The organism is Klebsiella sp. CN_Kp066 (assembly GCF_040065135.1).
Classification (GTDB): domain Bacteria; phylum Pseudomonadota; class Gammaproteobacteria; order Enterobacterales; family Enterobacteriaceae; genus Klebsiella; species Klebsiella oxytoca.
The window spans coordinates 1-113308 of the sequence record NZ_JBEAIU010000052.1 but is presented as its reverse complement, the minus strand read 5'-3'; the positions used below and the strand labels follow the sequence as shown (position 1 = coordinate 113308).

Here is a 113308-nt window from a genome sequence, read left to right as displayed (position 1 = left end):
CCGCGGCCTTATCCGCCGCGTGCTGGAACACCACGGTAATGGTGCGGGCGAACACGGTGAGTACCTGGCCTGCGGCCGCGACCGGCAGCGCAATCGCTATTCCGGTAGCGATGCTTTGCTGGCCCACGATCACCAGGATGGCGGAGATAATGCTGGCTAACGCCGAATCCGGAGACTGCGCCGCGCCAACGTTCATCCAGCCGAGCGCGATGAGCTCCAGCGTCCCGCCAAGCATAATTCCGGTTTTTAAATCGCCGAGAATTAAGCCAATCACGGTACAGGCGATTAATGGACGGTGAGTCTGGAATTCATCCAGCACGCTGCCCATCCCGGCAATACAGGAAAAAATAAATATGGCTATTATTTGTAGGGTACTTATTTCCATAATTTGTCACCTTGAGGGTATAGAAATCCCTGCCTTTTACGGCATTTACACGATGTTCTTCAGGCTGCCTCTTTGTTGACTGCATTCTCTCGCCCCAGTCGCATAGTAATCTATGCTGCTGGTGACTTTCTCATTTGCCGCCGCGATGCAGCCAGAATGCCAGGGTGAAATAAAAGGCGCGTTTTATTATTCTGTAACGGACTGCTCTGCTATTTTATCGAGAATATTAACCGACGGATCTGAGGCTACGACGCGTAAATCAAGTTTAACCCCCAGCTTATCTAACTGCTGAAAGGTATTAATATCCGCTGCGTCTAATGACACCGCTTTGGTTAATTGTTTCTTACCCGGTCGCCAGGCCATGCCGCCAATATTCAGGGTGGCTATTTTCACCCCCTGCTGCACCATAGTTAATACGTCCTGCGGATTAGTGAATAAATAAAAAACCGTTTCGTCCTGATATTGCGGGTTGTGATAAACGGCGACGGCTTTCTCGATATTCACCACATTGACCTTCATGCCCGGCGGCGCGGCCTGGCGAAGCAGCGTGCGGCGAACGTCGTCGTTATACACGTCGTCATTACAGATAATAATGCGCTGGGCGTTGGCCACTTTTGACCAAACGGTGGTGACCTGGCCGTGAATCAAACGGTCGTCAATGCGCGCGAGCGTAATGTTCATCAGAAATCCTCCTCAACGGTTTCCGGTTGCCGCCAGGTGACGCAGCACTGGCTGGCGATAAGTTCCAGGTGTTGGCACAGCGCTTCTGCATTCATCGTTTGCTGATTATCGACCAGCTCCAGAGCCAGCGGCAGCGACAGGCCGCTGATGACCCGGAGCTGCGGGTTGCGCATCGCTAGCCCGGCGGCGGCATTCCACGGGCTGCCGCACTGTAAATCGACGGCAATAAGCCACTCTTCGTCTTTGTGAGTACTTACCAACTTTTCAAGCTTACCAGCGATGTCGCCCGCGTTTTCACCCGGTACAAACTCCACGGCGCTGACGTTGACATCGCCGTAAACCATGCGCACCGAGTCGAGCATGGCGCAGGCCAGCTGGCCGTGGGCGCAGAAGATGACGTTAACCATTTTTCCCCCTTAGCCGCGCGTTTTTCCGCCCGCGATGTTAGTGGTGACTCCGGTGATATAGCTGGCGCGATCTGAGAGCAGATAGCAAACAAAATCAGCGACTTCGCTGAGCCGACCCGAACGACCAATCGGAATCGAATTTTTGCTATAGCCTTCGCGCAGCTGCTCGACGGTAATATTACGGGTCCAGGCCAGCGCCTGTTCGTACTCAGGCGTGCGCAGCCCGGTTTTTTCCAGAATGCCCGGCGCAACGCCCACGACGCGAATACCGTGTTTACCTAACTCTTTCGACCATGAGCGGGTAAAGCTATTCAGCGCGGCTTTAGTCGCGGCGTAACAGCTCTGGCCTTCAGAGCCTTCGAGGCCGCTTTCCGACGAGACGTTAACAATCACGCCGCTGCGCTGTTTAACCATCTGGCGGGCTACCGCCTGTGACATCAGAAATACGCCTTTTTGATTGATATTGACCATTTTTTCGAATGCCGCTTCATTTAATTCATAGCGGCCGGACGGCGCTTTCTCATCGACTAATAAACGCGGGAAGTTGACGCCAGCGTTATTAACCAGTCCGTCAATACGGCCAAAACGCTGAATAATACTGTCGACGGTATTATTCACTTCGCTGGCGCTGGAAATATCTGTTGGCCAGAAACAATAATTTTCACCGAGCTGATGTTTATCGCCGCCGTGAATATCGCTCATCTGCACATTTGCGCCCTGGGCTAATAATTCATCGACAATCGCCAGGCCAATTCCTGATGCGCCACCGGTAACAATAATAATTTTATCTTTTAAGTTTAACCACGTATCCATTATCGACTCCTGTTTCTTCAGATAAAGGGATTCCCCGCAGCAGCGCTGCGTGAAATCATATCGTTGTAATTTACTTCAGTAGCGACTCGGCGGTTTCTCGATTCGTCACCAGACAGTTAATATAGTGTCCATTTAAGGCGCCAAGAATACCGGAGTATTTTTCCTCGCCCATGGCGATACCTACCGAATAACGCGCCTGCCTGAGTTTCGCCATCTCAATAGACAGCGTTTTCTCGCTCATGGCGGTTTCTACCAGCGCGCCATCAATATTGTAAAAGCGCGAGCAGATATCACCGGCGACCTGGCGGGCGTTGAGATCGTCGCTCTCTTCGCTGCCGTAAAACGCATGCCAGTTGGCGCCGTCGCGGATAGCCGGTGAACCGATCCCCACCAGCGCGACGTCCAGGTTATCCCAGTAAGATGCAATGGTTTTAAAGTGCTGGGATTGCATAATACCGTTGCGAATTAATTTGTTATCCAGCAGCGCCGGGAAATCGGCGAGATGCGATTCCGCTTTCAGCTTCGCGGCGGCGCCGTAGGTCAGCGTATTCACGTGGTAGCGGCTCTCCAGCTTGCCGGAGGGGCCGCCGATAATCGGGACGCAGATAACCTGACGGGACTGGCTGGCCTGCGGCAGATTCTCCACCAGCGCGCGTACCGCACGCCCCCAGGAGAAACCGACGATATCGCCCGGCTCCAGCAGCCTGTCGACCAATTGTGCGCCATGCAGGCCGATAAGATTGAGCTGATCCTCCTCCAGCAGCGAGTCGCAGGCCGCCACCACCGCCTCCTTGAGGCCAAATTTTTGTTTCAGCTGCTGCTCAAGCCACAGATTTTCGTTGTAGTCATAGTTGATGGCGATAGTGACGATGCCCTGCTCGCGGCCGCGCTTCAGCAGACGGCTGATGGTGGTGCGGTATATCCCCAGCTCGCGGGCAATCTGCGCCTGGGTCATATCCTGCTCATAATAGAGCTGGGCGATTTTTACGATCAGACGAATATCGTCGCTGTTTTCCATCGTCACTGTCGGCTCCTGCACATTTGTGCAAATCAGATATTGGCGCTCACGATCTGATATAACCCCATCAGGCGCCCGCTTTAAAGAAATTTTCCTCTTTTTCATAGCAACCTTCTGACCGTTTCTGTTGCACATTTGCGTTGCTAATCGCCGGTTTCCGGCACGTTTGTGCCGTAAGTGATAAGGGCCTGATTCTGCTTTATTTCGCCGGGCAAAGTTGCTGGGCTTTCTGAAGTACACTTTTGTGTTGAAAGGCGGGACAGATCACATTTAGCGTCAGGCGGCGAGCGCGCGATTCTTTTTTATCGCCTGCAAGGTAGGGTATATTTCGTTTTTAAACAGAAAGCATTCAAGTTTTATCAAGGCGGCAAGGGAGCGACGCCCGGCAGCATAGAAATCTATGTGACTGGGATCAGTGAGTGTAGCCATCGCAGAGACAACTTGAAGGATGAAGTGTTTCAGGAGAAGTTATGCTGCCCGACTCGTCAACCCGACTCAATAAATACATTAGCGAAAGCGGAATTTGCTCGCGCCGTGAAGCCGATCGCTTTATCGAACAAGGCAACGTTTTTATCAACGGCAAACGCGCCACTATTGGCGACCAGGTTAAAGCTGGCGACGTAGTCAAGGTCAATGGCCGGTTGATTGAGCCGCGCGAAGCGGATGATTTAGTACTGATTGCGCTGAATAAACCGGTTGGCATCGTCAGCACTACCGAAGATGGAGAGCGCGACAACATCGTTGATTTCGTAAACCACAGCAAACGCGTATTCCCAATCGGCCGTCTGGACAAAGACTCGCAGGGGCTCATCTTTCTGACCAACCATGGCGATCTGGTGAATAAAATCCTGCGCGCCGGTAACGACCATGAAAAAGAGTATCTGGTCACCGTTGATAAGCCGGTGACCGATGAGTTTATTCGCGGAATGGGTGCGGGCGTACCGATTCTCGGTACGGTGACGAAGAAGTGCAAAGTGAAAAAAGAAGCGCCTTTTGTGTTTCGCATTACCCTGGTTCAGGGGCTGAATCGCCAGATCCGCCGGATGTGCGAATATTTTGGCTATGAAGTGACGAAGCTTGAGCGGACGCGGATCATGAACGTCAGCCTGACGGGGATCCCGCTGGGAGAGTGGCGCGATCTGACCGACGATGAGCTGATCGATCTCTTCAAGCTGATTGAGAACTCGTCTTCAGAGGCGAAACCGAAGGCAAAGGCGAAGCCGAAAACGGCCGGCATTAAGCGCCCGGTAGTCGCGATGGAAAAAACCAGCGAGAGGTCTTCCCGTCCGGCGTCGAACGGCAAACGCTTTACTGCGCCTGGGCGTAAAAAGAAAGGGCGTTAGCGTCTGCCGCGCGTTGGCGTATTTGCCGACCAGGAAAACGAGGCCTCCGCATCCGGTTTGTAAGCCTGCTTTTTCTTGAGCTGGCGGGCTTTCTTAGCCTCGGCTTCGCGCTGGAGCATCAGTTTATCGATGTACTCTTTTTTCACGCTGTTGGTCTCCGCGTTGGTCAGCGGACGGCCATGGGCGATGCGCGCGCGGTCGAGCAGGGTTTTCAGTTCGCGCTGTTCGCGCTCGGTCATCTCTTTTTGAGTGATGCGGGGGAGTGCCATAGTGGTGCCCTCAGTTAGCCTGTGGCTTCAGTGTACGGTAAAGGGGCGGACGTCTCACGGTAAATTGTTGTGCCTCGCAGAAAATCCCGGAGGCGGTGCTGCGCACCTGTCCGGGCTACAAAACCCGCAAGCTGCACGGACCGTAGCCCGGCTAAGCGCAGCGCAAGCCGGGAAAATTACGGGTTGTTAGCTCTCTTTTTCCGTTTTACGCGATTCATCCGCAATCGGCTTCCCTGACCAGTAACCGGCCAGCAGCGAGCCGGACAGGTTGTGCCAGACCGAGAACAGCGCCCCGGGCAGCGCGGCCAGCGGGCCAAAGTAGATTTTCCCCAGCGCGGCGGCAAGGCCGGAGTTCTGCATTCCCACCTCGATCGCCAGCGTGCGGCAGGTGGACTCGTCAAAGCCAAACAGTCGCCCGCCCCAGTAGCCGCCGAGCAGACCGATAGTGTTATGCAGGATAACGGCGATAATCACCACAAAACCAACGGAAGCGATATGCGACGCGGAGCCTGCCACCACGGCGCAGATAATCGCCAGAATGCAGACCATCGAAAAGGCCGGGAGCAACGGTTCCACCGCCTTCACCACTTTCGGCAGCAAATGATGCACCGCCAGCCCCAGTGCAATAGGGATCACCACAATTTGCAGAATGCTGAGCAGCATTCCCATCACATCTACCTGAATATGCGCATCCACGTACAGACGCGTCAGCAGCGGCGTCGCGACCACGCCGACCAGGGTGGATACCGAGGAGATGGTGACTGAGAGCGCAACATCGCCTTTTGCCAGAAAGATCATCACGTTGGATGCCGTACCGCTGGCGACGCTGCCCACCAGCACCATGCCGGCGGAAAGCTCCGGCGGCATGTGAAAAATCAGCGCCAGCAGCCAGGCGGCGAGCGGCATCACCAGGTAGTGGAGAAAAATCCCTGCGGCAACCGGCGCGGGGCGGGAAAGCACGCGCTTAAAGTCGTCGACTTTCAGATGCACGCCCATGCCGAACATAATCAGCATCAGCAGCGTCGGGACCCAAGGGCCAACGGGAGTAAAAGTGGATGGCGTGTAATAAGCGATAACCGAGAGCAGCAGCGCCCATAATGGGAACAGCCGCGTAAGCGTGGCGAGCATGTTGTTTTCCTTGCACATAAGTTGTGTTTGCTTGTTATTGACCGGCCGGGATCGAGCCCGGCCATAGCTATTGTTTATCGTGCTAAGAAATATTATTCAAACAAATTATGCTCATGTTCCGCTGCGGATAAGCTCCCAGCTGAGTCCGAAGCGCGCTAAATACTTGCGCAGGCGGTCAGCATCGTTAGGATTGGCCTTTTTCTGACGGGAGACGGCGAACAGCTCGCGTCCGGCTTCGGAAAGCGAAGCGCTGCGCTGGCAGACCTCCAGCACCGTTTCCAGCTGCCGGCGATCGAAGAGATCGATTTCCATTGCTATGTCAGGAGAAGACGTCGTCAGCTGCCAGCTCTCTTTCAGCAGCATAATCTCCTCTTCCGCAACGGTCTGCGTAATGCGCCCCTGCTCGGCCAGCGTCGCCATACGCGCCACGGATGAGCTGAGTTCGCGAAAATTGCCGCGCCACTGCGCCTGCGGCGAGCAGGCAAAGGCCAGATAGCACTCGCGGGCCTCTTTATCAAAGCGGATCTGCGTCTGCCGTTCGCTGGCCAGTCGCCGTAGTTCATACTCCACGTTTGGCGCAATATCTTCCCGCCGCTGCGCCAGGCCGGGGAGGGCAAAGCGCCACATATTGATGCGCGCATAAAGATCTTCGCGAAAGCGTCCTTCCGCCACCCACTGCTGCATATCGCGATGCGTTCCGGCGATTAGCTGAAAGTCGCTGTGCGCCTCGTTGTCCGAACCAAACGGGAAAAAGGTTTTTTCTTCAATGGCCTTCAGCAGCATGGCCTGCTCGTCCAGCCCCAGCTCGGCGATTTCATCAAGAAACAGCACGCCGCCGTCGGCTTCGCGTAATAGTCCGGCGCGCGGCGTGACCGCGCCGGTAAACGCGCCTTTGACATGGCCAAACAGCGTAGACATTGCGTTATCGCCGCGCAGGGTGGCGCAGTTAACCGCCATAAATTTTCCCGCCACTAAATGACGCGACTGGCGCAGCTGATAAATACGTCTGGCGAGAAAGGACTTACCGGCGCCCGTTGGGCCAGTAAGCAGGATCGGATCGGTCGATCGGATCGCCACGCGCTCAATTCGATCGATAAGCTTGTTGAACGTCGCATTGCGCGTCTCTATCCCGGCTTTCAGGAAAGAGACCGACTGCTGCTGCTCGCGCTGAAAGCGGCTGGTGAGCGCGGCATAGCGGTTTAAGTCCAGATCGATAACCGAGTAAATACCGACAGCGATGGCTTCATCCGGTGAGCCTTTCGGCGCAGGACCGGTCTGCAGCAGATTGGCGGGAAGATAGCGCGCCTCCGTCAGCAGGAACCAGCAGATTTGCGCCACGTGAGTCCCGGTAGTGATATGCACCAGATACTCTTCGTTTTCGGTATCAAAGCTGTAGCGGCTGGCGAAGTCGAGAAACGCCGCGTAGACCTCTTCAAAATCCCACGGATCGTTTATCTCGACCCTATGCGGGCGTACTTCGGTTTGCGGCGAAAGCAGGGCGATATCTTCGATCAGCTTTTGCGCCAGGCTTTCATCGTGCGGCTGGTGGATGAGCTCCAGCCTGTCGACAGGAAAATCGGCCTGCTGGCATAGCCCAACGGTGGGCCGCCATTTTTTTAAACGATTAGCCCGCTTGCCGCGTTTATCCAGCACCGTTCCGAGAACGCCAATCACCACCCGACGCTTGTTCATCATTTATCTCATAAGATAAGTATCGATACTAAAAGATAAAAAATTCTCCCGAGCCGGGCAACGGCAAAAACCGAGTTAAAAAATAAATCACTTTTAATCAATGAGATAAAAATTTATTTCGTCACTTTTTCGTTCTGGCACGCATCTGGCAATAACCCTTTCGTTATTTCGCTGAATTCGCAGGGGGTTAAACCCCGCCGGCACGTCAGAAACGGTACTGACCGTCTTTCGGGCGCGTTCCGTCAGCCGATAACGACCAATGGGTTCGATTCCCGATTTCACTCCAATGAAAACTAGTTTGTTAATCATAGAGATACACGGGGTTTTGCGCAGTCAGCACTCCCCACAGCAGGCCGCCGGTAAAGGCGCCGTGCCGCAGGCAAAAGGGAGTTCCCCTGCGGCTTCGCCCCTGCACCCGCGCCTGCTTTTTATAAGGAATAAAAAATGGCTAAAAAAATCACTATACGGAAAGGCCAACTGGGGCTTCTCTCTCGTCAGGGAGATTACTATCAGATTCTGGAAGCGGGCGAGTATCGCCTGCCGTGGTTCAACGTTCCTGAAGTGCTAATCGTTAACAGGGACGGCAGCGAAGTGCCGGAGGCGCTGGCCGAGTATTTACGACGCTTTCAGGCGGAATGGATCGAACAGTACTGCCTGGCGGCGGACCTGACGGATAACGAGGCCGGAGCGCTCTATAACAACGGCGTGCTGCAGGAAATTCTGCCGCCAGCGACGCGTCGACTTTACTGGGCCGCCGGTGACGAGATGCAGCTGCTACGTCTGGATACCCGGCAGGTTGAGGTCCCCGAGGCGATCATGAACGCGGTGCTGCAGCCGAGACGTCACGGGACGGTAAAAGGTCGCGAAGCGATCCTGACCGTATCGGTGCCTGCCTGGCACGTCGGGGTATTGAAAGTCGATGGTGAGACGCAGTCGCTGCTGCCGCCGGGCCTGAGCGCCTACTGGAAGATCAATCACCTGGTGGAAGCTGAAGTGGTCGATACCCGCCTGCAGGTGCTGGAAGTCGGCGGTCAGGAGATTCTGACCAAAGATAAAGTGAATCTGCGTTTAAATCTGGCGGCGAACTGGCGCTACAGCGATGTGTTGCGGGCTTTTGGGCAGCTGACGAAGCCGCTGGACCATCTGTATCGCGAACTGCAGTTTGCGCTGCGTGAAGCCGTCGGAACGCGAACGCTGGATGAACTACTGGAAGATAAGCACATCATTGATGAGGTGGTGAGCGCGCAGGTAGCCGAGCGCATGGCGGCATTTGGTATCGAAGTCGCCTCGCTGGGCGTGAAAGATATTGTTTTGCCCGGCGACATGAAAGCTATTCTGTCGCAGCTGGTGGAGGCGGAGAAATCGGCGCAGGCGAACGTGATCCGCCGGCGTGAAGAGACCGCGGCGACGCGTTCGCTGCTCAACACCGCGAAAGTGATGGAAAACAACCCGGTCGCGCTGCGCTTAAAAGAGCTGGAAACGCTGGAAAGGGTGGCGGAGCGTATCGATAAAATCTCGGTCTTTGGCGGCCTGGACCAGGTGCTGCATGGACTGGTCAATCTAAAAGGATAAACAACATGACGTATAACGGTGTGGATGCCGCCATGCGCCATAAGGTGCGGCGGCAGTTACAGGAGGTGGAGCAGCGCTACGGCGTCAGGGTGCTCTACGCCTGCGAGTCCGGCAGCCGGGGCTGGGGCTTTGCCTCGCCGGACAGCGATTATGATGTGCGGTTTCTCTATGTTCATCCCCCTGAGTGGTACCTGCGGGTGGATGCGCCGCGCGATGTTATCGAGCTGCCCATCGACGCTGAGCTGGACGTCTGCGGTTGGGAGTGGCGTAAGGCGCTGGGTCTGCTGAAAGGGGCAAATCCGACGCTGATCGAATGGCTGGACTCGCCGGTGGTGTATCAGCAGGATGATGCGACAGTTCAGGCGCTTAAACGGCTGATACCGGAGTGGTTTTCTCCGGTACGCGCCCGCTGGCATTACTACTCGATGGCCAGAAAGAATTTTCGCGGCTATCTGCAGGGTGAACAGGTGCGGTTGAAAAAGTACTTTTACGTGCTGCGTCCGCTACTGGCCGTCCGCTGGGTTGAGGCGGGAAAAGGGGCGCCGCCGATGCGCTTTGCTGAACTGCTGGCGGGAAGCTGTCTGGAAGCGGGCCTGCGTCAGGAAATCGACGAGCTGCTGGCGCGTAAACAGCGCGCCGGCGAGGCCGAATATGGTCCGCGGCGGCCATTACTGCATGCGTTTATTCAGTCCGAGCTGCTCAGAGGCGCGATCCCGCCAGCGCTGCCTGAGAGCCGGAGCGGTGACATCAGGGAGTTGGACAGATTGCTAATGACCACGGTGATGGGAAACTAAAAATGGCCCGGCAGAAATGGCGGGCCATTTTTATCGCTGTTACTCGAACAGATTATGATGCAGCTTCTGCACCACTTTTTCGGCATCCGCACCCGGTACCAGGAAGCACAGATTGTGGCTGGATGCGCCGTAGCAAATCATTCGAATATTAAACGGCTCCAGCACGCCAAACACCTCTTTACCGACGCCGCACGCTTTCGACAGTTCGTTACCAATGATGGCAACCAGCGCCAGGTCCTGTTCAACCTCAACGCGGCACAGCGAGGACAGTTCGGTCAGCAGCGACTGGGTGAGCAGGGTGTCGCCGGCCGAAGTCGAACCGGTGGTATCCATGGTCAGCGCCACGCTCACTTCAGAAGTGGTGATCAGATCGACGGAGATACTGTGACGCGCCAGCGTGCTGAATACCTCGGCCAGAAAACCGCGCGAGTGCAGCATATTGAGGCTGTGCAGGGTCAGCAGAGTCTGCTTGCGGCGCAGCGCCAGCGCGCGGAACAGCGGCGGATTTTCCGTATTTTTGCACACCAGCGTGCCGCCCGCTTTTGGCTCTTTGCTGGAGCCGACGAATACCGGAATATCGCTACGTACGGCGGGAAGCAGGGTGGCCGGATGCAGCACTTTCGCGCCAAAGGTCGCCATTTCCGCCGCTTCTTCAAAGGCGATAACGTCAATGCGTTTGGCCGCCGGCGCAACGCGCGGGTCGGTGGTATAGATACCCGGAACATCGGTCCAGATATCGACGCGGGTAGCGTTTAGCGCTTCGCCGAGTAGCGCGGCGGTATAGTCGCTGCCGCCACGGCCAAGCGTGGTGGTACGGCCTTTCGCTTCGCTGCCAATAAAGCCCTGGGTGATCACCAGGCCTTCCGCCAGACGCGGAGCCAGAAGCTGCTCGGTGAGTTCAGATAAGGCGGCGATATCCGGTTCCGCGCGGCCAAAGCGATCGTTGGTGCGCATAACCTTGCGCACGTCGAACCACTGGGCGGCGATACCGCGCTCGCGCAGGATCTCGACAAACAGCAGAGTGGACATCAGTTCGCCATGGCTGACCAGTTCGTCGGTTAACGCGCTTGAACTGGCCAGGGAGGCGGCTTCCGCCAGGGTGGTGATGTTTTCCAGCAGGCGTTCAATTTCATCGCGAATTACGTTCGGATAACGCAGACGCTCCAGAATATTGAACTGGATTTGCCGCATGGCATCGAGCTTTGCGAAACGTTCGCCAGGTTCCAGCCCTTCCGCTAAGGCGACCAGCAGGTTGGTCACGCCAGCCGAGGCGGAAAGCACCACCACGCGGGTATTGGCATCCAGCAGCGCGACGTCTACGCTGCGGTTCATGGCATCAAAGTCGGCAACGCTGGTACCGCCGAATTTGGCTACAACTAAGTCTGTCATAACAACCTCGTGTCAGGGGGCCTGACTTATTAAAACGATTCCTGACAACCAATCCTGGCGGGGCTGGACGCAGCCGGATTGCAACAAAATGTCTTAATAAGCCAGGCCAAATTATTCAGCCATGGCACAAGGGAAGAGCGAAAAACAGGGTGGGCGCAGAGCGATAAACAAACTACGATGTCACCCAGAAGTGCTCCACCTTGTAGACCCGCTTGCCGATGCAGCGCATCAGATGGCGAGTATGAAACGCCCGACTGCGAACGTTTCTGGTGACAACCCAGGGGATTCAGCCCCTGTGGCCGGTGATGAGCGTAACCAGACGCTTATTCACCTCGGCGTTGCTCCCCCTCACGTATTTTCCCCGGACTGGCTCCTCCAATACGGTTACCTGGGCAACGCACCTCTTCTGGCAATTACCGACGTCTTTCACTTTGCCAGGGGGACGCGGGACATTATACCCCCCTGCAATACCCTTTCGCTGTAGCGTGAAATGCGCGATCCATACCTACCTACGTATATGTAGGTACTGCCGTTATATAAAGGGTTCAGGCGAAGTATGTCAACGTCAGGGTTATGCGGATTTTTCATGCGCGGGTCGCTGACAGAAAAAAGCCTTATGATGTCTATACTATCAGGGACGTTTTGCCTCAAATTGCCCCAATTTCTGACGCGTATCATCGGCATAACATAAAAATCATCACAATTTTTCGTCACCGGCGCTACAATCGACCGCAGTCACAATTCTCAAATCAGAAGAGTATTGCTAATGAAAAACATCAACCCAACGCAGACCTCTGCCTGGCAGGCATTACAGAAACACTTTGATGAAATGAAAGACGTTACCATCGCGGATCTGTTCGCGAAAGATAGCGACCGTTTCTCTAAATTCTCCGCCACGTTCGACGATCTGATGCTGGTGGATTTTTCCAAAAACCGCATCACCGAAGAGACGCTGGCCAAACTGCAGGATCTGGCCAAAGAGACCTTCCTGGCTGACGCCATTAAATCCATGTTCTCCGGCGAGAAGATTAACCGCACGGAAGATCGCGCGGTGCTGCACGTTGCGCTGCGTAACCGCAGCAATACTCCGATTCTGGTTGATGGCAAAGATGTGATGCCGGAAGTGAACGCCGTGCTTGAGAAGATGAAAACCTTCTCTGAAGCTATTATCTCCGGTAGCTGGAAAGGCTACACCGGTAAAGCGATTACCGACGTCGTGAACATCGGTATCGGCGGCTCCGATCTTGGCCCGTTCATGGTGACCGAAGCGCTGCGTCCGTACAAAAATCACCTGAATATGCACTTTGTTTCTAACGTCGATGGTACCCATATCGCCGAAGTGCTGAAAACGGTGAACCCGGAAACCACGCTGTTCCTGGTGGCGTCGAAAACCTTTACCACCCAGGAAACCATGACCAACGCCCACAGCGCGCGCGACTGGTTCCTGGCGACCGCTGGCGATGAGAAACACGTAGCGAAACACTTCGCCGCGCTCTCCACCAACGGTAAAGCGGTAGGTGAATTCGGTATTGATACCGCCAATATGTTTGAGTTCTGGGACTGGGTTGGCGGTCGTTACTCTCTGTGGTCTGCTATCGGCCTGTCCATCATCCTGTCCGTGGGCTTCGACAACTTCGTCGAGCTGCTCTCCGGCGCGCACGCGATGGACAAACACTTCTCCACCACGCCGGCTGAGAAAAACCTGCCGGTGCTGCTGGCGCTGATCGGTATCTGGTACAACAACTTCTTCGGCGCTGAAACCGAAGCGATTCTGCCGTACGACCAGTATATGCACCGCTTTGCCGCCTACTTCCAGCAGGGCAACATGGAATCCAACGGTAAATACGTTGACCGTAACGGCAACGCCGTGGATTACCAGACGGGCCCGATCATCTGGGGCGAGCCGGGCACCAACGGTCAGCACGCGTTCTATCAGCTGATTCACCAGGGGACCAAAATGGTGCCGTGCGATTTTATCGCTCCGGCGATTACGCATAACCCGCTGTCTGACCACCATCCGAAGCTGCTGTCTAACTTCTTTGCGCAGACCGAAGCGCTGGCGTTTGGTAAATCCCGCGAAGTGGTTGAGCAGGAATATCGCGATCAGGGTAAAGATCCCGCGACGCTGGAACACGTGGTGCCGTTCAAAGTGTTTGAAGGCAACCGCCCGACTAACTCCATCCTGCTGCGTGAAATCACGCCGTTCAGTCTGGGCGCGCTGATTGCCCTGTATGAACATAAGATTTTCACCCAGGGCGTGATTATGAACATCTTCACCTTCGACCAGTGGGGCGTTGAGCTGGGCAAACAGCTGGCGAACCGCATCCTGCCGGAGCTGAAGGATGGTTCTGAAGTCAGCAGCCACGACAGCTCCACTAACGGCCTGATTAACCGCTATAAATCCTGGCGCGCATAATCGCTAAAACGTTGTCAATGCCGGCCCAGGTGGCCGGCATTTTTTATAGCCGCCGCAGCAGTTTTGCCGGGTTTCCTGCCCACACGCCTTTCTCTGTAATGGATTTTGTCACCACGCTGCCCGCGCCAATCACGACGCCATCGCAAATGCTGACCGCCAGAATGGTTGCGCCGCTGCCGATAGACACATCGTTGCCAATGACGATTCTTCCCCAGCTTTCGCGGTCGGCGTTGGGCTTGCCATCGCGGAACATATCGTTAGCGAACATTACGCCGTGGCCGATAAAACAGCGTTCGCCGATGGTCACGTACTCGCAGATAAAGGTATGGGACTGAATTTTGCTGTCGCTGCCAACGCGGGTATGGCCCTGGATTTCAACGAAGGGGCCGACGAAGACGTTATCGCCTAGCGTGCAGTCATAGAGGTTGGCGGGCTGGTAAATCACCACGTTTTCGCCGCTGGCGACGTTGCGAATGGCGGTTTCACGAAGGGTATGCATGCTGCCTCTCAGATCGGTTTAGCCAAAATGTGTAATGTGCTTTGCTGGGTCGCAGAATGAAAGATGACATCTTTTACGTGCTGCATTCCCTGACGTTCATAAAAACGGCGGGCGCGGGTATTCGCGGCGAGCACCTCCAGCCAGAGCCAGCGTTCACCGGCAACTTTTGCTCGCTTCTCGACGGCGTGAAAAAGCTGCTCGCCATAGCGATGGCCCGTTGTTGCAGGTAACAGATAGAGCTTATGCAATAGCGTACCGGTTGGACCTTCGGGGTTGATGTCCTGGCGGCAGGCGTATTTAGCAAAGCCGATTGGCTCCTCTGCCTCAGCAATTAACCAGCAGCACTGCGTATCGGCCAGGCTGCGCTCCAGTGAGGCCACGGCATACTCTTGCTGCAGGTAGCGCTCCATTTCATCGGCGTTATGCCAGAGATGGGTAAAGTGATGACGATAGCTGGCATTCGCCATATCGTTGAGTAAAGCCGCATCTTCCGGACGTGCAAGACGAATCTTTAGCATTCTGCGTTCCTCGCAAAGAAGTGGCGATATTTTGCCCGTAAAGTTCGCTGCGGGTAAACCTCAAAAGTGGGGGAGGAGAAGATGCCGGAGGAGAGCCTCCGGCTGGGGATCAGGCGACGGCGATGGCCTCGATTTCAATACCCGCATCTTTAGGCAGTCTGGCGACCTCAACGCAGGAGCGGGCTGGAAACGCCGCGTTGTGTTCAACGAAGAACGCTTCATAGACCGCGTTGATGGTAGCAAAATCGTTCAGATCCTTGACGAAAACCATCGTCTTAACAATATTTTTCACCTGCAAGCCCGCCGCTTCCACGATAGCCTTAACGTTTTCCAGCGACTGGCGCGTTTGCACAGCGATGTCGTCAGACATGGTGCCATCTTGCGCATTAACCGGGAGCTGCCCTGAGGTCATCGTCATGGTACCCAGGTTTACCCCCTGAACATACGGACCGATGGCGGCAGGCGCGGACGCGGTGGAAATAATCATTCTGTTGATTCCTCTTGATAAGTGGTTACATGAAATAGTTAAGTAAAACCAGTGAACCAACGCCGCTGACGACGACCCAGACCAGCCCCAGTCGGAAGCTGGCAAGCGTGCAGATAATCGCGGCGATGACTTTCGGGTTTTTTAAATCAAACTCCATGCTGGAGTTCACGCTCAGGATCTGAATCGTGATGATGGCTGGCAGAACAGTCACCGGCACAAAGCGCAGCGTTTTGCTGACCCGGTTCGACATCTGGATTTTCCCGGCGAGACCAATGAACGAGAAGCGAATAAGAAAGGTCACGGCGGCCATACCCAGCGTCAGGGCGATAAAAAAGCTATTACTCATTTTCCAGCGCTCCTTCGAGAGAGAGTTTAGCGGCGGCCTGCGCTTGTTTACGCTCTTCGGCGAGATCGACGCTCAGGCCCGCCATTACGCCCAATACGGATGCGACGACAATGCCTAACGAATAGGGCAGCACGACCAAAAGTACGCCGGATACGGCAGCCACAATGGCGGCGACGGTACAGGCCTGGCTCTTGATTTGCGGAACGACGATGGCGATAAAGGCGGCGACCATCGCGAAGTCCAGACCGTATTTTTCAATATGTGGAAATGAGGCGCCAACCAGAGCGCCAAGGAAATCGGCTAAAACCCAGGCGAACCAAAATGTCAGCATGGCTGAAGAGTAGAACAGATATTTATCCTTTTTATTCTCCTCCATCTCTTTCACCGTCGTGGCGTACACCTCATCGGTCAGAGCATAGGCCATAAAGCATTTTTTAAAAAAGGACGCCTCGCGTACGGTACTGGAAATTGATGCGCTGTAAAGTATATGACGGAGATTAATAATCAGCGTGGTGAATATAATTACCCCGAGGCTCGCCCCGGTTTTGAGCATATTCAACGCCAGCATTTGTGCTGAACCCGCAATAACAATGGTGGACCAGACCGTACTTTGCCAGACGCTCATTCCGGCGCTCACGCTTAGCGCGCCGACGATAAATGAAAAGGGAAAGTCGCCGATACACAAGGGAAGAATGGCGCTGGCGCCCCGTAGGATAACTTTTTTGTTCATAAGCAATATCTGTTATTTAAGAAATTAATTATTTATGTAAGGTACGTGGAAAGATTAGTTAATGATTATTTAGCAACCATGATGTTGATAATTTCTTTGTCGGTATAGGCCATGGGCTTAACAACCAGACGACAGAGATTATTAATCGTTTGCTCAACGTCAGCGCAAACGATCCCATCATTAGAGCTTGCGCAGCTATTTTGCATGGCCATCAATACAGCCTTAAATGCGCTGGACACGACGGATGAAACTTTCATCGCGCAGCTATTAGAAGCGCCGTCACAAATCATACCGGTAATATCACTGACCATATTAATAATCGCGGTGTTAATGGTTTCCATATCGCGAGTAAATAGCCACGCCATCCCGGCAGCTGCTCCCATTGCTGCCGTAGACGCCGCGCATAGCGCGGACAGACGCGTATAGCGGGAGTGGATCGATATCGCGGTCAGGTGGGAGAGCGCGAGCGCCCGTGCGAGCGTCTCTTCATCGGCATTAAGATGCTCCGCGACCGTCACTACCGGCATGGTAGCGGCGATACCCTGGTTACCGGAACCAAAGTTTGACATGGCGACGACGGGAGCGCCGCCCATCCGCGCGTCGGATGCGGCGACGGTATTGATGATGACTTTACTGAGCAGGTCGTTGCTGAGCAGACCCTTTTTTACTGCATCAGAGAAGGTACCATTGATGTTTAAACCATATTTCTTGCTCTTGCCTTCATTTGCCAGCGCCGAATTGAGGCGGGCGGCTTCGAGAATAAATTCGATGTCGGAAAAATCGACTTCGCTTATAAAATTGAAGGCTTCGACAAGCGAAAAGGTTTCTAACGCTTCCTGCTGCGTTACCGTATTCTGTTTATTAGCCAAAGCCTGCGCTTCGCCATTAATATAAAGTTCAACGATATTGGTATGCGTGCCTTTAACTACCACGCGGCAGCTCTTTTCGCCACCGGTCAGGGTCAGATCCAGATGGATAAAATCGGGAGTATCTTCCACGCGAATATTAACCTGGCCATCGGCGATTAGCTTTTGCGCTAATTCGACATGCTGCTGGGTAATCCCCTCCAGCGTTTTTAAACCCTTATCGGCATCGCCGCCAAAAGCGCCAATGGCGGCGGCAAGCGCGACACCGCTAACGGATGTTCCTGGAATAGTTACGCCCGTCGCGTTTTTGTACAGATTCGCAGAAATAAAACCGTTAATACTTTGACAGGCCGTATCTAAATGTTTCGCAGCGTAAGCGGTAGTAAAAGAAATAGCGACGGGTTCGGTACAACCTAATGCCGGAGCCACTTCTTGTTTTAGCCATTTTATAAAAATGGATGCGCGTTCATTAATCATATTTTAAATCAATCCGCTAATTGTGGGTTATTAACTGGCGAGTATCCTAAGATAATTCTGAAGGAAAAACTTACTCTAATAACCCTGTTATTTATGCATTAAAGAGAAAAATTTTCGCTTATTAAAAGAATGTAAAACTGTGATCTTATTATGGTTAATTAACTGATTTACCGAGTATTTATATTCTGTTTTTTGAACATAAAAAGGGATTTAGTTAACCGCCTCACAGCGATGACGAAAGTAAGATTTTCTCTTTTTACGTATTTCGTCGTATACGAGCAAGGCGGGCAGTGAGGAGAAGGGGACAACAAATGTAGATCTGGATCACACTTTTGCGTTATACAGGTCACAGTAAATCATGATGATGAGGAGTACCTATGCCGCCGGTTTATCGTCCGTTGGTGAGTTTTATTGCAACCGCCATGCAAACCGTTTTGAATCTTGGCCTGCTGTGCCTGGGGGTCATTCTGATCGTATTCCTCGGTAAAGAGACGTTGCATTTGGCGCACGTCCTGTTTACCCCTGAACCTGTCAGTAAATACAAGCTGGTGGAAGGGCTGGTGGTCTACTTCCTCTATTTCGAGTTTATCGCGCTGATTGTGAAGTACTTTGAATCGGGATTTCACTTCCCGCTACGCTACTTTGTTTATATCGGCATCACCGCCATCGTACGCCTGATTATCATCGATCATGAGTCGCCCATGGCGGTGCTGATTTACTCCGCCGCGATCCTGATTCTGGTGATTACGCTCTGGCTGTGTAACTCCAACCGACTGAAACGCGAGTAAACAGACAGCACGCCGCTTCCGGTAGCGGCGTGCTGTGGTTATTATCTGATAGAGGCCTGAAGCGTTTTCTCTTCTGCGGGTGCCCACAGCTCTTCGAGTTCTTCCAGCGTCTTGCCTTTCGTTTCCGGCACAAATTTCCACATAAACATCGCCGCCAGAATTCCCATACAACCGTAAATCCAGTAGGAAAAACCGTTGTGAAAATGGGCAACCAGCCAGGAGTTTTTATCCATCATCGGGAAGGTCCAGGAGACAAAGTAGTTCGCCAGCCACTGCGCGGCAACCGCAATGGCGAGAGCTTTGCCGCGAATCGCGTTAGGGAAGATTTCTGCCAGCAGCACCCAGCAAACCGGGCCCCAGGACATGGCAAATGCGGCGACGTAAAGCAGCATCGACAGCAGCGCCACCAAACCGGATGCTTGAGTATAAAAGGCGGTGCCAAGGCTGAACATGCCAAGCGCCATCCCGAGCGCGCCAATAATTTGCAGCGGCTTGCGGCCAAATTTATCAACCGTCATGATGGCCAGAACGGTGAAAGTCAGGTTGATAACGCCCACGATAATGGTCTGCAGCAGGGCGACATCAGTGCTGGCTCCCAGCGTTTTGAAGACTTCCGGAGCGTAGTAGAGCACGACGTTGATGCCGACAAACTGCTGGAATATAGACAGCATAACGCCGATAGTAATGACGCCTGCGCCAAACATCAGCAGACGACCGCCCGTTTTACGGCCATTTTCCAGTGACAGATTGATCTCCTGCATTGCCTGGACGGCGAGCTTGCTGCCCATAATTTTGCGCAGAATACCCTCCGCCTGTTCCTGTTTGCCCTGCGCCATCAGCCAGCGCGGACTTTCCGGTACGGTATACAGTAGCCCTAAAAACAGCAGTGCGGGAATGCATTCTGAGGCAAACATATATCGCCAACCATTGGTATTCAGCCAGTTAGCATCACCTGATTTTGCAATGAAATAGTTAACACAGTAAACCAATAGCTGCCCAAAAATAATCGCGAACTGGTTAAAGGAAACCAGTTTCCCTCGTATGCTTGCCGGCGCCAGTTCCGCAATATACATCGGTGAAAGCATTGATGCTAAACCTACGCCAATGCCTCCAATAATGCGGTAAATAACGAATTCTGGTACATATCCGGCTAAATAAACTGGCACCGTGTTGTCAGGGTTTATCGGGGTGAAACCTAATTCAGGCCAGGCCGAACCGATACCAGAGATTAAAAACAGAAGCGCGGCAATTTTTAGCGAATCCCGGCGGCCAAAACGGTTACTACAATAGCCGCCAAGCGCGCCTCCAATGATGCAGCCAATCAAGGCGCTGGCAACGCAGAAGCCCAGCAGTGAGTTGGCGGCAGATTCACTCAGGTTTTGCGGAGCCACAAAAACAGTGTTTAAGGATTCTACCGTACCGGAGATGACTGCGGTATCGTAGCCAAATAATAGTCCTCCTAACGTGGCGACTAACGTAATCGAAAAGATATAGCTTGAATTATATTGGGTCTTCATCCTGACCAGCCTTAAATACACATTTCTTCTTATCGGTAATAATGATGGTGTATTCATCACCCGGGGATGGCAATTATCAAATTTAATATTGCAATTACGTTATATTCTTAATGTGATCTCAACTCTATTTAATTGTTAAAAGAACGGCGGTAAATGAAATTGCAGTGATGAATCGCGCAAAAGAAAATAATCGTAACCTAAATGCAAAATAACATAATAAATTTCTTTAAAAGAGTGGCGGATTATCTCTCTTCGGAAGAGACGTTGGTGGGTGGGTGCCGCTGCATCAAGGCGCTGCGGGTGGCTAACGCTCAGCACTTTGCCTGCGAACTTCTGGACTTCCGCGCAAGGGGGAGTTTCATTGCGAGACGTCGGGTACCTGAAACGCGAATAAAAAAAAAGCGGCCTCCAGGGCCGCTGACCAACAGTCACAAATAGAATTTATGTAGGGTCCAGTTGAGGATAGCAGTGGCATTTGCCTTACTTTTTCAGCTGAGGGCGACGGCGGTAATGCCCGGTTGGGGTCGTGCATTACCGCGAAACCGTCATCCCTCCTCTGAAATTTGGGGCGGGTATACTCGTCATACTTCAAGTTGCTGATGCGTTGACTGCACCCGCTCACCCCAGTCACATAGTTATCTATGCTGCTGGGGATTATCGGGCTTGTCGCCTTTCGACAACTCGAATTAATTAGAGTATCTAACGATGAAAATTAACCTTTCACTCCGCCTGCGGTCAGGCCGTTAACCAACCAGCGCTGGGCCAGCAGGAACACTACGGTAATCGGAATGGCGGAGAGCACCGCCGCGGCGGCAAAGTCGCCCCACAGATAGTTCTGCGGGTTGAGATACTGTTGCATTCCGACCGCAAGGGTATAGCTGTTCACATCGCGCAGCAGCAGAGAGGCCACCGGCACTTCGGTAATCGCGGCGATGAACGACAGAATAAACACCACCGCCAGAATCGGTACCGATAGCGGGAGCAGCACCAGGCGGAAAGCCTGCCATGGCGTCGCGCCGTCCAGCGCCGCCGCTTCTTCCAGCGAGCCGTCGATGGTTTCGAAGTAGCCTTTGATTGTCCAGACGTGCAGCGCGATACCGCCCATATAGGCGAAGATCACGCCGCCGTGGGTATTCAGTCCAACGAACGGTACGTACTGGCCGAGACGGTCAAATAGGGCATACAGCGCGACCAGCGACAGAACCGCGGGGAACATCTGGAAAATCAGCATTCCTTTAAGCAGCGTGGCTTTACCCGGGAAGCGCATACGGGCAAAAGCGTAAGCGCAGGTTGTAGAGAGCGCGACGATGCCAATGGCGGTAATGCCGGCCACCTTGATGGAGTTCCACAGCCACAGGAGAACCGGGAAGGGGGGCGGCGTGACGCGGCCGTCAGCGTGTTCGACGCTGAAGCCTAACGCCAGCCGCCAGTGCTCCCAGGAGATACTTTCGGGAATCAGGCTACCGGTGGCGAAGTTCCCTTCGCGCAGCGAGATAGCGATGACCATCAGCAGCGGGAACATAATCGCCGCGATAAAAATCAGCAACAGGAGGTGCGTTGTTAATAAACGCAGCTTCTGAGATTTGGGTTGAACCATAGCCATAATATTTTTACTCCCCTTGATACCGCTCCAGGCTATTTTGCTTGTCATTTTGAACTCGGACAGTGCTCAGAATCCTCACGTACTACGTGTACGCTCCGGTTCTTGCGCGCTGGCCGAGCTCAAACTGCCCGCGCCAATGACGCCTGGTTATTCCAATTAATCGAACTTCATACGTGTGGCTTTCAGGTTAACAATCGCCAGGGCGCCTACCAGCAGGAAGATCAGCGTGGCGATAGCCGCCGCGAGGCCGAAGTCCTGCCCGCCGCCGCCTTCAAAGGCGATGCGATAGGTATAGCTCACCAAAAGGTCGGTGTAGCCCGCCGGCGTGGTGGTGCCGAGCCGGTCCGGCCCGCCGTTGGTCAACAGCTGAATCAGCACGAAATTGTTAAAGTTAAAGGCGAAGCTGGCGATCATCAGCGGCGTCAGCGGCTTGATCAGCAGCGGCAGCGTAATTTTGAAGAAGTTCTGGAACGGCGTGGCGCCATCCATTGCCGAGGCTTCATATAAATCGTCAGGAATCGCTTTCAGCAGGCCCATGCACAGGATCATCATGTACGGATAGCCCAGCCAGGTGTTGACGATGATAATCATGGTGCGCGCGGTAGTCGGGTCGCTAAACCAGGCCGGCTTGATGCCGAACAGCGCGCTGAGCATCATGTTGATCTCACCAAAGCTCTGGTTGAACAGCCCTTTGAAGATCAGAATTGAGATAAACGACGGTACGGCATAAGGCAGAATCAGCAGTACGCGATAAATCGCTTTGCCTTTCAGGGCTTCCCACTGGACGAGACAGGCGAGCACCATGCCGACCGCAACGGTGAGAATCACGGTCAGAACAGAGAAGACCACCGTCCAGACGAAAATCGCGAAGAACGGTTTCTGGATACCTTCATCCTGGAACACGCGGGTGAAGTTATCCCAGCCGATGGTCACGGTGTAGCCCGGGCTGAGCTTTTCGCTGCCCCAGCTGCCGTCGGCGTTAATCGCCTGATAGAAACCGACCTCGGCGTTCGGCCGATATTTCACGCCGCTCTGGTTGTTGGTCAGCGTACCGTCATTGGCCAGCGCGTACAGCGGCTGGGTGCCGGAGAACTGACGCAGGGAGCTCATAATGACTTTGCTCTCATCCGGCAGGACGGCGGTCAGCTGGTTCAGGGCGGTGCGGTTTTGCGTAATCACGCGCAGGGTGGCGCGTTCGCCTTCCGGCAGGGCATCAGCCTCTTTTAACGCCAGCTTCTGTTCGCCGCCGAATTTAAAAGCGTCGGAAAGATAGTTTTTGCCGCTCTCGCCATCGGTCAGCGCCAGCTTCCACTCATCTCCCGCCGGATAAAGCGCGAAGTTGTAGGATTTACCCGCCTGGAAGGAACGGTCCATCAGCACCTGTTGGGCGCGTTCAAAGGTAAGCTGGTTAGTACTGCTGTAGTTGGTGAAAGCGATAGCGATAGTGCAGATCAGCGGGAACAGGACGAACAGCCCCATCCCGGCGAGACCCGGGTAAACATAGCGCCAGGCATAGGCCTTGCGATTGGAAAAAATATACAGGCCAACCGAGCTTAAAATCAGCGTCATGATGGCAAACAGGTACTCCCCCTGGGCGTACATCAAAACAACAAGGTAACCCACCAGCAGGCACAGCAAGCCGATCACAGACCATGTGAGCTGCGGACTTTGCCACCAGTGTTTCTTTTTCACGACATCCATGGGGATCATCCTCTTTACACTTTATCCTTCGCGCTACCTCTTTGTTGGCTGCGGATACGCATCCCAGTCACTTACGGATGTAAGCGCCTGGGGATTTGCATCCTTGCCGCCTCGATGTAGCGCGAAAGATTTCGTGTAACAACGTATTCAACAAACCTTACTCCCTAAGGAATAAGGGAAACCGTATTACTTGGTGATACGAGCCTGCGCGTCTTTCAGGGCGGCATCGACGGTCTGGCGACCGCTAGCGGCGTTGATAACTGCGGTACGAACGGCATACCAGAAGGCGGACATCTGCGGGATGTTCGGCATGATTTCACCTTTCTGGGCGTTAGCCATGGTGGCGGCGATACGCGGATCTTTTTCCAGTTTTTCCTGGAAGGATTTCAGCGCAACCGCGCCCAGCGGTTTGTCCTTGTTAACTTCATCCAGACCCTGGTCGGTCATCAGATAGTTTTCGAGGAACTCTTTCGCCAGTTCTTTGTTCGGGCTGGCGGCGTTAATACCGGCGCTGAGTACGCCAACGAACGGCTTGGACGCATTACCTTTAAAGGTTGGCAGCAGGGTAACGCCGTAGTTAACCTTGCTCTTATCGATGTTAGACCACGCCCACGGACCGTTGATGGTCATCGCAGTTTCGCCTTTGTTGAAGGCCGCTTCCGCGATGGAGTAGTCGGTGTCGGCGTTCATATGTTTGTTCTTGATCAGGTCGACCAGGAAGGTCAGGCCCGCTTTCGCGCCAGCGCTATCTACGCCCACGTCTTTCACGTCGTACTTACCGTTTTCAAACTTGAACGCGTAACCGCCGTCGGCAGCAATCAGCGGCCAGGTGAAGTACGGTTCTTGCAGGTTGAACATCAGCGCGCTCTTACCTTTCGCTTTCAGTTCTTTATCCAGCGCCGGGATCTCTTCCCAGGTTTTCGGCGGGTTCGCTACCAGGTCTTTGTTATAGATCAGCGACAGCGCTTCGACGGCAACCGGGTAGGCAATCAGCTTGCCGTTGTAGCGAACCGCATCCCAGGTGAACGGATAGAGTTTGTCCTGGAAAGCTTTATCCGGGGTGATTTCCGCCAGCAGACCGGACTGTGCGTAGCCGCCGAAGCGGTCGTGAGCCCAGAAAATGATGTCAGGGCCGTCGCCGGTCGCGGCAACCTGCGGGAACTTCTCTTCCAGCTTGTCCGGATGTTCTACGGAGACTTTGATGCCGGTGTCTTTCTCAAACTTTTTACCCACTTCAGCGAGGCCATTGTAGCCTTTGTCGCCGTTAATCCAGATAACCAGCTTACCTTCTTCAATTTTTGCGAGGGCAGAGGCGGAAAACATCATCGTGGTCAATGCAGACAGCGCGAGGATGCGAGCGCCAGTTTTGATTTTCATATACCCGTCCTATTTGGTGATGTGCTCGTGGATACACTTGAGTGGCTTAACGATGATGAGTTTCCTTTTTTAACAACCTCTTTCCATCCTCCCCATGTCTACGCCCCATCCTCCGTTTGTGTGATCTCCATTGCAGAAATGCCGGTTATGAGTCCTGGCGCACATAAAAAGGCGGCCAATTTTGCAGGCGACATCACGAAATCGGCATCCGCCCGTCCCCCCCGGCGGCGAGACGTCATCTCTCATCCTCCCGCCTCCTCCCCCATAAAAAAGCCGGGGGGTGGAGGATTTACCCCACTTATGAATGCCGCATAGTCAGCCCATCTTGAATGTGTCGTTAAGTGACAGGTTGTAACGAAGGGAGAAGGGCATGGCGAGCGTACAGCTGCGAAATGTAACGAAAGCCTGGGGTGACGTGGTGGTATCGAAAGATATTAATCTCGAAATCCAGGATGGGGAGTTCGTCGTGTTTGTTGGGCCATCAGGCTGCGGCAAATCCACCCTGCTGCGTATGATTGCCGGGCTGGAAACGGTGACCAGCGGCGATCTGCTGATTGGCGATACCCGAATGAATGATGTTCCGCCCGCCGAGCGCGGTATCGGGATGGTGTTTCAATCTTATGCGCTTTACCCCCACCTTTCCGTCGCGGAAAACATGTCTTTCGGCCTTAAGCTGGCCGGCGCCAAAAAAGAACTGATCAACCAGCGCGTGACCCAGGTGGCGGAAGTTCTGCAGCTTGCCCATCTGCTGGAACGTAAACCGAAAGCGCTTTCTGGCGGCCAGCGCCAGCGCGTGGCGATTGGCCGTACCCTGGTGGCTGAACCGCGCGTTTTCCTGCTGGATGAACCGCTCTCAAACCTTGACGCCGCGCTGCGCGTACAGATGCGTATTGAAATATCCCGTCTGCATAAACGCCTTGGCCGTACGATGATTTACGTGACCCACGACCAGGTCGAAGCGATGACGCTGGCCGACAAGATTGTGGTGCTGGATGCCGGTCGCGTCGCGCAGGTCGGGAAGCCTCTCGAACTCTATCACTACCCGGCGGACCGTTTCGTCGCGGGCTTTATTGGCTCGCCGAAGATGAATTTCCTGCCGGTCAAAGTCACCGCTACCGCCATTGAGCAGGTGCAGGTGGAGCTGCCGAACCGCCAGCAGGTCTGGCTGCCGGTGGACAGCGCCCGCGTTCAGGTTGGCGCCAACATGTCTTTAGGTATCCGTCCGGAGCATCTGCTGCCCAGCGATATTGCCGACGTCACCCTCGAAGGTGAAGTCCAGGTGGTCGAACAGCTCGGCCACGAAACGCAAATTCATATTCAGATCCCATCCATCCGTCAGAACCTGGTTTACCGCCAGAACGACGTGGTGCTGGTAGAAGAGGGAGCCACATTCGCCATCGGTTTGCCGCCGGAGCGTTGCCATTTATTCCGTGAGGATGGCACCGCTTGTCGTCGGCTGCATAAAGAGCCGGGCGTGTAAGGCTTCCCATTAAAAAAAACGTGCACCCTGCAGCGTCGATAAACAGGCGCAACAACAGGCGAAGCGTTCAAAGAAAAGCAATGATCTCAGGAGATAGAATGATGATTACTCTGCGCAAACTTCCACTGGCGGTCGCCGTTGCGGCAGGCGTTATGTCTGCTCAGGCGCTGGCCGTTGATTTCCACGGCTATGCTCGTTCTGGTATCGGCTGGACCGGCAGCGGCGGTGAGCAACAGTGCTTCCAGGCAACCGGTGCTCAAAGCAAATACCGTCTTGGTAACGAATGTGAAACCTATGCGGAACTGAAACTGGGCCAGGAAGTCTGGAAAGAAGGTGATAAGAGCTTCTACTTCGATACTAACGTCGCCTACTCTGTGTCGCAGCAGAACGACTGGGAATCCACCAGTCCGGCATTCCGTGAAGCTAACGTGCAGGGTAAAAACCTGATCGAATGGTTGCCAGGTTCCACCATCTGGGCCGGTAAGCGCTTCTACCAGCGTCATGACGTTCATATGATCGACTTCTACTACTGGGATATTTCTGGTCCTGGTGCGGGTATTGAAAACATCGATCTGGGCTTCGGTAAACTCTCTCTGGCAGCAACGCGTTCTTCTGAATCAGGCGGCTCCGGTACCTTCGCCGATCGCGACCAGTTCGGTAATCGCGTTTACGACAATATCGTGCCGAACGATGTATTCGACGTGCGTTTAGCCGGTCTGGAAACTAACCCGGGCGGCACGCTGGAGCTGGGCGTTGACTACGGCCACACTAACATCCCTGATGATTATTCTCTGCAGCCGGGCGCTTCCAAAGATGGCTGGATGCTTACCGCTGAGCATACTCAGAGCATGCTGAAAGGCTTTAACAAATTTGTTCTGCAGTATGCAACTGACTCTATGACCTCCAGCGGTAAAGGTGTTCCGCAGGGTGGCAGCATTAATAACGATGGATCTATGTGGCGCGTGCTGGACCACGGTGCGATCTCTCTCGGCGATAGCTGGGATCTGATGTACGTCGGTATGTACCAGGATATCGACCGCGACAACAACAATGGTACCCAGTGGTGGACCGTCGGCGTTCGTCCAATGTACAAGTGGACGCCTATCATGAGCACCCTGATGGAAATCGGCTACGACAACGTCAAATCTCAACGCACCAGCGATCGTAACAGCCAGTATAAAGTGACCCTGGCCCAGCAGTGGCAGGCTGGTGACAGCATCTGGTCCCGTCCGGCAATCCGCGTATTCGCAACGTACGCCAAATGGGATGAGAAATGGGGCTATAACGATAGCGGCGTAGCGTATAACGACACCAGTGCTAAAACCTTTAGCCGTGGCGATAGCGACGAGTGGACCTTCGGTGCCCAGATGGAAATCTGGTGGTAATCGAGCCTGACCGTTCGTAACTAAAAGAGGGGCGCAAGCCCCTCTATCTTAGGCCCAGCGCGCTATTGCCTGGCTACCGCTCGGCCATCGGAATTGAGGTGATAACAATGAAAATGAAGAAAAGTCTCGTTGCCCTCTGCCTGTCCGTCGGCCTGATGGCCTGCGTACCCGCAGTCAGTTTTGCTGATGTTAATTTCGTGCCGCAGAACACCTCTGCCGCGCCGTCGATTCCGGCCTCCGCGTTGCAGCAGCTCACCTGGACGCCGGTCGATCAATCCAAAACGCAAACCACAAAGCTCGCCGTGGCCGGGCAGACGCTCAATGTCCCCGGAATCAGTGGTCCGGTCGCCGCATACAGCGTTCCGGCGAATATTGGCGAGCTCAATATTACGTTAACCAGCGAAGTGGAAAAACAAGCTGCGGTATATGCACCGAACGTGCTGATTCTTGATCAGAATATGACGCCATCTGCATTCTTCCCCAGCAGCTACTTTACTTATCTTGAACCGGGCGTGATGAGCTCAGATCGTCTGGAGGGCGTAATGCGCCTGACTCCGGCGCTGGGACAGCAGAAAATTTATGTGCTGGTCTTTACCACGCCGCAGGATTTACAGCAGACCACTAAATTAATCGATCCGGCGAAGGCATACGCCAAAGGCACCGGCAATGCGGTGCCGGATATTCCGGATCCCATCGCGAAACACGTCACGGACGGTACCATCAGCCTGAAGGTAAAAACCTCTACCGGCTCCAGCGTGCTGGTTGGCCCGCTGTTCGGTTCGTCTGGTCCGGGGCCTGTTACCGTCGGTAATACCGCTGCTCCTGCCTATAGCGCGCCGGTCGCCGCCCCGGCCCCGGCTCCAGCGGCGAAAACCGAACCGATGCTTGATGATACCGAAACCTACTTCAATAACGGCATTAAGCAGGCGGTTGCGAAAGGCGATATCGACAAGGCCCTGAAATTGATGAACGAAGCTGAACGTCTTGGCTCGAAATCTGCTCGTTCCACCTTTATCAGCAGTGTAAAAGGCAAGGGGTGACCGTCTCCCCACAATGCTGATGTTTAGGCACAGCCTTTAGGTGCGTCCGTCAGGGCGCACTTTTTTTTATCGCGCGGCAGCTTCTGTTGCAGGGCTGTTGCGCGGATGATCGTATATTGACGTTTGCCCGCCCCCGATGTCCCATTCTGCGATACAATACCTTTACGTTTTGTACCGGAGATTCAGGCATGCCACATCCTGCGCTTACGCAACTGCGTGCGCTGCGTTATTTTGCCGCAATGCCCCCGCTGGACGCGCATCTGCGCGACTGGCTATTGCTGGAAGACTCAATGACCAAACGCTTTGAGCAACAGGGGAAGCGAGTCAGCGTCATCATGGTTAACGAAGGTTTTGTTGGACGCGAAGCGCTGGCAGATGAAGCGCCTCTGTTACCCGTCGAATCCCGCTACTGGCTGCGGGAAATTATCCTTTGCGCTAATGGCGAACCCTGGCTTGCTGGCCGAACTATCGTGCCGGAGTCGACGCTGAGCGGCCCCGAACTGGCGCTGCAACAGCTGGGACAAACGCCGCTGGGCCGCTATCTCTTCACGTCATCGACGCTAACCCGCGATTTTATTGAAATTGGTCGTAATGCAGAGCTTTGGGGGCGTCGTTCCCGCCTCCGGTTGAGCGGCAAACCGCTGCTGCTGACGGAGCTGTTTTTGCCTGCATCGCCGTTGTATTGAGAGGAAAATGAAATGGAGTGGAGTCTGACGCAGAACAAGCTGTTGGCGTTTCACCGCCTGATGCGTACTGACAAACCGATCGGCGCGCTGCTGCTGCTGTGGCCGACGCTGTGGGCGCTGTGGGTGGCCACGCCGGGGATACCGCCGCTGTGGATCCTCGCCGTGTTTGTTGCCGGCGTCTGGTTAATGCGCGCCGCAGGCTGCGTGGTCAATGATTATGCCGATCGTAAATTTGACGGCCACGTTAAACGGACGGCCCGCCGTCCGCTGCCGAGCGGCGACGTCAGCGAAAAGGAGGCGCGAACGCTGTTTGTCGTGCTGGTGCTGCTTTCTTTCCTGCTGGTGCTGACCCTGAACACCATGACCATTCTGCTGTCGATAGCGGCGCTGGCGCTGGCATGGGTCTATCCATTTATGAAACGCTACACCCACTTGCCGCAGGTGGTGCTGGGCGCGGCATTTGGCTGGTCGATCCCGATGGCCTTTTCGGCGGTAAGCGAATCGCTGCCGCTCAGCTGCTGGCTGATGTTCCTCGCCAACATCCTGTGGGCGGTGGCCTACGATACCCAGTATGCGATGGTCGATCGTGATGATGACGTCAAAATCGGTATCAAATCGACGGCGATTCTGTTTGGCGACAACGATCGCTTAATCATCGGTATTTTACAGGTGGCGGTACTGGGTCTGATGGCGGCAGTAGGCTGGCTGAGCGGGCTGGGCTGGGAATATTACTGGTCGTTGTTTATTGCCGCGGCGCTGTTTGTCTGGCAGCAAAAGCTGATATTTAAACGCGAACGCGATAGCTGCTTTAAGGCATTTATGAATAATAACTACGTGGGGCTGGTACTGTTTCTCGGCCTGGCGATGGGGTATATGCAGTAAATGTGGCGGGGTTCCCCGGCTGGCGCCGTAAAAGCTTTAGCCGGGCTACTAAACCGCAGGGTCTGGTAGCCCGGCGCAAGCCGGGATATCGCTTTAAACGTTACGCTTCATCCTGGGTAACGCTTTCAATCGTCAAACGCACATCAGAAGTAATCAGATCCGCCAGCATACGGTAGATCTTCAACGTCTCTTCCGGCTCGGCATCTCCGGTATCGCTGATATAGCCTTCGTCGCGCAGGGTCAGTACCAGCGTGCTGAATACCGCCTTATCGAAGAACTCCGGCGCATTGATACCGTGCAGAACGGACAGGCGCTGCGCCACGGTACGGCTCTCTTTTTCCAGCGAACTGCGGTTGATTGACGGGTTGGCGCTCAGCAGCCAGAAGGTGATGGCGTAGCGCTGCAGCGTTTCGCGCGCGCCTGCGGCCAGCAGCTGCAGGGAACGGGCATGAGACGGATTGACGCTCACCTCATCGTCATTCACGGCGATAAGCCCCTGACGCTGCATCTCGGCAATCAGCGCATCGACGACGCCCGCCAGCTCCGCTTTTTCCCAGCGCAGGAACAACTCGGCCTTGAGGAACGGATAGAACATCTCGACGTGACGCAATATTTCGCTGCGGGTAATACGACGATGCTGAGTGACGATGGCGGCTAACAGTGACGGCATCACCAGCATATGGGCGATGTTGTTGCGGTAATAGGTCATCAGGACGGCCTGCTCGCGCGGCAGAATGATGATATCGCCGATCGTGTCTTTCTCGACTTCGAACTTGTTCATCTGCAGCGCGTGGTCGATAAGCTCGCTGGCAGACGCCGTAGGCGTGGTCGCGTCCGCAGAGTACGGCACGTTGCGCAGCAGGGCGAGGTAGCACTCCAGCTGTTCGGTAAGCTGCTCGCGGGTCAGGGAACGCTGACGCGATGCCAGCAGCGCCGTACAGCACAGGTTCATGGCGTTGGCCGCACCGGCATTGTTAATGCGTACCATCAGGTCTGAGGCGATGTTATTTACCGTCGGCGTCAGCCAGGAGGGGCGAACGGCTTCGATAGGATCGATCGACTCGCGCCAGTCCGGCACATGTTGATTCAGGTAGGCCATCAGCGGCAGCGGTTCGCCGAAGTTAACGTAGCCCTGGCCGAGATTACGCAGCTTGCTTAAGCCGCGCAGCATCTGCGGCAGGTTCTCTTTCTCTTTTGTCGCTCCGCGCAGCTCTTTAGCGTAGGTACCAACCTCCATCACGTGCTCGTAGCCGATGTAGATTGGCACCAGGGTGATGGGACGATTACCGCCGCGCAGCATCGCCTGAATGGTCATCGACAGGGTACCGGTTTTCGGATCCAGCAGGCGTCCGGTACGAGAGCGGCCGCCCTCAACGAAGTATTCGACGGAGTAGCCGCGGCTGAACAGCTCGCCGAGGTATTCGCGGAATACCGTCGAATAGAGCTTATTGCCTTTGAACGTACGGCGAATGAAGAAAGCGCCGCCGCGACGGAAAATCGGCCCGGCAGGCCAGAAGTTCAGGTTGATACCGGCGGCGATATGCGGCGGAACCAGGCCCTGATGATAAATCACGTACGAGAGCAGCAGATAATCCATATGGCTGCGGTGGCACGGGACATAAACGATCTCGTGGCCTTCGTGCGCCAGCTGGCGCACGCGCTCGGCGTTATGCACGTTAATGCCCTGATACAGACGGTTCCAGGTAAAGCCCAGCACGCGGTCTGTCAGGCGAATCATCTCGTAGGAGAAGTTCGCGGCGATCTCTTCCATCAGGGCGATAGCGTTTTGCTGCGCCTTTTCATGAGAAATTTTCTTGCTGCGCGCTTCGTCTTCTACCGCACGGGCAATGGCTTTCGACGCCAGCAGTTTATTGAACAGATCCTGGCGCGCAGGCAGGCGCGGACCGACCGCCGCCAGACGCTGACGGGCGAAGTGCATACGCGCCACGCGGGCCAGCTTCTGAGCGATAGTTTTATCGGTGCCGTGTTCGTCCGCCATTTTACGCAGCGAGACCGAAGGCGAGAAACGCACAAAGCTGTCGCGGCCCAGCCACAGAACGGCGAAGAATTTCTGAATGCCGTTGAGCATGCGCAGAGGCGGGTTAACCTCGCCTTTTTCACGCCCCGGCGCGCGACCGAACATCACCGAGACTGGCACCATTTGCACATCAAGATCGGGGTGATTACGGTGCAAATCCAGATAGTCGTGAAAGAGCTTGATAGACTCTTCTTTCGGCGTGTAATAGGTGAATACGCGCGGTCCGCCGTGGATAAATACGTAGCGCGGAAGCAGGGCGCCGTCGATCTCCAGCGGCTCCAGCGGGTCCGGTAACTCATGCTCCAGACATTGCGCGCGCAGCGTCAGCAGGTCCGCCTTCGAATTGTAGGGCAGGACGTACATAATGGGCCGCGAGGTATCCAGGCCTAACTCCTGAGCAGGTTGTGCCGGAATCGACTTGCTTTTTACCAGCGCCCTTAATGGTAAATTCAGTAATTTATAGTAAATTCGTTGCCAGCCAGACATAGACGATGTGAAGCCTCTGGTTAATCATGCAAATGCGCCGCAAGAATAACAGAAAGTGCGCAAAATTTCCGTTGTAACGCGGCAAACGCGTACACTCATTGACGTCATTTACATAAAAAGGTTTGTTTGATGGCCAATAATACCACTGGGTTAACCCGAATTATTAAAGCGGCAGGGTATTCCTGGAAAGGATTCCGGGCGGCATGGGTCAACGAGGCCGCATTTCGTCAGGAAGGCATCGCGGCCATCATTGCCGTGGTGATTGCCTGCTGGTTAGACGTCGATGCCATTACCCGGGTGCTGTTAATTGGCTCGGTCCTGATAGTGATGATAGTTGAAATTATCAACAGCGCGATTGAAGCGGTCGTGGACCGTATAGGCCCTGAGCATCATGAGCTTTCCGGGCGCGCGAAAGACATGGGCTCTGCGGCGGTTTTGCTGGCGATTGTCATCGCGCTGATCACCTGGGGAACCCTTTTATGGGCAAATTACCGCTAACTCCTGTCGTAGCGGCTCGCAAAACGAAAAGAAACTCCTGATTTTTGTGTGAAATGTGGTTCCAAAATCACCGTTAGCTGTATATACTCACAGCATAACTGTATATACACCCAGGGGGCGGAATGAAAGCGTTAACGACCAGGCAGCAAGAGGTGTTTGATCTCATTCGGGATCATATCAGCCAGACGGGCATGCCGCCGACGCGTGCGGAGATTGCTCAGCGCTTGGGGTTCCGTTCCCCAAACGCGGCGGAAGAGCACCTGAAAGCGCTGGCGCGTAAAGGCGCAATCGAAATCGTTTCCGGCGCCTCCCGCGGTATTCGTCTGCTGACGGAAGAAGAAACGGGCCTGCCGCTTATTGGCCGCGTAGCAGCAGGGGAACCGCTGCTGGCCCAGCAGCATATTGAAGGCCACTATCAGGTCGATCCGGCCATGTTTAAACCGAATGCCGATTTTCTGCTGCGCGTCAGTGGTATGTCGATGAAAGACATCGGCATTCTTGATGGCGACCTGCTGGCAGTCCATAAAACTCAGGATGTGCGTAACGGTCAGGTAGTTGTGGCGCGTATCGACGAAGAAGTGACCGTAAAGCGCCTGAAAAAGCAGGGTAACGTCGTCGAACTGCTGCCGGAAAATAGCGAATTTTCGCCAATCGTGGTGGATCTTCGTCAACAAAGTTTCACCATTGAAGGCCTGGCCGTCGGCGTTATTCGCAACGGCAACTGGCAGTAAACTCTTCCTCTCGCGGCATCATCTGATGCATGATGCTGCGTCGTTTTTCCTCTTTTTGGCACTCTCTCCATGTTTTTTAACGCCGCCGACAAAGCCCTGTGGCGCTTAGCGCTGCCCATGATCTTCTCCAATATCACCGTTCCGCTGCTCGGGCTGGTGGACACCGCCGTTATTGGTCATCTCGATAGCCCGGTTTATCTGGGGGGCGTGGCGGTTGGCGCAACGGCAACCAGCTTCCTCTTTATGCTGCTGTTGTTCCTGCGAATGAGTACCACTGGGCTGACGGCCCAGGCGTACGGCGCTAAAGATCCGCAGCGTCTGGCGCGTGCGCTGGTGCAGCCGCTGTGCCTGGCGCTGGCCGCCGGGGCGGCCATTGTGCTCTTGCGGATGCCGTTGATCGACCTGGCGCTGCACATCGTCGGCGGCAGCGAAGCCGTGCTCGAACAGGCCAGACGCTTCCTTGAGATCCGCTGGCTAAGCGCGCCGGCATCGCTGGCGAACCTGGTCCTGCTGGGCTGGCTGCTGGGCGTGCAGTACGCCAGAGCGCCGGTGATCCTGCTGGTGGTCGGCAATGTTCTTAACATTGTGCTCGATGTATGGCTGGTGATGGGCCTGCATATGAACGTGCAGGGGGCGGCGCTGGCAACGGTCACGGCAGAATACGCCACTTTCTTTATCGGCCTGCTGATGGCAAGGCGCGTGCTGGCGCTGCGCGGCGTTTCCCTGTTAATGCTAAAAAACGCCTGGCGCGGCGATATACGTCGCCTGCTGGCGCTGAATCGCGACATCATGCTGCGTTCGCTGCTGCTACAGCTCTGCTTCGGTGCGGTAACGGTATTTGGCGCTCGCCTCGGCGCCGATGTCGTCGCGGTCAATGCGGTTCTCATGACGATGCTGACCTTTACCGCCTACGCGCTGGACGGTTTTGCCTACGCCGTTGAGGCGCACTCCGGGCAGGCCTACGGCGCGCGCGACGATAGCCGGCTGCTGGCTGTCTGGCATGCGGCTTGCCGCCAGTCAGGGATAGTGGCGCTGGCGTTTGCGCTGATTTACGGACTTGCCGGCGAACAGATTATTGCGTTGCTGACCTCGCTGCCTTCCCTGCAGCAGCTGGCCGACCGCTATCTGGTCTGGCAGATGATTCTGCCGGTCATTGGCGTCTGGTGCTACCTGCTGGACGGCATGTTTATCGGTGCGACGCGCGGTGCGGAGATGCGTAACAGCATGGCGGTGGCGGCGGCGGGGTTTGCCCTGACGCTGTTGACGGTACCCACGCTCGGTAACCATGGACTGTGGCTGGCGCTGACGGTCTTTCTCGCTCTGCGCGGCGCTTCCCTGGCAGCGATCTGGCGGCGGCACTGGCGGCGCGGAACCTGGTTTTCGTAGTGCATTTAGTACATCTGATGGTTAAAGATTCCGAATAATAAATCTTACTCAGAATACTCATCTATAGTTAAGTCATGTCCGAAACACAGCGGGCTGTTCATTCACCGAACGATAACCGAACGATGAGGAATGCATGATGAATAAAGACGAAATCGGCGGTAACTGGAAACAGTTCAAAGGTAAAGCGAAAGAGAAATGGGGCAAGCTGACTGATGATGACATGACCGTCATTGAGGGTAAGCGTGACCAGCTGGTCGGTAAAATCCAGGAACGTTATGGATATGAAAAAGACCAGGCAGACAAAGAAGTGACCGATTGGGAAACCAAAAACGACTACCGCTGGTAGCGAAAACGTCGTGTTTTAACCCACTGTTATTGCCTGCACGATCGGTACATGGAGGTACTGCTACCCTTGATTCCCGCTGCGGCTAACGCCTCAGCGGGCTTTCTTTTTTATCTGGATGGTATGGTCGTGATGACAGTGGCCCGGCGTACTGCAGGATTCGACCTCGACGCAGGCAGCGCAGAGGCCGTGAGCTTCAATGACGTTGTGGCGCAGCGCGAATCCCATTCTTGCCGCCAGCGTATGCATTATATCTTCGACGCCTTCCGCGCACTCTTCTTTCACGCCGCCGCAGCGGTCGCAAATAAACATCGCTGAGCTGTGGGTTGGCTGATCGAAAAGGTGGCACAGCACGTAGCTATTGGTCGATTCCACCTTATGCGCGAACCCCTGCTCCAGTAAAAACTCCAGCGCCCGATAGACGGTCGGCGGTTTAGCCTGGGGCTCTTTTTCACGAAGGAGATCGAGCAGGTCGTAGGCGCTGATTGCCCCTTGCTGCAGGCTCATCAAACGCAATACTTCGAGGCGCTGCGGGGTCAGGCGAACGCCACGCTGCGCGCAGAGCTTTTCAGCATGCGCTAACATTTGTTGCGAAGTGGTCTTATCCATGAGCGTCCTCTGGTTGCGTGAATCTCAAACTGTTACTTTATCACGATACCGATGAAACGCCGAGACCCGGCGGACTATACCCGTCACACTTCGCGTCACATACGCTTTGGCAGCGTCAATTCGTCCCAGCCGTCACGCTCCTGGGGTCGCTCTGGCTTGCCCCCTTATGCTATACCTGATGCATCTCATTTTCGGGAGAAAACGATGAAACGACCTGATTGCATTCGACACTGGCGTGAACTGGAAGGGGCGGATGATTCCACCTACCCTGACAGTACCGAGCTTTTCTCCATCGGTGCGCCGCTGGCGCGCGGTCTGCGGCTCAATCGCCTGGGGATCCACCATGAGCGCCTGCCGCCCGGGCGCCGCACTTCTTATCCACATGCGGAAAGCGACGAAGAAGAGTTTATCTACGTGCTGGAAGGCTATCCGGAAGTGTGGATTAACGGCTACCTGTGGAAGCTGGAGCCGGGGGATAGCGTCGGTTTTCCTGCCGGAACCGGTATTTGCCACACGTTCCTCAATAACACCGAACAGGAGGTCCGCCTGTTAGTCGTTGGTGAGGCAAACAAGAAATTTAATCGTATCTACTATCCGCTTAACCCCGGCTATGCCGCTACGCGTCAGGATCGCTGGGTTGACCATCCGCCGCAGTTTTTCGGCCCTCACGACGGCAAGCCGCGGAAAAAATAGCGTTTATTGCGGGATGGAAAGGGGGCGCGCCGACGCTATGCGCCAGTGGTTTATCTTTGTGCTATAGTAGCGCCCCTTTTTACCCGGATGCTTATTTATTCGCCATGATGTCAGAATCAACGCCTACTGCTTTTGCTGCCCACCGTTTTTCCATCGCGCCCATGCTCGACTGGACCGACAGACACTGCCGTTATTTTCTGCGTCAGCTGTCGCGCCACACGCTGCTGTATACCGAAATGGTGACCACCGGTGCGATTATTCACGGTAAGGGCGACTATCTGGCCTACAGCGAAGAAGAGCATCCGGTCGCCCTGCAGCTCGGCGGCAGCGATCCGGCTGCGCTGGCGCACTGCGCAAAGCTGGCGCAGGCGCGCGGCTATGATGAAATTAACCTCAACGTCGGCTGTCCGTCCGATCGCGTACAGAACGGTATGTTTGGCGCCTGCCTGATGGGGAACGCGCAGCTGGTGGCTGACTGTATTAAAGCGATGCGCGACGTCGTGTCGATCCCGGTTACGGTAAAAACCCGTATCGGCATTGACGACCAGGACAGCTATGAGTTTCTGTGCGATTTTATCGAAACGGTATCCGGGAAAGGCGAATGCGAGATGTTCATCATCCACGCGCGTAAAGCCTGGCTTTCAGGCCTGAGCCCCAAAGAGAACCGCGAGATCCCGCCGCTGGACTATCCACGCGTTTACCAGCTTAAGCGCGATTTCCCGCATCTGACCATGGCGATCAACGGCGGTATTAAGTCGCTGGAAGAGGCAAAGGAGCATCTTGAGCATATGGACGGCGTGATGGTAGGCCGTGAGGCCTATCAGAATCCGGGTATTCTGGCCTCGGTGGATCGGGAGATTTTCGGCGTGGAAGGCGTCGATGCTGACCCGGTTTCCGTGGTCCGGGCGATGTATCCCTATATCGAACGCGAACTGAGTAACGGAACCTACCTGGGGCACGTAACGCGTCATATGCTGGGGCTCTTCCAGGGCATTCCCGGCGCGCGCCAGTGGCGTCGCTATCTGAGCGAAAATGCGCATAAAGCCGGGGCGGACATCAACGTACTGGAACAGGCGCTGAAACTGGTTGCCGACAAGCGTTAGTTTTTCGCTAAAATCTGGTCAAATTCACCACGCCTGGCACCTGACATGTCGGGCGTTTTTGTTTTTATTCAATAACTTATATTTGGCATGATTTTTGTAATATCCAGCAAGGTAGATTACATTTCTTTAGGGGAAAGACGATGCTGGAACTCTTATTTGTTATTGGCTTTTTTGTCATGCTGTTGGTCACCGGCGTTTCACTGCTGGGAATTATTGCCGCGATTGTGGTCGCGACCGCGCTGATGTTTGTCGGTGGTTTGTTTGCGTTAATGATTAAGCTGCTGCCCTGGCTGCTGCTGGCCGTAGTCGTGGTGTGGGTGATTCGGGCGATAAAATCGCCAACCGGGAACCGTTATCGCGGTAATAACCGCTGGCGTTACTAAGGTATTGAGCGGTATGTCACAACCTGAAGATTTTTGCATAAAACAGCGTAGGCTTTGCTTATTAAATCTGTCACTATTAGCGCGTTAACGAATTCATCGAGCTGTACCCTACATACAGCCGAACAAAAAAAGTAAGGGCTTCCCAGGGGGAAGCCCTAAACTTTTCTTCTTCTCCCGTCATACTTCAGGCTGCAGGGGCGTTGGTTGCTGAGTGACTCGTCTCATCCATGAGACTCGCCCTTACGGGCCGTCGCTTTGCGGCGTTCAAATTTGTTTCTGACAGATTTGTCATTCACCCCAGTCGCTTACTGTTGTCAGCTCCTGGGGATTCATTCACTTACCCTCTTCCTGTAGCCCGGCTCATTTAGGGAAAAGCCATAACTATGGCAACAGCAAACTCGAGCCCTGCGTCGCCCGGCTTTCCAGCACCTCATGCGCGCGGCGGGCATCGCTCAATGCATATTTCTGACTCTCCGCAACATCCACTTTTATCACCCCGCTGGCGATCAGCGAGAACAGCTCGTTGCTGGCCTCCGTCAGCTCTTCGCGCGTAGTGATATAGCCCTGCAGCGACGGGCGGGTAACGTACAGCGAACCTTTCTGGTTGAGAATGCCGAGATTCACGCCGGTCACCGGGCCCGAAGAGTTGCCGAAGCTCACCATCAGCCCCCGGCGCTGCAGGCAATCAAGAGACGCTTCCCAGGTATCTTTACCGACGGAATCATAAACCACCTGAACTTTCTTACCGTCGGTGATCGCTTTCAGGCGTTCGACGATATTCTCTTCGCGATAGTTAATGATCTGCCAGGCGCCGGCCTGTTTAGCGCGTTCGGCTTTTTGCGCGCTGCCGACGGTACCGATCAGCTTAGCGCCCAGCGCTTTGGCCCACTGACAGGCGATGAGCCCGACGCCGCCGGCCGCCGCGTGGAACAGGAACGGCTCGCCTGCTTTGATCTCATAGGTTTTACGCAGCAGGTAATAAACCGTGAGCCCTTTCAGGAACGACGCTGCCGCCTGCTCGAAAGAGATGGCGTCCGGTAAAATAGCGGCCTTATCGGCAGGTACATTATGCACGGAGCTATAGGCCCCCAGCGCCGATTGCGCGTAGACCACCCGGTCGCCGGCTTTAATATGCTTTACGCCGTTACCGACTTTGCTCACGACGCCAGCGGCTTCGGTGCCGAGGCTGCTCGGCAATGACGGCGGTGGATAGAGGCCGCTGCGGATATAGGTATCAATGTAGTTGATGCCGATGGCCTTGTTCTCTACCTGAATTTCGTGCTCTGCGGGATCTTTCGGCGTGAACTCCAACGCTTGCAGAACATCAGGCCCTCCGTGCTGGTGAAATTCAATTCGTGTTGCCATGCTTCCTCCAGAAATGTGGTAATCTTTCGACCCATTCACTATCTCGGTAACTCCATTCACTATGGCAGGAAATAAACCCTTCAACAAACCACAGACTGAACCCCGCGAGCGAGATTATCAGCTCGATGGGTTAAAGGTCCCGCCGCACTCGATTGAAGCGGAACAGTCGGTGTTGGGCGGTTTAATGCTGGATAACGAACGCTGGGACGACGTTGCCGAGCGCGTTGTTTCGGAAGATTTCTATACTCGCCCGCATCGCCATATTTTCACCGAAATGGCGCGCCTGCAGGAGTCGGGCAGCCCGATCGACCTGATTACGCTCGCCGAATCGCTGGAGCGTCAGGGGCAGCTGGACAGCGTCGGCGGATTCGCCTACCTGGCGGAATTATCGAAAAATACGCCAAGCGCGGCGAACATCAGCGCTTATGCCGATATCGTTCGCGAACGCGCGGTGGTACGCGAAATGATCTCGGTGGCGAATGAAATCGCCGAAGCCGGTTTCGATCCCCAGGGCCGCACCAGCGAAGATCTGCTCGACCTTGCCGAATCCCGGGTCTTTAAAATCGCCGAAAGCCGCGCGAATAAAGATGAAGGGCCGAAGAATATCGCCGACGTGCTCGACGCCACCGTGGCGCGAATTGAGCAGCTCTTCCAGCAGCCGCATGACGGCGTCACCGGGGTCAATACCGGCTATGACGATCTCAATAAAAAGACCGCCGGTCTTCAGCCGTCGGACCTGATTATTGTCGCCGCGCGTCCATCGATGGGTAAAACGACGTTTGCGATGAACCTCGTGGAAAACGCGGCGATGTTGCAGGATAAACCGGTGCTTATCTTCAGTCTGGAGATGCCCTCGGAGCAGATTATGATGCGTTCTCTGGCCTCGCTGTCGCGAGTTGACCAGACCCGTATTCGAACCGGTCAGCTGGATGATGAAGACTGGGCGCGCATTTCCGGCACCATGGGGATTCTGCTGGAAAAACGCAACATCTATATTGATGACTCCTCCGGCCTGACGCCGACGGAAGTGCGTTCACGCGCGCGGCGTATCGCCCGCGAGCACGGCGGCATCGGCCTGATTATGATCGACTACCTGCAGCTGATGCGCGTGCCGTCGCTCTCCGATAACCGTACGCTGGAAATCGCCGAAATTTCCCGCTCGCTCAAGGCGCTGGCGAAGGAGCTGCAGGTGCCGGTGGTGGCGCTGTCGCAGCTTAACCGCTCCCTGGAACAGCGTGCGGATAAGCGCCCGGTGAACTCCGACCTGCGTGAATCTGGCTCCATTGAGCAGGATGCCGACTTAATCATGTTTATCTACCGTGATGAGGTTTACCACGAAAACAGTGACTTAAAAGGCATCGCCGAAATTATTATTGGTAAACAGCGTAACGGTCCTATCGGGACGGTGCGCCTGACGTTTAACGGTCAGTGGTCGCGTTTTGATAATTATGCTGGGCCACAATACGACGACGAATAAATCTCCGTCATCCTTCATGCCGCAGATGCGTTGACTACGCCTGTTCACCCCGGTCACTTAGTTTACTAAGCTCCCGGGGATTCTCAGGCTTGTCGCCTTCCTGCAACACGAAGGATTTAGGAGATGCTTTTATTAAGGAATTCAAATGCAAGCGGCAACTGTAGTCATTAACCGCCGCGCTCTGCGACACAACCTGCAACGATTACGTGAACTGGCGCCTGCCAGCAAACTGGTTGCGGTGGTGAAAGCGAACGCCTACGGACACGGTCTTCTTGAGACCGCGCGAACGCTCCCGGACGCCGATGCTTTTGGCGTCGCCCGTCTTGAAGAAGCCCTGCGCCTGCGCGCGGGCGGTATCGCCCAGCCGATTCTGCTGCTGGAGGGGTTCTTTGAGGCCGCTGACCTGGCGATTATTTCCGCCCAGCGTCTGCATACTGCGGTACACAGCCCGGAACAGCTGGCGGCGCTGGAAGATGCCGACTTACCCGAACCGATCACCGTATGGATGAAGCTGGATACCGGAATGCACCGATTAGGCGTTCTGCCCGAACAGGCCGAAGCCTTCTATCAGCGCCTGAGCCAGTGTAAAAACGTCCGTCAGCCGGTAAATATCGTCAGCCATTTTGCCCGTGCGGATGAGCCAGAGTGCGGCGCGACCGAACGTCAGCTGGATATCTTTACCACCTTCGCGGAAGGGAAACCGGGGCTGCGTTCTATCGCCGCATCCGGCGGTATATTGCTGTGGCCGCAGTCGCACTTCGACTGGGCGCGTCCGGGGATTATTCTCTACGGCGTGTCGCCGCTCGACGGTGGATCCACCGGCGCGGATTTTGGCTGCCAGCCGGTGATGTCCCTGACCTCCAGCCTGATTGCGGTCCGCGAGCATAAAGCCGGCGAGCCGGTGGGCTACGGCGGAACCTGGATCAGCGAGCGCGATACGCGTTTAGGCGTTGTGGCGATGGGCTATGGCGATGGCTATCCGCGCGCCGCGCCGTCCGGAACGCCGGTGCTGGTTAACGGGCGTGAGGTGCCGATTGTCGGACGCGTGGCGATGGATATGATTTGCGTCGATCTTGGGCCTGAAGCGCAGGATAAGGCTGGCGATGCGGTCGTGCTGTGGGGCGAAGGTTTACCCGTCGAACGTATTGCCGAAATCACAAAAGTAAGTGCTTACGAACTTATTACGCGCCTGACTTCACGGGTGTCGATGAAGTACGTGGATTAACGTTCTTTCTCGTTTGCCCTGGCAGCGTTGCCGGGGCATGGTCCACCAGCCCATCCTGACTTATTCCGTAGAATTGCTGGCTGCCACTTCATTCTATTGGGTCTTCTCCGCGTAGGATTCGTGCGTCGTTATAAAGCCGGTTACGATAATCATTAGGTTGAACAATTGAGTCATCAATGCTTTGCCAAATCTCATCGATTGAATTCGCCACGCTAAACCCGGCGGTTGTGAGTAACTGGCGGATATGTGGGAATTCGTCTTCGTCACAACTGATTGCCAGATAGTTTGCGATGGTGTCTGCTACCAGTTCATATTGCCCTTCTGAATCCAGACGTACCACCTGTGCCTGCTCCAGAGGAATATTATCCGGACCACGCCATAGTCCCACGTACCCCTCATTATCCTCACCAAACCAACTGATAAGTTTATTGGTGGCCTGCATCGCCCTGACGTTGTCAACAATATCGGGATCAGCCCAATCTTTTTCATTTAAATAGCTGGTATCAGACGGCGCTTCCCATTGAGGGTTATCTGTGAGTTCTAACTCAATATATTCAGTAATTTCAGAAAGTTGATTGATTTTCCCACGCAATAGTAATATCTCGGGAGTCATGGCGTTTGTCCTTGTCTGCGGCGTTATAAATCGATTATCAGAGGCGGGTTTAACGTAATTTTTTATCGTATAACCGCTTTCCTTCCAGAGCATTGTAAAATCAACGTCCGCAATCGGGGGGCTATCCATAAATTCCTTATCCTTTTTTACGTCGTGCTGCTCCAGTTTATGAGGCTTTATGCTATAGGGAATAAAGAAGGTCAACATCCCCTCGATCTTCTTTCGCATCCAGTTTATTGTGTTATGACTTGCCTCATGTAAACCTGGAGAAACATCACGTGTTTCAGAAAGTTGACGCCTACGCTGGCGATCCCATTCTCTCCCTGATGGAGCGTTTTAAAGACGATCCACGTAGTGACAAAGTAAACCTCAGCATCGGTCTTTATTACAACGAAGACGGCATTATTCCGCAGCTGCAGGCGGTTGCCGAAGCGGAGGCGCGCCTTAATGCTCAGCCGCACGGCGCCTCAATCTATTTACCTATGGAAGGACTGAACGCCTACCGTCACGCTATCGCGCCGCTGTTGTTCGGTGCCGATCATCCGGTACTGGCGCAACATCGCGTGGCCTCCATTCAGACGTTGGGCGGCTCCGGCGCCCTGAAAGTCGGCGCTGATTTCCTGAAACGCTACTTCTCGGGCTCGCAGGTGTGGGTTAGCGATCCGACGTGGGAAAACCATATCGCGATATTCGAAGGGGCTGGATTCGAAGTAAGTACTTACCCATGGTTTGATGATAAAACCAATGGCGTGCGTTTTGAGGCGTTCCTGGAAAAACTCAAATCGCTACCGGAGCGCGATATCGTGCTACTGCATCCGTGCTGCCATAACCCAACGGGAGCCGATCTCAGCAATGCGCAGTGGGACGACGTCGTTGAGGTGCTGAAAGCGCGTCATTTAATTCCTTTCCTCGATATTGCCTATCAGGGCTTTGGCGCCGGCATGGAAGAGGATGCCTACGCTATCCGCGCCATTGCGCGCGCCGGGATCCCGCTGCTGGTGAGCAACTCCTTCTCGAAAATCTTCTCCCTGTATGGTGAACGCGTGGGCGGACTGTCGATCGTCTGTGAAGATGCAGAAACCGCGGGTCGTGTACTGGGGCAATTGAAAGCGACCGTACGGCGCAACTACTCCAGCCCGCCGAACTTTGGCGCGCAGGTCGTGGCGGCGGTACTGGGCGACAGCGAGCTGAAAGCCTCATGGCTGGCGGAAGTGGAAGAGATGCGTACCCGTATTCTGGCCATGCGTCACGAGCTGGTGAATGTGCTGAAAGAGACGGTGCCGGGCGGTGATTTTGACTACCTGCTTAAGCAGCGCGGCATGTTTAGCTATACCGGTTTCAGCCCAGCCCAGGTTGACCGCCTGCGCGATGAGTTCGGTGTCTACCTGATCGCCAGCGGCCGTATGTGCGTAGCCGGGCTGAATTCAGGCAACGTGCGGCGCGTCGCGCAGGCATTTGCTGCTGTAATATAAGTTTTTCCTGACCTTTTTTGCCCGCGTCAAATCATGACGCGGGTAATTCCCTACCTGAAGTGTGATCATTCTCTTTTTATATGACATCAGAGCAGAAAAATCTTCCTATCCGCGCCAGCGGGGGGTAAGGTCTTGATGCATTAATAAGCGTACACATTATTGAAAATTATAACGATTCGATTATTTAGGGAAAAATATGCGCAAGATCACCCTGGCCTTTGGGGCCGTCTGCTTACTGTTCACGCTAAATAGCTCCGTCGTTGCTCGCGCTTCCACACCGCAGCCGCTGTGGACGGGCACCAATATGGCGAAACTCGCCGAACAGGCGCCGATCCATTGGGTTTCCGTGGCCCAGATTGAAAATAGCCTGTTGGGGCGCCAGCCGATGGCCGTCGGGTTTGATATTGATGATACCGTCCTGTTTTCCAGCCCGGGCTTCTGGCGCGGGCAGAAAACCTATTCCCCCGGCAGCGATGATTACCTGAAAAATCCGGAGTTCTGGGAAAAAATGAACAACGGCTGGGATGAATTCAGCATGCCGAAAGAGGTGGCGCGCCAGCTGATTGCGATGCACGTGAAGCGCGGCGATAGCATCTATTTTGTGACCGGACGTAGCCAGACCAAAACCGAAACGGTAACGAAAACCCTACAGGATGATTTTCTCATCCCGGCAGCGAATATGAACCCGGTTATTTTTGCTGGCGATAAGCCCGGTCAGAACACCAAAACGCAGTGGCTGCAGGAGAAAGGGATCAAAGTCTTCTACGGCGATTCGGATAACGATATCTCCGCCGCCCGAGAGGTAGGCGCGCGTGGGATCCGTATATTGCGAGCCTCGAATTCCTCCTATAAGCCGCTGCCGATGGCGGGCGCTCAGGGCGAAGAGGTCATTGTGAATTCAGAATATTAAGCCATCCATCGGCGTAAACATCATTAGCTCAAACGGCAGCCGACGCGCTGCCGTTTTTTTGTGCAAAATAGCGCGTCGGAGGTTTTACCTTTTCGCTTATTGCTGCACACTTAGGAAGGTTGATCGGTAAAAGGAGCGGTTTATGTGGCATCAGCAAACTCTGACCTTAGGCCCGAAATCACGGGGCTTTCATCTGGTCACTGATGAGGTTTTAAGCCAGATTCCCCAGCTTTCGGGAGTTAAAACTGGCCTGCTGCATTTGCTGCTCCAGCATACATCTGCTTCCCTGACGCTAAATGAAAACTGCGATCCGACCGTCCGCTACGATATGGAACAACATTTTCTGCATGCCGTACCGGATAATGCGCCGTATGAACACGATTATGAAGGTCCTGATGATATGCCCTCGCACATTAAATCTTCGATGCTGGGCGTATCGCTGATGCTGCCCGTTCAGGACGGACGCGTCAGGCTGGGGACCTGGCAGGGTATCTGGCTAGGGGAGCATCGTATTCACGGCGGATCGCGCCATATCATCGCGACGCTAATGGGGGAATAAAAATGACAATTTCGGATTTATTGCAGTACTGCATGGCAAAGCCGGGCGCTGAACAAAGCGTACATAGCGACTGGAAAGCGACGCAGATCAAAGCGGCGGACGTCCTGTTTGCGATGGTAAAAGAGGTGGAGGACAATCGGCCTGCGGTATCGTTAAAAACCAGCCCCGAGCTTGCGGAACTGCTAAGGCAGCAGCATCGCGATGTTCGCCCCAGCAAACACCTTAATAAAGCCCACTGGAGTACGGTGTTTCTGGATGGCTCCCTGCCTGATTCGCAAATTTACTACCTGGTGGATGCTTCATACCAGCAGGCGCTTGATTCTCTTTCCGAGGCTAAGCGTAAACTATTGCCATAGCGTTAAATCCTCCCCAGCAGCGCCAGCAGGGTCACATCAAACAGGCGAAGCAGCGTGGAGTGCAGGTGCGTCTGCATGGCGATCTGTTCATTGCTGGCGCGAATGCTGGCAATATCGCGCTGCCCTTCGAGGAGCAGAATGAGGTCGTCCTGACTTAACCAGCCGCGCGCTTTCTCCTGTAATGCCTGAAGCGTGAGCATTCCGGCGTCGCGAATGCCGCTGTCTTCATCATTTACTATCGCCTCCATAAGCTGTAGCCATTCTGCCGTATTCACGCCTGCGCCGGTCACTTGGGCGCTGACTTCTTTAATGATGGACATGGTTATCTCCCTGAACGCAGCTGTTCGCCGCTGATGGCCTGCTGATAAAGATATTCCGTTTGTTGCGCCAGAGCTCCGGCCGTGAAGGGCGTCAGCGCTGCATCCTGGCGGGAAACATGCGTGTAAAGCCGCTGATAATTCTTCTCCAGCACGCGCAGATTATTCTGCCGCAGCGCATCACCGTCGCTTAATGCCAGGCTAAATAGCTGACGAATCTGGCGATCCTCTTGTCTTAATAAGCGTTGGTCGACCGGCTCTGTCGCCGCATCGCTGATGAACTGCAGATGAAGCTGTTCCAGCATCAATAGCTGCTGGTGGGCCGTATTGCTGTAGCCGTCTACCCAGCTGCAGGCGGTCGTCACCAATAGCGCCGCGATAAGAGTGAATTGATAAAATCCGTGTTTGAAAGACATGATGCATCCTGCAATTTATGGCCGTGACGCTATCTGATGACAGATGTCGTGCGGCCGCAAATCACAAAATATCAGCGGGAGAAAAATGAGAGAAAATGATGCCTCTTCCCGGGACGAGAAGAGGCAGGTGAGGTTACTTCAGCATGGGCTTGAGGAAGCGAGCGGTATATGAAGCCTCGCATTCGGCGACCGTTTCCGGCGTTCCGGAAACGAGGATCTCTCCGCCGCCGCTTCCGCCTTCCGGCCCAAGGTCAACGATCCAGTCAGCCGTTTTGATGACATCCAGGTTATGCTCAATCACCACGATGGTATTACCCTGATCGCGCAGCTGATGCAGTACTTCCAGCAGCTGCTGAATATCGGCAAAGTGCAGACCGGTGGTCGGTTCATCAAGGATATACAGCGTCTGCCCGGTACCGCGTTTGGACAGCTCGCGCGCCAGCTTGACGCGCTGGGCCTCGCCGCCGGAGAGCGTAGTCGCCGACTGGCCAAGGCGAATATAGGTCAGCCCGACGTCCATCAGCGTTTGCAGCTTACGCGCCAGCGCCGGAACCGCATCGAAGAACTCACGGGCTTCTTCAATGGTCATATCCAGCACTTCATGAATCGTTTTGCCTTTGTACTTAATCTCCAGCGTTTCGCGGTTATAGCGTTTGCCTTTGCACTGGTCGCACGGTACGTAGATATCCGGCAGGAAGTGCATCTCGACTTTGATCACGCCGTCGCCCTGGCAGGCTTCACAGCGGCCGCCGCGCACGTTAAAGCTGAAACGGCCCGGCGTGTAGCCACGCGAACGTGATTCAGGTACGCCGGCAAACAGTTCACGAACCGGAGTAAAGACGCCGGTGTAGGTGGCCGGGTTGGAGCGAGGCGTACGACCGATTGGACTCTGGTCGATGTCGATCACTTTATCGAAATGTTCCAGACCCTGTACATCGCGGTACGGCGCCGGTTCCGCAATGGTGGCACCGTTGAGCTGGCGCTGGGCAATCGGGAACAGCGTGTCGTTGATCAGCGTGGATTTACCCGACCCTGAAACGCCGGTAATACAGGTGAAGAGCCCCACCGGCAGCGTCAGCGTTACGTCTTTCAGGTTGTTACCGCGCGCGCCGGACAGCTTCAGCACTTTCTCTGGATTCGCGGGTACGCGCTGTTTCGGCACCTCAATTTTACGCTTGCCGCTCATGAACTGGCCGGTCAGCGATTCCGGCACTGCCATGATATCTTCCAGCTTACCCTCGGCCACGACCTGACCGCCGTGCACGCCGGCGCCAGGGCCGATATCGATAACGTGGTCAGCGGCGCGAATAGCATCTTCATCGTGCTCAACGACAATCACCGTGTTGCCGAGATTACGCAGGTGGATTAGGGTTCCCAGCAGGCGTTCGTTATCGCGCTGATGCAGACCGATAGAGGGCTCATCCAGTACGTACATCACGCCGACCAGGCCTGCGCCGATCTGGCTGGCGAGGCGGATACGCTGCGCTTCGCCGCCGGAGAGGGTCTCCGCCGAACGGGAGAGCGTCAGGTAGTTCAGGCCGACATTGACGAGGAATTTCAGACGATCGCCAATCTCTTTCAGTACTTTTTCGGCAATTTGCGCGCGCTGGCCGGAGAGCTTCAGGTTGTTGAAGAAGTCCATCGCGTGGCCGATGCTCATGTCTGAGATGGTCGGCAGCGGCGTATTTTCCACAAACACGTGCCGCGCTTCGCGCTTAAGGCGCGTCCCTTCACAGCTGGCGCAGGGACGATTGCTAATGAATTTAGCTAACTCTTCGCGTACTGCGCTGGATTCCGTCTCTTTATAACGGCGCTCCATATTATGCAGCACGCCTTCAAACGGATGACGGCGTACGGAGGTATCGCCGCGATCGTTCATATATTTGAATTCAATATTCTCTTTGCCTGAACCGTACAGCACGACCTTTTGTACGCTGGTATTGAGCGTGCCCCAGGGTGCTTCAACGTCGAATTCATAATGTTCCGCCAGCGACTTCAGCATCTGGAAGTAGTAAAAATTGCGCCGATCCCAGCCGCGAATCGCTCCGCCCGCCAGCGACAGCTCAGGGTTCTGAATCACGCGCTCAGGATCGAAATACTGCTGGACGCCGAGGCCGTCGCAGGTCGGGCAAGCGCCTGCCGGGTTGTTGAAGGAGAACAGGCGCGGTTCCAGTTCGCGCATGCTGTAGCCGCAAATCGGGCAGGCGAAGTTGGCGGAAAACAGCAGCTCTTCGGCTTTCGGATCGTCCATATTGGCGACGATGGCGGTGCCGCCCGACAGCTCCAGCGCGGTCTCAAAGGACTCGGCCAGACGCGTGCTGAGATCGTCGCGGACCTTAAAGCGGTCGATCACGACTTCGATGGTATGTTTCTTTTGCAGCTCCAGCTTCGGCGGATCGGAGAGATCGCAGACTTCGCCGTCGATCCTCGCGCGGATATAGCCCTGCCCGGCGAGGTTTTCCAGCGTTTTGTTATGTTCGCCTTTGCGCTCTTTAATGATCGGCGCCAGCAGCATCAGGCGCTGACCTTCAGGCTGGGAGAGAACATTATCCACCATCTGGCTCACGGTTTGCGCCGCCAGCGGCACATCGTGATCCGGGCAGCGGGGCTCGCCGACGCGCGCGTACAGCAGGCGCAGATAGTCGTGAATTTCGGTAATGGTGCCTACCGTAGAGCGGGGGTTGTGGGACGTTGATTTCTGTTCAATGGAAATCGCCGGCGACAGCCCTTCAATATGGTCGACGTCGGGCTTCTCCATCAGCGACAGGAACTGCCGCGCGTAGGCGGAGAGCGATTCAACGTAGCGACGCTGCCCTTCGGCATACAACGTGTCGAAAGCCAGTGAGGATTTGCCTGAACCCGAAAGCCCGGTGACGACAATGAGTTTGTCGCGCGGGATGACGAGGTTGATATTTTTGAGATTATGGGTGCGGGCGCCCCGAACTTCGATCTTATCCATTCACCTTTCCCGGTAGATACGCGGATTGCCTGGTTTGTTAGAAGGACAAACGGCAGAAACGGCTAATTATGACACAATTTAACCTGTTTGAATATACAGTATTGGAATGCATTTTCCGGCGAGGTATGCAAAAATGTCGTACCGCGAGAGTTCTCTGGAACATACTTCCCAGCTATCAACATAGCACCTGGAAATGGTACACTCGCGCGTTTACACTATTAAGAAACGCATTCAGGAGACACAAACATGGCCAGCAGAGGCGTAAACAAGGTGATTCTCGTCGGTAATCTGGGCCAGGACCCGGAAGTACGCTACATGCCGAGTGGTGGCGCAGTTGCCAACATTACGCTGGCTACTTCCGAATCCTGGCGTGATAAAGCGACCGGTGAGATGAAAGAGCAGACTGAATGGCACCGCGTTGTGCTGTTCGGCAAACTGGCGGAAGTGGCCGGCGAATATCTGCGCAAAGGTTCACAGGTCTATATTGAAGGCCAGCTGCGCACCCGTAAATGGACTGACCAATCCGGTCAGGAAAAATACACCACCGAGGTTGTAGTCAACGTTGGCGGCACGATGCAAATGCTCGGCGGTCGTCAGCAGGGCGCGGGCGCCCCGGCAGGCGGTGGTCAGCAGCAGGGCGGTTGGGGCCAGCCTCAGCAGCCGCAGGGCGGAAACCAGTTCAGCGGCGGCGCGCAGTCGCGTCCGCAGCAGCAGGCTCCGGCAGCGCCTTCCAATGAGCCGCCGATGGACTTTGACGACGATATTCCGTTCTAACGAAGCGTTAGCGTCGTAAAGCCCTCTCTGAAAAAGCCCCTGTTTGGGGCTTTTTCTATTTTCTGACACAGCTTATCTGCATTAATTCACTGTGTGGCAGGTGTGGCAGGTGTGGCAGGTGTGGCAGGTGTGGCAGGTGTGGCAGGTGTGGCTGGCAGATTTACTGCCGACGCGACCTGGTTTTTAGAAGCCGCCGTCGCCTGCTGCTTACGCGCCATTTCATCCACGATCAGCCGGTAAGCAATGTAGTACTTATAGATATTGCTGACATAGCTTACGGTCTCGGAGCCGATTTTCTCGGCGGCCAGATACTCAACGTTGCCAAACCACACGTTCGGGTCAAAACCGCGCCTTTTAGTATCCGCCCGTAGCCGGGCAATGCGCCCGGGGCCCGCGTTATAAGAGGCGAACGAGAATAGCGCCTTATCAAGCTGGGTCATCGGTTCATCGCCATAGTAGCGGTCTATCATCCAGCGCATGTATTTCACCCCCGCATGAATATTGGGGTCGAGCTGCTTAATATCGCCGACGTTGAGCTCCTTACCGGTGCTCGGCATGACCTGCATAACGCCAATGGCGCCGACGTGGCTACGCACCGACTGATTAAGCCGCGATTCCTGATACCCCTGAGCGGCCATCAGCAGCCAGTCAACATCGTAGCGATCGCCATATTTGCGAAAGATCTCCACCATGGCCAGAAATTTACGCCGTTCTTTTTGCCCCGCCGCGTTTTTAACGTAGCTGGCATCCTTCAGGTAGCGCAGCAGTATCGTATTACCCAGCCTGCTGCCCTGGCGATTCTTATTGATGAACGCATTAAGCAGGGCCAGCAGCTGCGGGCTATTGTTACGTACCGCCCAACCGATATTACCTTCGTCGCGCAGAACAATGTTCTGATGAACCTGAATCCTGGGGAAGACCTGTTTCCAGAACAGGGCCTTGTGGCGGTCGACCACGATCAATGGGATCAGGCCCGCGCTGAGCATCTCTATCAGATCCTCATCTTCCAGCGCTTCGGGCGCCGGTTCGATGGTGATGGGGGGCAGCGATTGCTGCGCAAAGCGTGCGTTGAGCGCGACCAGGCTCGCGTAATAGCTGGATGAGGTGCGGACGAAGACCGTTTTACCGGAAAGCTGCTGTAGATTGTCCACTTTGGGAGAGCCGGGACCAGAAAGAAGCAGCTCCTGAACGTGAGAATAGAGCGGTGCAGTAAAGGTCATCTCCTGCTGACGCTCAGGCGTGATCGTCAGGTTGGCGGCAATAATATCCCCTTTTCCTGCGTTAAGCGCGCTGATGAGCTGGTCACGGGCCACCGGAACAAAGATGATCCGCACTTTAAGGTGACGATGCTTGAGCTTTTTCTCTTTCGCCAGGCTTTGATTGAGACTGCGTTCAAACTCCATAAATATATCGTGAGTCGCGCCGCGCTGGGTGCCTTTATTGATAAAGAAAAAAGTTTTGCTGAAGGGGGTTAATACGCGAATGGTTCGCCGGTCGAGCATACCCGGTAAATCTCCCCTCCATGGCTGTAGCATATCGTCAACGTTGACTTCCAGGGCGTCGCGTTCCGCTGGTTCTGATAGTTTGTTCTCTGTAGCCGCGTAACCGGATGTGAGGCACAGTAGCGCGGCAAAGCATGCCAGCCAGCCGACAAGGTATCGATAGAACGACGAAGTGTTCATGGCGCGGTGCTCCGCAGGGGGATGGTCTTATTTTAGTCAATTTCTGGCCGTTAGCATGTCCGCGAACAAGTGTGAGAATCGGTTAGCCGGTTATTTTAATTATTTTATTAATTAGCATGCTCGGTATTTTTGGCGAGATTATAAAACTATAAATCTCTAATTAATTGTGGAGGCAATATGGTTGAATTATGCTTTTTTAATGTGGATGTTATTCATTTTTTTAATTTCTATTCCTGCTAAATGCGCTTCTGCTATTTATATCTTTTTGTTTTTATTACATTAACTAAAAACATTCATGCGATAAATGATTATCGACTTGATAATAAATCTCATTTCTAATAACGTTGTGTGGCACAATAATCCTATTACTGCTGTTCGGCAAAGGCTATCAAAGAATAGCGTGGCGCGTTTATTTCTTCGTTTTTGCCAGAGTAATAAATCTATTTTGGCCACCCATTATGATTGCTATCTCGCTATTTAAGCGGGAGGGCCTGACTACGCCAAAAAGAGATGTTGCTCTATGCAGGGAAGTCATTGCCGTTGTTTATCTGACGGAAGAAGAAGGCGTGCCCCGACAGCAAAAAAGAAAACAGGGCATATTCCATGAAACACAGTTCACACTACTCGCTGGCCGCGCTGATCCCGATGGCCATCTGGGGAGGGATGCTGCCAGCGCAGGCCGCTGATGGCACGACTCCAGACGATACGAAGAAATCTGAAACGACTGCGGTAAATGACGATGAAACCATGGTGGTCACCGCGGCGGCGCAAACGCTGCAAGCCCCCGGAGTATCCACCATCACCGCCGAAGAAATCCGTAAACATCCGCCCGCGCGCGATGTCTCCGAGCTGATTCGTACCCAGCCCGGCGTCAACCTCACCGGTAACTCTACCAGCGGGCAGCGCGGCAATAACCGCCAGGTCGATATCCGCGGCATGGGGCCGGAGAACACCCTGATTCTGGTGGATGGTAAACCGGTGACCAGCCGTAATTCCGTGCGCTATGGCTGGCGCGGCGACCGCGATACCCGCGGTGATACCAGCTGGGTGCCGGCGGAAATGATCGACCATATCGACGTCATTCGCGGCCCTGCTGCGGCCCGCTACGGTAACGGCGCGATGGGCGGAGTGGTCAATATCGTCACTAAACCGGCCACCAGCGAGTGGCATGGTTCATGGAATACCTATATGAACGCGCCTCAGCACCGTAAAGAGGGCGCGACGAAACGGACAAACTTTAGCCTCAACGGCCCGCTATCGGATGAGGTCAGCTTTAATTTATGGGGAAATCTGAGCAAAACGCAGGCCGATGCCCAGGATATTAATTCCGGTCATGAAGCAGCGCGAACCGGTAGCTATGCGGGATCGTATCCTGCAGGACGCGAAGGGGTAGTGAATAAAGATATTCACGGCAAGCTGCGCTGGGAGTTTGCGCCAATGCAGGCGCTGGAGTTTGAAACCGGCTACAGCCGCCAGGGCAACCTGTATGCAGGGGATACCCAGAATACTAACACCAGCACGTTGGTGAAAAGTATGTACGGTAAAGAGACTAACCGTCTCTATCGTCAGACTTACGGCGTGACGTGGACCGGCGGCTGGGATAACGGCGTGACCAGCAATACCTGGGCGCAGTATGAGCACACCCGTAACTCGCGCATGAACGAGGGGCTGGCGGGCGGAACGGAAGGGATCTTCTCCAGCAGCGAATTCTCCGATATCGACCTGTCGGATGTGCTGCTGCACAGCGAGGTCAATATTCCGTTTACCCTGGGATTTGAGCAGAATCTGACGCTGGGTACCGAGTGGAACCAGCAGCGGATGAAGGATGGCGTGTCGACTACCCAGTCACTCTCTTATGGCTCCGTTGACGGCGTTTCGGCAACCGGCCGTAGTCCTTATTCCAGCGCCGAGATCTTCTCGCTGTTTACCGAAGACAATATCGCGCTGACCGATAGCACTATGCTGACGCCCGCTCTGCGCTTCGATCATCACAGCATCGTCGGTAATAACTGGAGCCCATCGCTGAATCTCTCGCAGGGGCTGGCGGATGACTGGACGCTGAAGCTGGGGATCGCCCGCGCCTATAAAGCGCCGAACCTTTATCAGCTTAACCCGAACTATATCCTCTACAGCAACGGCCAGGGTTGCTATGCCAGTAGCTCAGCCTGTTACCTGATGGGGAATAGCGATCTGAAGGCGGAAACCAGCGTCAATAAAGAGATTGGCCTTGAGTATAAGCACAATGGCTATCAGGCCGGGCTGACTTACTTCCGTAACGATTACCATAACAAGATTGAATCGGGCTACTCGGCGGTGGGGACGGCCAGCAACGGCACCACCAATATTTACCAATGGGAAAACGTACCGAAGGCGCTGGTTGAAGGGCTGGAGGGCTCGCTGAATCTCCCGGTAAGCGAAACGGTCAACTGGAGCAACAACCTGACGTGGATGCTGCAGAGTAAGAATAAGACCACCGGCGATCGCCTGTCGGTGATCCCGCAGTTTACGCTGAACTCTACCCTGAGCTGGCAGGCACGCGACGATCTTTCGCTGCAGAGCACGTTCACCTGGTATGGCCGCCAGAAACCTAAACGCTTCAATTATAAAGGCGAGTCTGTTTCCGGCAGCGAGCTGAACGAAGTGAGCCCGTACAGCATTGTCGGTCTTAGCGCGACCTGGGATGTGAATAAAAACCTGAGCCTGACCAGCGGAGTGGACAACCTGTTCGATATTCGCCACTACCGTGCCGGTAACGCGCAGACGACGGGAAATTCGACGACCGGCGCTTATCTGTATGGTGCAGGCGCGGAAACTTATAATGAATCGGGGCGGACGTTTTATGTCAGCGTGAATACGCATTTCTGATTAACGATTCAAACATCCGCCGGAATAATGAACTATTCCGGCTTGTTATTTTTTATGCCGGGAAAAACCAGTGATATAAATTATGACAAAATCTCCACGGCCTCTACACAATTAATTCAACTTAGCAGCCTACAATGAATCCTGTTAATCGGATCTGCTTGATCCCGGAAACGGTTAACGGTGGCATCCTGCCATTTCCATTCTAAAGTAGTTCCTCTTCCCCCTTCCATTCCCAACCGCAGCAATGCGGAGGAGGGGGATCCTCTATCAGGTCAGGTTCAGGCTTCTGCGAAACTGCGTTGGTGTCATCGTATAATACCTCTTAAAGGTTCGGTTAAAGGCGCTGATATCTTCATAACCAGCCATCAGACAAATATCAACGATGCGGAAAGGCGGGTTGATCTGCAATAAATTAAGGGATAGTTGCATTCGCTGCTGGCGGATATACGCCATCGGCGACATGTTAAAATAGTGGCGAAACAGGCGAAAGAGATGCCATTCGGAGTAGCCGGAAAAGCGGCTTAGCGCCTGCATCGTGAGCTTCTTTGCAAGATTGTTTTTTATCCATTGCACCAGTTCGTTAAGCACTGAACGCTGAATTTCATTTCGCGGCATAATGTCTACCCATTTCATTACTATAGAAATCTGGCTGCATAATTTATTCAATATCTCTTCATTTTATCTACGGGATTATGCGTTAATTTCTCCCTGTTCCTGGTTTATCCCAGAGAGCATCATTCCTAACAAGATCTTTTCCCCCTTTCAACCAATGAGAAAGGGGGCTTTTTGTTTTTTTAGTTAAAAAAACAAAAACTATAGAGTTTCGATGTTATGAGGAAATGCTTATCTGACCAGGCTCAAGAGGGAAGGTTCCGTAGAAAAATATTTTTTTCAATATTCTCTCGTATCCATATTTTCTCCATTTTCTCGTCATAATTGCGTGCAATTCTGCGCCTCGTTCAGGTTATTTAAGATTGCGTCAGCAACTGTCTGGTGCAATGAACAGCATTATTCCCGGCAGGTATCTGCTATTGCTAAATATCTTCTAGACGACACCTTCATGCTAAAAAAAACGAGTATCATCGCCGGTCTATTGATTTCCCCTTTAACGCTCTATGCATCAACTTCATATACGGTTGATGACATTCGTTTCGAGGGTCTACAGCGCGTTACCGTCGGCGCCGCGCTACTGAGCATGCCTGTTCATACAGGAGAAGAGGTTTCTAATGAGGATATCAGCGACTCGGTCCGCGCCCTGTATGCCAGCGGCAATTTTGACAACGTACAGATCCTGCGCGATGGCAGCACGCTGGTAGTACAGGTAAAAGAGCGGCCTACCATCGCTAAAATCAGTTTTTCCGGCAATAAATCCGTTAAGGACGATGCCCTGAAAGAGAACCTGGCCGCCAGCGGCATTGAAGAAGGCAGCGCGCTGGATCGCAATACCCTTACGGAAATAGAAAAAGGATTACAGGATTTCTATTACAGTACAGGAAAATACAGCGCTCAGGTTCATGCCGTCGTCACCCCGCTGCCGCGTAACCGCGTTGATTTAAAGTTTGTCTTTCAGGAGGGGGTCTCGGCGAAAATTGCGCAAATAAATATTATTGGCAACAAGGCTTTTAGTGAAGAAACATTATTGGATCAGCTGCAGCTACGTGACAGCGTTCCGTGGTGGAACGTGATTGGCGATAAGAAATATCAAAAGCAAAAGATGGCGGCGGATCTTGAAACCCTTCGTAGCTATTATCTCGATCGCGGCTATGCGCGTTTTAGCATAAATTCAAGCCAGGTGAGTATTACGCCGGATAAAAAATCGCTATATATCACCATTAATATTGCCGAAGGTGCTCGTTATAAAGTCGCCAGTACGATGGTGACCGGCGATATGGCGCAGCATAATCAGGAAATTGAGGCGCTGGTGAAGCCTTTAGCGGGGAAATGGTATAGCGGTGCGGAAATCACGGCAGTCGAGAACAGTATTAAGACGCTGCTGGGAAAATACGGCTATGCCTGGCCGCAGGTGAACACCACATCGGATATTAATGATGCGGAAAAAAGCGTCATTTTGCATATCAGTGTCGATGCCGGACGCCGTTATTCGGTACGCCAGATTCGCTTTCAGGGTAACGATACTTCCCGTGATGCGGTGCTGCGTCGCGAAATGCGCCAGATGGAAGGTGCGTGGCTGAATGATGAGAAGGTCGAGCAGGGAAAAACGCGGCTGGATCGTACAGGATTTTTCGAAACTGTCGACAAGCAGATTGTTCCGGTAAGCGGTAGCCAGGATCAGGTGGACGTGGTCTATAAGGTGAAGGAGCGCAATACCGGCTCCTTTAACGTGGGTCTGGGCTTCGGCACCGATAGCGGCGTGAGCTACCAGCTCGGCGTCACCCAGGATAACTGGCTGGGAACCGGTAATAGCGTCAGCTTCAACGGCACGCGCAACAGTTACCAGTCCTATCTTGAGCTGGGAGCGACAAACCCTTACTTCACCGTGGATGGCGTTAGCCTCGGCGGTAAAATCTTCTACAACAGCTACGACGCCTCGGATGCCGATTCCGGGAGTTACAACCAGCAAAGCTACGGCGTCGGCAGTACGCTGGGATTCCCGATTAGCGAGAATAACGCTCTTAACCTGGGCCTGGACTATGTCCATAACCGCCTGACCAATATGGACCCGGAGCTCACCACCTGGAGCTATCTTAACTCGCGGGGCATCTATCCTGACGTTGTCACCAAAGATGGCGATAGCGGTGCGACCTATAGCGCCAATGACTATTTTGCCAGCGTTGGCTGGAGCTATAACAATCTGGATCGCGGTTTCTTCCCCCGGGCGGGGAATAAAAGCAGCCTGACCGCCAAGGTTACCGTACCCGGTTCGGATAACAGCTATTACAAAGTGACTTTCGATACCACCCAGTATATGCCGCTGACCGAGAACAAAAGCTGGGTGTGGATGGAGCACCTGCGTGCGGGCTATGCCGATGGGCTGAACGGCAAATCGGTGCCGTTTTACGATAACTTTTATGCCGGTGGATCGTCGTCGGTTCGCGGATTTTCGTCCAATACGATTGGCCCAAAAGCAGCGTATTATCGTTGTAATGGTTCTGAAAGCAGCTACAGCACCTGTCCGCTGGATTCTTCATCCGATGCGGTTGGCGGTAACGCGATGGCGGTCCTGAACAGCGAATTTATTGTGCCGACGCCGTTTGTGAATGACAAATATGCCGACAGCCTGCGAACGTCGCTATTCCTCGATGCCGGTACGGTATGGAGTACCACCTGGCAAAATACCGGTCAGACGCTGGCGGCAGGGATCCCGGACTATGGCGACCCTTCGCATATCCGTATGTCTGCCGGGATTGCGGTGCAGTGGATGTCGCCGTTAGGCCCGCTGGTGTTTTCCTGGGCTGAGCCATTTAAAAAATACGATGGAGATAAAGCTGAGCAGTTCCAGTTTAATATTGGTAAAACCTGGTGATGCCCGCGTTTAATATGCGCACAATCGCTTAGATATTTTTGACTCACTCCCGGTGTAATATTACAGGCTACCGCTTTTGGTAGCCTGTAATTTATTGTCAATATATACTTATTTATGTATGTTCATTGCTGGCGCTATCGTTGATTATTATGGCTAACCATTCATTGTTATAATGCAATATTCACGCTACATCTTAGTGAGTATAAAGCGCTTTGAGTATTGTCTGATATCACATTATTAATCTATCGCCTTGCGGTTATCTATGATGAATGCTATCAATATATAGAGTCATTAATCAGCAATGCACGCAAGGATAGAAAATGAAATGGACTATTCATAATACTCTTGTCTGCCCGCATTCCGGGGTAGCTTTTTCCTCAATTTCCAGCCTGCGGTTTTTAAAGTTTATTCTGTGGTATGAGGCCGACATTTTATTACTGCCGGGAGAGTCGATAAAACTCTACTCATCGAGCGTGTTAATCAACGAGCAATATCATGCGGTAAAAGTTTATAACATCACGCGATACGATGAAGCGCAGTGGGAGAAGCTGCGGGAGCGGCCTTCCTGTCCTTATCATTCTACCGCCACGACGGCAGACTCCTGCCGTTACCAGGCGCTCTGCGCCATAAAACGCTGCCCGAACGACTTTCCACGTGCAGTACCGGGGCTGCCGTCGGGGCAGCACGATCTGGGCCAGCAGATACGGTAAAACCTGACCCGTATCTGGCCATTGTTGTTGTTCATGCAGGTGATGTATTGTCGCAAAGGGGGAGAGTGCAGCAGGTTCCCGGTGATTAAGGTCTTACTCTTCTCTGGTGGCCAGAAGAGACGCATCCTCCCGGAGGCGGCACGTAGTCCCTGTCCTCCGGGCTACCCTTTTGTTGGCCCTGTCGCCCGGCTATGCACAGTGCGGACCGGGGATTTTCGCTAACGGCGCTTCGCCAGTGCGGGCATTCACGATGGTGTGGGCGTGGCCGCCCGGATAAGGCGGCCCGAAATCAGGTCATCATCATCGGCCATTCAGGCGGAGTCTGGCTCATGACTTCAATCATCACGTCCTTGATATTGCCCCAGATTTTCGCCACGTCCAGCAGCGTAATGCCCAACAGACCGGTGGCAAACCAGCAGGCCGCGGCCAGGCCAATACAGCTACAGATTACCGCTAAACCGGCATAATCACTTTTACGCAGCTGAATGTTCAACGAGCTGGCCAGAAACATCAGCACTGCGCTCACGAGCGGCCAGCGCAAAAGTACGACACTGGTAGTAATGGAAGCCATCAACCTATCCTCAACGAAATTTGGAAGCCTTTGACAACCTGGCGAGACTGACGGTGATGCGATGCTCTGGCTATCTTCAGGCAAACAGGAACGTAATGAAACAACGTTTTTGTTTCATTAGCTAATGTGAACTATATCACATTTGTTCTTTTATTCACCAGTCCAAAATGGGAGTTTTCTTGCGCTCATTGACCCTGCAAAGTTCATGGTTAATAAGGGGGGAGGGAGAGCTTTCATCGCGAAGGTCGATTATAAGCGATAGTCGAGCGCATTTCTTTTTTAATAAGGTTTAGGTTCTGCGGATTTTATTACATATTCCGGCGAATTATACGGATAAACCGAATTAGATAGTGGGGCTAATCTCATTATGTTGAGAATGTTTCTCACGTCTTGCATTAGCAAGTATTATTCATCATTCGTAGTCATGAGGTTTTTACGTCAAAGCGTGGGTTGCTGAGATACCCTGATTCATATCACAGTAAGAGGAATCATCGGGGCCTTTCACCTTGATTAAGGCGTATCGCATGGATAAAAAGCGTAAATGAGTCGTAGCGCGCCACACAAGGCGTTGAGAATTGTTGGCATCGTGCTGGTCATTCTGCTACCGGTGGTGCTGGCATTGTGGTTTGCGCAAATCCGCGCCAAAGCGGAAACCGCCGATCAGCTGCGGCTGTTTTCTCGGCTGGCGCTACAAAAAACGGAGTTGGTTATTCGAGAAGCTGACGAAGCGCGCGATAAGGCCCGTTTGTATCAGGGAGAAGTGTGTTCGCCGTATCATCAGCAATATCTGCTCGGCATTGTACGCGGTCTGCTCTATATCGACGACTTAATCTACGCCAACGGCAGCCATTTTTTCTGCTCCACTGCGGTACGCCGCGAGATGGGGTGGCAAATTCCGGCCGCAACCTATACCAAAAAGCCGGATATCGCGATTTACTACTACCGCGAAACGCCTTTCTACCCTGGCTATGCGATGAACTATCTGCAGCGCGGCCACTATGTGGTGGTGATTAATCCGCTCTCGTTCAGCGCGCTGATATCCAGTGACAGCAATCTCGCCTGGGGCGTGTTTGATACCAAAACGAACCATTTTTTTTCCGTCAGCAAGAACGCCGACCCTGAGGAATTACGTCATCTGATTCGCGCTGAAGAGGCGCTCTTTCAGCAGGATGGCCGCGTTTATGCCATCGCCCATTCCACCGTTCGCCCGATTGCCGTCATCATGTCCACCTCGCGCGTCAGCTATTACCAGAATTTTTATAATCAGGTGACGCTGACTCTGCCGCTGGGGCTGATTTGCAGCGTGTTGCTGTTACTGGTGTGGTCGCGCACGCGGCAGCAGTACCACTCTCCGCGTAATATGCTGCAGCGCGCGTTAAGCCGTCGCCAGCTGTGCCTGCACTATCAACCGATTATCGATATTAAAAATCACCGCTGCGTTGGTACCGAAGCGTTATTGCGCTGGCCGGGGTTTGATGGCCCGGTGATGAGTCCGGCGGAGTTTATTCCGCTGGCGGAAAACGAAGGGATGATCGCCCAGGTTACCGACTATGTCATCGATGAGGTATTTTCCGATCTCGGCGAATTTCTGGCGCGGCATCCGCACCTGTACGTAGCGATTAATCTCTCGGCTGCTGATTTTCAATCCGCGCGCTTGATTGAGCATATCAATGAGAAGGTCCGGCGCTACGCCATCAAGGCGGAACAAATAAAAATCGAAGTGACCGAACGCGGGTTTATTGACGTCCCGAAAACGACGCCGGTGATTCAGGCTTTTCGCGACGCGGGATATGAAATCGCTATCGATGACTTCGGCACCGGCTACTCCAATCTGAACAATCTCCATGCGCTCAACGTCGATATCCTCAAGATTGATAAATCTTTTGTCGATACGCTGTCAAACAACACCACCAGCCACCTGATTGCCGAACATATCATCCAGATGGCGAACAGTCTGCATTTAAAGATCGTCGCTGAAGGCGTGGAAACGGCAGAGCAGGTCGCCTGGCTACAAAAGCGGGGCGTGCAATATTGCCAGGGCTGGCTCTTTGCGAAAGCGATGCCGCCGCAGGAGTATATGCAGTGGCTGGCTAACGACCGCACCAGCCTCTGCCCCTGGCAACAACGTTATCAGGCGGAAATCTGATGGCGATAGTCGGTAGGCGTACGGTCGAATTCGCGGCGGAACACCCGTGAGAAAGTCTGCTGCGATACGTAGCCGAGATCCATCGCGATATCAAAAATAGGGCGCTGGGTGGTTCTTAGCGCTTCCGCAGCGAGCAGCAGACGGCGCTGGCGAATGTAATCACCTAGCGTTTGATGCATCACGGAGCGGAACATCCGCTGGAGATACCATTTTGAGTATCCCGATTTTCTGGCGACTACATCAATGTTAAGTGGTTGATCGATATGTTCATCAATCCATTCAATAAGCGTTTGGATAATATCCTGATGGGACATAAAGCGGCCTCTCTCAATTCTCGATTCGTCGTTTTGTCTGCGGGCGAGTATAATTCCTCAAGTTAACTTGAGGTAAAGCGCTTTATGGAAAAGAAATCTCCCCGCATCAAAATGCTGCTGACTCCCGGCGAAGTGGCAAAACGAACCGGCGTGGCCGTCTCCGCGCTGCACTTTTATGAAAGCAAAGGGCTGATCCACAGCCAGCGCAACGCGGGCAATCAGCGGCGCTACCGGCGCGACGTCCTGCGTGCGGTGGCGATCATTAAGATTGCGCAACGCATTGGTATTCCGCTGGCCACTATCGGTGATGCATTTGGCGTACTGCCGGAAGGGCATAACCTCAGCGCCAAAGAGTGGAAGATGCTGTCGTCCCAGTGGCGGGAGGAGCTGGACCGACGGATTCACACCCTGACCGCGCTGCGCGATCAGCTTGATGGCTGCATCGGCTGCGGCTGTCTGTCGCGCCGCGACTGTCCGTTACGCAACCCGGGCGATAAGCTGGGAGAAGAGGGGACCGGCGCACGGCTGCTGGAAGAGGATTAAAAAACTAAAGCGCCACAACAGGGCGCTTTAGTTGTTTTCCGGTCTTGGTCTTTCGCACTATCCCGCTGGTACGCAGGAGGGTTTCCCCCGACGTCGGCTCACCTCAGTATTGCGCAATATATTGATGGAGGTTCCGGTTTGCGCCGACAACTTAAGTGTGGCTCTTTTCTCTGATTTTGCCGCCTCATGTTGCCGAAAAATTCCCGTCATTCGCTGCCTGTTCCTATAGTTAATTTGAACAAACAGCGGGAGAGGCCCATGTTAACGGTACATCATCTCAATCAGTCACGATCGCAGCGCGTATTATGGGCGCTGGAAGAGTTGCAGCTGCCTTATCAGGTTGTCTCTTATCAGCGGGGAAAGGATATGCTCGCGCCAGCGGAGTTAAAAAGCGTTCATCCGTTGGGGAAATCGCCGGTCGTTGAAGATAACGGCCATATTCTGGCGGAGTCCGGCGCCATTCTGGAGTATTTACAGGAAACCTATGATAGCGCCAGGCGCTTAAAGCCTGAGTCGGTGGAAGATAAACTGCAATACCGCTTTTGGCTGCACTATGCCGAGGGTTCGCTGATGCCCCTGCTGCTGATGAAGCTGGTGTTTTCCAGCCTGGGCAAGCCCCCGGTGCCGTTTGGCATACGCACGCTGGGCAATGCATTAGGCAAAGGGGTACAAAAGGCCTGGCTTAACCGACAGGTTGAGACCCATGCCCGCTTTATTGAATCGCACCTTTCTCGCCAGCGCTGGTTTGCCGGCGCTGAGCTGAGTATGGCTGATATTCAGATGAGCTTTCCGGCAATGGCGCTGCTGGCGCGCGGCGGGGTGGGGGATTTACCGCATCTGACGCAGTGGGTTCAGCGGGTTGAGCAGCGTCCGGCATGGCAGAAGGCGATTGAGCGTGGCGGCCCATTTACCTTACCCGGCGAATGAACCATTACTAAAGCCGATGACAGGGGAAAATTGCTATCAGCGCAATACAAAAATGTTACCGGATTGCGCATGGACGATAACGTTTGCGCATCGGCTGGTTATTTCATGAACGTCATAAGCGAAATTTAGCTAAATCCGACAAACTTCTGTTGAAAAGGCCCGTCTAAAGGCTGGATAATCGTTTGCCTTTTTATTTTGCTCATCATTTCCTCTGCTGACAGGGGGGAGCAAAGTCATTCTTCACACCGTATTGTATGCGCGGAGTTAAACGTTTGCTTTTCACAGCCCCTGGCGCTGCGATGTAGCACAAGGAGATCGCGTTTAACTGGCAGTGGATGGTCCACCTCGCATCCAGACGAACGATAAAAATTCTCAGGGGAAGTTTTCTATGTCTACGCCTTCAGCGCGTACCGGCGGTTCATTAGACGCCTGGTTTAAAATTTCTGCTCGCGGCAGTACCGTGCGTCAGGAAATCGTTGCCGGTCTTACCACCTTCCTGGCGATGGTCTACTCCGTCATCGTGGTGCCGGGGATGCTCGGCAAAGCGGGTTTTCCGCCAGCTGCGGTATTTGTTTCCACCTGTCTGGTTGCCGGCGTCGGCTCGCTGGTGATGGGGCTGTGGGCGAACCTGCCGCTGGCGATTGGCTGCGCCATCTCGCTGACCGCTTTTACCGCTTTTAGCCTGGTGCTGGGCCAACAGATCAGCATTCCGGTCGCGCTGGGCGCGGTCTTCCTGATGGGCGTACTGTTTACCGTCATCTCCGCAACCGGCATTCGTAGCTGGATCCTGCGTAACTTGCCGCAGGGCGTTGCGCACGGCACGGGGATTGGTATCGGTCTGTTCCTGCTGCTGATTGCCGCCAACGGCGTTGGTCTGGTGATCAAAAACCCGCTGGACGGTCTGCCGGTGGCGCTGGGTAATTTTGACAGTTTCCCGGTGATTATGTCGCTGGTCGGGCTGGCAGTGATTATTGGCCTCGAAAAACTGAAAGTGCCGGGCGGTATCCTGCTGACGATTATCGGCGTTTCGATTATCGGCCTGATCTTCGATCCTAACGTTCACTTCTCCGGTATCTTCGCCATGCCGTCGCTGAGCGACGATAAAGGCAACTCGCTGATCGGCAGCCTGGATATCGTGGGCGCGCTCAACCCGGTCGTGCTGCCAAGCGTGCTTGCGCTGGTGATGACCGCGGTGTTTGACGCCACCGGCACGATCCGCGCGGTGGCCGGTCAGGCGAACCTGCTGGATAAAGACGGGCAGATTATCAACGGCGGCAAAGCGCTGACCACCGACTCCCTGAGCAGCGTCTTCTCCGGCCTGGTCGGGGCGGCGCCGGCGGCAGTGTATATCGAGTCTGCTGCCGGTACGGCGGCGGGCGGTAAAACCGGCCTGACCGCAGTGACCGTCGGCGTGCTGTTCCTGCTGATCCTGTTCCTCTCTCCGCTCTCCTATCTGGTTCCGGCTTATGCTACCGCGCCGGCGCTGATGTACGTCGGCCTGCTGATGCTGAGCAACGTGGCGAAAATCGATTTCAACGACTTTGTTGATGCGATGGCGGGGCTCATCACCGCGGTCTTTATCGTGCTGACCTGTAACATCGTTACCGGCATCATGATTGGTTTTGCGGCGCTGGTGATTGGCCGTCTGGTATCCGGCGAATGGCGTAAGCTGAACCTGGGGACGGTGATTATCGCCGCGGCGCTGGTCATCTTCTATGCTGGCGGTTGGGCGATTTAACTTTTCCTGCTAACGGCGGGCGGCTTTGGCCGCCCGTTTAATTTTTAAGCCACATCCTGTTTCCTTTTGCGTTAATCTGAGTAGCGTATTATGCCGAGACATGACGCCTCAGATGTAAAAAAGAAAACGCAGCAAACAGGGAACACATGGAAATATTCTTTACCATACTCATCATGACCCTCGTGGTCTCTCTCTCCGGGGTGGTTACACGCGTACTGCCCTTTCAGGTTCCACTACCTTTAATCCAAATCGCCATCGGCGCGCTGTTGGCCTGGCCTACCTTCGGATTGCATGTTGAATTCGATCCTGAACTCTTTCTGGTTCTGTTCATCCCGCCGCTGCTATTTGCCGATGGCTGGAAGACGCCGACCCGCGAGTTTATTGAGCATGGGCGAGAAATCTTCGGTCTGGCGCTGGCGTTAGTGGTGGTGACGGTGGTCGGTATTGGCTATCTCATCTACTGGATCGTTCCCGGTATCCCGCTGATTCCGGCTTTTGCCCTCGCGGCCGTCCTGTCGCCAACGGATGCCGTCGCGCTGTCCGGCATCGTCGGCGAAGGGCGTATTCCGAAAAAAATTATGGGAATTTTGCAGGGCGAAGCGCTGATGAACGATGCGTCCGGCCTGGTCTCCCTGAAGTTTGCCGTTGCGGTGGCGATGGGCACGATGGTCTTTACCGTCGGCGGCGCGACGGTGGAGTTCTTCAAGGTGGCGGTCGGCGGTATTCTCGCGGGCTTTGTGGTCAGCTGGCTGTACGGGCGTTCAATGCGCTTCCTTAGCCGCTGGGGCGGCGATGAACCGGCAACGCAAATTGTGCTGCTGTTCCTGCTGCCGTTCGCCTCTTACCTGATCGCTGAACACATCGGCTTTTCCGGCATCCTGGCGGCAGTCGCGGCGGGGATGACCATCACCCGTTCCGGCGTGATGCGCAGCGCGCCGCTGGCGATGCGCCTGCGCGCCAACAGCACCTGGGCGATGCTGGAGTTCGTGTTTAACGGCATGGTGTTCCTGCTGTTGGGCCTGCAGCTGCCGGATATTCTCTCCAGCTCGCTGGTGGCCGCAGAGGCGGATCCCAACGTCGAAACCTGGATGTTGTTTACCGATATCATCCTGATTTATGCCGCCCTGATGCTGGTGCGTTTTGGCTGGCTGTGGACGATGCGCAAGCTGAGCCAGCGTTTCCTGAAAAAGAAACCGATGGAGTTCGGCTCCTGGACCACGCGCGAGCTGCTGATCTCCTCCGTCGCTGGCGTTCGCGGGGCCATTACCCTTGCTGGTGTGCTGTCGATTCCTCTGCTGCTGCCGGACGGCAACGTCTTCCCGGCGCGCTATGAGCTGGTATTCCTTGCCGCCGGGGTGATTCTGTTCTCTCTGTTTGTCGGCGTGATTGTGCTGCCGATTCTGCTGCGCCATATCGAGTCGACCGACCATGTACAGCAGCGCAAAGAGGAGCGCCTGGCGCGGGCGGCAACGGCGGATGTGGCGATTGTCGCGATTCAGAAAATGGAAGAGCGTCTGGCGGCGGATACCAAAGAAAACATCGATAATCAGCTGCTGACTGAGGTCAGCTCGCGGGTAATTGGTAACCTGCGCCGTCGCGTTGATGGGCGTAACGATGTGGAAACCTCGATGCTGGAAGAGAGCCTCGAGCGCCGGTTCCGTCTGGCGGCGCTGCGTTCTGAACGCGGGGAGCTGTACCATCTGCGCGCCACCCGGCAGATCAGTAACGAGACGCTGCAGAAGCTGCTGCACGATCTCGACCTGCTGGAAGCGCTGCTTATCGAGGATCAGTAACACCGTACTCGTCCGCGACGGCGCCTGAGTCGCCTTGTCCGGGCTACCGCCCCTCAGACGATTGGGAATCTGTAGCCCGGATAAGGCGTTGACGCCGCGGTTAAGCGTGCCGCTTTCGGCATCTTACTTCAGCCAGAACGCCTTACTGCACTCCAGCCACGCCCGCGCGCTGTGCGACATGTACACGCCTTCCCGCCAAATCATTCCCAGTTCCCAGCGTAGAGCGCTTTGTAACAGTATCCAGCAAAAGCTCTGCGGGTCGAGGCGCTGGCAAATCGGCTCCGGTAAAATCGCGACGCCAATTCCGGCCTGTACCATCGCGGCCAGAAAATCCCACTGTCCGCTGCGCACGGCGATACGCGGCTTAACTTCATGCTGAGTAAATAGCCGCATCAGCTGCTGGCTGAGGGCAAAATCCTCGTTGTAGATCACCAGCGGATGTGCGGCGAGCGCTTCCGGCGACAACGAACTGATGCCTTCCCACTGCGCCGTTCTCGGCGTCAGCACGCAGAGCGGATGGCTGAACAGCGAGAGCGTGGTTAAGCCGCTGGCCTCATCAACGGGAAGCGCGGTCATGGCTAAATCCAGTTCACCGTTGCTTACCGCCTGCTGCACGGTCAGCCCGCCGAATTCGGAGATTTTCAATTCCACACCCGCATAGCGCTGGCGAAAGCGGCTAATCGGTTCGGCCATCAACATCCCGACCATCGGCGGAATGCCGAGACGCAGTACGCCCTTATGCAGATGATTAATATCGCTTAGCTCCGACTCCAGCTGATGAAATTCACCAAGGATGGCCTGTCCGCGCTCGAAAACTACCCGACCGGTATCGGTCAGCAGCAGCCGACGACCGTCGCGGATCAGCAGCGTGCAGTTCAGCTCATCTTCCAGATTCTTGAGCATCTTACTGATGGTCGGCTGCGTGACGAACAACTTCTCCGCTGCGCGGGTAAAGCTTTGCTGGCGCACCACTTCGACAAAATAGCGCAGCGTTCGGATATCCATAATTATTCCCTGAGACTATACCTGTGATGATTTTAATTCATTTCTGCCGGGCCCGGCGGCTCTCTATACTGCTCGCCTGTCTTCTTTTTCAGGAATACCGCTCATGGCCTTTGCGCCAGCTCGCGTGACGCCCTTCGTTATGCAACGTCTTCAGGTACCTGTTCAGGTACTGATCTACGCCGGACTGTTCGTCTGCGCTGACTATTTTGTTAACTGGCTGCACCTGCCGCTTCCGGCGAACCTTGTCGGCATGCTGATGATGTTGACGCTGATAGTCTGCCGGGTGATCCCTTTAAACTGGGTACGCGCCGGCGCCCGCTGGCTGCTGGCCGAGATGCTGCTGTTCTTCGTGCCGGCGGTAGTGGCGGTCGTCAACTACGCGCAACTGCTGATGGTGGAGGGCTGGCGCATCTTTCTGGTGATTGGCTTAAGTACCATGATGGTGCTGGGCGCGACGGCATGGGTGGTTGATAAAGTGTATCGCTATGAAGTCAGCAGGATGAAACATGAGTGATTTCCAGCTGAGCGTCCTGTGTCTTCTTATCACGCTGGGGCTCTATTTTGCCAATAAACGGCTTTATCGCCGCTTCCATAAACTGCCCCTGATGCCGCTGGTTTTCACCCCGATCCTGCTGGTGATGATGCTGGTATTCGGCCATATCTCTTATCAAAGCTATATGGGGGAGGCCCACTGGCTGCTATGGCTGCTGGGCCCGGCGACTATCGCTTTCGCCGTGCCGGTGTATGACAATCTGGCGATTATTAAACGCCACTGGATGTCGCTGACGGCCGGAGTAACGACCGCGTCGGTTGTTGCGGTGACCAGTTCGGTGTGGCTGGCGCGACTGTTTACCTTGCCCGATGAGATCCAGCGTAGCCTGGCGGTACGTTCGGTGACCACGCCCTTTGCGCTGGCGGCAGCTAAACCGCTGGGCGGTCAGCCTGATTTAGTCGCCCTGTTTGTCGTGGTCACCGGGGTATTCGGCATGGCGGTGGGTGATGTGCTGTTTCTGCGTCTTTCTATTCGCGAAGGGATGGCTAAAGGAGCGGGTTTCGGCGCGGCATCCCACGGCGCCGGTACCGCGCGATCTTATGAACTGGGGCCGCAGGAGGGCGTCGTCGCCAGCCTGGTGATGATGCTTTCCGGCGTTGTGATGGTATTGGCCGCGCCGCTGGTGCGCTGGGCAATGTTCTGACTATTATTTTCTGTGGTTTATCCTCCGCAAGGAAATAGACCACAGAAAAAATATATATCATCAATATTTATTTCAGTTGTCATTTCATATTTGATATACCTCAACCAATATAATCAGCACTTGAATCGTTGAAAACATGAAGTCATGTAAAAGTAGATGAAGTTTATCCGCCGATGTTAATCTCACTTATTTTACGTTTAAGTGTAACTAAATGTTTCAAAGTTGCCTCATTTTAACTTGATTCACAAATATAAATCACTATATTTATTTGCAGTATGAATGAGTGGTTTTTGCAATCTGTTGTTTTTATTTGTTTATTTTTAAATCATGTCTTTATCTTATAGGTTAATCTCATTTATGATTTTAGGATTATTCTTCATTAGTTATTGAGGGTAATCTTGTTTTTGGATATCTTATTGAGGTGAGCTTTTATTATTGAATGGATTCATGTGGAGCTTGAGCTTTTGCTTCAATATTTAAAATAATATTGTAAGCAGGCAGTTTATTTCCCTAAGCGCTGATATAACTTATAGATTGAGTTGATGCCTGTTTCCCTTCTCTAATAGAGTGCCATAAACAATTGATGGACTGATTGTTAATCTTAATAAACAGGAGAATACCAATGAAAATGAATGCAATAACTCTGGCTAAAATAGTCGCCTTCTCTGCGGGCTGCTCACTGGTGACAATGGCGCAGGCGGATAACACCATTACTTTTACCGGCACGGTCTCTGATACTACCTGTACAGCCACTATCGATAACGGCGTCTCATCCATTGAGATGGGGACTTCCTCCGTCGCGGATCTGAAGGCGAATACTTATGGCGCGGCCAAGAGTTTTTCTTTCACCCTGACCGGTTGCCCGAAAGTGGCTGATGGCGGTAACGCTAAGGCCAGAGTCACCTTTGGCGGTGAAGCCGATGAAACTAATAGCGATTACTTTAAGAACCAGGCTTCCGCATCGCCTGCGACGGGCGTTGCCGTAGCTATTTTTGATAACCAGGGTGCGCTGCTTAAAAATAATACTGAAGGTGCCGATGTGGATATTTCCTCCGGTGCTGCGACCATTCCTTTCACCGTAAAAATGGCGAAAGCAGGCAGTGCTGAACCGACTAAAGGCGCCGTTCAGACAACGGTAACCTACAACGTTACGTACTATTAATTCAGACGCTAATAAATACCAAGGGAAAGGGTAACTCTTTCCCTTACTGGACTCCATTATGAACAGATTATTCTACTTTATTTGTTTTTATTTGTGTGCGTTTGCGGCGCAGGCAAGCGTAGTCGTGGGCGGCACGCGGGTGATATTCGATGGCACACAAAAGTCGACGACGGTATCTGTTCAAAATAAGGATAATGTGACCAATATCGTTCAGTCCTGGATCTCCGTTGTCGATGCGGCCTCGCCAGCGAAAGATTCATTCATCACAACGCCTCCGCTATTTCGCCTGAAGTCCGGAGAGCAAGGATTTGTACGCATTCTACGTTCGGGTAAACCTTTGGCGGAGGATCGGGAATCCATGTTCTGGTTGAATATTAAGGGGATTCCCGCCATGGAGAACGCGCCGGACAAAAATATGGTTCAGTTTGCGATTAATTCCAGGATAAAGCTTATTTTTCGACCCGCCGCATTGAAAAGCGCCATACCAGAAAATTTTGCCGAAAAGCTGCAGTGGTCTGCTGAAGGGCGAGATATAAAAGTGAAAAATGTTTCTCCTCTATATATGAATTTCTCTGAAGTTTTGGTGAACGGCAAAGCAGTACCTGAAGCGTGGTTTGTTGCCCCCTTTTCAACAATAAAAATACCGGTAGCAAATGCCTCTTCTGCGGGCAAAAAGAAAATCACATGGAGCGTGATCAATGATTATGGAATGCCTGGACCGAAATATACCGCCATCATTCAATAACGTTGGAAAGCGTTATACCTTTTTATTGACCAGCGGCTATGCCGCCTTCATTTTCAGCTTTGCCACAATACCTCTCCCGGCGATGGCAGGTGAGTACTTCAATCCCCACCTGCTGGAGGTAAACGAAACCGGTACCTCCGCCGTTGACTTAACCTATATTTCTGAAGAGACGATTCCGCCAGGTGACTACAACCTGGATGTCTATATTAACCATACGTTTGTGGCTTCTGAGTCCGTCATTTTTACGCGACAGGATCAAAATAACGCCGCTTCATCCCGGCCATGTCTTTCCGTCGCGCGCCTGAAAGAGTGGTCGATTAAAACCGAAGATTATCCTGAGCTTACCGTGGCGGGTTCGGAGTGCGCAAAACTGTCTGCGATCCCCGGATGGGAGACGGCGGTACAGCTCTCGCAACAGCGAATCGACTTTACCTTACCCCAGGTGGCTTTAGTGCATCGTCCGCGGGGGTATGTCCCGGAAAGCCGATGGCAGCAGGGCATTACCGCCGGGCTATTGAATTACAACATTTCCGGGCAAAAAACCGATCCGCGAGATGGAGGCGTTTCCACCTCCAGCCAGTTTGTCAGCCTGCAGCCGGGGTTGAACGTTGGGCCGTGGCGTTTACGTAATTACAGCACCCTCAATCATAATGACGATGGCAGTCAGTGGGACTCCGTCTATAGCTATATTTCACGCGATATCCACGCCCTGAAAGGTCAGCTGATAGTGGGGCAAACCTATACTTCTTCGGCGGTGTTTGACAGCATCAGCTTCACCGGCCTGCAGCTGAACTCTGATAAAGAGATGCTCCCGGACAGCCTGAACGGCTTCGCACCGGTCATAAAAGGCATCGCGCGCTCGACCGCAGACGTGACGGTTTATCAAAACGGATACAGCATTTATAAAACAACGGTCTCTCCCGGCGCCTTTGAGATAAACGATCTTTATCCCACGGGAAGCGCGGGCGATCTCTACGTGACGGTGAAAGAATCAGACGGTAGTGAGCAGAGCTTTGTGGTGCCGTTTGCTTCACTGGCAATATTACAACGTGAAGGGCAGGTTGATTACGCTTTCAGCGGCGGCAAGACGCGCTCGGGAAGCGCGGGCGGAAAGGAGTATCAGCTTCTGCAATCCAACGTTGCCTGGGGAGCGTTGAGCAACGTCACGCTGTACGGCGGCTTTCAGCAATTAGAGGATAAATACAGTAATCTCCTGCTGGGGGCCGGGTTTAATTTGGGTTCAGTCGGGGCGCTCTCTTTTGATGCTTCTCAGTCCTGGGCTGACATAAAAGAAAATTCCTCATCGGATAACGCCTCATCCAGCGAAGGGCAGTCATACCGCGTGCGCTTTAGTAAAGATTTTCCACAGACGGGGACAAACTTTTCCGTTGCCGGGTACCGTTACTCAACGCATGGTTATTATTCTCTGCAGAACTTTATCGATCGGGCGGACTCTCATCGCGCCTGCTGTTCGTCATCCGGTCGGACTAAAGACCGCTTTGACGCTTCAGCGTCGCAGATTTTCTCCGGATTCGGTTCACTCTCCCTTTCGCTGGTCAGTGAGTCTTACTGGGATAACTCGCGGATGGAGTCGCTGGGCGTGAGTTATAGCAATACGTTTAGCCGGATGTCCTACTTCATTAACTACGCCTATAACCGCAATGTGCAGAGCAGCGGCCAGAATGAAAATAGCTCGCCTTCCAGCGACAGCATTATTTCGCTAACCGTGAGTATTCCTTTCGGCGCCGATATATCAGCCAGCTACAATATGAACAGCAGCCGGGTGGGAGACACCACTCACAGTCTTGGTTTAAATGGCTCCGCTTTCGCCGATCGTTCTCTGAACTGGAACGTGCAGGAGGGATATAACGCCAGCGATAAAAGCACCTCAGGGAACATCAACCTCAACTACCAGGGCTCAAAAGGTGAAGTCACCGCCGGATACGGTTATGACAGCAACAGCGCCCACTATAATTATTCGCTACGCGGTGGGATGCTCGCCCATTCCGGCGGGATAACGCTGTCACGCTATCTGGGCGAGAGCGTTGCGCTGATTGAAGCGCCTGGCGTCAGGGATATCGCGGTACGCGGGCAGACTAACGTCATGACCGATTCTGCCGGGTATGCCGTAGTGCCTTTCGTTCGCCCTTATCATGAAAACAATCTCTCCCTTGATGAACAGCAGGTCTCGGGAGCGGAAATAGATAATATCGTCAGAACGGTGGTCCCGACGCGCAATGCGATCGTAAAAGTTAAATATGATACCTGGATTGGCTATAAGGCCATGATGACCTTGCAATTTCATCATAAAGATGTGCCGTTTGGCGCGGTGATTACGCTAGAGGATGAAAGTCAGGAGTATAAACAAAAACGCAGCGCTATTGTCGGTGATTCCGGGCAGGCCTATTTGACCGGGCTGCCAGAAAAAGGCCGCTTATTTGTGAAGTGGGGCGATGCTTTAACTAGCCAGTGTTATGTCAATTATGATTTATCATCTAACAAATCAATTGACGATATTGTTTTTTATACGGCGGATTGCCGATGAACAATCTCAATATATTGTGTTTTGAGCACACCACTAAAATGATAGCGATGCGGATACGCCATGCTCAATCGCCATTGCGGCTAGCGATAGCTGCAATAGTAGGGCTACTGGCCAGTGCTTCATCTGCCTGGGCCTATGACGCTACGAGTACCGTCAATTTTAATGTCACCGGCAATATTGAAGAGCCTGTCTGTGAGGTTTTTGTAAAACCGTCCAATGCTATCAGCCTGGGGACGGTTTCTTCTCAGCGTCTGACCGGTAAACCGGGGGCCAGTAGCGATACCACAACCGTTTCCCTGGCATTTGATAACTGCTCAACCGGTACGTCTTCAGTGACGATAACGTTTAGCGGCGCTCCGTTTGATAGTACTTATCCCACAATTTATGTCAGTGAGCTGATTGATGGGGCAAAGGATGTTGGCTTACAGCTTGTGAGTGCCGCGGATGGGAAAACGCTGGGTCCAAACGAGAGTTATACCTATGCATTTACGGCCTCCCCTGGCGGACACGCCTTTGATATGGCGGCCAGAATGTATACGCCATACGGCAAAGTAACGCCAGGAAACGTTGCCTATACGGTCACTTTCAACGTGTCATACAAATGACGGAAGGTGTTTAGGGATATATATGAATAAATATTTTTTATTACTATTGATGTTGGTTTTCCCTATTTATGGTTGGTCCTGTAGCTCTGGGGCCAATTATGGTGATGTGACGATGGCAAATCTACCCGAACAAATATTAATTAATGCGGGGAGTTATTCTGCCGGAACGGTCCTTTATGACTCCGGGAGAATAACGCGTTCGAATACTCAGGTCTGGAACTGTGAGGGGAAGATGTATGCCCGTTTTGAATGGTCTTCAGCAAATGCAGGCGCACTTACTGGCGATCATATCTATACGACATCCGTACCGGGTATTGGTTTAAGAGTGAAAGTCTGGCTGAATATTACCGGTGAATATGATGGCGATACTGACGATTTTCTCCCTGATTACACTGAGCATTATATTGGCGACTCAGAGTTTTATCTTGGAAAACCAGGGGGGTTTTTAGATATCTATGCCACAACAAACTATTCACCCGCCTACCAGCTACAGCTGGTGGCCACGGGAGGCGCAATCGCCAGCAACAGCTCTCTGTCGATAAAGGACCCTATCTCATCGGTTTCGCTTAAAGATAGCACTGGCACGATGGTTATTTCCCAACTGCACATCAGCGGTACGACGCAAATCAAGCTGACGCCGATGGGCTGTACGGCAGGTACGACCGCGCTGAATTTCCCTATGGGCTCCGTGAAAACGAGTGAGTTTACTCTTTCCTCGACAGCCGGCTCCGCCCAGCAAACGCTGATGCTTTCCTGCGAACCCGGAACCAATATATCAATGCGTGTGACGGCGACTGAAGCCGAAGGCGATAATCCGAACAGGAGCGTTATTGCGTTAACGGCGGGGGAAAACGTAGCAACCGGTGTGGGTGTGCAGTTAAGCCTCAACGGGAAGGTCATACCGTTAAACACCAGTTTTTATTTAAGTACATCCAGCAGAAGTGTAACGTTGAATGCCGGAGCTGAGGCCAGCTACGCAACCTTCACCTACCCGAATAATCCCGGCGGCGCTGCTGCATCGAACTCGCTCATCTTTTCGACTAACTATTACAAAACCGGGGCTGAAGTGACGCCTGGAACGGCCAACGCCAGCGGAACGATAACATTTACCTATAACTAGAATCACCCCTACCCCAGCCGTCAGGCCGGGGTAGGGGTAATCATTAATGCGCCTGACCTTTCTCAATACCGATCCCGGTCTGCGAACGAATAAACTGGGCGCGGAACAGTTCACGCTCGCGCGCGCCTTCCGCGGAGCTATCGGTAGCAGAGAAGAACCAGATACCGATAAAGGCCACGGCGATAGAGAACAGCGCCGGATATTCATACGGGAATATCGCCTTTTCGTGACCGAGGATCTGCACCCAGATAGTCGGACCGAGGATCATCAAAATCACCGCGGTCAGCAGACCCAGCCAGCCGCCAATCATCGCCCCGCGCGTGGTCAGCTTCGACCAGTACATCGACAACAGGATAATCGGGAAGTTACAGCTGGCGGCGATGGAGAACGCCAGGCCGACCATAAAGGCGATGTTCTGATTCTCGAACAGGATACCCAGCAGAATCGCCACCACGCCGAGGATCAGTACGGTAATTTTCGACACCTTGAGTTCCTGACGCTCGGTCGCGCCTTTGCGGAACACGTTAGCGTACAGGTCGTGAGACACCGCCGATGCGCCCGCCAGCGTCAGGCCAGCAACCACCGCCAGAATCGTGGCGAAGGCGACCGCTGAGATAAAGCCAAGGAACAGGTTGCCGCCGACCGCATCCGCCAGATGTACTGCCGCCATATTGTTGCCGCCGATAAGCTGCCCGGCCGCGTCTTTGAACGCCGGATTCGCCCCCACCAGCATGATGGCGCCGAAGCCGATGATAAAGGTCAGAATATAGAAGTAACCCATAAAGCCGGTGGCATAGAATACGCTCTTACGCGCTTCTTTGGCATCGCTCACGGTGAAGAAACGCATCAGAATATGCGGCAGACCCGCGGTGCCGAACATCAGCCCGAGGCCGAGCGAGAGCGCCGATATCGGATCTTTTACCAGTCCGCCGGGGCTCATAATCGCCGAGCCTTTCGGGTGCACCGCCATTGCTTCGGTGAACAGATTATTGAAGCTGAAGCCGACGTGCTTCATCACCATAAAGGCCATAAAGCTGGCGCCGAACAGCAGCAGGACCGCTTTAATAATCTGCACCCAGGTGGTGGCGAGCATGCCGCCAAACAGGACGTAGAGCACCATCAGCACGCCGACAAGCACTACCGCGACGTGGTAGTTGAGGCCGAACAGCAGTTGAATCAGCTTACCCGCGCCGACCATCTGGGCGATGAGGTAGAGCGCCACTACCACCAGCGAACCGCAGGCGGAAAGGGTGCGAATCGGCCCCTGTTTGAGACGATAGGAGGCCACGTCGGCAAACGTGTAGCGGCCGAGGTTACGCAGGCGTTCGGCGATCAGGAACAGAATAATCGGCCAGCCGACGAGGAAACCGAGCGAGTAGATCAGCCCGTCGTAGCCGGAGGTGTAAACCAGTGCGGAAATACCGAGAAACGAGGCCGCCGACATAAAGTCGCCGGCAATCGCCAGACCGTTCTGGAAACCGGTAATGTTGCCGCCAGCGGTGTAGTAGTCGCTGCGTGAACGTACGCGTTTTGACGCCCAGTAAGTGATATACAGCGTCAGGGCGACAAAAATCAGGAACATGATGATCGCCTGCCAGTTGGTCGGCTGGCGCTGTACCGCGCCGGTGAGGGCATCTGCGGCATTGACGGTCAAAGGGAGCGTGGCGGCGAGCGCCGTCAGGACTTTCTTCATGATGCTTTAACCTCGCTGAGAATGCTTTTTGTCAGCCGATCAAATTCACCATTTGCCCGCCAGACGTATATTCCGGTTAATACGAAAGAGATAACGATCACGCCGATACCAATCGGAATACCCCGGGTGACGCTGGTTCCCGCATGCAGCGGCGTGCCCAGCCAGCCGGGGGCAAAGGCGATAAGCAGAATAAAGCCCACATAAATCACCAGCATAATCAGTGACAGGATGGCGGCAAACCTTTGCCGGGCTGCAACAAGCTCCTTAAAATGCGCACTATTTTCTATCCGCTGACAAATCTGATCGTTCATCATAGCGTCTCCAGAGGTTCCCTTTTGTCATCCACGCGCCGGTCGTCGGCAACACTTATCCCCCCGGCAGTTAACTGTCGGGAGTCAGCCTGTTTACCGCTTTCCTGCTACCTGAAATCCTTGGGGAGTGGGTATTTATATCCTCTCCCCTGGTGGGGAGAGGGTGTAGGGGATCGGTTAGTTTATGATGGCATAGCGATGGCCTGCTTCTCTTCGAGCAGTTTTTCCACCACGCCAGGATCGGCAAGCGTTGAGGTATCGCCGAGATTACTGGTATCGCCCGCGGCAATTTTGCGCAGTATACGGCGCATGATTTTGCCCGAACGGGTTTTCGGTAACGAATCGGTCCAGTGCAGCACGTCCGGCGTCGCCAGCGGGCCAATCTCCTTACGGACCCAGTTGCGCACCTCGGCGTAGAGCTCCGGCGTCGGTTCTTCGCCATGGTTGAGAGTGACGTAAGCGTAAATGGCCTGGCCTTTGATGTTATGCGGAATGCCGACCACCGCCGCTTCGGCGATTTTCGGATGCGACACCAGCGCCGATTCGATTTCGGCGGTTCCGAGACGGTGGCCGGAAACGTTCAGCACGTCATCGACGCGACCGGTGATCCAGTAGTAGCCATCTTCGTCACGGCGCGCGCCGTCGCCGCTGAAGTACATATTTTTAAAAGTCGAGAAGTAGGTCTGTTCGAAGCGTTCGTGGTCGCCAAACAGCGTACGCGCCTGGCCCGGCCAGGAGTCGGCGATCGCCAGGTTACCTTCGGTGGCGCCTTCCAGCGGCGTGCCTTCGTTATCCACCAGCACCGGCTGAACGCCGAAGAAGGGACGCGTCGCGGAACCGGCCTTCAGCTCAATGGCGCCGGGCAGCGGGGTGATCATAAAGCCGCCGGTTTCGGTTTGCCACCAGGTGTCCATCACCGGGCACTTCTCGTTGCCGATCTTCTTCCAGTACCACTCCCAGGCTTCCGGGTTAATTGGTTCGCCGACGGAGCCGAGAATGCGCAGGGAAGAGCGGTCGGTGCCTTCAATAGCCTTATCGCCTTCCGCCATCAGCGCGCGGATCGCCGTGGGGGCGGTATAAAGAATGTTGACCTGATGCTTGTCGACCACCTGGCACATGCGCGCCGGGGTTGGCCAGTTCGGTACGCCCTCGAACATCAGCGTCGTCGCGCCGCAGGCCAGCGGACCGTACAGGAGGTAGCTGTGGCCGGTGACCCAGCCGACGTCGGCGGTGCACCAGTAGATGTCGCCCGGATGGTAGTCAAAAACGTATTTAAACGTTGAGGCCGCATAGACCAGGTAACCGCCGGTAGTATGCAGTACGCCCTTTGGCTTACCGGTCGAGCCGGAGGTATAAAGGATAAACAGCGGATCTTCAGCGTTCATCTCTTCAGGCTGGTGTTCCGCGCTGGCTTTCTCAATCAGATCGCTCCACCACAGGTCGCGGCCTTCCTGCCAGTCGATTTTGCCGCCGGTACGTTTAAACACCACCACGTTTTCGATGCTCTTCACGTGCGGATTTTTCAGCGCGTCGTCGACGTTCTTCTTCAGCGGGATCGCGCGACCGGCGCGCAGGCCTTCATCAGAGGTGATCACCAGGCGGGAGTTGGAATCGATGATACGTCCGGCGACCGCTTCCGGTGAGAAGCCGCCGAAAATCACCGAATGGATAGCGCCGATGCGGGCGCAGGCCAGCATGGCCACCGCGGCTTCCGGCACCATCGGCATATAGATAGCCACGACATCGCCCTTTTTAATGCCGAGGTCGAGCAGGACGTTGGCAAAGCGGCAGACATCGCGGTGGAGTTCGCGATAAGTGATATTTTTGCTCTGGCTGGCGTCGTCGCCTTCCCAGATGATGGCCGTTTGGTCGCCGCGCTCCGCCAGATGGCGATCAAGACAGTTAGCGGCCAGGTTAAGGGTGCCGTCTTCGTACCATTTGATGGAGATATTACCCGGCGCGAATGAGGTGTTTTTCACGCGCGTGTAGGGCTTGATCCAGTCGAGAATTTTGCCCTGTTCGCCCCAGAAGGCATCTGGGTCGGTGACGGACTGCTGATACTGCGCCTCGTACTGTTCCGGGTTAATCAGGCAGCGTTCCGCAATATTAGCGGGAATAGAGTGTTTATGTATTTGGCTCATGGCTTTTTTTCTCCTGTAGGTTGTTAAATATATGTCAAATAAACGTTAATAGTAGGGGCTTTGGCGGCTTTGTTTGCTATTTGGGGGACAGATCACGCATTGATTGAACTGAATGAAAATCAATCAAATGAAACTTTGAGGTGAAATAATTTCTGAAATGGATTTATAGAAAATGAATTTATTAAATATTTTTTATAACAAATACTTATGCAAGATAAGTTGGGGATATTAGCGAGTTTATGCATAAAACCAGAGTAAACCGCTGTTCTTAAAGACTTGCGCAGCATGCCGTGCAAATGATACTGATATTGCGCGTTAAATAACCCCATAAAGCAACGCAACACAATTCATACCCCTTTCAGTGGGTGCCATTACCTCCTGGAATGGCGCCTTTCATCGAGGAAGTCTGTAGTGAAGAAAAAAACAAAAGTCAGCCTGGCCTGGCAAATTTTGCTGGCTCTGGTGCTGGGCATACTTCTGGGCAGTTACCTGCATTACCACGCCGAAAGCCGTGACTGGTTAATCTCGAACCTGCTGACCCCGGCGGGCGATATCTTTATCCATCTGATTAAAATGATCGTCGTACCGATCGTCATCTCGACCCTGGTGGTCGGCATTGCCGGCGTAGGCGATGCGAAGCAGCTGGGCCGTATCGGCGCGAAAACCATTATCTATTTTGAAGTGATCACCACGGTGGCCATCGTGCTGGGGATTACCCTGGCTAACGTCTTTCAGCCAGGAAGCGGCATTGATATGTCGCAGCTGGCGGCGGTGGATATTTCGAAATATCAAAACACCACGGCAGAAGTACAGAGCCACGCGCATGGCCTGATGGGCACCATCCTCTCGCTGGTACCGACCAATATCGTGGCTTCGATGGCGAAGGGCGACATGCTGCCGATCATCTTCTTCTCGGTGCTATTTGGTCTCGGCCTTTCCTCGCTGCCCGCTACCCATCGTGAACCGCTGGTCACGGTGTTCCGCTCTATCTCTGAAACCATGTTTAAAGTGACGCATATGGTGATGCGCTACGCGCCGGTGGGCGTGTTCGCGCTGATCTCGGTGACCGTGGCGACCTTCGGCTTCGCTTCACTGTGGCCGCTGGCGAAGCTGGTGATTCTGGTTTATTTCGCCATTCTGTTCTTCGCGCTGGTGGTGCTTGGCATCGTGGCGCGGGTATGCGGACTGAGCATCTGGACCCTGATCCGCATTCTGAAGGATGAGCTGATTCTGGCCTACTCTACCGCCAGCTCCGAGAGCGTGCTGCCGCGTATTATCGAGAAGATGGAAGCCTACGGCGCGCCAGCGTCGATCACCAGCTTCGTGGTGCCGACCGGCTACTCCTTTAACCTCGACGGCTCGACGCTGTATCAGAGTATTGCGGCTATCTTCATCGCCCAGCTGTACGGTATTGATCTGTCCATCTGGCAGGAAATTACCCTCGTGCTGACGCTGATGGTGACGTCGAAAGGGATTGCCGGCGTACCGGGCGTCTCCTTCGTGGTGCTGCTGGCGACGCTGGGCAGCGTGGGCATTCCGCTGGAAGGTCTGGCGTTTATCGCCGGCGTTGACCGTATCCTCGATATGGCGCGTACCGCGCTGAACGTGGTGGGCAACGCGCTGGCGGTGCTGGTTATCGCCAAGTGGGAACACAAATTTGACCGCAAAAAAGCGCTGGCGTATGAGCGTGAAGTGCTGGGCAAATTTGATAAAACGGCGCAATAAAACAGAAAGCCCGGTGACATCGCACCGGGCCTGAGAGAAAAGCGTCGCGTTTCTGTCGGCGGCTAACGCCTGACCCGGCCGAAACACTCCAGCCAGAACGGCTGGTGAACATCTCCAACAAGCCCGGCGTATGGACTGCGCCGGGCTTTTTCTTATCTTTTACTTATCCTGTCGAACTCTTCACAGCCGGTATCAAACCCCTCCTGACAGCTAACGTTGAGCCAGTGCAGCGCTTTCTGCCGGTTCGGTTCGATAAAGCCTTTTTCCCCCTGCAGGAAAAGCATCCCGGCCCAGTATTCGGCGTAGCCGGTACGGGAGAGGGCAGAGCTCTCTTTAAAGTACTGCGTCGCTTTGACATCATCTTCCGGAAGATGAACGCCGCTGGCGTAAATCAGCCCCAGCAGCATCTGAGCGTCAACGGCTGAATCGCTTTCCGGATCCTGCGCGGCGTGCTGTAACAGAGTGATGGCGTGGGGGTAGTTCGGCGTACCGGCCTGCTGGTTCACCAGCACCCGGGCGAGAACAATTTCCCCCGCCTTGCTGCCTGTTTGTACGGACTTTTCCGCCAGCACTTTAGCCTGGTGGTAGTCGGCCTGCTGAGGATTGCGGATTTTGAGCTGGGCCAGCAGCGCCAGCGCGTCGCCATCGCCGTTGTCTGCGGCTTTCTGCGCCCAGAATTCGGCCTGGGGAAAATCGCCGAAGCTGACGTAAGTATCCGCCAGGTAATATTGTGCACGTGGATCGCCGGCTTCGGCCTGCTGTCTATACTGGCTACCTGGTTCCATGGCGCCTGAGGTGAAGCTTGCTATCACCAGCAGTAAATAGAGGTATTTCATTTTTTATTATCGGTAGAGGACATAACGAGCAGTATAAAGGCAGGGGAAGAAGAAGAAAACGCCGGGAACTCGTGGGGGATACTTATGGTTTATCCGAATAATCGTGCCGTCTGTTTCCCCGGGGGCGGCGCCGACGCGCCTTGCCCGGGCTACAGATTCACAGTCGTCTGCGGTCCGTTAGCCCGGATAAGGTGTTAGCCGCCATCCGGGGGGATTGATTCACAGTCTTCTGCGGTCCGGTAGCCCGGCCAGGTGCGAAGCACCGCCTCCGGGGAGGCGGTCCGATTAACCCAGCGCGCTTTCGCGCAGGCGGGCTTTCAGCTTGTTGTACTCATCAATGACGTACTGCTCAGCGGCACGCTGGTCGGCAATCGGCTCAACGTTGACGGCGCAGTACTTGTACTCCGGCGTTTTGGTTATCGGGCTCAGGTTCTCGGAAACCAGCTCGTTACAGGCGCCAATCCACCACTGGTAGGTCATATAGACCGCCCCTTTATTCGGACGATCGCTGACCTGCGCGCGGGTGATAATACGGCCCTTACGCGAGTTCACCCACACCAGCGCCTCATCCTCAATGCCCAAACGTTCGGCATCGGCGGTGTTGATTTGCGCATAGCCAGGTTCATCCGCCAGCGCGGCCAGCGCCGCACAGTTACCGGTCATCGAACGGCACGAGTAGTGGCCGACTTCGCGCACCGTCGACAGCACCATCGGGTACTCTTCGGTGAGTTTGTCAATCGGCGCGACCCAGTCGCAGGTGAAGAACTGCGCCAGACCGTTCGGGGTATCGAACTTCTCTTTAAACAAATAAGAGGTCCCCTGATCGGCGTCGGACTCATCGCGGCACGGCCACATGACGTAGCCTAGCTCGCCCATTTTCTCGTAGGTGGCGCCGTAGAAATCCGGACACAGATGCCGCAACTCGTCCCAGATCTCCTGGGTGTTGTTGTAGTGCATCTTGTAGCCCATCCGGGTAGCGATTTCGCTGATAATCTGCCAGTCGGTTTTCAGGTCCCATTTCGGCTCTACCGCTTTAAAGAAGCGCTGGAAGCCGCGGTCCGCTGCGGTATAGACGCCTTCATGCTCGCCCCACGAGGTGGACGGCAGGATAACGTCGGCCGCTGAGGCGGTTTTGGTCATGAAAATATCCTGGACGATAACCAGTTCCAGATCGTCGAATGCCTTACGCACTGCGGACAGCTCGGCGTCGGTCTGGAGCGGATCTTCCCCCATAATATACGCCGCCCGCACTTCGCCATGCGCCGCGCGGTGCGGCAGCTCGCTGATGCGGTAGCCGGTGTGCGCCGGCAGGCTATCGACGCCCCAGGCTTTGGCGAACTTCTCGCGGTTCTCCGGGAACTTAACGTATTGATAGCCCGGATAGGTATCCGGCAGCGCGCCCATGTCGCAGGCGCCCTGAACGTTGTTCTGGCCGCGCACCGGGTTGACGCCGACGCTCGGCTTGCCGAGGTTGCCGGTGAGGATCGCCAGGCTGGTCAGCGAACGTACGGTTTCCACGCCCTGGTAGAACTGGGTCACGCCCATGCCCCACAGGATCGCGGCGGATTTCGCGCTGGCATACATACGGGCGCAGGCGCGGATCTCCTGGGCGCTCACGCCGGTGATCTCTTCCACCGACTCTGGCGTGTAGCCTTCGACGATTTTGCGATACTCTTCGAAGCCCTCAGAACGGCTGGCGACGAAGGATTTATCGTAGAGGTCTTCTTCGATAATCACGTGCCCGATAGCGTTGAGCAGCGCGATATTCGAGCCGTTCTTCAGCGCAATGTGCATATCGGCAATGCGCGCGGTTTCAATTTTACGCGGATCGCAGACGATGATTTTTGCCCCGTTGCGTTTGGCGTTAATCACGTGATTCGCCACAATAGGGTGTGAATCTGCCGGGTTATACCCGAAGATAAACACGAGATCGGTATTGTCGATCTCGGTGATGGCATTACTCATAGCGCCGTTACCGACCGATTGGTGCAGACCTGCAACCGATGGGCCGTGTCAGACGCGAGCGCAGCAGTCGACGTTATTGGTACCAATAACGGCGCGCGCGAATTTTTGCATCACATAGTTGGTTTCGTTACCCGTTCCGCGGGACGAGCCGGTAGTCTGAATCGCGTCCGGGCCATATTTCTCTTTAATAGCGCTGAGGCGAGTGGCGACGTAATCGAGCGCCTCATCCCAGGAGACGGATTCCAGCTTGCCGCCGCGCTGGCGACGGATCATAGGGGTTTTCAGGCGCGGGGTAAGGATCTGGGTATCGTTAATGAAGTCCCAGCCGTAATAGCCTTTCAGACACAGGGTTCCCTGGTTGGTTTTCCCCTGTGCCGCTTCCGCCCGAACGATTTTGCCGTTATCGACCACCAGGTTGATTTTGCAACCTGATGCGCAATACGGACAAACCGTGACGACTTTTTTCATCGGTCTTGCTCCAGTTAATCAATTGGCGCATACGCGCTATCGCGCCGTCACTATGCATCTTCTATGCCATGTTTTCATTGTGGGTATCGCCTGATGATACGTTGTTTTTTTGGGCGAAATGCTGACGAAAAACAGGCTATCGTCAGTTTTGACGTGTCGACGCGGGAGCAGGTGACGCGCTCGGACAGACGATGATGGATAGCCCGGGAGGGGCGCAGCTCCGCTTCCGGGGAGGATAGCGGGCAGGCTTGAAAGCGGTGCTGCGCTTATTGGGCTAGGTCAAATAACGGCTTCTCGCCAGCGCCGCCGCGCCCCGGGCGCCGTTAAACGCCGAGGAGGAAGCGGCGATAAAGCGTACGGCCTGATACGGTAGCGGACGGCGAACGTAGGTTTTAACCCTGGTGATTAGGGCGTCGCGCGGGAAAGCGGGCATATCCATTACTCCGCCGCCGAGGATCACCGCATCGGGGTCGAACAGGTTAATACTGGTGGCGATGGCGCGGGCGGCATGATTCAGCAACTGCTGCACAAACGGCTCCTGTGCGGCATGAACGAACAGCTCGCCCAGTTCGTACGCGCGCGGCTGCTGTTCATACCAGCGCTTTAGCGCAATGCCGGAGCAGACGGTTTCCAGACAGGCGGGGTTGCCGCAGGCGCAGGTGAGGGCGTCATCGCCCTGGGGGATATGCCCCAGCTCGCCCGCCACGCCGTGGGCGCCGGTCCACGGCCCGCCGTTTAGCCAGACCGCGAAGCCCATACCGGTGCCAAGATAGGCCGCCAGCACCTCCTGCTCCTGCAGGCCGTTCTGCTGCACATCAAAAGAGAGCTGCAGATTCACATCGCGGGAAAACTCCACCGGGCAGCCCAGCGCCGCTTCCAGCCGGTCCGCCAGGTTATACAGATCGTCAGCGGCCAGAGGCAGGTTGGGGGTGGAGATAATCGTCCGCTTGTCTTTTGCCACCAGCGCCGGAAACCCCATCACCAGCCCGCAGCAGCGGGCATCATGTTGGTTTAGCTGCTGCTGTAGCAGGTTTTTAATGCCGTTAACCAGGCCGTCGGCGTTAATCACCTCCGCGGTACGCAGCTTTTCGCAGTGCAGCGCTTCGCCCTGCGCCGTTTGCAGGCAAAAACGGATATGAGTCGCTCCCATATCCACGCCCGCGACGACGTTACGCTGTTTTTGCATGAGGCTGTACCTCGTTTTTTGCCGCCAGAATTTGCTCGACCATGATCTGCCACGCCTCTTCAATCTTCTCGGCGTGATTAAAGAGGCCCGAAGTGCCGACGATAAAGACGTCCGCGCCCGCCGCCATCAGTTTTTCATAGGTGGCTTTATTGCAGGAGCCATCGATTTCGATCTCGTAGTTCAGCCCTTCGCGCTCGCGCCAGGCTTTAAGTTCAGCGATTTTCTCCAGCATTTCCGGGATAAATGGCTGTCCGGCAAAGCCCGGATCGACGGTCATTACCGTGATTTTGTCGGCTTTATGAATGTAGTACTTCATGGTCTCAACCGGGGTTTCCGGGTTAAGGATCAGCCCGACTTTCATGCCGTGGCGTCGAATTTCTTCGATCAGGCGGAAGGCCTGGCCGTTGATGGTTTCCGGATGCAGGGTGATAAAATCCGCCCCCGCCTGCGCCAGCTGGCTAATGTAATCCTGCGGGCGAGTGACCATCAGATGGCAATCCAGCGGTTTGCTGGCCAGCTTTTTGACCTGGCCGACGAAAAACGGCGACAGGGTCAGGTTCGGCACAAAATGACCGTCCATGATATCGATGTGAAAATAGTCTGCATGCTGGTCGATAAACTCGATCTGTTCTTTAAATTTCAGCAGATCCATACACATTAAAGAGGGAGCAATTTTCATGATAAATTCCTTACTTACTGATAAGACGGTCGAGGGCGACAGCCGCGATGATTAATCCGCCCATTACCACCAGCTGGTAGTAGGTTTGTACTTGCAGAATGTTCAGTCCGTTATTGATGGTGCCGATAATCAGGCCGCCGATGACCACCGAGAAGATGCGTCCTTTGCCGCCGAAGAAGCTGGTACCGCCGATGATGGCGCTGGCGATGGCGTAGGTTTCAAAACCCATACCGGCCAGCGGCTCTGCTGCGCCGAGACGCGCGGTGGAGACCACGCCCGCCAGTCCGGCGCAAATACCGGAAATGATGAACACCAGCAGCATGTGAAACTTGACGTCGATACCGGAGTAGAAAGCGGAGTTTTTGTTGCCGCCCAGCGCGTAGATATTGCGGCCGACGCGCATACGGGTGGTCAGGAACCACAGGATCAGCGCCACAATCAGCGAGAAGATCACCGGTACCGGGATGCCCAGCGGCGTGGCGGCAAAGAAGTTAACGAAATCAAATGAAAAGCCGTACACCGAGTTGGCATCAGAGATAACCAGCGTGATACCGCGGAAGATGGCGTTGGTGCCGAGGGTAATAATGAACGGATGCAGCCCGGTCCAGTTGACCAGACAGCCGTTGATGGCGCCCAGCGCGCCGCCGACCAGCACGCCGCCGATCAGCGCCGCAAGGAACGGGTCAACGCCCGCCAGCATCAGCTTGGCGGTGACCATCCCGGAGAGCGCGAGGATCGCCCCGACCGACAAGTCGATCCCGGCGACGAGGATCGCGAAGAACTCGCCCATGCCGATCAGCACGGTGACCGAACTCTGGACAAAGATCTGCGTAATGTTGTTGGTCGTCAGGAAGTACTCCGACGAAAGGGTGCCGAAGATGGCGACGATGATAGCGAGGATAAAAAAGGTGCCGTATTTATCCCAGAACAGCGCGAAGTTAAACGGTTTTTTCTCGTCCATATCGCCTTTTACTCTTGTGGTAGTGCCCATGCCATAATCTCCTCTTCGCTCATATCGTCGCGATTGGTCAGGATTTGCGTCAGTCGCCCTTCGCAGAACACGGCAATGCGGTCGCAGACGGCGATAATTTCAGGTAGTTCGGATGACACCATCAGGATGACTTTTCCGTCATCGGCCAGCTGGCGCATCACTTTATAAATTTCGGCTTTTGCGCCCACGTCGATACCGCGCGTCGGCTCGTCAAAAATGATCACTTCGGGGCTGCAGCATAGCCATTTCGATATCAGCACCTTCTGCTGGTTACCGCCGGATAGCTCGGTAATGTTCTGATCGACCGAATGGCACTTCAGCGCCAGCAGCTTGCGCTGCTCTTCCGCCGTTTTGCGTTCGTCGCCTTCGCGGAACAGCCCCATGGCCCCTTTGTAGCCGCCGCGCTTCAGGCTCTGGCTGACTGCCATATTCTGGGCGATAGAAAAATTGGGGAAAAAGCCGTTTTCCCGGCGGCTTTCGGTGATGTAGCCCATGCCTTTCTTTAAAGCGTCCAGCGGCGAGCGGGGGGAGATCGCTTTGCCGTTGAGGTAAATCTCACCGCTGCTACGTTTATCAACCCCAAACAGGCAGTCCATCAGTTCGGTGCGCCCGGAACCGACCAGTCCGGCAAAACCGAGAATTTCGCCGCGATTCACGCTAAACGAGATATCGCGTACCTTTTTCTTGTCATGGCTGGTGACGTTTTTCACTTCAAACACCGTCTCGCGGGCGATATTGCCGGTGCTCTCTTTCATGGCGTTGAAGCGGTTTTGCAGTTCGCGGCCAACCATCAGACGAACGATGTCATCGTTATTCACTTCGCTGACCATCCCGCTGCAGACGCTGCTGCCGTCTTTCATGACCGTATAGCGGTCGCAGATGCGGCGTATTTCCGCCAGCTTGTGCGAGATATAGACAATGGCGGTGCCCTCTTTCCGCAGCTGATTCATGATCAGAAACAGATAGTCCACCTCTTTATTGGTCAGCGAGGAGGTCGGTTCATCCATGATCAGGACTTTGGCATCAAGCATCAGCGTCTTGGCGATTTCCAGCATCTGCTTGTGGCTGATGGAGAGATTTGCCACCTTTTCGTCTAAGTCGATCTTCAGCCCGACGCGCAGCAGCATCATCGCCGCCCGCACGCGCATTTCTTTCCAGTCGATCACGTTGACGCCGCAGACTTTTTTCGTCAGATGGCGGCCAATATATAAATTCTCCAGCACCGTTAATTCATCAATGACGCTGAGTTCCTGATAAATAATTCCAATGCCGAGCTGGGCCGCTAATTTATGATCAAGCTTGTCGTAGTTAACGTTATTAATCGTAATGGTGCCTTTGGTCGGTTCATGTATTCCCGACAGAACTTTCATCAGCGTTGATTTACCGGCACCATTTTCCCCTAATAACGCATGTATTTCATGGGGGTAAATAGTTAAATCAACCGATTTTAATGCGTGAACCGGGCCAAAGGATTTGCCGATCCCCGCCATTGAAATATATGGCGTGAGCATAGATTTTCCTTATATTTTCACCCTCTCCGTGCGGGAGAGGGTCGGGGTGAGGGCAACCGTCAGTACAAGGTCAGTCTTATTTCGTCACCAGAATGGAGTCCACCAGCTTAAACTGCGGGGCTTTATCCAGAGGGATGACTTTGCCGCTCTTCTCAGCATCGACCATCAGCTTAAGACCCGTAGCGCCAATATCCGCCGGGTTCTGAGCGACTGTGGCGGTCATCTGTCCGGCTTCGACCATTTTGCGCGCTTCAGGAATGCCGTCGGTACCGACTACCAGTACCTTGCCGGTTTTGCCGGCATTAGCGACGGCCTGGGCGACGCCCATTGCCATGGTGTCGTTGGCGCAGTAGATCGCTTTAACGTTCGGGTTACGCTGCAGCACGTTGGTGGCGACGTCCAGCGCCTTGATGCGGTCCCAGTCGGCAGGCTGACTGGCAACCAGCTTGATTTGACTCGCTTTTTTGAAGGCTTCGGTGGCGCCATTGCGGCGGGCCTCACCGGACGCGTTACCGGCTTTGCCTTCGATAATAGCGACTTCGCCGCCTTCAGCACCCAGTTTGTCGATGATAAACTCTGCGCCTTTCGCCCCGACCGCCACGTTATCGGTGGTGACAAAACCTTCTACGTTGCCGCCGGCTTTCTTCAGGTTATCCATATCGATTTTTTCATCGAGGTTGACCAGATAGATGCCCTTTTTCCAGGCTTTAGCCACCGGCATCACCAGATTTACCGAGGAGAGCGGCGCAAAGGCGATACCTTTGTAGTTTTTATTGCTCAGGTCTTCAAACAGCTGCAGCTGCGACTGAAAATCCCCTTCAGAAGGTGAGGCAAAAATATCGACGCTCACGCCCAGGGTTTTGGCTTCGTCTTCAATACCCTTTTTCATATCCACCCAGAATGGGTTGGATAAGGTTTTTAAGACCACGGCATAATCGGCGGCGGCAAAGGCGCTGGTGGATAACATTACGCCCATAGCCGCGCCGCTGAAAAGTTTCAGATATTTATTCATATCAATACTCTCGGTGTAAGATACAATTTTATTGATCCCACTGATGTGGGATCGGCTTTTATTTACTTCAGCGCGCCTGGAGAAAAGAAATTAACAATCGCGCCGGTTTTTTGCATGTTTAAATTCGCTTGTTCAATATTAAGCTGGGCAACGGAAACAAAGAATGCATCTAATAATGTCAGTTGTAATATACGCGCTGAGGCGTTTCGGCCTAATAAAGGCGTCTCTGGTGCTGGCGAACAAATAATAAAATCAGCTAATTTGGCAATCGGCGAATGATAGCTGTGGGTGATGCAAATAATTTTTGCCCCGTTCTTTTTAGCCAGCTCCACCGCGGATTTAATATCGCTGGTGCGCCCGGAGTGTGAAACCACCAGCACCACATCGCCTTCTTTCAGCAACGAGGCGGACATCATCATGATATGCGCGTCCGGGTAGGCCTGGCAGCGCACGCCGATACGTAAAAATTTATGCTGCACGTCGGCGCAGATGGCGTTGGAGCCGCCCGCGCCGTAAAGATCGCGCTGGTTAGCCTGAGCGAAAAAGCGCGCCGCGCGGTGAATCTCGTCGACGTTAACGATCGACTGGCCTTCCATAATGGTGCGCAGAGTGATGTTAAACACCTTGTTCACCACATCCTGCGGCGCTTCATCAAAGGAGAGCTCGGTCGGTAGCACCTGCTCAGATTGCGAAAAGTAGGCCTCCAGCGCGCTGCGCAGGTTACGAAAACCGCTAAACCCGAGCAGCTTAGAAACCTTAACGATCATGGCTTCTGATACCGACAGCGCTTCCGCGACGTCTTTAATGGCCGGCGCATCGCTGAGATTGCCGGGGGTAAGCAACCATTCGACGATACGGCTCTCGTTTTCGGTCATGCCTTCCTGCTTCATGCGAAGCCAGGGGGCAAGGCCGATACCGTTAGGGAGCGAACTGGATTCTGACTGACTCATCGCTTTCTCTTTGTCCATAAAATGAAGACGACACTATATCACCACAGGCAAAACAAAAAAGATACCGCCAACTTCACAAAATTTATTTTTTTATAAAGTTATGTTTATTGTGAAGTTTTGCTAAAATTCATTTTTACTTTTACATGCAATAAATTCATTATAAATCATACTATTGTGTGATTTATATGGTTCTTTTTCTGAAAAGTGCATATGGCGTTAAATAACGTTTTCGACTTGATTTGTAAAATATCAGCGTGTAGAAAGGAGCCGGATGATGCTATTTTCAGCGTTTCCAGGGGCATTTTTAGGCGTTTAAATCACAACGCCAACCATCCTTGTAAAGTTAACAACAGGCGAGGCTAAGTATGAAAAGGATTGCATTTGGCTGCGATCATGTCGGTTTTATCCTGAAAGACGATATCGTTGCGCATCTGCGCCAGCGTGGGATTGACGTCGTGGATAAAGGCGCATGGTCTACGGAACGTACCGATTATCCGCGCTATGCCAGCGCCGTCGCTGAGTCCGTTGCCGCTGGTGAGGTCGACGGCGGGATCCTGATCTGCGGCACCGGCGTCGGCATCTCTATCGCTGCCAATAAGCATCCCGGTATTCGGGCGGTGGTGTGCAGCGAGCCCTACTCGGCGCAGCTTTCACGGCAGCATAATAACACCAATATTCTGGCCTTTGGCGCGCGGGTGATCGGCCTTGAACTGGCAAAAATGATCGTCGATGCCTGGCTGGATGCCGAATTCGAGGGCGGGCGCCACCAGGGGCGGGTAGACGCGATCGGCACGATTGAGCAGCAGCGGATTTGAGATTCCTCCGCTACTCGCCGCGGTAGCGCTTGATTAACGTAAAGCCAGCCCACCGATGAGACTGGCTTTATGAAACGTTATACTACCGCTTTGCTTTTTTGCACCCTATCCCTCGCCGGCCAGCTGGCGCACGCCGATGTGATCGACGACGCTATCGGCAATATTCAGCAGGCTATTAACGATGCTTACCACCCGGGCGATAGCCGTTCCGACGACGATGACTATGATGATGGGCGCTATCAGGGCAGCCGTCAGCAAAGCGCCGATCGCCAGCGGCAGTATGAAGACAGACGACGACAGCTTGAAGATCGCCGCCGCCAGCTTGACGAGCGTCAGCGCCAGCTGGACAGCGATCGGCGACAGTTAGAAAACGACTGGCGTCGTCTGGATGATGATTACTGATGCCGGGCGATCCGCGGCGGGAGCCAGGGAATCAGCAGTCCCATAACGATGCCGGACGGCAGCGCCGAGATAAGCAACAGCGGGATTAAATAGAAAAACATCGGAATAAAAGCGCCGATGATGCCGCAGCAAATGGCCGTTATCAGAGGCCCGGCAATCCCGCCTGCCAGCATTCGATAGTACCAGGCGCAATCAGCGTGGCCCGTCAGGATAGCCATGAAAATGCCGGTTAACAATGCGGGTAAAAAGCCAATACCCCAGGTGAGGGATAATACTTCCGGAAGATGATTGAGGAGCTCATCAACTGAGATGACCCTGGGTAAAAAGAGAATGAGCGGTAGCGGTATTAACGGCCCAAGGGCCACGAACCAGCCTGCATGATGAATCATTCGTCCTGTCACGATCGTTTCCTTCCCTGTTTTTTTGTCCGTCGGGAAAGGTATTTCACTACTGTGAAGCGAGGATGAAGTCAGGGTAAAACGGTGATAGAAAATTAGCTCAGTTCGGGCAGGGCGGGGACCAGCTCTTTCAGCAGGGCGACAAGTTCGGGGTCCATATAGCGGTAGTCGTCGGGGATATCCAGCACGTAAAGCGGTTTATTTTCGACCAGGCGACGATATTCAGCGACCAGTCGATTTTTATGTTTCTGCTCCATCACGCAGATAATATCCGCCCAGTTAATCAGTTCAGGAGTAAGGGGTTTTCTGGCGTTCCGGCTCGTGCCCGCAGAGCGCACGTTCATGCCAGGATAACGGCGGAACACCTGTTCCGCCGTCGGGCTTCGCCATTGATTGCGGCTACAAACAAACAGCACGTTGATCAATTCGATAACAGCTCTTCCATTCCCTGATGCGCCAGCTGGCGACGAGTTTTACGGGGATATTCCATTCCCAGCTGCGCGGCGCGTAGCAATTTTTCTGAACGCAAATAGAGATGCTTCCAGTTTTTCTCGCGACGAAAACGTAAGAGGGCGGTGTGAACATCGCGAGACTTATTGCGCTGCTTTTGCGCCATGCGCCAGCCCCGGCTACGGGTTGTTTCCATGGTCTTTTCTCTCTCAGATTAATCGGGTTCAGCAGCCGCGATAATACGGAGAGGAAAGCGCCGCTATGTTAACGCTGCCAGGGGCTTTTTATCCAGCGTTTTCACGCGTGTTGAATACCGGGGCAGGGGCTGCTGGTGTGCGGTCGTCGGAGGATCCGGGCCGTCTGGATAAGGGTTACCGATGTGCCGCGATCCGCGGCGGAAGCCTGGGAATCATCGGCCCGAGCCCCGCAAACCAGCCGATATGATGCAGGAACTTATTCATTTGGCGTTTTTCTCTGCTCCCTGCCCGGCAGATAGGCTATCAGCCATCCCATAATCAGTCCGGAGAACAGGCCAGAACCTGCGATTACCCGGAACCCATGACCACGCAGAATAAAGGTTGTCAGATCGGTATCGGAGAAAAGCAGCACGCCGGTTAGCGGTATTGCCGCGCATATGGCCAGGCCAATGGTCGCGCTGGCGAGGATACGCCGGTAATGAATCGCATGAATACCCGTGGGCAAAAAAGCGACGGCGATCCCGGTCAGTAGCGCCGGGATGGCGCCAGCAGCCCAGGGGACGATGAGAAAATACGGCAGTTCAGAAAAGACAAATTCAAAGAAACTACCCACCGAACGGCGCGACTGTATGACGATGGCGACGATGGCCCACAGCAGGCCAATATAGGGGCCAATGAATGCATACCAGCAGGCATGGCGAAGCGTGCGTCGTGTTGTGGTCATGTGAATCCCTTCAGATGGTTAAGTCCGCAGGGAAGATAGTGAGGTTAAGTGAAGGGATGATGAAGTTTGGTTAAGGCAGCACAATCTCCATGCCGTCAAATCCCGCTTCAAACCCCGCCGGCAGAGAGTGCTCCATCATCCACGCGTCGAAGCGGTGGCTAATATGAGTGAGGATCACTCGCGGGCAGCCGATGACCTGGTTAATGGCCCGCACGGTGTTCAGGTCGCAGTGGTTGCGCGGCGGCTGCGGGCGCGGCTCGTGGCTACAGTCGATGATGATAAGCTGCGGCTGATTATTCAGCAGGAACTTCAGCGTTTTTTCCGGCAGCGCGGCGGTATCGGAGAGCCAGGCGACCCGGCTATGGGCCGACTCCAGCAGATAGCCAAACGTGAGCCTTGAGTGATTCAACGGCAGCGGCGTGACGCGCAATCCCTGAAGTTCAAACCGCACAAATGGTTCGACGGTGTGGCTGAAATCCAGCAGGCCCGGATGCTTAAACAGGTCATCGCAGCCCTGATCATCCGGGGGGCCGTATACCGCAATGGATTCGCCCACGCCCCAGCGCAAGGGGAACAGCCCCTGTACGTGATCCATATGATAATGGGTGAGCAGAAACTGCTGAAAGCTGCCGGCGGGCCACTGCGTCATCAGATCCGGCAGCCCGGCATCGAGCAGCGTCACCGCGCTATTGAATTTAACTATCGCGCTACAGGGGCGACGACGATGCGCTTCGTCGGCGCGGGCGCGGCGACAGGCGGGGCAATCGCAGCCAAAAACCGGCACCAGCTGCGCGCCGCCGGTGCCGGTTAAGCGGATACTCAGGCTCATGCTTTCTCCTCGCGCGTCAGGCTGGCTGCCGTTCGCGTCGGTTGCCGTGAATGCGAATCAGCGAAACCAGAGCGTCCACCGACTGGCTAAGGCGACCATCGTTATTTAGCGTCAGACACGCGCTCGGCGTATAGCGCGCCGCGCGCGCCATGCGCTGGGCGATTTCTGTTTCGTTCTCCCGCCCGCGCCGCGCCAGGCGTTGTCTGAGCACCTCCGGTGAAACCTGCAAACAGATAGGCAGGAGGGCGTCAGCATAGCGCGCCTGCGCTTGCGCAAGGTGCGCGCGTGAACCGTTAGCGACCACGTCGAACCCGGCGTGCAGCCACAGGTCAATCTCGATGCCAATACCGTAGTAATGGTGGTTTGCATGCCAGCTGAGGGCAAACAGATGCTGCTCGGCGCGGGTAAAAAACTCTCGCTCGCTGAGGGCGATATGGTTTTCACCACCCGCATTGGGCGAACGAGTAATGTAGCGGTGCGCTACCAGCAGCTGCGGATGCTCACGCTGGCGCAGCGCCGCCAGCAGGCTGTCTTTACCGGAGCCGGAGGCACCGACCAGCCAAATCAGTTTTCCTGTCATCAGAAGACCCTCTTACCTTGCCGCCAGACGTGATCGATATGGATATGCTCGCCGTGACGGCGCGCCAGCACCAGGTCCGCCCGCTTACCTTCGGCAATCGCCCCGCGGTCGTGCAGCCCCAGCGCCTGCGCCGGGTTTTGACTTACCAGACGAATAGCCTGCGCGAGGGTAAAAGCGTTGCCCTCGTCGTCAGCGATGCGGAAAGCGGCATCCAGCAGGCTGGCGGGATAATAGTCGGAGGAGAGAATATCCAGCAGTCCGCTGGCCGCCAGATGATGGGCGGCGACGTTCCCGGAGTGCGAGCCGCCGCGCACGATATTCGGTGCGCCCATCAGGACGCTCATCCCATGCTGGCGCGAGGCCTGCGCTGCGGCGATAGTGGTGGGAAATTCGGCGATAACGCTGCCAAGCTGGCGTGACTCGAGCACATGTTCGCAGGTAGCGTCATCGTGGCTGGCCAGCGCGATATTCCGCTCGCGGCAGATCGCGGCGATGCGCTGCCGGTTGGGCTGTGACCAGGCAGCCGCCAGCGCCATCTGCTCCTCTTCGAAGGCGTCCATCTGTTCGTTGGTCAGATGGTATTTGCCCTGGTAGTAGTCGCGGTATTTGCTGCGGTCGGCGTACTGGCGCTGGCCAGGGGAGTGATCCATCAGGGAGACCATGCTCACCGGTTCGCGGCCAACCAGCTTCTTGAACAGCGGCAGAGTGGTGTGATGCGGCAGTTCGCAGCGCAGATGCAGCCGGTGTTCGGCGCGGTTGAGGCCCCGCTTTTGCGTCTCCTCCACGGCATTGATCATCTTTTCCAGGTTCTCCAGACGATCGCCGCCGTCGCGGACATCGCCAATAGCCACGGCATCCAGCACGGTGGTGATGCCGCTGGCGACCATCAGCGCGTCGTGGCTGCTCATCGCCGAGTGGGCGGGCCAGTCCACCTTCGGTCGCGGGGTGAAAAACTTGTCCAGGTTGTCGGTATGCAGCTCGATAAGCCCCGGCAGCAGCCAGCCGCCGTCGCCGTCAATGGCCTCCGCCAGCCGGCTCTGGCTTTCGGCAAAGGCTGAAATTCTGCCGTCCCGCACCTCCAGCGAACCGTTAACCACCTCGTCTTCGAGGACCAGCTTTACGTTGTTGATAATCATGCTGAAATCCCCATGGGGTGCAGGCGGTCGGCGACCTGTTTACGCGTGGCCTCGTCGTGGAAAATGCCGACGATCGACGCGCCGCGGGCTTTGGCTTCCTGGATCAGTTCCACCACGGCGGCGCGGTTTTTGTCGTCCAGCGAGGCGGTGGGTTCGTCGAGAAGCAAGATCGGGTAGTCTACCGCGAAGCCGCGGGCGATATTGACCCGCTGCTGTTCGCCGCCGGAAAAGGTCGAGGGGGCGAGGTGCCACAGACGTTCGGGCACGTTCAGGCGCGTCAGCAGGCGGGCGGCTTTACCGGCGCTCTCTTCGCGCGGGATGCCCAGCTCGAGCAGCGGCTGCATGACGACGTCGAGGGCGGAGATGCGCGGGATCACTCGCAGAAACTGGCTAACCCAGCCGATGGTGGTTTTACGCACTTCCAGGACTTGGCGCGGCGTGGCGGTGACCAGATCCACCCATTCATCGCCGTGGCGGATATAGATGTGGCCGCTATCGGGGAGATAGTTGGCGTACAGCGAACGCAGCAGGGTCGATTTTCCGCTGCCGGAGTGGCCGTGCAGCACCACGCATTCGCCGACGTTTACGCTCAGCGAGGCGTCGGCGAGTACCGGCAGACGCACGCCGTTCTGCTGGTGCAGAACAAAGGTTTTATGGATGTTTTCCACGCGAATGGCGTTCATTTTTAGCCTCATCGTGCCTGAATTTCCCCGGATCGCGGCGCGAACGCCTTATCCGGGCTACCTGATGCATTAATTCACGAAGCGCGACCGGGGATCGCCGGAGACGGCGCGTTGCGCCTGTCCGTGCTACCGGCTCGCAGACGGTCCGTCACCCGTAGCACGGTCAGCGCAGCGCCGCCGGGAGTGGACATACGCTCAGTTCTGCAATACCGACGACACCAGCAGCTGGGTGTAAGGATGATGGGGATCGTCGAGCACCCGGTCGGTTAAGCCGCTTTCCACCACCTGCCCCTGTTTCATCACCAGCAGACGGTTAGCCAGCAGGCGGGCAACGCCGAGGTCGTGGGTCACAATGACTACCGCCAGATTGAGCTCCACGACCAGGCCGCGCAGCAGATCGAGCAGGCGCGCCTGCACCGACACGTCCAGCCCGCCGGTAGGTTCATCCATAAACACCAGCTTCGGCTGCGTCACCAGATTGCGGGCGATTTGCAGACGCTGCTGCATGCCGCCGGAAAAGGTGGTGGGCAGGTCGTCAATGCGCGAAGGCGGGATCTCCACCTCCTGTAACCACTGCCCGGCGGTGGTGCGAATGTGGCCGTAGTGACGGGCGCCGATCGCCATCAGGCGCTCGCCGATATTGCCGCCGGCCGACACCTGGCGACGCAGCCCGTCCATCGGATGCTGATGCACCACGCCCCACTCGGTGCGCAGCAGGCGACGGCGATCCGCTTCGCTCATCGCGTACAGCGAACGATTCTGGTACCGCACTTCACCCTGCTGCGGCGTCAGGCGGGCGGAAATCGCCTGTAGAAGGGTGGTTTTACCGGAACCGGACTCGCCAACGATACCCAGCACTTCTCCCGGCCACAGCTCGAACGATACGTCGCTGAAGCCTTTACCCGGCGCATAGAGGTGGGTCAGGTTATTCACCGCCAGTAACGGATAGCTCATTTTTTCTGCTCCTCGCACTGTTGGCGGCAATAGTCGGTATCGGAGCAGACAAACATCCGCTTGCCGCTGTCGTCGAGCACCACTTCATCAAGATAGCTGTGGCGTGAGCCGCAGATCGCACAGGGTTCATCCCACTCCTGAACGGTAAACGGATGATCGTCGAAATCGAGGCTCTCCACCGGGGTATAAGGCGGCACCGCATAGATGCGTTTTTCGCGCCCGGCGCCGAACAGCTGTAGCGCAGGCATCATATGCATCTTCGGATTATCAAATTTCGGAATCGGCGATGGGTCCATGACGTAGCGGCCGTTGACCTTCACCGGGTAGGCGTAGGTGGTGGCGATATGGCCGAAGCGGGCGATATCTTCGTACAGCTTCACCTGCATTACGCCGTACTCCTCCAGCGCATGCATGGTGCGGGTTTCGGTTTCGCGCGGCTCGATAAAGCGCAGCGGTTCCGGGATCGGCACCTGGAAGATGAGGATCTGATCTTCGGTTAGCGGCGTTTCCGGGATCCGGTGGCGGGTCTGGATCAGCGTGGCGTCCTCGGTACGTTCGGTGGTTGCGACGCCGGTTACGCGTTTGAAAAACTGACGAATCGATACCGCGTTGGTGGTGTCGTCGGCGCCCTGATCGATCACCTTCAGCACATCATTTTCGCCGATAATGCTGGCAGTAAGCTGAATACCGCCGGTTCCCCAGCCGTAGGGCATCGGCATCTCGCGACCGCCGAAGGGTACCTGGTAGCCGGGGATGGCCACCGCTTTCAGGATGGCGCGGCGGATCATGCGTTTGGTTTGCTCGTCGAGGTAGGCAAAGTTGTAGCCGGTCAGTGCGTTAGCCACGTTGATTCTCCCGTTGCAGGCGTTTAAGTAGCGCCAGTTCGGCCTGGAAATCGACATAGTGGGGAAGTTTTAAGTGCGAAACGAAACCGGCCGCCTCGACGTTATCGGCATGAGCCAGCACAAACTCTTCGTCCTGGGCCGGACCCGCCGCCTCTTCGCCGTACTCCGGCGCCTGGAGCGCGCGGTCAACCAGCGCCATCGCCATCGCTTTGCGCTCGCTCATGCCAAACGTCAGGCCGTAGCCGCGGGTGAAGTGCGGCGGTTCATCCTGAGGGTCGACAAAGCCGTTGACCATTTCGCATTCGGTCATCAACAGTTCGCCAATAGTGACGGTGAAGCCCAGCTCTTCCGGGACGATCTCCACCGCGACGTAGCCGCTGCGAATTTCCCCGGCAAACGGATGGTTGCGCCCGTAGCCGCGCTGGGTGGAGTAGGCCAGCGCCAGCAGGTAGCCCTCGTCGCCGCGCACCAGTTGCTGCAGGCGCGACGAGCGCGAACAGGGATAAACCGGCGGATGGCGGGTGATGTCGTCGGGCTGCGCGTCAGTATCCTGCTCCGCCTTCGCCAGTCCCTGCTGGACGAGCAGATTAAAAACGTGCGGCGTGGCTTCCTGCGGCGCGCTATCGGTCGCCAGCGGCGGCGTTTCGCCGTTGGCCAGTAGGGTAAAATCGAGCAGACGGTGGGTGTAATCGTAGGTCGGGCCGAGCATCTGGCCGCCGGGGATATCTTTATAGACCGCCGAGATCCGGCGCTCAAGGCGCATAGCGGCGGTGTCGACAGGCTCGCTGACCGCCAGTCTTTGCAGCGTGGTGCGGTAAGCGCGCAGCAGAAAAATCGCTTCGACGCTATCGCCGCTGGCCTGCTTCAGCGCCAGCGCCGCCAGCTCCCGGTCGGCGATACCGCCTTCGGTCATGACCCGATCCACCGCCAGATTGAGCTGTTGGCTAATCTGGTCAACGCTGATTTCAGGAAGCCGTCCATCGCCTCGGCGTTGCTGTTCCTGTAGGGCGTGAGCGGCGACGATCGCCTTCTCGCCGCCTTTGACGGCTACGTACATTAGCAGACCTCGACGTGAGTGGTGCGCGGAATCGCCAGCAGGCGTTCGCCGCAGGTGAGAATCAGATCGATACCCAGCGGGAACGGATGCGGGCGCTCGGTTAACTCTGCAATAATACATTCCGGCAGCTGCGGGGCGATCATCCGCTCCTCGGCGATCCCGGCGCCGGTCAGGCGCAGCATCCGGCCGCCGCTGAGGCTGGCGAGCTGAACAATCAGCGTAACGCCGGTCTCCGGGGCGACGACGGTACCGGCGGAGAGCACGTTGAGCTGTTCGGCGCTGATGCTGTCACTGGCGACGGCGAAGGTTGCCTGCTGCGGCTGCTCAACCAGCGGCGCGCCGGTATGAAAGCGTAAATTCTGGCCGACCAGATCGTTATGCAGCGTCGGAGCGAGCCAGACCGGCGTCTCGTGATCCACCAGCGTCAGCAGCAGGCTGGTGGTGGCGACGTTCAGCGGCTGCCAGCCGTGCTGAAGCTGCTGCAGGGAGACAATCACGCCCGGCTCGCTCATCGCTTTCAGCAGGCGGCGGAAACTGTGCTGGGCATCCTGCACAGCCAGGGTAAAAGCGGGTTGTAAGGTCATGCGTTATCTCCGCGAACCAGAGTAAAGAAGTCGACCCGGCTGGCGTTGACTTCGGCGCGTCGGGCTTCAATGCGCGCGCTACGTTGTTCTTCCAGCGGGGTTATCAGGGTTTCCATCAGGGTGTGAAAATGGTGTGGCGACTGCATCAGGGCATCGATGGCCGCGCAACGTTCAGCGTGCGGACGATCGCGGCCTAAAATCCAGCTATAGCCGAGCGTGCCGTCGGCCAGGCGGATAGCGGCGCGGGTTAAGGTGGCGTCTCCGGCGAAAAATCGATCGCCGATGCCGCCCATGCGCGCCTGCAGCTGGACCAGCCCGGTTTCCGGGGCGCGAATCAGTTCATACTGCGGCGCGAGCTGCAGCGTTTGCATCCGCGCCGCCAGTTCTTGTGGGTCACTGTGGGCCAGCACGGACATCCAGCGCTGGCGGGTAGCGGTATCAAAGTGCATTCAGTGCTCCATGGTGAATTCAATCATGTCGGCGCGGGTCAGGCTGACGGAGTACTCCGTCGCGCTCTGCTCGCCCTGGCGATGATTCAGGGTGCGCACGCACAGCAGCGGCGCCATATTGGGAATGCCGAGAATGCGGCTCTCTTTGGCCTGCGCGCGGCGGGCGCTGATTTTGGTGCGTACGCGGGTCAGTTCGATATCAAGACGATTGCGCAACAGATCGTGGAGCGAGCCGTGGGTAAAGGTTTGCAGAACCGGCCATAGCTGCAGGTCGGCAAAGTAGTGGTCTATCAGACACAGGGCGACGCCGTTCACGCGGCGCAGGGTGCGCAGGTGAATGACGTTATCGCCTTCACTGATGGCAAACGCGTCGGCAACTTGGCTACTGGCCGGACGCAGCACCGACAGCAGCTTTTCGCTGGTCGGGTGGCTGCCCTGTTCGAGAAGATTCTGGCTAAAGCGCGCCTGGGCGCTGAGCGGGTAATCTATCGGGCGCATCAGTACCAGCACGCCGACGCCCTGACGGCGCTGGACCCAGCCGCGCTCGACAAGCTGATCGATGGCCCGGCGCAGGGTATGGCGGTTAACCTCAAAGCGGGACGCCAGCTGCTGCTCGGCGGGCAGATAGTCGCCGCAGCGGTAATGATGGCAAAGCTCTTGCTCCAGTTTGGCGGCAATTTCCTGATATCGCGTGGGGTAACTGGTCGGATGTCTGGATAAGTACATGGCAATCAAGCCTCACTAAGGACAAGAAGGAGTTTTCCTCTGAGCGTGAGCCAATCCTGACGGTTTTTTGTTACGTTTCGGTTAACTCCTGATGACCGGGGGATGAAGAGTTAATGCCGAAGGGATGACAGGTAAGAGGGAATGAACGCACAGAGGCCCTCTACTGAAGGGAGAGGAAAAATCCGGGTGCGGAGTCAGCTGTGCGTGGGGGCTGCAGAGCGGCGCAGGGGTAACAAACTGCACCGCCGGGTACCCTCTCCCTTTCGGGGAGAGGGTTAGGGGGAGGGGAAAAGGTCAGCGTTAAGGTTCTTTCACCACGTTGACCATCCACGGGACGCCAAAGCGGTCGATCACTTTACCGAAGCCGTGCGCCCAGAATGTCTCCTGCCAGACCATCTCTATCTGCCCGCCATCGGCGAGGCCGTCAAACCAGCGTTTACCCTCGATAACATCTTGCGGATCAAGCACGATAGTAAACCCGGCGTAGCGCTCCATTTTACTGGAGGGGCTGTCGCTGAGCATCAGGATGCTGTCGGCGATGCGCAGACTGGCGTGGGCGATGCCGTCGGCGGCCAGATGCTGGCCGGAGGGGCAGCCATCCTCTGCGTCATGAATATCCTGCGGCATTTCGCCCCAGGTAATTTTATGGAGCAGTTCAGCGCCCAGCGCCTGCTGGTAGAACGCGATGGCGGCCGCGCAGTTGCCGCTAAAAGCGATATAGGGACTCAGGGGCATAAGCATTACCTCAGGTAACGAATATTCCATTAAGCGTAGAAGGGGATTGCAAAATTAAGCCAGGCGGCAGCGAGGGAAGACGCAAGAAGAGGCGGAAGACGATCGGACAATTCGCATAACGGCACGGGAAAATATATTTCCCCCCGACGACAGGCGCCGGGGGAATAAAATCAGTTCTTTTTAACAAATTCGGATTTTAGCTTCATCGGGCCAAAACCATCAATTTTGCAGTCAATATTATGATCGCCTTCAACCAGGCGGATATTCTTCACTTTAGTACCGATTTTTAGCATTGAAGAACTGCCTTTAACCTTAAGATCTTTTACTACGGTGACGCTGTCGCCGTCGGTGAGTAAATTACCGTTGGCATCTTTGACCACCAGCGCGTCGTTATCATCCGCAGGCTCGGCATTGTTCCATTCATGGGCGCATTCCGGGCAGATAAACATGCCGCCATCTTCATAAGTGTATTCAGAATGGCATTTCGGGCAGTGTGGCAGTTGCATGACGTTCCTCGCGATTACTGGGTAAAACAGGACGTTGGTCCATTAAATGGCGGCTGATAGCCGAAAGTGTAAGTGATTATAGCGCAATCCCGCACTTTTGTCGGGCCTTTTTTATGAGTTACTGCCGGGAAGAAAATGAATATACCCCGTGAAGAGCGACGGGGTTATTTCCATAAAAACCGCCAGATATTTCCGGAAATGTATCGCTAAGTTCCAATATTCATTGAACTTATTGGTTTTCGCCGACTCTGTTTAAGGGTAGGTAAATTTTTGTGAAGTTGATCCCAAATTTAAACGCTGTTAGGGTAAAAAGGCGAGAACGCAAATTCACTACACTTATTAGCGGCCCCGCATATTCATTATGGCCAGAGCAGGCGTCAACAGGTTCGGTTGTACGGACTGTCAGCAGACAGTGCAGGCAAACCTGCTACGCTTGAAATGTGGAGCACAGCAATTCGCCGCTCCCAACGCATGACGCGAATGACCTTGTCATTCGGCGGAGATTCGTGCGCTCAAGGCGAGAGCAAAAGAGGATAATTATGCTTAAAAGGAAAAAAGTAAAACCCATCACGCTTCGGGATGTGACCATCATTGATGATAGCAAACTGAAGAAAGCGATTACCGCAGCCTCGCTGGGTAACGCGATGGAGTGGTTCGATTTTGGGGTATATGGTTTTGTTGCGTATGCTCTTGGTAAGGTCTTTTTCCCCGATGCCAACCCCAGCGTGCAGATGATTGCCGCGCTCGGTACTTTCTCGGTTCCCTTCTTAATTCGTCCATTAGGCGGCCTGTTCTTCGGGATGCTGGGCGATAAATATGGTCGACAAAAAATTCTGGCGATAACCATCGTCATTATGTCGATAAGTACATTCTGTATCGGTCTTATTCCGTCGTATGCCACCATTGGTATCTGGGCGCCGATTCTGCTGCTGCTGTGTAAAATGGCGCAGGGATTCTCGGTGGGCGGAGAATATACCGGGGCATCGATCTTTGTGGCGGAATACTCGCCTGACCGTAAACGCGGCTTTATGGGCAGCTGGCTGGACTTCGGTTCGATAGCGGGCTTCGTGATGGGCGCGGGCGTGGTGGTACTCATTTCCAGCATGGTAGGCGAAGAGAACTTCCTCGACTGGGGCTGGCGTATTCCGTTCTTCCTCGCGCTGCCGTTAGGCATTATTGGTCTTTATCTGCGCCATGCGCTGGAAGAGACGCCGGCGTTCCAGCAGCACGTTGATAAAATGGAGCAGGGCGACCGCGAGGGCCTGCAGGACGGGCCGAAAGTCTCCTTTAAAGAGATCGCGACTAAACACTGGCGTAGCCTGCTGACCTGTATCGGTCTGGTGATTTCCACCAACGTGACCTACTACATGCTGCTGACCTACATGCCGAGCTACCTGTCGCATAACCTGCACTATTCAGAAGACCACGGGGTGCTGATCATCATCGCCATCATGGTCGGGATGCTGTTCGTTCAGCCGGTTATCGGTATGCTCAGCGACCGTTTTGGCCGTCGCCCGTTCATTCTGATTGGTAGCGTGGCGCTGTTCGCGCTGTCGATTCCGGCATTCATCATGATTAACAGTAACGTTCTCGGCCTGATTTTCGCCGGTCTGCTGGTGCTGGCGGTTGTGCTGAACTGCTTTATCGGAGTGATGGCTTCGTCGCTGCCGGCGATGTTCCCGACCCACATTCGTTTTAGCGCCCTGGCCAGCGCCTTCAACATCTCGGTGCTGATTGCCGGTCTGACGCCAACCCTGGCGGCGTGGCTGGTAGAAAGCACGCAGAACCTGATGATGCCGGCTTACTATCTGATGGTAATTGCAGTTATCGGTCTGATTACCGGCCTGTCGATGAAAGAGACCGCCAATCGTCCGCTGAAAGGGGCGACGCCAGCGGCTTCGGATATTCAGGAAGCGAAAGAAATTCTCGGCGAGCACTACGATAACATCGAGCATAAAATCGAAGATATCGATCAGGAGATCGCCGATCTGCAGGAAAAACGCTCTCGTCTGGTGCAGCAGCATCCGCGCATCAACGACTAAACCGTTTTGCTGTTAATCAATGCCGCCGTGGGCTTCCCCGGCGGCATTTTTTTATGCCCCGGCGGGCGCCAGATTATGGCGACGCTGCTGGCTCAGCCTGCGATACTGCTGCGGCGGCATGCCGACATATTTATTAAAAGTGCTGTAAAAGCGGCTGCTGGAGCCGAAACCGGCGGTCAGGGCGATATCGAGGATGGTCTTATCGGTGTCGCTGAGCAGCGCCCGAACGTGATTAATGCGCATCGCGGTAATGTACTGCTTCATGGTTTGCTGCATCACCCGCTGAAAAATCCCCATCGCGTAGTTGGCATTCAGCTTCACATGCTCGGCGACATCGTTGACGGTGAGCGCCCGATCGTAGTGGATGGCAATATATTCCAGCATCTGGCTGACGTAAAACTGGGCGTGGCGCGAAACGCTGTTCTTATGCGTGCGTGAAGTCTTGTTCACCAGAATCGGCTGCCAGCCGGAGAGGCTCAGGCGCTTGAGCATCAGAGCGATTTCATCGATCGCTAACTGGCGGATTTGCTCATTTTCGCTGTTCAGCTCCTGCTGCCAGCGCTGGACTTCAAATACGCTGAGCTGCTGGGCAGCCAGCGATTTCACCACCATACCGTGGGTGACGTGGTTAATAAGCTCCCGATCCAGCGGCCAGGATAAAAACAGATGCATCGGCAGGTTGAAGATAGCCATCTGCCTGCAGGCCCCTGGTCGGGTAAGGCGATGGGGCGTACAGGCCCAGAACAGGGTGATATAGCCCTGCTCGATACGTACCGCTTCATCGTTGATCAGATACTCGACATCGCCGTCGAAGGGGACGTTCACCTCCACCTGACCGTGCCAGTGGCTGGCGGTCATGGCATAAGGAGTACGCAGCTCGATATCCATCCGCTGGTATTCAGAGTAGAGCGCCAGCGGGCTGCGGGGCAGTCGATCGTCGCTGCTGCTCATATACGCGTCGGCGGGATGCGCTGCGCGGGGTTTATCGATCATGATGTAGATTCCTGAATCATCATTCTTGCCGATTTTTGACGCCAGTCAGCGCTTATCTTAGTCGAATTAAAGGCCCGTTTTCTCTTCTTTTTCGCCCATTTATTCCCGAAAAATCAGTTTTCATGCTTGCCGGTAGCCGATCTGAGTTTTCGGGAATTCTCCGGCGGGAAGAGGGCAGCCTGCCGGTAGTCCGGCATGCCACTCTGTTAACGTTCACTAACCCTACGGAGAGCACCCTATGTCTGCCCCCAAAATTACCTTTATCGGCGCCGGTTCGACGGTATTCGTCAAAAATATACTCGGCGATGTGTTTCAGCGCCCGGCGCTAAAGTCCGCGCATATCGCCCTGATGGATATCGATGCGACTCGCCTGGAGGAGTCGCATATTGTGGTGCGCAAACTGATGGACTCTCTGGGCGCGGAGGGGGAAATCAGCTGCCATCGCGACCAGAAAGCGGCGCTGCAGGACGCGGATTTTGTGGTGGTGGCCTTCCAGATTGGCGGCTATCAGCCCTGTACGGTCACCGATTTTGAAGTCTGTAAGCTGCATGGCGTGGAGCAAACTATTGCCGATACGCTTGGCCCGGGCGGAATTATGCGCGCGCTGCGCACCATTCCGCACCTGTGGCGCATCTGCGACGATATGACCGAAGTTTGCCCGAACGCCACTATGCTTAACTACGTCAATCCGATGGCGATGAATACCTGGGCGATGTACGCCCGCTATCCGCATATTAAGCAGGTCGGACTGTGTCATTCGGTGCAGGGGACGGCGGAGGAACTGGCCCACGATCTGGATCTCGACCCGGCGGATTTACGCTACCGCTGCGCCGGTATCAATCATATGGCCTTTTACCTGTCGCTGGAGAAAAAGCTCAGCGACGGCAGCTATGTCAGTATTTACCCGGAGATGCTGCAGGCATTTGCCGAAGGACGCGCGCCGAAGCATCGCGAAGATTCGCGCTGCCAGAACATCGTCCGCTATGAGATGTTTAAAAAGTTGGGCTATTTTGTCACGGAGTCGTCCGAGCACTTCGCGGAATACACTCCCTGGTTTATCAAGCCGGGGCGTGAGGATCTGATTGCGCGCTATCAGGTGCCGCTGGATGAGTATCCGAAACGCTGCGTAGAGCAGGTGGCGAACTGGCACAAAGAGCTGGAACGGTATAAAACCAGCGAGCGCATTGAGGTCAAACCCTCGCGCGAGTACGCCAGCACCATTATGAACGCCATCTGGACAGGCGAGCCGAGCGTGATCTACGGCAACGTGCGTAACGATAATCTTATCGATAACCTGCCGCAGGGCTGCTGTGTGGAGGTGGCCTGTCTGGTGGACGCTAACGGCATTCAACCGACCAAAGCGGGCAAGCTGCCTGCCCATCTGGCGGCAATGATGCAAACCAATATCAACGTTCAGACCCTGCTGACGGAGGCGATACTCACGGAAAATCGCGACTATATCTACTATGCGACGATGATGGACCCGCATACGGCGGCGGTGCTGGGCATTGAGGAGATCTATGCGCTGGTGGACGATCTGATCGACAGCCACGGCGACTGGCTGCCGGCGTGGGTGCATGGCTAATCAGGTATTGTGCCGGATGACGGCTAGCGCCCTATCCGCCTGGAGGTGGCTTTGCGTTTTTCTCCCGGCTCGCGCTGCGCTTAGCCGGGCTACGGGTTTACCGCCATCAGCGTACACGTAGCCCGGACAAGGCGCGTCAAGCGCCGCCTCCGGGGAGCAGCGCGCAATGTTGCTTCAGATTATCTTCCCGGTGGCGCTGCGCTGACCGGGCTACGGGTTCACCACCGTCTGTGGACAGGTAGCCCGGACAAGGCGCGTCAAGGGCCGCCTCCGGGGAACAGCGCGCAATGTTGTTTCAGATTATCTTCCCGGTGGCGCTGCGCTGACCGGGCTACGGGTTTACCGCCATCTGCGGACCGGTAGCCCGGACAAGACGCGTCAAGCGCCGCCTCCGGGGAACAGCGCGCAATGCCGCTTCAGATTATCTCCCGGTGGCGCTGCGCTGACCGGGCTACGGATTTACCACCGTCTGCGGATGGGGTTTAACCATGCGTCAGAAAGCGCGCCAGCCGCTGCTGCAGAATTTGATTTTCACGGCTCAGGCGCGCGTTCTCGTCAAGCAGCGTCAAGGCGACGGCGATCCCCGGCCAGTCCAGCTCCAGCTCTTTGCGTAAGCGTACTGCGCGGTGAACAATTGTCACCGCACTATCGTCAAACAGCCATTTTTCCCGCTGCGGCTGGCGCGGCTCGATCATGCCGAGGCCGACAATTTCGTTCAGTTCCTCCTCGGAAAGGCCGGTGTGGAGACAAAACTCGGTAATCGTAAACGTCACTGTTATCTTAGCCATCAGGCTTTCCCCCATGTCTTACGCGGCTCGAAGCTGGATTGCGCATCGGCCAGCTGCTGCCAGAGCTCGCGGCTCTTCTCATCCGGTTTTGGCGGCATAACGATTTTAATCACGGCGTACAGATCGCCAGTGGTGGTTTTGCTGGCCAGCCCTTTGCCCTTGACGCGCAGGCGCTGTCCGGCCTGGCTGCCCGGCGGGATGGTCAACAGAATGCTCTCTTTGAGCGTCGGGATAGTGACTTTGGTGCCTAATGCCGCTTCCCATGGCGCCAGCGGCAGGACAATTTCAAGGTTATGTCCGACGATATCAAACAGCGGATGCGGGGCGATATGTATCACCAGCCACAGGTCGCCGTTCGGGCCGCCATTCTCGCCGGGGGTGCCCTGGCCTTTCAGGCGGATGCGCTGGCCGTCGACGACGCCTGCGGGAATTTTTACGTTCAGAGTTTTCGGCGTTTCGCTTTCAACCATGCCAAAGACGTTATACACCGGCAGCTTATAGCTGATAGTGCGCGTCTGCTCGGCTAAAGTCTCTTCAAGGAAAACCGCGACTTCTATCTCTAAATCATGGCCGCGCACGCCCTGCTGGCGGCGGCTATGATGCGCCTGCTGGCCAAACATGGAGGAGAAGATGTCGTCAAAGTCCTGCTGGCTGTAGCTCTGCTCATGGGAGTGCTGCTGACGGCCAAAGTGCGGATCGTTGCGGTGCTGCCACAGTTGGTCGTATTCAGCGCGGCGCTGGTCATCTTTAAGCACTTCCCAGGCTTCGGCGAGATCTTTGAACCTGGCTTCGGCATCGTTTTCTTTACTGACATCGGGGTGATATTTGCGTGCCAGACGGCGATAGGCGGTCTTGATGGTTTTCAGATCGTCCGTTGGCTGAACCCCTAAAATGGCATAATAATCCTTTAATTCCATGATGTTATCTCATTTATGCGCAATATTACGGTTACAGATCCCTGGAACAGGTGTCTTTATTAAGCGTAGGGCAAATGAGGACGGATGTGGCGGAAAAGTGGCGCAAACTTGACGCCGTCGGGATCGACGGCGACAGAACGTGGATAACCCTATTCGGCAGAAGGCCTGCTGCGGTTCCTGCGCAGCCCTTCCAGCAGCACCAGGGCAGCGCCAATGGCGCCGCCGATCAACGGAAGGGCGGCTGGCGCGTTGGGGAACAGATGAACGATGGTGACATCGCTCACCATCATTGAGCCGGCTATCCAGCCGATAAGCGCGCCGCCCAGCATCACCACCGACGGGAAGCGGTTAAGGATCGCCAATACCAGTTTACTGCCCGCGACAATAATCGGGATGCTGATCAGCACCCCCAGCGCGACCAGCAGCAGATGGCCTTTTCCGGCGGCGGCGACGGCCAGTACGTTGTCCAGCGACATAATGACATCGGCAACGGTAATGGTGACCGCAGTACGCCACAGGCTGCTGGAGCTGCTGATTTCATTCTCTTCTTCCTGATTGGTGACCAGCTTGATACCGATCCACAACAGCATCAGAGCGCCAACCACTTTCAACCACGGCAATGAGAGCAAATAAATAGCCACGGCCAGGAGCAGCACGCGCGCCGCTATCGCACCAAAGGTGCCGATAATAATCGCTTTGGTCCGCTGATGCGGCGGCAGCTTACGGCAGGCCATCGCGATCACCACCGCGTTGTCGCCGCCTAATAACAGGTCGATAGCGATAATTTGCAGCAGGATAACCGCTACGTCCCACTGACTGAAAAACTCATTCATACCTAACTCATCTAACTAAAAAGAGGCCCAGGGGGGAAAAGCAGGGGGCGAAGCGTACTCCCGTTCACGCGCGTTGACCACCCGCTAAATCGCGAGGGCGCGTTGAGTTATTGAAAAATATAGTTACTAATCATTGCCTCGTCCGGGGATGATTCGCGGGCAAAGGATGATATTTTGTTCGTAAAGACACACCTGCCGTTCACCCATCGCAAGGACTACCCACATGCCCGGCCATAAGAATTTACTGACACTCGCCTTTATTGGCGCCGCACTGCTTCCGGTGATGGCAACTGCCGCTGATGCACCCACCTTCACGCCCGAACAGGAAGCCCGTATCGGCAAAATTGCCGCGGACTATTTAGTCGCGCATCCGGAAGTGCTGCTGCAGGCCAGCCAGAAGCTGCAGCAAATTCAGGAACAGCAGCAGGCCAGCGCCGCGACGCAGGCGGTACTGAAGAACGCGGCTGCGCTGACGCAGGATAAAAACACCCCAACCTATGGCCCGAAAGAGGGCAAAGTGACCGTTATTGAATTCTTTGATTATCAATGCGTTTACTGCAGCCGTCTGGCTCCGGTCATGGAGCAGGTTATTAAAGAGAACCCGCAGACCCGCTTTGCTTTCAAAGAGTGGCCAATTTTTGGCAGCCGTTGGGAAACCTCGCTGGAGGCGGCGAAAACTGGGCTGCAGATTTATCAGCAGAAGGGCGCAGAGGCCTATTTGACCTACCATAACGGCATCTATTCCACCGGGCATAACGAAGGCAAGCTAACCGCCGCTGACGTGCAGCAGCAGGCGAAGAAGGTCAATTTCGATGCGAAGAAAGCGGCGGACGTTGAGTCGGTACTGGAAAGTACCAACCAGCTGGCGCAGGAGATCGGTTTAAGCGGTACGCCCGGCGTTATCGTAATGCCGACGACCGGCGCCACGGAGGCGACGATCACCGTATTCCCTGGGCTGGCGGATAAAGCCTCGCTGGATGCGGCGATTAAGAAAGCGGGCGGCTGATAATTAAAGCCGCCCACGGAAAACTCATCATTAGATGATCTGATAAGTTTTGTCGGCCATATAAAGCGCTAGCCGCTACCGGGTAGCGCTTCTTCGCCACGGCAGCAGCGCTGCAGCATCGACATAATCACCTGAAATAGCTCATCTTTCGCCTGCTGCTCCGTGATGACGCCGTTTACTACCGCAGCCGATAGCCCGTCGGCGGATCCAAGCATGGCGAGAATGGCTGCTTCGCTGAGGTTTTCACTCTCGCAAAGCGGCGAAAAATATTGCCGGCATTTCGCGGTAAATGCGGTTATGCACTCCTGCTTGATTTTCTCCAGCTCAGGCGTCCCGGCCAGCGCGGCCATCACGCTGGGCATTTCGCGGCCCTGGAGCAGGACGCACTCAATGTAGGCATTAGCGATCGCCGAAGCCAGTGTCTCCGCCCTGGGTTCGGTGTTGCGCAGAATTTCATCCATCTTTACGCTCTGGCGCTGGTCGTATTCCGCATACAGCGCCGCGAAAAGTCCCGAACGGCTGTCAAAATGATCGTAAACCACCGGTTTAGTCACCCCCGCCTGGGTCGCCAGATAGCCCAGCGTCAGGGCGTCGGTTCCTTCCTCGCGAATAATATGCCAGGCGACGTCCATCAGCTGCGTGCGCCGCTCTTCTCGCGTTAAACGCTGCCGTACGAGGGGTTGAGACATAAAAGGATTCTCCCGTTGACATGCTAATATACCAAAGGTAAGTTACCATGAGTAGGTTACTGTTAGTATATTAGACTACGTCCAATATCGTTATCGCGCAACTGGGGTATCCGTCATGCATGCATTAATCGTGGTTTCTCATCCTCTTAATACTTCTCTGACTCACAGCGTAGCGACGGCTATTGCGCAAGGGATTGCCGAATCCGGCCAGCAGCACACTGCTGAAATAGCAGATTTAACGCAGGAAGGCTTTAACCCGGTGTTTACTGAGCCGGATATCGCCGCATTTCTGCAAACCGGCTCCACGCCGCCCGATGTGGTTGCTGAGCAGGCCAGACTCGATCGAGCCGACGCACTGGTGCTGGTCTTTCCCGTTTACTGGTGGTCGATGCCTGCGCTGCTGAAGGGCTGGATCGACCGCGTGTTTGCCAACGGCTGGGCCTATGAGGAAACCGCCGGGGGCGAGGTGGTGAAGAAGCTCGGGCGCCTGCGAGTGCACCTGGTTGCGTTAGGCGCAGCCAATCAGAAAACGTATGATAAGCATGGGTTTACCGCTGCTTTTCATGCGCAGATCGCCCACGGCATTTTTGATTACTGCGGGGCGACGGTGGCCAGTTCGCAGCTGCTGCTGTTACCGGAGCTGGAAACGGCGAAAGCGCATCTTGAGGCGGGGTATCAGCTAGGGAAGACGATATTTAACTGAAAGCATAAAAGCAAAAACCCAGCCATAGGCTGGGTTCTCTGAATAGTGGTGCCCGGACTCG

109 protein-coding genes and 1 riboswitch (1 of these 110 cut by a window edge) are annotated in these 113308 nt (G+C 54.9%); of the genes, 46 read left to right on the top strand and 63 right to left on the bottom strand.

Features of this window, described 5'->3' with window-relative positions:
* From ABLV75_RS20885 to ABLV75_RS20865, 5 genes are all read right to left on the bottom strand, one after another.
* On the bottom strand, nt 1-385 hold the 5' end (the start) of the coding sequence (locus ABLV75_RS20885; protein WP_023320162.1) for a PTS mannose/fructose/sorbose transporter subunit IIC. 413 nt of this gene lie to the left of the window's left edge; the window shows 385 of its 798 coding nt (coding positions 1-385); the start codon lies at nt 383-385; the stop codon falls past the left edge of the window.
* A 186-nt stretch (nt 386-571) separates the two neighbouring features.
* On the bottom strand, nt 572-1066 hold the full coding sequence (locus ABLV75_RS20880) for a mannose/fructose/sorbose PTS transporter subunit IIB (protein ID WP_004109627.1): 495 nt from the start codon (nt 1064-1066) through the stop codon (nt 572-574).
* Nucleotides 1066-1473, bottom strand: coding sequence for a mannose/fructose/sorbose PTS transporter subunit IIA (locus ABLV75_RS20875; RefSeq protein ID WP_004109623.1), 408 nt, complete (start codon nt 1471-1473; stop codon nt 1066-1068). The genes ABLV75_RS20880 and ABLV75_RS20875 overlap by 1 nt, the downstream gene beginning before the upstream one ends.
* Nucleotides 1474-1482: 9 nt before the next feature.
* Complete coding sequence (locus ABLV75_RS20870; RefSeq protein ID WP_004109619.1) at nt 1483-2286, bottom strand: SDR family oxidoreductase; 804 nt, start codon at nt 2284-2286, stop codon at nt 1483-1485.
* A 70-nt stretch (nt 2287-2356) separates the two neighbouring features.
* Nucleotides 2357-3304 carry a sugar-binding transcriptional regulator gene (locus tag ABLV75_RS20865; protein WP_004109617.1) on the bottom strand — a complete coding sequence of 316 codons (948 nt, stop codon included), beginning with the start codon at nt 3302-3304 and terminating at the stop codon, nt 2357-2359.
* 470 nt (nt 3305-3774) lie between these two features.
* Between ABLV75_RS20865 and rluF the strand changes: the two genes are divergently transcribed.
* Complete coding sequence (rluF, locus tag ABLV75_RS20860) at nt 3775-4647, top strand: 23S rRNA pseudouridine(2604) synthase RluF (RefSeq protein ID WP_004109615.1); 873 nt, start codon at nt 3775-3777, stop codon at nt 4645-4647.
* Here rluF and ABLV75_RS20855 read toward each other — a convergent pair.
* From ABLV75_RS20855 to rtcR, 3 genes are all read right to left on the bottom strand, one after another.
* Nucleotides 4644-4916 (bottom strand): DUF3811 domain-containing protein, encoded by a 273-nt coding sequence (locus ABLV75_RS20855; protein ID WP_004109613.1) that lies wholly within the window; start codon nt 4914-4916, stop codon nt 4644-4646. The genes rluF and ABLV75_RS20855 overlap by 4 nt on opposite strands.
* A gap of 186 nt (nt 4917-5102) precedes the next feature.
* The gene (gene panS, locus ABLV75_RS20850; RefSeq protein WP_004109610.1) at nt 5103-6044 is read right to left on the bottom strand and encodes a ketopantoate/pantoate/pantothenate transporter PanS; all 942 of its coding nucleotides are present in this window, start codon (nt 6042-6044) and stop codon (nt 5103-5105) included.
* Between the two features lie 111 nt (nt 6045-6155).
* Nucleotides 6156-7736: an RNA repair transcriptional activator RtcR gene (gene rtcR, locus ABLV75_RS20845; RefSeq protein ID WP_004109608.1), complete on the bottom strand. Its 1581-nt coding sequence runs from the start codon at nt 7734-7736 to the stop codon at nt 6156-6158.
* A gap of 444 nt (nt 7737-8180) precedes the next feature.
* On the opposite strand from rtcR, the gene ABLV75_RS20840 reads away from it, so the two are divergent.
* Nucleotides 8181-9308: a slipin family protein gene (locus ABLV75_RS20840; RefSeq protein ID WP_004109605.1), complete on the top strand. Its 1128-nt coding sequence runs from the start codon at nt 8181-8183 to the stop codon at nt 9306-9308.
* 5 nt (nt 9309-9313) lie between these two features.
* The gene (locus ABLV75_RS20835) at nt 9314-10102 is read left to right on the top strand and encodes a nucleotidyltransferase domain-containing protein (protein WP_004109602.1); all 789 of its coding nucleotides are present in this window, start codon (nt 9314-9316) and stop codon (nt 10100-10102) included.
* Between the two features lie 39 nt (nt 10103-10141).
* On the opposite strand, the gene lysC is transcribed toward ABLV75_RS20835, so the two are convergent.
* Nucleotides 10142-11491, bottom strand: coding sequence for a lysine-sensitive aspartokinase 3 (gene lysC / locus ABLV75_RS20830; RefSeq protein WP_004109599.1), 1350 nt, complete (start codon nt 11489-11491; stop codon nt 10142-10144).
* A 180-nt stretch (nt 11492-11671) separates the two neighbouring features.
* Nucleotides 11672-11905: riboswitch (Lysine riboswitch) on the bottom strand.
* A gap of 352 nt (nt 11906-12257) precedes the next feature.
* On the opposite strand from lysC, the gene pgi reads away from it, so the two are divergent.
* On the top strand, nt 12258-13907 hold the full coding sequence (pgi, locus tag ABLV75_RS20825; protein ID WP_004097737.1) for a glucose-6-phosphate isomerase: 1650 nt from the start codon (nt 12258-12260) through the stop codon (nt 13905-13907).
* A gap of 43 nt (nt 13908-13950) precedes the next feature.
* On the opposite strand, the gene ABLV75_RS20820 is transcribed toward pgi, so the two are convergent.
* The 6 genes from ABLV75_RS20820 to ABLV75_RS20795 form a co-directional block, all read right to left on the bottom strand.
* Entirely contained in the window at nt 13951-14406 is a 456-nt protein-coding gene (locus tag ABLV75_RS20820) for an acyltransferase (RefSeq protein WP_004109596.1), read from the bottom strand.
* A gap of 8 nt (nt 14407-14414) precedes the next feature.
* Entirely contained in the window at nt 14415-14924 is a 510-nt protein-coding gene (locus ABLV75_RS20815; RefSeq protein WP_004109593.1) for a GNAT family N-acetyltransferase, read from the bottom strand.
* A gap of 109 nt (nt 14925-15033) precedes the next feature.
* A complete protein-coding gene (locus ABLV75_RS20810; protein ID WP_004109587.1) occupies nt 15034-15411 on the bottom strand; it encodes a Rid family detoxifying hydrolase in 378 nt (125 codons plus the stop codon).
* A gap of 25 nt (nt 15412-15436) precedes the next feature.
* Nucleotides 15437-15757: an AzlD domain-containing protein gene (locus tag ABLV75_RS20805; protein ID WP_004109584.1), complete on the bottom strand. Its 321-nt coding sequence runs from the start codon at nt 15755-15757 to the stop codon at nt 15437-15439.
* Nucleotides 15750-16487 (bottom strand): AzlC family ABC transporter permease, encoded by a 738-nt coding sequence (locus ABLV75_RS20800; RefSeq protein WP_004109581.1) that lies wholly within the window; start codon nt 16485-16487, stop codon nt 15750-15752. Before ABLV75_RS20800 ends, ABLV75_RS20805 begins: the two co-directional genes overlap by 8 nt.
* Before the next feature lie 65 nt (nt 16488-16552).
* On the bottom strand, nt 16553-17830 hold the full coding sequence (locus tag ABLV75_RS20795; protein WP_004109578.1) for an L-serine ammonia-lyase, iron-sulfur-dependent, subunit alpha: 1278 nt from the start codon (nt 17828-17830) through the stop codon (nt 16553-16555).
* Between the two features lie 377 nt (nt 17831-18207).
* On the opposite strand from ABLV75_RS20795, the gene psiE reads away from it, so the two are divergent.
* A complete protein-coding gene (gene psiE / locus ABLV75_RS20790; protein WP_004097754.1) occupies nt 18208-18618 on the top strand; it encodes a phosphate-starvation-inducible protein PsiE in 411 nt (136 codons plus the stop codon).
* A gap of 41 nt (nt 18619-18659) precedes the next feature.
* On the opposite strand, the gene xylE is transcribed toward psiE, so the two are convergent.
* From xylE to malE, 4 genes are all read right to left on the bottom strand, one after another.
* The gene (xylE, locus tag ABLV75_RS20785; RefSeq protein ID WP_004109574.1) at nt 18660-20135 is read right to left on the bottom strand and encodes a D-xylose transporter XylE; all 1476 of its coding nucleotides are present in this window, start codon (nt 20133-20135) and stop codon (nt 18660-18662) included.
* Between the two features lie 712 nt (nt 20136-20847).
* Nucleotides 20848-21738 (bottom strand): maltose ABC transporter permease MalG, encoded by an 891-nt coding sequence (malG, locus tag ABLV75_RS20780; RefSeq protein ID WP_004109572.1) that lies wholly within the window; start codon nt 21736-21738, stop codon nt 20848-20850.
* 156 nt (nt 21739-21894) lie between these two features.
* Entirely contained in the window at nt 21895-23439 is a 1545-nt protein-coding gene (gene malF / locus ABLV75_RS20775; RefSeq protein ID WP_004109570.1) for a maltose ABC transporter permease MalF, read from the bottom strand.
* 186 nt (nt 23440-23625) lie between these two features.
* Complete coding sequence (malE, locus tag ABLV75_RS20770) at nt 23626-24816, bottom strand: maltose/maltodextrin ABC transporter substrate-binding protein MalE (protein ID WP_004109568.1); 1191 nt, start codon at nt 24814-24816, stop codon at nt 23626-23628.
* Between the two features lie 370 nt (nt 24817-25186).
* On the opposite strand from malE, the gene malK reads away from it, so the two are divergent.
* The 5 genes from malK (at nt 25187) to ubiA (ending at nt 30289) form a co-directional block, all read left to right on the top strand.
* Nucleotides 25187-26296 carry a maltose/maltodextrin ABC transporter ATP-binding protein MalK gene (gene malK, locus ABLV75_RS20765; RefSeq protein ID WP_004097762.1) on the top strand — a complete coding sequence of 370 codons (1110 nt, stop codon included), beginning with the start codon at nt 25187-25189 and terminating at the stop codon, nt 26294-26296.
* Nucleotides 26297-26394: 98 nt separating this feature from the next.
* Complete coding sequence (locus ABLV75_RS20760; RefSeq protein WP_004109566.1) at nt 26395-27681, top strand: maltoporin; 1287 nt, start codon at nt 26395-26397, stop codon at nt 27679-27681.
* 107 nt (nt 27682-27788) lie between these two features.
* Nucleotides 27789-28721, top strand: a complete 933-nt coding sequence (malM, locus tag ABLV75_RS20755; protein WP_004109563.1) for a maltose operon protein MalM — start codon at nt 27789-27791, stop codon at nt 28719-28721.
* A 188-nt stretch (nt 28722-28909) separates the two neighbouring features.
* Nucleotides 28910-29407, top strand: coding sequence for a chorismate lyase (gene ubiC / locus ABLV75_RS20750; protein WP_004109561.1), 498 nt, complete (start codon nt 28910-28912; stop codon nt 29405-29407).
* 12 nt (nt 29408-29419) lie between these two features.
* Nucleotides 29420-30289 carry a 4-hydroxybenzoate octaprenyltransferase gene (gene ubiA, locus ABLV75_RS20745; RefSeq protein ID WP_004109559.1) on the top strand — a complete coding sequence of 290 codons (870 nt, stop codon included), beginning with the start codon at nt 29420-29422 and terminating at the stop codon, nt 30287-30289.
* Nucleotides 30290-30389: 100 nt separating this feature from the next.
* On the opposite strand, the gene plsB is transcribed toward ubiA, so the two are convergent.
* Nucleotides 30390-32813, bottom strand: a complete 2424-nt coding sequence (gene plsB, locus ABLV75_RS20740; protein ID WP_004109557.1) for a glycerol-3-phosphate 1-O-acyltransferase PlsB — start codon at nt 32811-32813, stop codon at nt 30390-30392.
* A 129-nt stretch (nt 32814-32942) separates the two neighbouring features.
* Here plsB and ABLV75_RS20735 point away from each other — a divergent pair, with 129 nt between their 5' ends.
* From ABLV75_RS20735 to ABLV75_RS20720, 4 genes are all read left to right on the top strand, one after another.
* Nucleotides 32943-33311: a diacylglycerol kinase gene (locus tag ABLV75_RS20735; RefSeq protein ID WP_004109553.1), complete on the top strand. Its 369-nt coding sequence runs from the start codon at nt 32943-32945 to the stop codon at nt 33309-33311.
* Between the two features lie 122 nt (nt 33312-33433).
* On the top strand, nt 33434-34042 hold the full coding sequence (lexA, locus tag ABLV75_RS20730; RefSeq protein WP_004109543.1) for a transcriptional repressor LexA: 609 nt from the start codon (nt 33434-33436) through the stop codon (nt 34040-34042).
* 69 nt (nt 34043-34111) lie between these two features.
* A complete protein-coding gene (gene dinF / locus ABLV75_RS20725) occupies nt 34112-35428 on the top strand; it encodes an MATE family efflux transporter DinF (RefSeq protein ID WP_004109540.1) in 1317 nt (438 codons plus the stop codon).
* A 136-nt stretch (nt 35429-35564) separates the two neighbouring features.
* Nucleotides 35565-35774, top strand: a complete 210-nt coding sequence (locus tag ABLV75_RS20720) for a CsbD family protein (RefSeq protein WP_016808435.1) — start codon at nt 35565-35567, stop codon at nt 35772-35774.
* 90 nt (nt 35775-35864) lie between these two features.
* Here ABLV75_RS20720 and zur read toward each other — a convergent pair whose 3' ends face one another.
* Nucleotides 35865-36380 (bottom strand): zinc uptake transcriptional repressor Zur, encoded by a 516-nt coding sequence (zur, locus tag ABLV75_RS20715; RefSeq protein ID WP_004109534.1) that lies wholly within the window; start codon nt 36378-36380, stop codon nt 35865-35867.
* Between the two features lie 204 nt (nt 36381-36584).
* Between zur and ABLV75_RS20710 the strand changes: the two genes are divergently transcribed.
* The 3 genes from ABLV75_RS20710 (at nt 36585) to pspG (ending at nt 38559) form a co-directional block, all read left to right on the top strand.
* A complete protein-coding gene (locus ABLV75_RS20710; RefSeq protein ID WP_004109530.1) occupies nt 36585-37073 on the top strand; it encodes a cupin domain-containing protein in 489 nt (162 codons plus the stop codon).
* 104 nt (nt 37074-37177) lie between these two features.
* Nucleotides 37178-38176, top strand: coding sequence for a tRNA dihydrouridine(20/20a) synthase DusA (dusA, locus tag ABLV75_RS20705; RefSeq protein ID WP_016808434.1), 999 nt, complete (start codon nt 37178-37180; stop codon nt 38174-38176).
* A gap of 140 nt (nt 38177-38316) precedes the next feature.
* The gene (gene pspG / locus ABLV75_RS20700; protein WP_004109526.1) at nt 38317-38559 is read left to right on the top strand and encodes an envelope stress response protein PspG; all 243 of its coding nucleotides are present in this window, start codon (nt 38317-38319) and stop codon (nt 38557-38559) included.
* A gap of 381 nt (nt 38560-38940) precedes the next feature.
* Here pspG and ABLV75_RS20695 read toward each other — a convergent pair whose 3' ends face one another.
* Nucleotides 38941-39924, bottom strand: coding sequence for a quinone oxidoreductase (locus ABLV75_RS20695; protein ID WP_004109524.1), 984 nt, complete (start codon nt 39922-39924; stop codon nt 38941-38943).
* A gap of 61 nt (nt 39925-39985) precedes the next feature.
* Between ABLV75_RS20695 and dnaB the strand changes: the two genes are divergently transcribed.
* Entirely contained in the window at nt 39986-41401 is a 1416-nt protein-coding gene (gene dnaB / locus ABLV75_RS20690; RefSeq protein WP_004097788.1) for a replicative DNA helicase, read from the top strand.
* A 145-nt stretch (nt 41402-41546) separates the two neighbouring features.
* Complete coding sequence (alr, locus tag ABLV75_RS20685; protein ID WP_004109522.1) at nt 41547-42626, top strand: alanine racemase; 1080 nt, start codon at nt 41547-41549, stop codon at nt 42624-42626.
* An 88-nt stretch (nt 42627-42714) separates the two neighbouring features.
* Here alr and ABLV75_RS20680 read toward each other — a convergent pair whose 3' ends face one another.
* On the bottom strand, nt 42715-43446 hold the full coding sequence (locus ABLV75_RS20680; protein WP_224226683.1) for a hypothetical protein: 732 nt from the start codon (nt 43444-43446) through the stop codon (nt 42715-42717).
* A 71-nt stretch (nt 43447-43517) separates the two neighbouring features.
* On the opposite strand from ABLV75_RS20680, the gene tyrB reads away from it, so the two are divergent.
* The 4 genes from tyrB to ABLV75_RS20660 all read left to right on the top strand — a co-directional run bounded on the left by tyrB (nt 43518) and on the right by ABLV75_RS20660 (nt 46536).
* Complete coding sequence (tyrB, locus tag ABLV75_RS20675; RefSeq protein WP_004109518.1) at nt 43518-44711, top strand: aromatic amino acid transaminase; 1194 nt, start codon at nt 43518-43520, stop codon at nt 44709-44711.
* Nucleotides 44712-44907: 196 nt separating this feature from the next.
* A complete protein-coding gene (aphA, locus tag ABLV75_RS20670) occupies nt 44908-45621 on the top strand; it encodes an acid phosphatase AphA (RefSeq protein WP_004109510.1) in 714 nt (237 codons plus the stop codon).
* A gap of 142 nt (nt 45622-45763) precedes the next feature.
* A complete protein-coding gene (locus ABLV75_RS20665) occupies nt 45764-46180 on the top strand; it encodes a secondary thiamine-phosphate synthase enzyme YjbQ (protein ID WP_004109507.1) in 417 nt (138 codons plus the stop codon).
* A gap of 2 nt (nt 46181-46182) precedes the next feature.
* Nucleotides 46183-46536 carry an MmcQ/YjbR family DNA-binding protein gene (locus ABLV75_RS20660; RefSeq protein ID WP_004097793.1) on the top strand — a complete coding sequence of 118 codons (354 nt, stop codon included), beginning with the start codon at nt 46183-46185 and terminating at the stop codon, nt 46534-46536.
* Between the two features lie 2 nt (nt 46537-46538).
* On the opposite strand, the gene ABLV75_RS20655 is transcribed toward ABLV75_RS20660, so the two are convergent.
* The 3 genes from ABLV75_RS20655 to uvrA all read right to left on the bottom strand — a co-directional run bounded on the left by ABLV75_RS20655 (nt 46539) and on the right by uvrA (nt 50228).
* Entirely contained in the window at nt 46539-46856 is a 318-nt protein-coding gene (locus ABLV75_RS20655; RefSeq protein ID WP_004109504.1) for a hypothetical protein, read from the bottom strand.
* 2 nt (nt 46857-46858) lie between these two features.
* A complete protein-coding gene (locus tag ABLV75_RS20650) occupies nt 46859-47269 on the bottom strand; it encodes a hypothetical protein (RefSeq protein WP_004109501.1) in 411 nt (136 codons plus the stop codon).
* 133 nt (nt 47270-47402) lie between these two features.
* Entirely contained in the window at nt 47403-50228 is a 2826-nt protein-coding gene (gene uvrA, locus ABLV75_RS20645) for an excinuclease ABC subunit UvrA (protein WP_004109498.1), read from the bottom strand.
* 246 nt (nt 50229-50474) lie between these two features.
* Between uvrA and ssb1 the strand changes: the two genes are divergently transcribed.
* Nucleotides 50475-51002, top strand: a complete 528-nt coding sequence (ssb1, locus tag ABLV75_RS20640; RefSeq protein WP_004097799.1) for a single-stranded DNA-binding protein SSB1 — start codon at nt 50475-50477, stop codon at nt 51000-51002.
* A gap of 86 nt (nt 51003-51088) precedes the next feature.
* Here ssb1 and ABLV75_RS20635 read toward each other — a convergent pair whose 3' ends face one another.
* Nucleotides 51089-52684 carry a lytic transglycosylase F gene (locus ABLV75_RS20635; protein ID WP_032734291.1) on the bottom strand — a complete coding sequence of 532 codons (1596 nt, stop codon included), beginning with the start codon at nt 52682-52684 and terminating at the stop codon, nt 51089-51091.
* Nucleotides 52685-53287: 603 nt separating this feature from the next.
* Between ABLV75_RS20635 and ABLV75_RS20630 the strand changes: the two genes are divergently transcribed.
* On the top strand, nt 53288-55549 hold the full coding sequence (locus tag ABLV75_RS20630; RefSeq protein ID WP_004109493.1) for a TonB-dependent siderophore receptor: 2262 nt from the start codon (nt 53288-53290) through the stop codon (nt 55547-55549).
* Nucleotides 55550-55816: 267 nt separating this feature from the next.
* On the opposite strand, the gene ABLV75_RS20625 is transcribed toward ABLV75_RS20630, so the two are convergent.
* Nucleotides 55817-56164 carry an AraC family transcriptional regulator gene (locus ABLV75_RS20625; protein ID WP_016808427.1) on the bottom strand — a complete coding sequence of 116 codons (348 nt, stop codon included), beginning with the start codon at nt 56162-56164 and terminating at the stop codon, nt 55817-55819.
* A gap of 445 nt (nt 56165-56609) precedes the next feature.
* Between ABLV75_RS20625 and bamA the strand changes: the two genes are divergently transcribed.
* Both bamA and iraM read left to right on the top strand, forming a co-directional pair.
* Nucleotides 56610-59033 carry an outer membrane protein assembly factor BamA gene (gene bamA / locus ABLV75_RS20620; RefSeq protein ID WP_004109489.1) on the top strand — a complete coding sequence of 808 codons (2424 nt, stop codon included), beginning with the start codon at nt 56610-56612 and terminating at the stop codon, nt 59031-59033.
* Nucleotides 59034-59353: 320 nt separating this feature from the next.
* Nucleotides 59354-59743 carry an anti-adapter protein IraM gene (gene iraM / locus ABLV75_RS20615; RefSeq protein WP_004109486.1) on the top strand — a complete coding sequence of 130 codons (390 nt, stop codon included), beginning with the start codon at nt 59354-59356 and terminating at the stop codon, nt 59741-59743.
* A gap of 289 nt (nt 59744-60032) precedes the next feature.
* On the opposite strand, the gene ABLV75_RS20610 is transcribed toward iraM, so the two are convergent.
* Nucleotides 60033-60314, bottom strand: coding sequence for a YjcB family protein (locus ABLV75_RS20610; protein ID WP_004109483.1), 282 nt, complete (start codon nt 60312-60314; stop codon nt 60033-60035).
* Between the two features lie 541 nt (nt 60315-60855).
* Between ABLV75_RS20610 and ABLV75_RS20605 the strand changes: the two genes are divergently transcribed.
* Entirely contained in the window at nt 60856-62460 is a 1605-nt protein-coding gene (locus tag ABLV75_RS20605) for an EAL domain-containing protein (RefSeq protein ID WP_004109480.1), read from the top strand.
* Here ABLV75_RS20605 and soxS read toward each other — a convergent pair.
* Nucleotides 62445-62774: a superoxide response transcriptional regulator SoxS gene (gene soxS, locus ABLV75_RS20600; protein ID WP_004109478.1), complete on the bottom strand. Its 330-nt coding sequence runs from the start codon at nt 62772-62774 to the stop codon at nt 62445-62447. The genes ABLV75_RS20605 and soxS overlap by 16 nt on opposite strands.
* A gap of 84 nt (nt 62775-62858) precedes the next feature.
* Between soxS and soxR the strand changes: the two genes are divergently transcribed.
* The 4 genes from soxR (at nt 62859) to ABLV75_RS20580 (ending at nt 67775) form a co-directional block, all read left to right on the top strand.
* A complete protein-coding gene (gene soxR, locus ABLV75_RS20595) occupies nt 62859-63317 on the top strand; it encodes a redox-sensitive transcriptional activator SoxR (protein WP_004109476.1) in 459 nt (152 codons plus the stop codon).
* Between the two features lie 258 nt (nt 63318-63575).
* Nucleotides 63576-64244 carry a glutathione S-transferase gene (locus ABLV75_RS20590; protein WP_004109473.1) on the top strand — a complete coding sequence of 223 codons (669 nt, stop codon included), beginning with the start codon at nt 63576-63578 and terminating at the stop codon, nt 64242-64244.
* Nucleotides 64245-64632: 388 nt separating this feature from the next.
* Nucleotides 64633-65982, top strand: a complete 1350-nt coding sequence (locus tag ABLV75_RS20585; protein WP_004109470.1) for an NCS2 family permease — start codon at nt 64633-64635, stop codon at nt 65980-65982.
* A 146-nt stretch (nt 65983-66128) separates the two neighbouring features.
* A complete protein-coding gene (locus ABLV75_RS20580; RefSeq protein WP_004109468.1) occupies nt 66129-67775 on the top strand; it encodes a Na+/H+ antiporter in 1647 nt (548 codons plus the stop codon).
* 123 nt (nt 67776-67898) lie between these two features.
* On the opposite strand, the gene ABLV75_RS20575 is transcribed toward ABLV75_RS20580, so the two are convergent.
* Nucleotides 67899-68780, bottom strand: coding sequence for a LysR family transcriptional regulator (locus ABLV75_RS20575; protein ID WP_004109465.1), 882 nt, complete (start codon nt 68778-68780; stop codon nt 67899-67901).
* Nucleotides 68781-68883: 103 nt separating this feature from the next.
* On the opposite strand from ABLV75_RS20575, the gene ABLV75_RS20570 reads away from it, so the two are divergent.
* The 7 genes from ABLV75_RS20570 (at nt 68884) to ABLV75_RS20540 (ending at nt 76153) form a co-directional block, all read left to right on the top strand.
* Nucleotides 68884-69294, top strand: a complete 411-nt coding sequence (locus ABLV75_RS20570) for a CidA/LrgA family protein (protein ID WP_004109448.1) — start codon at nt 68884-68886, stop codon at nt 69292-69294.
* The gene (locus tag ABLV75_RS20565) at nt 69287-69976 is read left to right on the top strand and encodes an LrgB family protein (RefSeq protein ID WP_004109445.1); all 690 of its coding nucleotides are present in this window, start codon (nt 69287-69289) and stop codon (nt 69974-69976) included. Before ABLV75_RS20570 ends, ABLV75_RS20565 begins: the two co-directional genes overlap by 8 nt.
* 622 nt (nt 69977-70598) lie before the next feature.
* Nucleotides 70599-71138, top strand: coding sequence for a fimbrial protein (locus tag ABLV75_RS20560; RefSeq protein WP_004109443.1), 540 nt, complete (start codon nt 70599-70601; stop codon nt 71136-71138).
* Between the two features lie 58 nt (nt 71139-71196).
* Entirely contained in the window at nt 71197-71883 is a 687-nt protein-coding gene (locus ABLV75_RS20555; RefSeq protein ID WP_004109441.1) for a fimbrial assembly chaperone, read from the top strand.
* Nucleotides 71837-74428 carry a fimbria/pilus outer membrane usher protein gene (locus tag ABLV75_RS20550; RefSeq protein WP_004109439.1) on the top strand — a complete coding sequence of 864 codons (2592 nt, stop codon included), beginning with the start codon at nt 71837-71839 and terminating at the stop codon, nt 74426-74428. The genes ABLV75_RS20555 and ABLV75_RS20550 overlap by 47 nt, the downstream gene beginning before the upstream one ends.
* On the top strand, nt 74425-75033 hold the full coding sequence (locus ABLV75_RS20545; protein WP_004109438.1) for a fimbrial protein: 609 nt from the start codon (nt 74425-74427) through the stop codon (nt 75031-75033). Before ABLV75_RS20550 ends, ABLV75_RS20545 begins: the two co-directional genes overlap by 4 nt.
* Before the next feature lie 22 nt (nt 75034-75055).
* On the top strand, nt 75056-76153 hold the full coding sequence (locus ABLV75_RS20540; protein ID WP_023320183.1) for a type 1 fimbrial protein: 1098 nt from the start codon (nt 75056-75058) through the stop codon (nt 76151-76153).
* Nucleotides 76154-76196: 43 nt separating this feature from the next.
* Here ABLV75_RS20540 and actP read toward each other — a convergent pair whose 3' ends face one another.
* The 3 genes from actP to acs all read right to left on the bottom strand — a co-directional run bounded on the left by actP (nt 76197) and on the right by acs (nt 80298).
* Complete coding sequence (gene actP, locus ABLV75_RS20535) at nt 76197-77846, bottom strand: cation/acetate symporter ActP (RefSeq protein ID WP_004109434.1); 1650 nt, start codon at nt 77844-77846, stop codon at nt 76197-76199.
* A complete protein-coding gene (locus ABLV75_RS20530) occupies nt 77843-78157 on the bottom strand; it encodes a DUF485 domain-containing protein (RefSeq protein ID WP_004127871.1) in 315 nt (104 codons plus the stop codon). The genes actP and ABLV75_RS20530 overlap by 4 nt, the downstream gene beginning before the upstream one ends.
* A gap of 182 nt (nt 78158-78339) precedes the next feature.
* Nucleotides 78340-80298, bottom strand: coding sequence for an acetate--CoA ligase (gene acs, locus ABLV75_RS20525; RefSeq protein ID WP_004109430.1), 1959 nt, complete (start codon nt 80296-80298; stop codon nt 78340-78342).
* Between the two features lie 411 nt (nt 80299-80709).
* Here acs and gltP point away from each other — a divergent pair, with 411 nt between their 5' ends.
* Nucleotides 80710-82023, top strand: coding sequence for a glutamate/aspartate:proton symporter GltP (gltP, locus tag ABLV75_RS20520; RefSeq protein WP_004109428.1), 1314 nt, complete (start codon nt 80710-80712; stop codon nt 82021-82023).
* Nucleotides 82024-82175: 152 nt separating this feature from the next.
* Here the strand turns inward: gltP and ABLV75_RS20515 are convergent, their stop codons facing one another.
* The 8 genes from ABLV75_RS20515 to alsR all read right to left on the bottom strand — a co-directional run bounded on the left by ABLV75_RS20515 (nt 82176) and on the right by alsR (nt 91621).
* Nucleotides 82176-82859, bottom strand: a complete 684-nt coding sequence (locus tag ABLV75_RS20515; RefSeq protein WP_004109426.1) for a tetratricopeptide repeat protein — start codon at nt 82857-82859, stop codon at nt 82176-82178.
* A 285-nt stretch (nt 82860-83144) separates the two neighbouring features.
* Nucleotides 83145-85292 (bottom strand): formate dehydrogenase subunit alpha, encoded by a 2148-nt coding sequence (fdhF, locus tag ABLV75_RS20510; RefSeq protein ID WP_077598860.1) that lies wholly within the window; start codon nt 85290-85292, stop codon nt 83145-83147.
* A 274-nt stretch (nt 85293-85566) separates the two neighbouring features.
* Nucleotides 85567-86478 carry an allose kinase gene (gene alsK, locus ABLV75_RS20505; protein ID WP_004109417.1) on the bottom strand — a complete coding sequence of 304 codons (912 nt, stop codon included), beginning with the start codon at nt 86476-86478 and terminating at the stop codon, nt 85567-85569.
* On the bottom strand, nt 86462-87157 hold the full coding sequence (gene alsE, locus ABLV75_RS20500) for a D-allulose 6-phosphate 3-epimerase (RefSeq protein WP_004109415.1): 696 nt from the start codon (nt 87155-87157) through the stop codon (nt 86462-86464). Before alsE ends, alsK begins: the two co-directional genes overlap by 17 nt.
* A 10-nt stretch (nt 87158-87167) precedes the next feature.
* Entirely contained in the window at nt 87168-88148 is a 981-nt protein-coding gene (gene alsC / locus ABLV75_RS20495) for a D-allose ABC transporter permease (RefSeq protein ID WP_004109413.1), read from the bottom strand.
* On the bottom strand, nt 88127-89659 hold the full coding sequence (gene alsA / locus ABLV75_RS20490) for a D-allose ABC transporter ATP-binding protein AlsA (protein ID WP_004109412.1): 1533 nt from the start codon (nt 89657-89659) through the stop codon (nt 88127-88129). The genes alsC and alsA overlap by 22 nt, the downstream gene beginning before the upstream one ends.
* A gap of 76 nt (nt 89660-89735) precedes the next feature.
* Nucleotides 89736-90671 carry a D-allose transporter substrate-binding protein gene (gene alsB, locus ABLV75_RS20485; RefSeq protein WP_004109411.1) on the bottom strand — a complete coding sequence of 312 codons (936 nt, stop codon included), beginning with the start codon at nt 90669-90671 and terminating at the stop codon, nt 89736-89738.
* A 62-nt stretch (nt 90672-90733) separates the two neighbouring features.
* Nucleotides 90734-91621, bottom strand: a complete 888-nt coding sequence (gene alsR, locus ABLV75_RS20480) for a D-allose utilization transcriptional regulator AlsR (protein WP_004137474.1) — start codon at nt 91619-91621, stop codon at nt 90734-90736.
* A gap of 365 nt (nt 91622-91986) precedes the next feature.
* On the opposite strand from alsR, the gene rpiB reads away from it, so the two are divergent.
* Both rpiB and yjdP read left to right on the top strand, forming a co-directional pair.
* Nucleotides 91987-92436, top strand: a complete 450-nt coding sequence (rpiB, locus tag ABLV75_RS20475) for a bifunctional allose-6-phosphate isomerase/ribose-5-phosphate isomerase RpiB (protein WP_004109409.1) — start codon at nt 91987-91989, stop codon at nt 92434-92436.
* Nucleotides 92437-92505: 69 nt separating this feature from the next.
* Nucleotides 92506-92838: a DDRRRQL repeat protein YjdP gene (gene yjdP / locus ABLV75_RS20470; RefSeq protein WP_004109408.1), complete on the top strand. Its 333-nt coding sequence runs from the start codon at nt 92506-92508 to the stop codon at nt 92836-92838.
* Here yjdP and ABLV75_RS20465 read toward each other — a convergent pair.
* The 16 genes from ABLV75_RS20465 to ABLV75_RS20390 all read right to left on the bottom strand — a co-directional run bounded on the left by ABLV75_RS20465 (nt 92832) and on the right by ABLV75_RS20390 (nt 103691).
* A complete protein-coding gene (locus ABLV75_RS20465; protein WP_004109407.1) occupies nt 92832-93239 on the bottom strand; it encodes a hypothetical protein in 408 nt (135 codons plus the stop codon). The genes yjdP and ABLV75_RS20465 overlap by 7 nt on opposite strands.
* Nucleotides 93240-93331: 92 nt before the next feature.
* A complete protein-coding gene (locus ABLV75_RS20460; protein WP_026055915.1) occupies nt 93332-93658 on the bottom strand; it encodes a phosphotyrosine protein phosphatase in 327 nt (108 codons plus the stop codon).
* Nucleotides 93658-93882 (bottom strand): hypothetical protein, encoded by a 225-nt coding sequence (locus tag ABLV75_RS20455; RefSeq protein ID WP_004109405.1) that lies wholly within the window; start codon nt 93880-93882, stop codon nt 93658-93660. The genes ABLV75_RS20460 and ABLV75_RS20455 overlap by 1 nt, the downstream gene beginning before the upstream one ends.
* A gap of 257 nt (nt 93883-94139) precedes the next feature.
* Complete coding sequence (locus ABLV75_RS20450; protein ID WP_023329128.1) at nt 94140-94607, bottom strand: hypothetical protein; 468 nt, start codon at nt 94605-94607, stop codon at nt 94140-94142.
* A gap of 70 nt (nt 94608-94677) precedes the next feature.
* Nucleotides 94678-95436: a phosphonate metabolism protein PhnP gene (gene phnP / locus ABLV75_RS20445; RefSeq protein ID WP_004109403.1), complete on the bottom strand. Its 759-nt coding sequence runs from the start codon at nt 95434-95436 to the stop codon at nt 94678-94680.
* A gap of 16 nt (nt 95437-95452) precedes the next feature.
* Entirely contained in the window at nt 95453-96016 is a 564-nt protein-coding gene (gene phnN, locus ABLV75_RS20440; RefSeq protein WP_004109402.1) for a ribose 1,5-bisphosphokinase, read from the bottom strand.
* Nucleotides 96016-97152, bottom strand: a complete 1137-nt coding sequence (gene phnM / locus ABLV75_RS20435; protein ID WP_004109401.1) for an alpha-D-ribose 1-methylphosphonate 5-triphosphate diphosphatase — start codon at nt 97150-97152, stop codon at nt 96016-96018. The genes phnN and phnM overlap by 1 nt, the downstream gene beginning before the upstream one ends.
* Nucleotides 97149-97835 carry a phosphonate C-P lyase system protein PhnL gene (phnL, locus tag ABLV75_RS20430; RefSeq protein ID WP_004109400.1) on the bottom strand — a complete coding sequence of 229 codons (687 nt, stop codon included), beginning with the start codon at nt 97833-97835 and terminating at the stop codon, nt 97149-97151. The genes phnM and phnL overlap by 4 nt, the downstream gene beginning before the upstream one ends.
* A 195-nt stretch (nt 97836-98030) precedes the next feature.
* Nucleotides 98031-98789, bottom strand: coding sequence for a phosphonate C-P lyase system protein PhnK (gene phnK / locus ABLV75_RS20425; protein ID WP_004109399.1), 759 nt, complete (start codon nt 98787-98789; stop codon nt 98031-98033).
* The gene (locus tag ABLV75_RS20420) at nt 98786-99634 is read right to left on the bottom strand and encodes an alpha-D-ribose 1-methylphosphonate 5-phosphate C-P-lyase PhnJ (protein WP_004109398.1); all 849 of its coding nucleotides are present in this window, start codon (nt 99632-99634) and stop codon (nt 98786-98788) included. The genes phnK and ABLV75_RS20420 overlap by 4 nt, the downstream gene beginning before the upstream one ends.
* Nucleotides 99627-100691 (bottom strand): carbon-phosphorus lyase complex subunit PhnI, encoded by a 1065-nt coding sequence (locus tag ABLV75_RS20415; protein ID WP_004109397.1) that lies wholly within the window; start codon nt 100689-100691, stop codon nt 99627-99629. The genes ABLV75_RS20420 and ABLV75_RS20415 overlap by 8 nt, the downstream gene beginning before the upstream one ends.
* The gene (gene phnH / locus ABLV75_RS20410) at nt 100691-101275 is read right to left on the bottom strand and encodes a phosphonate C-P lyase system protein PhnH (RefSeq protein WP_004109396.1); all 585 of its coding nucleotides are present in this window, start codon (nt 101273-101275) and stop codon (nt 100691-100693) included. Before phnH ends, ABLV75_RS20415 begins: the two co-directional genes overlap by 1 nt.
* A complete protein-coding gene (phnG, locus tag ABLV75_RS20405; protein ID WP_004109395.1) occupies nt 101272-101724 on the bottom strand; it encodes a phosphonate C-P lyase system protein PhnG in 453 nt (150 codons plus the stop codon). The genes phnH and phnG overlap by 4 nt, the downstream gene beginning before the upstream one ends.
* Complete coding sequence (gene phnF / locus ABLV75_RS20400) at nt 101725-102450, bottom strand: phosphonate metabolism transcriptional regulator PhnF (protein WP_023329131.1); 726 nt, start codon at nt 102448-102450, stop codon at nt 101725-101727. It lies immediately after the preceding gene.
* 300 nt (nt 102451-102750) lie between these two features.
* A complete protein-coding gene (yjdN, locus tag ABLV75_RS20395) occupies nt 102751-103185 on the bottom strand; it encodes a VOC family metalloprotein YjdN (RefSeq protein WP_004109393.1) in 435 nt (144 codons plus the stop codon).
* A 170-nt stretch (nt 103186-103355) separates the two neighbouring features.
* Nucleotides 103356-103691 carry a zinc ribbon domain-containing protein YjdM gene (locus ABLV75_RS20390; RefSeq protein ID WP_004109392.1) on the bottom strand — a complete coding sequence of 112 codons (336 nt, stop codon included), beginning with the start codon at nt 103689-103691 and terminating at the stop codon, nt 103356-103358.
* Between the two features lie 539 nt (nt 103692-104230).
* On the opposite strand from ABLV75_RS20390, the gene proP reads away from it, so the two are divergent.
* Nucleotides 104231-105733, top strand: a complete 1503-nt coding sequence (gene proP, locus ABLV75_RS20385) for a glycine betaine/L-proline transporter ProP (protein ID WP_004109391.1) — start codon at nt 104231-104233, stop codon at nt 105731-105733.
* A 51-nt stretch (nt 105734-105784) separates the two neighbouring features.
* On the opposite strand, the gene melR is transcribed toward proP, so the two are convergent.
* Nucleotides 105785-106726 carry a transcriptional regulator MelR gene (melR, locus tag ABLV75_RS20380; RefSeq protein ID WP_004109390.1) on the bottom strand — a complete coding sequence of 314 codons (942 nt, stop codon included), beginning with the start codon at nt 106724-106726 and terminating at the stop codon, nt 105785-105787.
* A gap of 238 nt (nt 106727-106964) precedes the next feature.
* Here melR and ABLV75_RS20375 point away from each other — a divergent pair, with 238 nt between their 5' ends.
* On the top strand, nt 106965-108311 hold the full coding sequence (locus ABLV75_RS20375; protein ID WP_004109389.1) for an alpha-glucosidase/alpha-galactosidase: 1347 nt from the start codon (nt 106965-106967) through the stop codon (nt 108309-108311).
* 482 nt (nt 108312-108793) lie between these two features.
* Here the strand turns inward: ABLV75_RS20375 and cbpM are convergent, their stop codons facing one another.
* The 3 genes from cbpM to ABLV75_RS20360 form a co-directional block, all read right to left on the bottom strand.
* Complete coding sequence (cbpM, locus tag ABLV75_RS20370; RefSeq protein WP_004109388.1) at nt 108794-109099, bottom strand: chaperone modulator CbpM; 306 nt, start codon at nt 109097-109099, stop codon at nt 108794-108796.
* Complete coding sequence (gene cbpA, locus ABLV75_RS20365; protein ID WP_004109383.1) at nt 109099-110016, bottom strand: curved DNA-binding protein; 918 nt, start codon at nt 110014-110016, stop codon at nt 109099-109101. Before cbpA ends, cbpM begins: the two co-directional genes overlap by 1 nt.
* Before the next feature lie 149 nt (nt 110017-110165).
* Entirely contained in the window at nt 110166-110849 is a 684-nt protein-coding gene (locus tag ABLV75_RS20360; RefSeq protein ID WP_004109381.1) for a TerC family protein, read from the bottom strand.
* 223 nt (nt 110850-111072) lie between these two features.
* Between ABLV75_RS20360 and ABLV75_RS20355 the strand changes: the two genes are divergently transcribed.
* Nucleotides 111073-111855: a DsbA family protein gene (locus ABLV75_RS20355; protein WP_004109379.1), complete on the top strand. Its 783-nt coding sequence runs from the start codon at nt 111073-111075 to the stop codon at nt 111853-111855.
* Nucleotides 111856-111923: 68 nt separating this feature from the next.
* On the opposite strand, the gene ABLV75_RS20350 is transcribed toward ABLV75_RS20355, so the two are convergent.
* The gene (locus ABLV75_RS20350) at nt 111924-112544 is read right to left on the bottom strand and encodes a TetR/AcrR family transcriptional regulator (protein ID WP_004109377.1); all 621 of its coding nucleotides are present in this window, start codon (nt 112542-112544) and stop codon (nt 111924-111926) included.
* A gap of 115 nt (nt 112545-112659) precedes the next feature.
* Here ABLV75_RS20350 and ABLV75_RS20345 point away from each other — a divergent pair, with 115 nt between their 5' ends.
* Nucleotides 112660-113247: an NAD(P)H-dependent oxidoreductase gene (locus ABLV75_RS20345; RefSeq protein WP_004109375.1), complete on the top strand. Its 588-nt coding sequence runs from the start codon at nt 112660-112662 to the stop codon at nt 113245-113247.
* Nucleotides 113248-113308: the final 61 nt, after the last annotated feature.

Bases quoted from the DNA above. Each gene is read 5' to 3' on its own strand.
- ABLV75_RS20880 (WP_004109627.1), bottom strand. From the start codon at position 1,066: ATGAACATTACGCTCGCGCGCATTGACGACCGTTTGATTCACGGCCAG.
- ABLV75_RS20875 (WP_004109623.1), bottom strand. From the start codon at position 1,473: ATGGTTAACGTCATCTTCTGCGCCCACGGCCAGCTGGCCTGCGCCATG.
- ABLV75_RS20870 (WP_004109619.1), bottom strand. From the start codon at position 2,286: ATGGATACGTGGTTAAACTTAAAAGATAAAATTATTATTGTTACCGGT.
- ABLV75_RS20865 (WP_004109617.1), bottom strand. From the start codon at position 3,304: ATGGAAAACAGCGACGATATTCGTCTGATCGTAAAAATCGCCCAGCTC.
- rluF (WP_004109615.1), top strand. From the start codon at position 3,775: ATGCTGCCCGACTCGTCAACCCGACTCAATAAATACATTAGCGAAAGC.
- ABLV75_RS20855 (WP_004109613.1), bottom strand. From the start codon at position 4,916: ATGGCACTCCCCCGCATCACTCAAAAAGAGATGACCGAGCGCGAACAG.
- panS (WP_004109610.1), bottom strand. From the start codon at position 6,044: ATGCTCGCCACGCTTACGCGGCTGTTCCCATTATGGGCGCTGCTGCTC.
- rtcR (WP_004109608.1), bottom strand. From the start codon at position 7,736: ATGAACAAGCGTCGGGTGGTGATTGGCGTTCTCGGAACGGTGCTGGAT.
- ABLV75_RS20840 (WP_004109605.1), top strand. From the start codon at position 8,181: ATGGCTAAAAAAATCACTATACGGAAAGGCCAACTGGGGCTTCTCTCT.
- ABLV75_RS20835 (WP_004109602.1), top strand. From the start codon at position 9,314: ATGACGTATAACGGTGTGGATGCCGCCATGCGCCATAAGGTGCGGCGG.
- lysC (WP_004109599.1), bottom strand. From the start codon at position 11,491: ATGACAGACTTAGTTGTAGCCAAATTCGGCGGTACCAGCGTTGCCGAC.
- pgi (WP_004097737.1), top strand. From the start codon at position 12,258: ATGAAAAACATCAACCCAACGCAGACCTCTGCCTGGCAGGCATTACAG.
- ABLV75_RS20820 (WP_004109596.1), bottom strand. From the start codon at position 14,406: ATGCATACCCTTCGTGAAACCGCCATTCGCAACGTCGCCAGCGGCGAA.
- ABLV75_RS20815 (WP_004109593.1), bottom strand. From the start codon at position 14,924: ATGCTAAAGATTCGTCTTGCACGTCCGGAAGATGCGGCTTTACTCAAC.
- ABLV75_RS20810 (WP_004109587.1), bottom strand. From the start codon at position 15,411: ATGATTATTTCCACCGCGTCCGCGCCTGCCGCCATCGGTCCGTATGTT.
- ABLV75_RS20805 (WP_004109584.1), bottom strand. From the start codon at position 15,757: ATGAGTAATAGCTTTTTTATCGCCCTGACGCTGGGTATGGCCGCCGTG.
- ABLV75_RS20800 (WP_004109581.1), bottom strand. From the start codon at position 16,487: ATGAACAAAAAAGTTATCCTACGGGGCGCCAGCGCCATTCTTCCCTTG.
- ABLV75_RS20795 (WP_004109578.1), bottom strand. From the start codon at position 17,830: ATGATTAATGAACGCGCATCCATTTTTATAAAATGGCTAAAACAAGAA.
- psiE (WP_004097754.1), top strand. From the start codon at position 18,208: ATGCCGCCGGTTTATCGTCCGTTGGTGAGTTTTATTGCAACCGCCATG.
- xylE (WP_004109574.1), bottom strand. From the start codon at position 20,135: ATGAAGACCCAATATAATTCAAGCTATATCTTTTCGATTACGTTAGTC.
- malG (WP_004109572.1), bottom strand. From the start codon at position 21,738: ATGGCTATGGTTCAACCCAAATCTCAGAAGCTGCGTTTATTAACAACG.
- malF (WP_004109570.1), bottom strand. From the start codon at position 23,439: ATGGATGTCGTGAAAAAGAAACACTGGTGGCAAAGTCCGCAGCTCACA.
- malE (WP_004109568.1), bottom strand. From the start codon at position 24,816: ATGAAAATCAAAACTGGCGCTCGCATCCTCGCGCTGTCTGCATTGACC.
- malK (WP_004097762.1), top strand. From the start codon at position 25,187: ATGGCGAGCGTACAGCTGCGAAATGTAACGAAAGCCTGGGGTGACGTG.
- ABLV75_RS20760 (WP_004109566.1), top strand. From the start codon at position 26,395: ATGATGATTACTCTGCGCAAACTTCCACTGGCGGTCGCCGTTGCGGCA.
- malM (WP_004109563.1), top strand. From the start codon at position 27,789: ATGAAAATGAAGAAAAGTCTCGTTGCCCTCTGCCTGTCCGTCGGCCTG.
- ubiC (WP_004109561.1), top strand. From the start codon at position 28,910: ATGCCACATCCTGCGCTTACGCAACTGCGTGCGCTGCGTTATTTTGCC.
- ubiA (WP_004109559.1), top strand. From the start codon at position 29,420: ATGGAGTGGAGTCTGACGCAGAACAAGCTGTTGGCGTTTCACCGCCTG.
- plsB (WP_004109557.1), bottom strand. From the start codon at position 32,813: ATGTCTGGCTGGCAACGAATTTACTATAAATTACTGAATTTACCATTA.
- ABLV75_RS20735 (WP_004109553.1), top strand. From the start codon at position 32,943: ATGGCCAATAATACCACTGGGTTAACCCGAATTATTAAAGCGGCAGGG.
- lexA (WP_004109543.1), top strand. From the start codon at position 33,434: ATGAAAGCGTTAACGACCAGGCAGCAAGAGGTGTTTGATCTCATTCGG.
- dinF (WP_004109540.1), top strand. From the start codon at position 34,112: ATGTTTTTTAACGCCGCCGACAAAGCCCTGTGGCGCTTAGCGCTGCCC.
- ABLV75_RS20720 (WP_016808435.1), top strand. From the start codon at position 35,565: ATGAATAAAGACGAAATCGGCGGTAACTGGAAACAGTTCAAAGGTAAA.
- zur (WP_004109534.1), bottom strand. From the start codon at position 36,380: ATGGATAAGACCACTTCGCAACAAATGTTAGCGCATGCTGAAAAGCTC.
- ABLV75_RS20710 (WP_004109530.1), top strand. From the start codon at position 36,585: ATGAAACGACCTGATTGCATTCGACACTGGCGTGAACTGGAAGGGGCG.
- dusA (WP_016808434.1), top strand. From the start codon at position 37,178: ATGATGTCAGAATCAACGCCTACTGCTTTTGCTGCCCACCGTTTTTCC.
- pspG (WP_004109526.1), top strand. From the start codon at position 38,317: ATGCTGGAACTCTTATTTGTTATTGGCTTTTTTGTCATGCTGTTGGTC.
- ABLV75_RS20695 (WP_004109524.1), bottom strand. From the start codon at position 39,924: ATGGCAACACGAATTGAATTTCACCAGCACGGAGGGCCTGATGTTCTG.
- dnaB (WP_004097788.1), top strand. From the start codon at position 39,986: ATGGCAGGAAATAAACCCTTCAACAAACCACAGACTGAACCCCGCGAG.
- alr (WP_004109522.1), top strand. From the start codon at position 41,547: ATGCAAGCGGCAACTGTAGTCATTAACCGCCGCGCTCTGCGACACAAC.
- ABLV75_RS20680 (WP_224226683.1), bottom strand. From the start codon at position 43,446: ATGTTGACCTTCTTTATTCCCTATAGCATAAAGCCTCATAAACTGGAG.
- aphA (WP_004109510.1), top strand. From the start codon at position 44,908: ATGCGCAAGATCACCCTGGCCTTTGGGGCCGTCTGCTTACTGTTCACG.
- ABLV75_RS20665 (WP_004109507.1), top strand. From the start codon at position 45,764: ATGTGGCATCAGCAAACTCTGACCTTAGGCCCGAAATCACGGGGCTTT.
- ABLV75_RS20660 (WP_004097793.1), top strand. From the start codon at position 46,183: ATGACAATTTCGGATTTATTGCAGTACTGCATGGCAAAGCCGGGCGCT.
- ABLV75_RS20655 (WP_004109504.1), bottom strand. From the start codon at position 46,856: ATGTCCATCATTAAAGAAGTCAGCGCCCAAGTGACCGGCGCAGGCGTG.
- ABLV75_RS20650 (WP_004109501.1), bottom strand. From the start codon at position 47,269: ATGTCTTTCAAACACGGATTTTATCAATTCACTCTTATCGCGGCGCTA.
- uvrA (WP_004109498.1), bottom strand. From the start codon at position 50,228: ATGGATAAGATCGAAGTTCGGGGCGCCCGCACCCATAATCTCAAAAAT.
- ssb1 (WP_004097799.1), top strand. From the start codon at position 50,475: ATGGCCAGCAGAGGCGTAAACAAGGTGATTCTCGTCGGTAATCTGGGC.
- ABLV75_RS20635 (WP_032734291.1), bottom strand. From the start codon at position 52,684: ATGAACACTTCGTCGTTCTATCGATACCTTGTCGGCTGGCTGGCATGC.
- ABLV75_RS20630 (WP_004109493.1), top strand. From the start codon at position 53,288: ATGAAACACAGTTCACACTACTCGCTGGCCGCGCTGATCCCGATGGCC.
- ABLV75_RS20625 (WP_016808427.1), bottom strand. From the start codon at position 56,164: ATGCCGCGAAATGAAATTCAGCGTTCAGTGCTTAACGAACTGGTGCAA.
- bamA (WP_004109489.1), top strand. From the start codon at position 56,610: ATGCTAAAAAAAACGAGTATCATCGCCGGTCTATTGATTTCCCCTTTA.
- iraM (WP_004109486.1), top strand. From the start codon at position 59,354: ATGAAATGGACTATTCATAATACTCTTGTCTGCCCGCATTCCGGGGTA.
- ABLV75_RS20610 (WP_004109483.1), bottom strand. From the start codon at position 60,314: ATGGCTTCCATTACTACCAGTGTCGTACTTTTGCGCTGGCCGCTCGTG.
- ABLV75_RS20605 (WP_004109480.1), top strand. From the start codon at position 60,856: ATGAGTCGTAGCGCGCCACACAAGGCGTTGAGAATTGTTGGCATCGTG.
- soxS (WP_004109478.1), bottom strand. From the start codon at position 62,774: ATGTCCCATCAGGATATTATCCAAACGCTTATTGAATGGATTGATGAA.
- soxR (WP_004109476.1), top strand. From the start codon at position 62,859: ATGGAAAAGAAATCTCCCCGCATCAAAATGCTGCTGACTCCCGGCGAA.
- ABLV75_RS20590 (WP_004109473.1), top strand. From the start codon at position 63,576: ATGTTAACGGTACATCATCTCAATCAGTCACGATCGCAGCGCGTATTA.
- ABLV75_RS20585 (WP_004109470.1), top strand. From the start codon at position 64,633: ATGTCTACGCCTTCAGCGCGTACCGGCGGTTCATTAGACGCCTGGTTT.
- ABLV75_RS20580 (WP_004109468.1), top strand. From the start codon at position 66,129: ATGGAAATATTCTTTACCATACTCATCATGACCCTCGTGGTCTCTCTC.
- ABLV75_RS20575 (WP_004109465.1), bottom strand. From the start codon at position 68,780: ATGGATATCCGAACGCTGCGCTATTTTGTCGAAGTGGTGCGCCAGCAA.
- ABLV75_RS20570 (WP_004109448.1), top strand. From the start codon at position 68,884: ATGGCCTTTGCGCCAGCTCGCGTGACGCCCTTCGTTATGCAACGTCTT.
- ABLV75_RS20565 (WP_004109445.1), top strand. From the start codon at position 69,287: ATGAGTGATTTCCAGCTGAGCGTCCTGTGTCTTCTTATCACGCTGGGG.
- ABLV75_RS20560 (WP_004109443.1), top strand. From the start codon at position 70,599: ATGAAAATGAATGCAATAACTCTGGCTAAAATAGTCGCCTTCTCTGCG.
- ABLV75_RS20555 (WP_004109441.1), top strand. From the start codon at position 71,197: ATGAACAGATTATTCTACTTTATTTGTTTTTATTTGTGTGCGTTTGCG.
- ABLV75_RS20550 (WP_004109439.1), top strand. From the start codon at position 71,837: ATGATTATGGAATGCCTGGACCGAAATATACCGCCATCATTCAATAAC.
- ABLV75_RS20545 (WP_004109438.1), top strand. From the start codon at position 74,425: ATGAACAATCTCAATATATTGTGTTTTGAGCACACCACTAAAATGATA.
- ABLV75_RS20540 (WP_023320183.1), top strand. From the start codon at position 75,056: ATGAATAAATATTTTTTATTACTATTGATGTTGGTTTTCCCTATTTAT.
- actP (WP_004109434.1), bottom strand. From the start codon at position 77,846: ATGAAGAAAGTCCTGACGGCGCTCGCCGCCACGCTCCCTTTGACCGTC.
- ABLV75_RS20530 (WP_004127871.1), bottom strand. From the start codon at position 78,157: ATGAACGATCAGATTTGTCAGCGGATAGAAAATAGTGCGCATTTTAAG.
- acs (WP_004109430.1), bottom strand. From the start codon at position 80,298: ATGAGCCAAATACATAAACACTCTATTCCCGCTAATATTGCGGAACGC.
- ABLV75_RS20515 (WP_004109426.1), bottom strand. From the start codon at position 82,859: ATGAAATACCTCTATTTACTGCTGGTGATAGCAAGCTTCACCTCAGGC.
- alsK (WP_004109417.1), bottom strand. From the start codon at position 86,478: ATGCAAAAACAGCGTAACGTCGTCGCGGGCGTGGATATGGGAGCGACT.
- alsE (WP_004109415.1), bottom strand. From the start codon at position 87,157: ATGAAAATTGCTCCCTCTTTAATGTGTATGGATCTGCTGAAATTTAAA.
- alsC (WP_004109413.1), bottom strand. From the start codon at position 88,148: ATGGGCACTACCACAAGAGTAAAAGGCGATATGGACGAGAAAAAACCG.
- alsA (WP_004109412.1), bottom strand. From the start codon at position 89,659: ATGCTCACGCCATATATTTCAATGGCGGGGATCGGCAAATCCTTTGGC.
- alsB (WP_004109411.1), bottom strand. From the start codon at position 90,671: ATGAATAAATATCTGAAACTTTTCAGCGGCGCGGCTATGGGCGTAATG.
- alsR (WP_004137474.1), bottom strand. From the start codon at position 91,621: ATGAGTCAGTCAGAATCCAGTTCGCTCCCTAACGGTATCGGCCTTGCC.
- rpiB (WP_004109409.1), top strand. From the start codon at position 91,987: ATGAAAAGGATTGCATTTGGCTGCGATCATGTCGGTTTTATCCTGAAA.
- yjdP (WP_004109408.1), top strand. From the start codon at position 92,506: ATGAAACGTTATACTACCGCTTTGCTTTTTTGCACCCTATCCCTCGCC.
- ABLV75_RS20455 (WP_004109405.1), bottom strand. From the start codon at position 93,882: ATGGAAACAACCCGTAGCCGGGGCTGGCGCATGGCGCAAAAGCAGCGC.
- ABLV75_RS20450 (WP_023329128.1), bottom strand. From the start codon at position 94,607: ATGACCACAACACGACGCACGCTTCGCCATGCCTGCTGGTATGCATTC.
- phnP (WP_004109403.1), bottom strand. From the start codon at position 95,436: ATGAGCCTGAGTATCCGCTTAACCGGCACCGGCGGCGCGCAGCTGGTG.
- phnN (WP_004109402.1), bottom strand. From the start codon at position 96,016: ATGACAGGAAAACTGATTTGGCTGGTCGGTGCCTCCGGCTCCGGTAAA.
- phnM (WP_004109401.1), bottom strand. From the start codon at position 97,152: ATGATTATCAACAACGTAAAGCTGGTCCTCGAAGACGAGGTGGTTAAC.
- phnL (WP_004109400.1), bottom strand. From the start codon at position 97,835: ATGAACGCCATTCGCGTGGAAAACATCCATAAAACCTTTGTTCTGCAC.
- phnK (WP_004109399.1), bottom strand. From the start codon at position 98,789: ATGAGCTATCCGTTACTGGCGGTGAATAACCTGACCCACCTCTATGCG.
- ABLV75_RS20415 (WP_004109397.1), bottom strand. From the start codon at position 100,691: ATGTACGTAGCCGTCAAAGGCGGCGAGAAGGCGATCGTCGCCGCTCAC.
- phnH (WP_004109396.1), bottom strand. From the start codon at position 101,275: ATGACCTTACAACCCGCTTTTACCCTGGCTGTGCAGGATGCCCAGCAC.
- phnG (WP_004109395.1), bottom strand. From the start codon at position 101,724: ATGCACTTTGATACCGCTACCCGCCAGCGCTGGATGTCCGTGCTGGCC.
- phnF (WP_023329131.1), bottom strand. From the start codon at position 102,450: ATGTACTTATCCAGACATCCGACCAGTTACCCCACGCGATATCAGGAA.
- yjdN (WP_004109393.1), bottom strand. From the start codon at position 103,185: ATGCCCCTGAGTCCCTATATCGCTTTTAGCGGCAACTGCGCGGCCGCC.
- ABLV75_RS20390 (WP_004109392.1), bottom strand. From the start codon at position 103,691: ATGCAACTGCCACACTGCCCGAAATGCCATTCTGAATACACTTATGAA.
- proP (WP_004109391.1), top strand. From the start codon at position 104,231: ATGCTTAAAAGGAAAAAAGTAAAACCCATCACGCTTCGGGATGTGACC.
- melR (WP_004109390.1), bottom strand. From the start codon at position 106,726: ATGATCGATAAACCCCGCGCAGCGCATCCCGCCGACGCGTATATGAGC.
- ABLV75_RS20375 (WP_004109389.1), top strand. From the start codon at position 106,965: ATGTCTGCCCCCAAAATTACCTTTATCGGCGCCGGTTCGACGGTATTC.
- cbpM (WP_004109388.1), bottom strand. From the start codon at position 109,099: ATGGCTAAGATAACAGTGACGTTTACGATTACCGAGTTTTGTCTCCAC.
- cbpA (WP_004109383.1), bottom strand. From the start codon at position 110,016: ATGGAATTAAAGGATTATTATGCCATTTTAGGGGTTCAGCCAACGGAC.
- ABLV75_RS20360 (WP_004109381.1), bottom strand. From the start codon at position 110,849: ATGAATGAGTTTTTCAGTCAGTGGGACGTAGCGGTTATCCTGCTGCAA.
- ABLV75_RS20355 (WP_004109379.1), top strand. From the start codon at position 111,073: ATGCCCGGCCATAAGAATTTACTGACACTCGCCTTTATTGGCGCCGCA.
- ABLV75_RS20350 (WP_004109377.1), bottom strand. From the start codon at position 112,544: ATGTCTCAACCCCTCGTACGGCAGCGTTTAACGCGAGAAGAGCGGCGC.
- ABLV75_RS20345 (WP_004109375.1), top strand. From the start codon at position 112,660: ATGCATGCATTAATCGTGGTTTCTCATCCTCTTAATACTTCTCTGACT.